This is a genomic window from Maritimibacter sp. (genome assembly GCF_016774595.1).
Classification (GTDB): Bacteria; Pseudomonadota; Alphaproteobacteria; order Rhodobacterales; family Rhodobacteraceae; genus Maritimibacter; species Maritimibacter alkaliphilus.
The window spans coordinates 1,999,064-2,110,060 of the sequence record NZ_JACBWT010000001.1 but is presented as its reverse complement, the minus strand read 5'-3'; the positions used below and the strand labels follow the sequence as shown (position 1 = coordinate 2,110,060).

Annotated in this window: 116 protein-coding genes and 1 tRNA gene (2 of these 117 only partly in view); 72 read left to right on the top strand and 45 right to left on the bottom strand. The window is 61.9% G+C overall.

Annotated elements, in window-relative coordinates; translation table 11 throughout:
• The 6 genes in view from HOY44_RS10630 to rho are tightly spaced (at most 26 nt apart) and all read right to left on the bottom strand, a layout consistent with a single transcriptional unit that may run on beyond the window.
• Positions 1–849 carry the 5' portion of a ParB/RepB/Spo0J family partition protein gene (locus HOY44_RS10630; protein ID WP_287434654.1) on the bottom strand. The gene continues 51 nt to the left of window position 1, outside the view, so the window shows 849 of its 900 coding nt (coding positions 1–849); the start codon lies at positions 847–849; its stop codon lies beyond the left edge, outside the window.
• Between the two features lie 9 nt (positions 850–858).
• On the bottom strand, positions 859–1,638 hold the full coding sequence (locus HOY44_RS10625; protein ID WP_138422229.1) for a ParA family protein: 780 nt from the start codon (positions 1,636–1,638) through the stop codon (positions 859–861).
• On the bottom strand, positions 1,631–2,251 hold the full coding sequence (gene rsmG, locus HOY44_RS10620; protein WP_138422230.1) for a 16S rRNA (guanine(527)-N(7))-methyltransferase RsmG: 621 nt from the start codon (positions 2,249–2,251) through the stop codon (positions 1,631–1,633). The genes HOY44_RS10625 and rsmG overlap by 8 nt, the downstream gene beginning before the upstream one ends.
• Positions 2,248–4,125: a tRNA uridine-5-carboxymethylaminomethyl(34) synthesis enzyme MnmG gene (mnmG, locus tag HOY44_RS10615; protein ID WP_287434653.1), complete on the bottom strand. Its 1,878-nt coding sequence runs from the start codon at positions 4,123–4,125 to the stop codon at positions 2,248–2,250. The genes rsmG and mnmG overlap by 4 nt, the downstream gene beginning before the upstream one ends.
• 8 nt (positions 4,126–4,133) lie before the next feature.
• Complete coding sequence (gene mnmE, locus HOY44_RS10610; RefSeq protein ID WP_287434652.1) at positions 4,134–5,405, bottom strand: tRNA uridine-5-carboxymethylaminomethyl(34) synthesis GTPase MnmE; 1,272 nt, start codon at positions 5,403–5,405, stop codon at positions 4,134–4,136.
• Positions 5,406–5,431: 26 nt separating this feature from the next.
• The gene (gene rho / locus HOY44_RS10605; RefSeq protein ID WP_040884862.1) at positions 5,432–6,700 is read right to left on the bottom strand and encodes a transcription termination factor Rho; all 1,269 of its coding nucleotides are present in this window, start codon (positions 6,698–6,700) and stop codon (positions 5,432–5,434) included.
• A gap of 527 nt (positions 6,701–7,227) precedes the next feature.
• On the opposite strand from rho, the gene HOY44_RS10600 reads away from it, so the two are divergent.
• The 4 genes from HOY44_RS10600 to dnaQ are packed head-to-tail and all read left to right on the top strand — an operon-like array spanning position 7,228 to position 9,932.
• The gene (locus HOY44_RS10600) at positions 7,228–7,827 is read left to right on the top strand and encodes a Maf family protein (protein WP_287434651.1); all 600 of its coding nucleotides are present in this window, start codon (positions 7,228–7,230) and stop codon (positions 7,825–7,827) included.
• Positions 7,824–8,657 (top strand): shikimate dehydrogenase family protein, encoded by an 834-nt coding sequence (locus tag HOY44_RS10595; RefSeq protein WP_008332494.1) that lies wholly within the window; start codon positions 7,824–7,826, stop codon positions 8,655–8,657. The genes HOY44_RS10600 and HOY44_RS10595 overlap by 4 nt, the downstream gene beginning before the upstream one ends.
• Positions 8,654–9,247: a dephospho-CoA kinase gene (gene coaE, locus HOY44_RS10590; RefSeq protein ID WP_287434650.1), complete on the top strand. Its 594-nt coding sequence runs from the start codon at positions 8,654–8,656 to the stop codon at positions 9,245–9,247. The genes HOY44_RS10595 and coaE overlap by 4 nt, the downstream gene beginning before the upstream one ends.
• A complete protein-coding gene (gene dnaQ, locus HOY44_RS10585; protein WP_287434649.1) occupies positions 9,240–9,932 on the top strand; it encodes a DNA polymerase III subunit epsilon in 693 nt (230 codons plus the stop codon). The genes coaE and dnaQ overlap by 8 nt, the downstream gene beginning before the upstream one ends.
• Here the strand turns inward: dnaQ and HOY44_RS10580 are convergent.
• Genes HOY44_RS10580 through HOY44_RS10570 form a run of 3 tightly spaced genes read right to left on the bottom strand, consistent with a single transcriptional unit; the run spans position 9,929 to position 12,226 of the window.
• Positions 9,929–10,522 (bottom strand): Smr/MutS family protein, encoded by a 594-nt coding sequence (locus tag HOY44_RS10580; protein ID WP_008332491.1) that lies wholly within the window; start codon positions 10,520–10,522, stop codon positions 9,929–9,931. The genes dnaQ and HOY44_RS10580 overlap by 4 nt on opposite strands.
• A gap of 2 nt (positions 10,523–10,524) precedes the next feature.
• Positions 10,525–11,565 (bottom strand): murein transglycosylase A, encoded by a 1,041-nt coding sequence (gene mltA / locus HOY44_RS10575; protein ID WP_502710688.1) that lies wholly within the window; start codon positions 11,563–11,565, stop codon positions 10,525–10,527.
• Position 11,566: 1 nt separating this feature from the next.
• Positions 11,567–12,226, bottom strand: a complete 660-nt coding sequence (locus tag HOY44_RS10570; RefSeq protein WP_008332489.1) for a Tim44/TimA family putative adaptor protein — start codon at positions 12,224–12,226, stop codon at positions 11,567–11,569.
• A gap of 104 nt (positions 12,227–12,330) precedes the next feature.
• Here HOY44_RS10570 and HOY44_RS10565 point away from each other — a divergent pair, with 104 nt between their 5' ends.
• Positions 12,331–12,825: an FxsA family protein gene (locus tag HOY44_RS10565; RefSeq protein ID WP_287434647.1), complete on the top strand. Its 495-nt coding sequence runs from the start codon at positions 12,331–12,333 to the stop codon at positions 12,823–12,825.
• On the opposite strand, the gene idi is transcribed toward HOY44_RS10565, so the two are convergent.
• Positions 12,805–13,326, bottom strand: coding sequence for an isopentenyl-diphosphate delta-isomerase (gene idi / locus HOY44_RS10560; protein WP_287434646.1), 522 nt, complete (start codon positions 13,324–13,326; stop codon positions 12,805–12,807). The genes HOY44_RS10565 and idi overlap by 21 nt on opposite strands.
• Before the next feature lie 104 nt (positions 13,327–13,430).
• On the opposite strand from idi, the gene secB reads away from it, so the two are divergent.
• Positions 13,431–13,925, top strand: coding sequence for a protein-export chaperone SecB (secB, locus tag HOY44_RS10555; RefSeq protein WP_008332474.1), 495 nt, complete (start codon positions 13,431–13,433; stop codon positions 13,923–13,925).
• Positions 13,926–13,981: 56 nt separating this feature from the next.
• Here secB and HOY44_RS10550 read toward each other — a convergent pair whose 3' ends face one another.
• The 4 genes from HOY44_RS10550 to HOY44_RS10535 are packed head-to-tail and all read right to left on the bottom strand — an operon-like array spanning position 13,982 to position 16,258.
• A complete protein-coding gene (locus HOY44_RS10550; protein WP_008332473.1) occupies positions 13,982–14,428 on the bottom strand; it encodes a MarR family winged helix-turn-helix transcriptional regulator in 447 nt (148 codons plus the stop codon).
• Positions 14,428–15,246, bottom strand: coding sequence for a carbon-nitrogen hydrolase family protein (locus HOY44_RS10545; protein ID WP_287434645.1), 819 nt, complete (start codon positions 15,244–15,246; stop codon positions 14,428–14,430). The genes HOY44_RS10550 and HOY44_RS10545 overlap by 1 nt, the downstream gene beginning before the upstream one ends.
• Positions 15,246–15,500, bottom strand: coding sequence for a glutaredoxin 3 (gene grxC / locus HOY44_RS10540; protein ID WP_287434644.1), 255 nt, complete (start codon positions 15,498–15,500; stop codon positions 15,246–15,248). The genes HOY44_RS10545 and grxC overlap by 1 nt, the downstream gene beginning before the upstream one ends.
• Positions 15,501–15,541: 41 nt before the next feature.
• Positions 15,542–16,258 carry a ComF family protein gene (locus HOY44_RS10535; protein WP_287434643.1) on the bottom strand — a complete coding sequence of 239 codons (717 nt, stop codon included), beginning with the start codon at positions 16,256–16,258 and terminating at the stop codon, positions 15,542–15,544.
• 30 nt (positions 16,259–16,288) lie between these two features.
• Between HOY44_RS10535 and HOY44_RS10530 the strand changes: the two genes are divergently transcribed.
• Positions 16,289–17,098 carry a methyltransferase domain-containing protein gene (locus HOY44_RS10530; protein WP_287434642.1) on the top strand — a complete coding sequence of 270 codons (810 nt, stop codon included), beginning with the start codon at positions 16,289–16,291 and terminating at the stop codon, positions 17,096–17,098.
• 28 nt (positions 17,099–17,126) lie between these two features.
• Positions 17,127–18,164, top strand: coding sequence for a ferrochelatase (hemH, locus tag HOY44_RS10525; RefSeq protein WP_287434641.1), 1,038 nt, complete (start codon positions 17,127–17,129; stop codon positions 18,162–18,164).
• Between the two features lie 3 nt (positions 18,165–18,167).
• Here hemH and HOY44_RS10520 read toward each other — a convergent pair whose 3' ends face one another.
• The gene (locus tag HOY44_RS10520; RefSeq protein ID WP_287434640.1) at positions 18,168–19,085 is read right to left on the bottom strand and encodes a hypothetical protein; all 918 of its coding nucleotides are present in this window, start codon (positions 19,083–19,085) and stop codon (positions 18,168–18,170) included.
• 98 nt (positions 19,086–19,183) lie between these two features.
• On the opposite strand from HOY44_RS10520, the gene hslV reads away from it, so the two are divergent.
• The gene (gene hslV, locus HOY44_RS10515) at positions 19,184–19,735 is read left to right on the top strand and encodes an ATP-dependent protease subunit HslV (protein ID WP_287434639.1); all 552 of its coding nucleotides are present in this window, start codon (positions 19,184–19,186) and stop codon (positions 19,733–19,735) included.
• A gap of 9 nt (positions 19,736–19,744) precedes the next feature.
• A complete protein-coding gene (hslU, locus tag HOY44_RS10510; RefSeq protein WP_008332460.1) occupies positions 19,745–21,052 on the top strand; it encodes an ATP-dependent protease ATPase subunit HslU in 1,308 nt (435 codons plus the stop codon).
• 37 nt (positions 21,053–21,089) lie between these two features.
• On the opposite strand, the gene ubiG is transcribed toward hslU, so the two are convergent.
• Positions 21,090–21,836, bottom strand: coding sequence for a bifunctional 2-polyprenyl-6-hydroxyphenol methylase/3-demethylubiquinol 3-O-methyltransferase UbiG (ubiG, locus tag HOY44_RS10505; RefSeq protein WP_287434638.1), 747 nt, complete (start codon positions 21,834–21,836; stop codon positions 21,090–21,092).
• A 52-nt stretch (positions 21,837–21,888) separates the two neighbouring features.
• Between ubiG and pip the strand changes: the two genes are divergently transcribed.
• Together pip and HOY44_RS10495 are read left to right on the top strand one after the other, a co-directional pair.
• Positions 21,889–22,878, top strand: a complete 990-nt coding sequence (pip, locus tag HOY44_RS10500; RefSeq protein WP_287434637.1) for a prolyl aminopeptidase — start codon at positions 21,889–21,891, stop codon at positions 22,876–22,878.
• Positions 22,875–23,489, top strand: coding sequence for a class I SAM-dependent methyltransferase (locus tag HOY44_RS10495; RefSeq protein WP_287434636.1), 615 nt, complete (start codon positions 22,875–22,877; stop codon positions 23,487–23,489). Before pip ends, HOY44_RS10495 begins: the two co-directional genes overlap by 4 nt.
• Here HOY44_RS10495 and HOY44_RS10490 read toward each other — a convergent pair.
• Both HOY44_RS10490 and HOY44_RS10485 read right to left on the bottom strand, forming a co-directional pair.
• Positions 23,486–25,045: a cisplatin damage response ATP-dependent DNA ligase gene (locus HOY44_RS10490; RefSeq protein ID WP_287434635.1), complete on the bottom strand. Its 1,560-nt coding sequence runs from the start codon at positions 25,043–25,045 to the stop codon at positions 23,486–23,488. The genes HOY44_RS10495 and HOY44_RS10490 overlap by 4 nt on opposite strands.
• On the bottom strand, positions 25,042–26,055 hold the full coding sequence (locus HOY44_RS10485) for a ligase-associated DNA damage response exonuclease (protein WP_287434634.1): 1,014 nt from the start codon (positions 26,053–26,055) through the stop codon (positions 25,042–25,044). Before HOY44_RS10485 ends, HOY44_RS10490 begins: the two co-directional genes overlap by 4 nt.
• A gap of 220 nt (positions 26,056–26,275) precedes the next feature.
• On the opposite strand from HOY44_RS10485, the gene rimP reads away from it, so the two are divergent.
• Genes rimP through infB form a run of 4 tightly spaced genes read left to right on the top strand, consistent with a single transcriptional unit; the run spans position 26,276 to position 31,639 of the window.
• Positions 26,276–26,860 carry a ribosome maturation factor RimP gene (gene rimP, locus HOY44_RS10480; RefSeq protein ID WP_008332453.1) on the top strand — a complete coding sequence of 195 codons (585 nt, stop codon included), beginning with the start codon at positions 26,276–26,278 and terminating at the stop codon, positions 26,858–26,860.
• A gap of 2 nt (positions 26,861–26,862) precedes the next feature.
• A complete protein-coding gene (gene nusA / locus HOY44_RS10475; protein ID WP_008332451.1) occupies positions 26,863–28,482 on the top strand; it encodes a transcription termination factor NusA in 1,620 nt (539 codons plus the stop codon).
• A gap of 23 nt (positions 28,483–28,505) precedes the next feature.
• Positions 28,506–29,144, top strand: a complete 639-nt coding sequence (locus tag HOY44_RS10470) for an RNA-binding protein (RefSeq protein WP_008332449.1) — start codon at positions 28,506–28,508, stop codon at positions 29,142–29,144.
• Positions 29,141–31,639, top strand: coding sequence for a translation initiation factor IF-2 (infB, locus tag HOY44_RS10465; RefSeq protein WP_138422252.1), 2,499 nt, complete (start codon positions 29,141–29,143; stop codon positions 31,637–31,639). Before HOY44_RS10470 ends, infB begins: the two co-directional genes overlap by 4 nt.
• Before the next feature lie 210 nt (positions 31,640–31,849).
• On the opposite strand, the gene mutT is transcribed toward infB, so the two are convergent.
• Genes mutT through HOY44_RS10450 form a run of 3 tightly spaced genes read right to left on the bottom strand, consistent with a single transcriptional unit; the run spans position 31,850 to position 34,476 of the window.
• Complete coding sequence (gene mutT / locus HOY44_RS10460; protein WP_138422253.1) at positions 31,850–32,248, bottom strand: 8-oxo-dGTP diphosphatase MutT; 399 nt, start codon at positions 32,246–32,248, stop codon at positions 31,850–31,852.
• Positions 32,248–33,513 (bottom strand): bifunctional glutamate N-acetyltransferase/amino-acid acetyltransferase ArgJ, encoded by a 1,266-nt coding sequence (gene argJ, locus HOY44_RS10455; protein WP_287434751.1) that lies wholly within the window; start codon positions 33,511–33,513, stop codon positions 32,248–32,250. Before argJ ends, mutT begins: the two co-directional genes overlap by 1 nt.
• A 60-nt stretch (positions 33,514–33,573) precedes the next feature.
• On the bottom strand, positions 33,574–34,476 hold the full coding sequence (locus HOY44_RS10450) for a peptidylprolyl isomerase (protein ID WP_287434633.1): 903 nt from the start codon (positions 34,474–34,476) through the stop codon (positions 33,574–33,576).
• Positions 34,477–34,653: 177 nt separating this feature from the next.
• On the opposite strand from HOY44_RS10450, the gene secA reads away from it, so the two are divergent.
• The 4 genes from secA to HOY44_RS10430 all read left to right on the top strand — a co-directional run bounded on the left by secA (position 34,654) and on the right by HOY44_RS10430 (position 42,495).
• Positions 34,654–37,353, top strand: coding sequence for a preprotein translocase subunit SecA (gene secA, locus HOY44_RS10445; protein WP_138422254.1), 2,700 nt, complete (start codon positions 34,654–34,656; stop codon positions 37,351–37,353).
• 138 nt (positions 37,354–37,491) lie between these two features.
• Positions 37,492–39,411 carry an acyltransferase family protein gene (locus HOY44_RS10440; protein ID WP_287434632.1) on the top strand — a complete coding sequence of 640 codons (1,920 nt, stop codon included), beginning with the start codon at positions 37,492–37,494 and terminating at the stop codon, positions 39,409–39,411.
• 188 nt (positions 39,412–39,599) lie between these two features.
• Positions 39,600–40,880: a hypothetical protein gene (locus HOY44_RS10435; protein WP_287434631.1), complete on the top strand. Its 1,281-nt coding sequence runs from the start codon at positions 39,600–39,602 to the stop codon at positions 40,878–40,880.
• A 55-nt stretch (positions 40,881–40,935) separates the two neighbouring features.
• Complete coding sequence (locus HOY44_RS10430) at positions 40,936–42,495, top strand: substrate-binding domain-containing protein (RefSeq protein WP_287434630.1); 1,560 nt, start codon at positions 40,936–40,938, stop codon at positions 42,493–42,495.
• Positions 42,496–42,500: 5 nt separating this feature from the next.
• Here HOY44_RS10430 and radC read toward each other — a convergent pair whose 3' ends face one another.
• The 3 genes from radC to dnaK form a co-directional block, all read right to left on the bottom strand.
• Entirely contained in the window at positions 42,501–43,274 is a 774-nt protein-coding gene (gene radC, locus HOY44_RS10425; protein ID WP_287434629.1) for a RadC family protein, read from the bottom strand.
• A 51-nt stretch (positions 43,275–43,325) separates the two neighbouring features.
• Positions 43,326–44,474 (bottom strand): molecular chaperone DnaJ, encoded by a 1,149-nt coding sequence (dnaJ, locus tag HOY44_RS10420; RefSeq protein WP_287434628.1) that lies wholly within the window; start codon positions 44,472–44,474, stop codon positions 43,326–43,328.
• A 78-nt stretch (positions 44,475–44,552) separates the two neighbouring features.
• The gene (gene dnaK, locus HOY44_RS10415) at positions 44,553–46,463 is read right to left on the bottom strand and encodes a molecular chaperone DnaK (protein ID WP_008332435.1); all 1,911 of its coding nucleotides are present in this window, start codon (positions 46,461–46,463) and stop codon (positions 44,553–44,555) included.
• 190 nt (positions 46,464–46,653) lie between these two features.
• Between dnaK and HOY44_RS10410 the strand changes: the two genes are divergently transcribed.
• Positions 46,654–47,280, top strand: coding sequence for an alpha-ketoglutarate-dependent dioxygenase AlkB family protein (locus tag HOY44_RS10410; protein WP_287434627.1), 627 nt, complete (start codon positions 46,654–46,656; stop codon positions 47,278–47,280).
• On the opposite strand, the gene HOY44_RS10405 is transcribed toward HOY44_RS10410, so the two are convergent.
• Entirely contained in the window at positions 47,277–47,879 is a 603-nt protein-coding gene (locus tag HOY44_RS10405; RefSeq protein WP_287434626.1) for an SH3 domain-containing protein, read from the bottom strand. The two genes, HOY44_RS10410 and HOY44_RS10405, sit on opposite strands and share 4 nt — an antisense overlap.
• Positions 47,876–48,697, bottom strand: a complete 822-nt coding sequence (locus tag HOY44_RS10400; protein WP_287434625.1) for an ABC transporter permease — start codon at positions 48,695–48,697, stop codon at positions 47,876–47,878. The genes HOY44_RS10405 and HOY44_RS10400 overlap by 4 nt, the downstream gene beginning before the upstream one ends.
• Positions 48,698–48,821: 124 nt before the next feature.
• Between HOY44_RS10400 and cysQ the strand changes: the two genes are divergently transcribed.
• From cysQ to HOY44_RS10365, 7 genes are all read left to right on the top strand, one after another.
• Positions 48,822–49,619, top strand: a complete 798-nt coding sequence (gene cysQ / locus HOY44_RS10395; protein ID WP_287434624.1) for a 3'(2'),5'-bisphosphate nucleotidase CysQ — start codon at positions 48,822–48,824, stop codon at positions 49,617–49,619.
• Positions 49,620–49,703: 84 nt separating this feature from the next.
• Positions 49,704–50,930 (top strand): glycosyltransferase family 2 protein, encoded by a 1,227-nt coding sequence (locus HOY44_RS10390; protein ID WP_287434623.1) that lies wholly within the window; start codon positions 49,704–49,706, stop codon positions 50,928–50,930.
• Positions 50,931–51,066: 136 nt separating this feature from the next.
• The gene (gene galU / locus HOY44_RS10385) at positions 51,067–51,963 is read left to right on the top strand and encodes a UTP--glucose-1-phosphate uridylyltransferase GalU (protein ID WP_138422264.1); all 897 of its coding nucleotides are present in this window, start codon (positions 51,067–51,069) and stop codon (positions 51,961–51,963) included.
• 10 nt (positions 51,964–51,973) lie between these two features.
• Positions 51,974–53,194 (top strand): glycosyltransferase family 4 protein, encoded by a 1,221-nt coding sequence (locus HOY44_RS10380; protein ID WP_287434622.1) that lies wholly within the window; start codon positions 51,974–51,976, stop codon positions 53,192–53,194.
• A 63-nt stretch (positions 53,195–53,257) separates the two neighbouring features.
• A complete protein-coding gene (locus HOY44_RS10375; protein WP_008332411.1) occupies positions 53,258–54,244 on the top strand; it encodes a glycosyltransferase family 2 protein in 987 nt (328 codons plus the stop codon).
• Positions 54,241–55,935, top strand: coding sequence for a DUF5927 domain-containing protein (locus HOY44_RS10370; RefSeq protein WP_287434621.1), 1,695 nt, complete (start codon positions 54,241–54,243; stop codon positions 55,933–55,935). The genes HOY44_RS10375 and HOY44_RS10370 overlap by 4 nt, the downstream gene beginning before the upstream one ends.
• 7 nt (positions 55,936–55,942) lie before the next feature.
• Positions 55,943–57,382: a nodulation protein NodH gene (locus HOY44_RS10365; RefSeq protein ID WP_287434620.1), complete on the top strand. Its 1,440-nt coding sequence runs from the start codon at positions 55,943–55,945 to the stop codon at positions 57,380–57,382.
• Here the strand turns inward: HOY44_RS10365 and HOY44_RS10360 are convergent, their stop codons facing one another.
• The 3 genes from HOY44_RS10360 to HOY44_RS10350 form a co-directional block, all read right to left on the bottom strand.
• Complete coding sequence (locus HOY44_RS10360; RefSeq protein WP_008332405.1) at positions 57,383–57,847, bottom strand: PTS sugar transporter subunit IIA; 465 nt, start codon at positions 57,845–57,847, stop codon at positions 57,383–57,385. It abuts the gene before it with no gap.
• A 48-nt stretch (positions 57,848–57,895) separates the two neighbouring features.
• A complete protein-coding gene (gene hpf, locus HOY44_RS10355) occupies positions 57,896–58,471 on the bottom strand; it encodes a ribosome hibernation-promoting factor, HPF/YfiA family (protein WP_008332404.1) in 576 nt (191 codons plus the stop codon).
• A gap of 238 nt (positions 58,472–58,709) precedes the next feature.
• Positions 58,710–59,321 (bottom strand): ribonuclease D, encoded by a 612-nt coding sequence (locus HOY44_RS10350; protein ID WP_287434619.1) that lies wholly within the window; start codon positions 59,319–59,321, stop codon positions 58,710–58,712.
• A 135-nt stretch (positions 59,322–59,456) separates the two neighbouring features.
• On the opposite strand from HOY44_RS10350, the gene HOY44_RS10345 reads away from it, so the two are divergent.
• From HOY44_RS10345 to HOY44_RS10335, 3 genes are read left to right on the top strand one after another with little or no spacing between them, the layout of a single operon-like run.
• Positions 59,457–60,032: a TIGR04282 family arsenosugar biosynthesis glycosyltransferase gene (locus HOY44_RS10345; RefSeq protein WP_287434618.1), complete on the top strand. Its 576-nt coding sequence runs from the start codon at positions 59,457–59,459 to the stop codon at positions 60,030–60,032.
• Between the two features lie 31 nt (positions 60,033–60,063).
• The gene (gene rnr / locus HOY44_RS10340) at positions 60,064–62,319 is read left to right on the top strand and encodes a ribonuclease R (RefSeq protein ID WP_287434617.1); all 2,256 of its coding nucleotides are present in this window, start codon (positions 60,064–60,066) and stop codon (positions 62,317–62,319) included.
• Positions 62,320–62,352: 33 nt separating this feature from the next.
• Positions 62,353–63,519: a lytic murein transglycosylase gene (locus tag HOY44_RS10335; RefSeq protein WP_287434616.1), complete on the top strand. Its 1,167-nt coding sequence runs from the start codon at positions 62,353–62,355 to the stop codon at positions 63,517–63,519.
• Here HOY44_RS10335 and rpe read toward each other — a convergent pair.
• The 9 genes from rpe to HOY44_RS10290 all read right to left on the bottom strand — a co-directional run bounded on the left by rpe (position 63,516) and on the right by HOY44_RS10290 (position 72,426).
• Positions 63,516–64,211 (bottom strand): ribulose-phosphate 3-epimerase, encoded by a 696-nt coding sequence (gene rpe / locus HOY44_RS10330; RefSeq protein ID WP_008332398.1) that lies wholly within the window; start codon positions 64,209–64,211, stop codon positions 63,516–63,518. The two genes, HOY44_RS10335 and rpe, sit on opposite strands and share 4 nt — an antisense overlap.
• 56 nt (positions 64,212–64,267) lie before the next feature.
• The gene (locus tag HOY44_RS10325) at positions 64,268–64,591 is read right to left on the bottom strand and encodes a YciI family protein (protein ID WP_287434615.1); all 324 of its coding nucleotides are present in this window, start codon (positions 64,589–64,591) and stop codon (positions 64,268–64,270) included.
• A 4-nt stretch (positions 64,592–64,595) separates the two neighbouring features.
• A complete protein-coding gene (locus HOY44_RS10320) occupies positions 64,596–65,270 on the bottom strand; it encodes an alpha/beta fold hydrolase (protein ID WP_008332395.1) in 675 nt (224 codons plus the stop codon).
• Positions 65,270–66,574, bottom strand: coding sequence for a TRAP transporter large permease (locus HOY44_RS10315; RefSeq protein ID WP_287434614.1), 1,305 nt, complete (start codon positions 66,572–66,574; stop codon positions 65,270–65,272). The genes HOY44_RS10320 and HOY44_RS10315 overlap by 1 nt, the downstream gene beginning before the upstream one ends.
• Positions 66,571–67,089 (bottom strand): TRAP transporter small permease, encoded by a 519-nt coding sequence (locus tag HOY44_RS10310; RefSeq protein WP_138422274.1) that lies wholly within the window; start codon positions 67,087–67,089, stop codon positions 66,571–66,573. The genes HOY44_RS10315 and HOY44_RS10310 overlap by 4 nt, the downstream gene beginning before the upstream one ends.
• A 3-nt stretch (positions 67,090–67,092) precedes the next feature.
• Positions 67,093–68,079, bottom strand: coding sequence for a TRAP transporter substrate-binding protein (locus HOY44_RS10305; RefSeq protein ID WP_008332390.1), 987 nt, complete (start codon positions 68,077–68,079; stop codon positions 67,093–67,095).
• 210 nt (positions 68,080–68,289) lie between these two features.
• The gene (ligM, locus tag HOY44_RS10300) at positions 68,290–69,696 is read right to left on the bottom strand and encodes a vanillate/3-O-methylgallate O-demethylase (RefSeq protein ID WP_138422275.1); all 1,407 of its coding nucleotides are present in this window, start codon (positions 69,694–69,696) and stop codon (positions 68,290–68,292) included.
• Positions 69,697–69,809: 113 nt separating this feature from the next.
• Positions 69,810–70,535 carry a GntR family transcriptional regulator gene (locus tag HOY44_RS10295; protein ID WP_287434613.1) on the bottom strand — a complete coding sequence of 242 codons (726 nt, stop codon included), beginning with the start codon at positions 70,533–70,535 and terminating at the stop codon, positions 69,810–69,812.
• Between the two features lie 64 nt (positions 70,536–70,599).
• A complete protein-coding gene (locus HOY44_RS10290) occupies positions 70,600–72,426 on the bottom strand; it encodes a feruloyl-CoA synthase (protein WP_287434612.1) in 1,827 nt (608 codons plus the stop codon).
• Between the two features lie 112 nt (positions 72,427–72,538).
• Here HOY44_RS10290 and HOY44_RS10285 point away from each other — a divergent pair, with 112 nt between their 5' ends.
• The 13 genes from HOY44_RS10285 (at position 72,539) to HOY44_RS10225 (ending at position 84,173) form a co-directional block, all read left to right on the top strand.
• Positions 72,539–73,321, top strand: a complete 783-nt coding sequence (locus HOY44_RS10285) for a crotonase/enoyl-CoA hydratase family protein (RefSeq protein ID WP_008332379.1) — start codon at positions 72,539–72,541, stop codon at positions 73,319–73,321.
• Positions 73,321–73,794: a MarR family winged helix-turn-helix transcriptional regulator gene (locus tag HOY44_RS10280; protein ID WP_008332377.1), complete on the top strand. Its 474-nt coding sequence runs from the start codon at positions 73,321–73,323 to the stop codon at positions 73,792–73,794. The genes HOY44_RS10285 and HOY44_RS10280 overlap by 1 nt, the downstream gene beginning before the upstream one ends.
• Entirely contained in the window at positions 73,785–74,672 is an 888-nt protein-coding gene (locus HOY44_RS10275; protein WP_008332376.1) for a 4-hydroxyphenyl-beta-ketoacyl-CoA hydrolase, read from the top strand. The genes HOY44_RS10280 and HOY44_RS10275 overlap by 10 nt, the downstream gene beginning before the upstream one ends.
• 26 nt (positions 74,673–74,698) lie before the next feature.
• On the top strand, positions 74,699–75,787 hold the full coding sequence (gene dctP, locus HOY44_RS10270) for a TRAP transporter substrate-binding protein DctP (protein WP_008332374.1): 1,089 nt from the start codon (positions 74,699–74,701) through the stop codon (positions 75,785–75,787).
• Positions 75,788–75,850: 63 nt separating this feature from the next.
• Positions 75,851–76,369, top strand: coding sequence for a TRAP transporter small permease (locus HOY44_RS10265; protein WP_138422278.1), 519 nt, complete (start codon positions 75,851–75,853; stop codon positions 76,367–76,369).
• The gene (locus HOY44_RS10260; RefSeq protein WP_287434611.1) at positions 76,366–77,664 is read left to right on the top strand and encodes a TRAP transporter large permease; all 1,299 of its coding nucleotides are present in this window, start codon (positions 76,366–76,368) and stop codon (positions 77,662–77,664) included. The genes HOY44_RS10265 and HOY44_RS10260 overlap by 4 nt, the downstream gene beginning before the upstream one ends.
• Positions 77,665–77,843: 179 nt before the next feature.
• On the top strand, positions 77,844–79,103 hold the full coding sequence (locus HOY44_RS10255) for an imelysin family protein (RefSeq protein ID WP_287434750.1): 1,260 nt from the start codon (positions 77,844–77,846) through the stop codon (positions 79,101–79,103).
• 13 nt (positions 79,104–79,116) lie between these two features.
• Positions 79,117–79,383, top strand: a complete 267-nt coding sequence (locus HOY44_RS10250; protein ID WP_138422279.1) for a (2Fe-2S)-binding protein — start codon at positions 79,117–79,119, stop codon at positions 79,381–79,383.
• Positions 79,358–79,843 (top strand): bacterioferritin, encoded by a 486-nt coding sequence (gene bfr, locus HOY44_RS10245; RefSeq protein WP_138422280.1) that lies wholly within the window; start codon positions 79,358–79,360, stop codon positions 79,841–79,843. Before HOY44_RS10250 ends, bfr begins: the two co-directional genes overlap by 26 nt.
• A 16-nt stretch (positions 79,844–79,859) precedes the next feature.
• Entirely contained in the window at positions 79,860–81,353 is a 1,494-nt protein-coding gene (locus HOY44_RS10240; protein ID WP_502710694.1) for a di-heme oxidoreductase family protein, read from the top strand.
• Positions 81,350–82,327, top strand: a complete 978-nt coding sequence (locus HOY44_RS10235; RefSeq protein ID WP_353806627.1) for an imelysin family protein — start codon at positions 81,350–81,352, stop codon at positions 82,325–82,327. Before HOY44_RS10240 ends, HOY44_RS10235 begins: the two co-directional genes overlap by 4 nt.
• A 1-nt stretch (position 82,328) precedes the next feature.
• Positions 82,329–83,390: a DUF1513 domain-containing protein gene (locus tag HOY44_RS10230; protein WP_287434610.1), complete on the top strand. Its 1,062-nt coding sequence runs from the start codon at positions 82,329–82,331 to the stop codon at positions 83,388–83,390.
• Positions 83,391–83,456: 66 nt separating this feature from the next.
• A complete protein-coding gene (locus HOY44_RS10225; protein ID WP_287434609.1) occupies positions 83,457–84,173 on the top strand; it encodes a hypothetical protein in 717 nt (238 codons plus the stop codon).
• Between the two features lie 6 nt (positions 84,174–84,179).
• On the opposite strand, the gene HOY44_RS10220 is transcribed toward HOY44_RS10225, so the two are convergent.
• Positions 84,180–85,532 carry an aminotransferase class III-fold pyridoxal phosphate-dependent enzyme gene (locus HOY44_RS10220; protein WP_287434608.1) on the bottom strand — a complete coding sequence of 451 codons (1,353 nt, stop codon included), beginning with the start codon at positions 85,530–85,532 and terminating at the stop codon, positions 84,180–84,182.
• 41 nt (positions 85,533–85,573) lie between these two features.
• On the bottom strand, positions 85,574–86,359 hold the full coding sequence (locus HOY44_RS10215) for an IclR family transcriptional regulator (RefSeq protein WP_287434607.1): 786 nt from the start codon (positions 86,357–86,359) through the stop codon (positions 85,574–85,576).
• 129 nt (positions 86,360–86,488) lie between these two features.
• On the opposite strand from HOY44_RS10215, the gene HOY44_RS10210 reads away from it, so the two are divergent.
• The 17 genes from HOY44_RS10210 to HOY44_RS10130 all read left to right on the top strand — a co-directional run bounded on the left by HOY44_RS10210 (position 86,489) and on the right by HOY44_RS10130 (position 100,450).
• Positions 86,489–87,424, top strand: a complete 936-nt coding sequence (locus HOY44_RS10210) for a tripartite tricarboxylate transporter substrate binding protein (protein WP_287434606.1) — start codon at positions 86,489–86,491, stop codon at positions 87,422–87,424.
• A 54-nt stretch (positions 87,425–87,478) separates the two neighbouring features.
• A complete protein-coding gene (locus HOY44_RS10205; RefSeq protein WP_287434605.1) occupies positions 87,479–88,021 on the top strand; it encodes a tripartite tricarboxylate transporter TctB family protein in 543 nt (180 codons plus the stop codon).
• A 7-nt stretch (positions 88,022–88,028) separates the two neighbouring features.
• Positions 88,029–89,552: a tripartite tricarboxylate transporter permease gene (locus HOY44_RS10200; protein WP_287434604.1), complete on the top strand. Its 1,524-nt coding sequence runs from the start codon at positions 88,029–88,031 to the stop codon at positions 89,550–89,552.
• Between the two features lie 9 nt (positions 89,553–89,561).
• A complete protein-coding gene (locus HOY44_RS10195; RefSeq protein ID WP_287434603.1) occupies positions 89,562–91,046 on the top strand; it encodes an aldehyde dehydrogenase in 1,485 nt (494 codons plus the stop codon).
• The gene (locus HOY44_RS10190) at positions 91,043–92,278 is read left to right on the top strand and encodes a Tm-1-like ATP-binding domain-containing protein (protein WP_287434602.1); all 1,236 of its coding nucleotides are present in this window, start codon (positions 91,043–91,045) and stop codon (positions 92,276–92,278) included. Before HOY44_RS10195 ends, HOY44_RS10190 begins: the two co-directional genes overlap by 4 nt.
• A 188-nt stretch (positions 92,279–92,466) precedes the next feature.
• The gene (locus tag HOY44_RS10185; protein WP_287434601.1) at positions 92,467–93,657 is read left to right on the top strand and encodes a tyrosine-type recombinase/integrase; all 1,191 of its coding nucleotides are present in this window, start codon (positions 92,467–92,469) and stop codon (positions 93,655–93,657) included.
• Positions 93,654–94,322, top strand: a complete 669-nt coding sequence (locus HOY44_RS10180) for a hypothetical protein (protein WP_287434600.1) — start codon at positions 93,654–93,656, stop codon at positions 94,320–94,322. Before HOY44_RS10185 ends, HOY44_RS10180 begins: the two co-directional genes overlap by 4 nt.
• Positions 94,323–94,431: 109 nt before the next feature.
• Positions 94,432–94,614, top strand: a complete 183-nt coding sequence (locus HOY44_RS10175; protein WP_287434599.1) for a helix-turn-helix transcriptional regulator — start codon at positions 94,432–94,434, stop codon at positions 94,612–94,614.
• A 106-nt stretch (positions 94,615–94,720) separates the two neighbouring features.
• The gene (locus tag HOY44_RS10170) at positions 94,721–95,077 is read left to right on the top strand and encodes a hypothetical protein (protein WP_287434598.1); all 357 of its coding nucleotides are present in this window, start codon (positions 94,721–94,723) and stop codon (positions 95,075–95,077) included.
• Positions 95,074–95,199 (top strand): hypothetical protein, encoded by a 126-nt coding sequence (locus HOY44_RS10165; protein ID WP_287434597.1) that lies wholly within the window; start codon positions 95,074–95,076, stop codon positions 95,197–95,199. Before HOY44_RS10170 ends, HOY44_RS10165 begins: the two co-directional genes overlap by 4 nt.
• Positions 95,196–95,414 (top strand): transcriptional coactivator p15/PC4 family protein, encoded by a 219-nt coding sequence (locus HOY44_RS10160; protein WP_287434596.1) that lies wholly within the window; start codon positions 95,196–95,198, stop codon positions 95,412–95,414. The genes HOY44_RS10165 and HOY44_RS10160 overlap by 4 nt, the downstream gene beginning before the upstream one ends.
• Positions 95,414–96,277 carry a DUF7146 domain-containing protein gene (locus HOY44_RS10155; protein WP_287434595.1) on the top strand — a complete coding sequence of 288 codons (864 nt, stop codon included), beginning with the start codon at positions 95,414–95,416 and terminating at the stop codon, positions 96,275–96,277. Before HOY44_RS10160 ends, HOY44_RS10155 begins: the two co-directional genes overlap by 1 nt.
• A complete protein-coding gene (locus HOY44_RS10150) occupies positions 96,274–97,350 on the top strand; it encodes a helicase RepA family protein (RefSeq protein ID WP_287434594.1) in 1,077 nt (358 codons plus the stop codon). Before HOY44_RS10155 ends, HOY44_RS10150 begins: the two co-directional genes overlap by 4 nt.
• Positions 97,351–97,637: 287 nt before the next feature.
• Positions 97,638–98,072, top strand: a complete 435-nt coding sequence (locus tag HOY44_RS10145; RefSeq protein WP_287434593.1) for a DUF5681 domain-containing protein — start codon at positions 97,638–97,640, stop codon at positions 98,070–98,072.
• Entirely contained in the window at positions 98,069–98,326 is a 258-nt protein-coding gene (locus HOY44_RS10140) for a hypothetical protein (RefSeq protein WP_287434592.1), read from the top strand. The genes HOY44_RS10145 and HOY44_RS10140 overlap by 4 nt, the downstream gene beginning before the upstream one ends.
• Positions 98,327–98,359: 33 nt before the next feature.
• A complete protein-coding gene (locus HOY44_RS10135; protein WP_287434591.1) occupies positions 98,360–100,090 on the top strand; it encodes a hypothetical protein in 1,731 nt (576 codons plus the stop codon).
• Positions 100,091–100,201: 111 nt separating this feature from the next.
• Positions 100,202–100,450 (top strand): hypothetical protein, encoded by a 249-nt coding sequence (locus tag HOY44_RS10130; protein ID WP_287434590.1) that lies wholly within the window; start codon positions 100,202–100,204, stop codon positions 100,448–100,450.
• Here the strand turns inward: HOY44_RS10130 and HOY44_RS22650 are convergent.
• On the bottom strand, positions 100,447–100,698 hold the full coding sequence (locus HOY44_RS22650; RefSeq protein ID WP_353806624.1) for a helix-turn-helix domain-containing protein: 252 nt from the start codon (positions 100,696–100,698) through the stop codon (positions 100,447–100,449). The genes HOY44_RS10130 and HOY44_RS22650 overlap by 4 nt on opposite strands.
• 108 nt (positions 100,699–100,806) lie before the next feature.
• On the opposite strand from HOY44_RS22650, the gene HOY44_RS10125 reads away from it, so the two are divergent.
• From HOY44_RS10125 to HOY44_RS10090, 8 genes are all read left to right on the top strand, one after another.
• The gene (locus tag HOY44_RS10125; RefSeq protein ID WP_287434589.1) at positions 100,807–101,424 is read left to right on the top strand and encodes a hypothetical protein; all 618 of its coding nucleotides are present in this window, start codon (positions 100,807–100,809) and stop codon (positions 101,422–101,424) included.
• A gap of 22 nt (positions 101,425–101,446) precedes the next feature.
• Positions 101,447–101,680: a hypothetical protein gene (locus HOY44_RS10120; protein WP_287434588.1), complete on the top strand. Its 234-nt coding sequence runs from the start codon at positions 101,447–101,449 to the stop codon at positions 101,678–101,680.
• A gap of 1 nt (position 101,681) precedes the next feature.
• Positions 101,682–102,305 (top strand): hypothetical protein, encoded by a 624-nt coding sequence (locus tag HOY44_RS10115; protein ID WP_287434587.1) that lies wholly within the window; start codon positions 101,682–101,684, stop codon positions 102,303–102,305.
• 45 nt (positions 102,306–102,350) lie between these two features.
• On the top strand, positions 102,351–102,851 hold the full coding sequence (locus HOY44_RS10110) for a hypothetical protein (protein ID WP_287434586.1): 501 nt from the start codon (positions 102,351–102,353) through the stop codon (positions 102,849–102,851).
• 119 nt (positions 102,852–102,970) lie between these two features.
• Positions 102,971–103,234, top strand: coding sequence for a hypothetical protein (locus tag HOY44_RS10105; protein ID WP_287434585.1), 264 nt, complete (start codon positions 102,971–102,973; stop codon positions 103,232–103,234).
• Between the two features lie 212 nt (positions 103,235–103,446).
• Positions 103,447–103,833, top strand: coding sequence for a hypothetical protein (locus tag HOY44_RS10100; RefSeq protein ID WP_287434584.1), 387 nt, complete (start codon positions 103,447–103,449; stop codon positions 103,831–103,833).
• 238 nt (positions 103,834–104,071) lie between these two features.
• Positions 104,072–104,251 (top strand): hypothetical protein, encoded by a 180-nt coding sequence (locus tag HOY44_RS10095; RefSeq protein ID WP_287434583.1) that lies wholly within the window; start codon positions 104,072–104,074, stop codon positions 104,249–104,251.
• Between the two features lie 7 nt (positions 104,252–104,258).
• The gene (locus tag HOY44_RS10090) at positions 104,259–104,933 is read left to right on the top strand and encodes a Fic family protein (RefSeq protein ID WP_287434582.1); all 675 of its coding nucleotides are present in this window, start codon (positions 104,259–104,261) and stop codon (positions 104,931–104,933) included.
• A gap of 261 nt (positions 104,934–105,194) precedes the next feature.
• On the opposite strand, the gene HOY44_RS10085 is transcribed toward HOY44_RS10090, so the two are convergent.
• The 4 genes from HOY44_RS10085 to HOY44_RS10070 form a co-directional block, all read right to left on the bottom strand.
• Positions 105,195–105,270: transfer RNA gene (locus HOY44_RS10085), tRNA-Thr, on the bottom strand.
• 51 nt (positions 105,271–105,321) lie between these two features.
• Positions 105,322–106,836, bottom strand: a complete 1,515-nt coding sequence (locus HOY44_RS10080; protein ID WP_287434581.1) for a heme biosynthesis protein HemY — start codon at positions 106,834–106,836, stop codon at positions 105,322–105,324.
• Positions 106,837–106,846: 10 nt separating this feature from the next.
• A complete protein-coding gene (locus HOY44_RS10075; protein ID WP_287434580.1) occupies positions 106,847–108,100 on the bottom strand; it encodes a COG4223 family protein in 1,254 nt (417 codons plus the stop codon).
• Between the two features lie 88 nt (positions 108,101–108,188).
• Positions 108,189–108,854 (bottom strand): uroporphyrinogen-III synthase, encoded by a 666-nt coding sequence (locus tag HOY44_RS10070; RefSeq protein ID WP_287434579.1) that lies wholly within the window; start codon positions 108,852–108,854, stop codon positions 108,189–108,191.
• Positions 108,855–108,926: 72 nt separating this feature from the next.
• Between HOY44_RS10070 and tsaD the strand changes: the two genes are divergently transcribed.
• The 3 genes in view from tsaD to HOY44_RS10055 are tightly spaced (each overlapping or abutting the next) and all read left to right on the top strand, a layout consistent with a single transcriptional unit that may run on beyond the window.
• Positions 108,927–110,024: a tRNA (adenosine(37)-N6)-threonylcarbamoyltransferase complex transferase subunit TsaD gene (gene tsaD / locus HOY44_RS10065; protein WP_287434578.1), complete on the top strand. Its 1,098-nt coding sequence runs from the start codon at positions 108,927–108,929 to the stop codon at positions 110,022–110,024.
• Positions 110,021–110,965: an NAD(P)H-dependent glycerol-3-phosphate dehydrogenase gene (locus tag HOY44_RS10060; RefSeq protein WP_287434577.1), complete on the top strand. Its 945-nt coding sequence runs from the start codon at positions 110,021–110,023 to the stop codon at positions 110,963–110,965. Before tsaD ends, HOY44_RS10060 begins: the two co-directional genes overlap by 4 nt.
• A protein-coding gene (locus HOY44_RS10055) for a YciI family protein (RefSeq protein ID WP_287434576.1) crosses the window boundary here: on the top strand, positions 110,966–110,997 show its beginning. Its footprint extends 238 nt past the window's final position; the window shows 32 of its 270 coding nt (coding positions 1–32); its start codon is at positions 110,966–110,968; its stop codon lies off the right edge, out of view. It begins immediately after the preceding gene.

The following is a 110,997-nucleotide window of genomic DNA, read 5'->3' as shown; positions in this document are numbered from 1 at the left end:
CGCGTACCGGATCGTCACAGTCCCCTGATCGTCGCCATCCTTATGGTCGATCGAAACCTTCATGCCCGATGCAGCGGAAAGCGATTTTTCAAGCGCCACCGTGTCCGCGTCCTTTTGGGCCTTCTGGGCAGGCGTAGACTGCTTCTTCGGTGATGTGGGAGATTTCGCCAGACGTTCGATATCGCGAACGGAAAGCCCCTCTTTCACAGCACGACGCGCAAGCTCTACCGGATTTTCCGCTGTGATAATCGCCCGCGCGGCGCCCGCAGACAGGCGTCCATCCACGACCATCTCGAGCACTTCTTCCGGCAGATTCAGCAGACGCATCATATTGGCGATGTGCGACCGCGATTTCCCGAGGGCCTCCGCCAGCTTTTCCTGCGTATGCCCGAACTTCTCCATCAGATCGCGATAGCCTGCGGCCTCTTCAATTGGATTGAGGTCCGCGCGTTGGATATTCTCGATAATCGCGACTTCCAGCGCTTCGGTATCGTTGTAGCCACGGATAATCGCGGGAATTTCATGCAACTGGGCGACCTGAGCCGCACGCCACCGGCGTTCGCCGGCGACGATCTCATACGCGCCCTCTTTCGTGGGGTGCGGCCTGACGATCAGAGGCTGGATGATCCCCTTCTCACGGATCGAGTTGGCCAGATCCTCCAACCCTTCGGGCGTGAACCTGCGCCTCGGTTGGTCTGGGTTGGCTTCCACGTTCTCAATTGGAATCAACATATCGGGCTTTCTTTGCCCTTCGGACCCAACATGTGCCACTTCGGCATCCGGCTGAACATCGGCCATGAGTGCGGAAAGCCCGCGCCCCAATCCGCGGTTCGGTTTCTTCGTTGCCATGTCTGCCTCCTACCCGGCCTTCGCCATCAGTTCTTGTGCCAATGAAATATACGCCTGACTGCCCTTGGAACTCGGATCGTAGGAAATCACCGGCATGGCGAAAGACGGCGCCTCCGAAACCCTGACATTTCTTGGAACCACGGTCTTGAAGACCAATTCTCCAAGGGTGTCCCGCGCATCCGCCTCTACTTGCTGCGCAAGGTTGTTGCGCATGTCGTGCATCGTCAGCACGACGCCTTCGATCCTCAGTTTCGGGTTCGCCGCCTCGCGCACCTCGCGGATCGTCAGCATAAGCTGACTCAAGCCTTCAAGTGCGAAAAACTCGGATTGCAGCGGGATAAGGACGGAATGAGCAGCGACGAGCGCGTTCACGGTGAGCAGGTTCAGAGAGGGCGGACAATCGATCAGGATGTAGTCCAACCCCAACCTCTCGGCGGTCGGTGCACGCAGGGAATCATGCAGCAGATGCGACCGTTTCTCATTCGCGACCAACTCGATATCCGCCGAAGACAGATCCGTCGTCGCCGGAGCAATCCAGAGGTTGTCGATCTCGGTTTGGAGAACGACGGACTCGAGCGGCGACTCCTCCAACAACAGATCATATGTCGTGCTTTCACGGTCCTGCGGCTCGATACCAAGCCCGGTCGATGCGTTACCCTGCGGGTCGAGATCGACGATGAGGACCTTGTTCCCCTTCATCGCCAGAGCTGCGCCCAAGTTTATCGCGGTCGTGGTTTTTCCGACGCCGCCTTTCTGGTTGGTCACCGCTATGATCTTGGCGTCAGGCACGTTCGATATCTCCGATCTTCAGGACGACCGCGTCCGGATTGGTCTTGCTGGGGTATGTATCGACTTGGAAACGCCAGTTTACAAGAGCGGTTTCAAGCTCTTCCCTGTATCCCGCACCTTTCAGAAACAGCGCCAAACCTCCGGGTTTCAGATGCCGCAGCGCATAAGCGAGAAGGTCGTCCAACGGCGCCAGCGCACGTGCGGAAATCACGTCTGCACCCGCCGGACCGACCTTCTCGACTCTCTCGGACAGCACTTCAACCGACACGCCGCATTCTCGGGCCACGGTCCTAAGAAACGTCGCTTTCCTCTGGTCGCTCTCGATGCATCGAACTCGCAGGTCCGGCTGCGCCTCGGCGGCTATGATGGCGACAACGATTCCAGGAAAGCCTCCGCCGGTGCCGACATCGAGCCAAAGGCCGGATCGGCCTTCGGCAAGCGACAGGAGTTGCGCGGAATCCAGCAAATGCCGGCTCCACAAATCCTTCAGCGTCGACGCGCTGACCAGGTTTATATGGCGATTCCATTTTGTCAGAAGCTCTGCAAAGGTATCGAGCCGCCGCTCTGTTTCACGTGAAACACTCACCGCCTCCAGAAAGGCAGTTTTGTTCACGCGGATTTCCTTCGCGCGGACTGCCGGACTTTCGCCAAAATTAGCGCGAGCGCAGCAGGCGTCATACCTTCGATCCGACCTGCATGAGCTAGGGTTTCCGGCTTAACTTTGGAAAGCTTCTGCTTCAACTCGCCCGTCAGCCCGTCAAGGCCGACATAGTCGAAATCGCTCGGAATGACTTGGTGCTCATCGCGGCGGAGCGCCTCCACTTCCCGCGCCTGCCTCTCGATATACCGCGCATACAATGCATCTTTCGAAACTTGCGAACGCGTGTCGGGATCGACGGACGAAAAAACGTCATCCATCTTCACCAGCGATGCGAATGTGATCCCCGGGATCGACAGCAGATCGAACCCAGTCCGGCGTGTCCCGTCTTCGCTCACCGAACCACCGGCTGCGTTGACTTCCTGCGGCTTGAACGAGCGGCCTTTCAACAGGGTCTTCGCCGCGTCGAGCTTTTCCATCTTCTCGGAAAAACGCCTTTTCCGTTCAGCGGATGCAGCTCCCAGGTCGATGGCCAAAGGCGTCAATCTCTGGTCGGCGTTATCGGCCCGAAGTGCGAGTCTGAATTCAGCCCGCGATGTGAACATACGATACGGCTCGGTCACACCACGTGTCACGAGATCATCGATCATCACCCCGATGTAAGAGGACGACCGCGAAAAAATGACCTCGTCATACCCGAGCGCAGCGCGAGCAGCGTTGAAGCCTGCAACAATGCCTTGTGCCGCAGCTTCCTCGTAGCCCGTTGTGCCGTTGATCTGACCCGCAAGATACAGGCCCGAGACATTCTTGAGCTCCAAGGTCAGGCGCAAGGCGCGCGGGTCGACATAATCGTATTCAATCGCATATCCTGGCTGCAAAATTCGCGCGTTCTCCAGACCGGAAATCGAAGCGACGTAAGCTTGCTGAACATCTTCAGGCAGAGACGTCGAAATGCCGTTCGGATAGACTGTATGATCGTCCAATCCTTCCGGTTCCAGAAAGATCTGATGCGACGGCTTGTCTGAAAATCGCACGACCTTGTCCTCGATGGACGGGCAATATCTTGGGCCGACGCCGTCGATGTGCCCCCCATACATTGCCGACCGTTCAAGGTTCCGCGAAATGATCTCATGCGTTCTTTCGTTCGTGTGCGTGATGCCGCACGAGATCTGACGTGCCGTCGGTTTGGTGTTCAGAAAAGAAAAAACCTCGGGGTTCTCGTCGCCAGGCTGAGTTTCCAACTTACCCCAATCGATGGTGCGGCCATCCAAACGCGGCGGCGTTCCGGTCTTGAGCCGACCAAACGGCAAGCCGAGGGACTCGATTTGCTCGGCCAGCCTGACGGACGGGCGATCGCCCATGCGACCACCTTCCCAACGGACATCGCCGATATGGATTACCCCGCGCAGGAAGGTGCCGGTCGTGAGGACCACCGCGCGCGCTGAAATCTCGGAGCCATCAGCAAGGATCAAGCCGGTGACCTTATCGCCCGACATTGCAAGCGACGCGACTTCTCCTTCAACGACCGTCAGACGATTTTGCTCCGAAACCAGTTTCGAGACCGCCGCGCGGTAGAGCTTTCGATCCGCCTGCGCACGCGGACCCTGAACAGCTGGGCCTTTTGAACGGTTCAACCGGCGAAACTGGATACCCGCCAAATCCGCCGCGCGCCCCATGATGCCGTCGAGGGCGTCGATTTCACGAACTAGATGGCCCTTCCCCAGCCCACCGATTGCCGGATTGCAGGACATGACGCCCAGATCCGACGCCCGCAAGGTGACCAAAGCCGTTCGCGCACCGATCCGTGCCGAAGCGACCGCAGCCTCGGCACCAGCGTGGCCTCCGCCAACGATCACGACATCGAAATCAGAATGTTCCACGTGAAACATGCCTCTCTCTACTTCCCCAGACAAAAACTCGCGAATATCTCGTCAAGCACCACTTCCACGTCCACACGACCCATCAGGGCATCGAGAGCACGGATTGCGGACCAGAGTTCTTCAGCGGCGAGTTCGGAACGTTCGGAGCCGCTCTGTACCTCGATTCGAGCATTTTCCAAAGCCACTTGCGCAGTACTCAGCGCCACGCGGTGCCGCTCCCGGATCGCTGTACCCGCGTGGCTCGCCCGTTCGCTTAGAACCGATGTGATCTGCTCCACCAGAAAATCCAAGCCTTCGCCGGTCTTACCCGAAATGCCCGTACCCGTGAGGTCCGATTTCCCTTGAACGACGATATCGCCATCCATCGGGTCCATCGGCAGAACCTCGCCTGACAACAGGAAAATCCGCAGGTCTGCCTCCGCAGCACGTGCCTTCGCCCGCTCTATTCCCAACCGCTCGATGACATCTTCCGATTCGCGCAATCCCGCTGTGTCGAGGATCGTCACGGGAAGCCCGGCAAGGTCCATCCGAACCTCGAGCACGTCCCGCGTCGTTCCCGCAACTTCGGACGTAATCGCGGCGTCCCGGCCGGCGAGCGCATTCAGCAGAGTGGATTTTCCAGCATTCGGCGCCCCCACGATCGCAACCTCGAACCCATCGCGAATGCGCTCCGAAATGCGCGCGCTGGCCGTTTCAGACCGGACATCGTCCAGCGTTCTATCAATGAGGTCCAGAACTTCCGGCGAGACATCGACCGGAACCTCTTCATCAGCGAAATCAATCGTCGCTTCCAGCAACGCCGTCGCCCGCACGAGGTCCTTACGCCAATGGGATGTCTTGTCGCCGAGCGCACCGGAAAGCACGCGCAGCGCCTGCTTTCTTTGGGCTTCCGTTTCGCTGTCGATGAGGTCGGCAAGCCCTTCCACCTGGGCAAGGTCCAGACGCTCATTCTCCATCGCGCGGCGCGTGAACTCGCCCGGCTCCGCCATCCTCAGACCCCGCAATGAAGACAATGTCGACAGCACACTCGCCACAACGGCGGTCGATCCGTGCAAATGAAACTCCACCACAGGTTCCCCTGTAAAGCTCGCACCCTCCGAGAACGTCAGAACCAAGGCTTCGTCGATTGGATCATTTCCGTTGCGCAGCGTGCGCAGACCAGTTGTCCGCACCGGCGGCAATGCACCGGCCAACGCCTTGCCGGCCGAAAACGCGTCCGGGCCGGACACCCGGATGACGGCAACGCCTGCCTTGCCCCGTGCCGAGGCGAGCGCAAAGATCGTATCCATGGTCAACCTGTTGAATTAAAACAGGATTATGCGTTCATCGAGTCGAAGAACTCGTCGTTCGTCTTGGTTTGTTTGAGCTTCGAGATCAGGAACTCGATCGCATCCGTCGTGCCCATCGGGTTCAGGATACGACGCAGCACATAGGTTTTCTGAAGATCCTTCGAATCTACCAGAAGCTCTTCTTTCCGCGTCCCGGACTTGAGGATGTCGATCGCCGGGAAGATCCGCTTGTCCGACACCTTGCGATCCAGCACCAATTCCGAGTTACCCGTGCCTTTGAACTCTTCGAAGATGACTTCATCCATGCGGCTGCCGGTGTCGATCAGGGCCGTCGCGATGATGGTCAGCGAACCGCCCTCTTCGATGTTACGCGCAGCACCGAAGAACCGCTTCGGGCGCTGCAAGGCGTTGGCATCCACACCACCCGTCAGGACCTTGCCGGAGGACGGCACCGTCGTGTTGAACGCACGGCCCAGACGCGTGATCGAGTCGAGCAGGATGACGACGTCCCGCTTGTGCTCCACCAGACGCTTCGCCTTTTCGATCACCATTTCCGACACGGCGACGTGGCGCGACGCGGGTTCATCGAAGGTCGAGGCAACGACTTCGCCGTTCACCGACCGCTTCATGTCCGTCACTTCCTCGGGCCGTTCGTCGATCAGCAGGACGATCAGATAGACCTCGGGATGGTTGACCGAGATCGAATGCGCGATGTTCTGCATCAGCACCGTCTTACCAGTGCGCGGCGGTGCCACGATCAACGAACGCTGGCCCTTCCCGATCGGAGCAACCAGATCGATGATACGCGCCGAACGATCCTTGATCGTCGGATCGTCGATTTCCATCTTCAGACGCTCATCCGGGTGCAGGGGCGTCAGGTTGTCGAAGGCCACCTTGTGCCGCGCCGTTTCCGGATCGGTGAAGTTGATCTTCTCGACCTGGGTGATCGCAAAATAGTTCTCGTTCTCGCCCGGTGCCGCAATGACGCCTTCGACCGTGTCACCGGTGCGCAACGAATGCTTTCGGATCATGTCCGGCGACATGTAGATATCGTCGGGGCCGGGCAGATAGTTCGCTTCGGGCGAGCGCAGGAAGCCAAAGCCGTCCTGAAGCACTTCGAGCACGCCATCGCCCCCGATCTCCCAGCCGTCTTCGGCACGCGCCTGAAGGATCTGGAACATCATTTCGCCCTTCCGCATGGTCGAGGCGTTCTCGATCTCGAGCTCTTCGGCCATCGCCAAAAGGTCTTTCGGGCTCTGCGCCTTGAGGTCGGACAGGTTCAAGCGTTCAGTCATGGGAAATCACCGATAGGACGAGCGATTGGCTCAGTCAGCGTTGTAGAGTGGGAAACACGGACCGGACGGCCCTTTGGACGCGGGATATAGGGAACCGGACCTTTCAAGTCAATCTTGGCGTTCTTTGCAAATCTCGCCGGCATGTCCGCCCTCCCTTAATAAAGAAAAGAAAGAAAAAGGGTTGTATTGATTTGTAGACCCTGTGGGTATTGGGGATTAACGACTTGTCCGCAGCGTTTTCGTCACAAATGAACGAGGTTGGATAAGACCGTCGGAACCCGGCCGGAATCCAGTTTATGATTTCGGAAACAGGCACTTACGTGATACCCAGCCTGTGAACAAATTCGTGGACCGTTCTGTGCGTGGACCCGGAACTCACAACATGGGCGAACCCGGTTGTCCCGTGTTGGCGCGGCAAGGAACGGAATGTCGGAAACCCGCCGATAAGACGGAACGCCGGAATTGCACCGTTCCACGCACAATCGCATAACGAGGAACAAACAAGGATTCTCCACAGGGTTCCCAACATGCCGACACGACTGATCCTCGCTTCCGGGTCCGAAATTCGGGCGACATTGCTGGCGAACGCCGGGATCGCCTTCGATGTCGAACCGGCGCGGATCGACGAATCCGCAATTCGGGCCGGTCTGGCCGCCGAACAAGCGACCCCGCGCGATGTCGCGGACGCTTTGGCGGAATACAAGGCGCGCAAGGTCGGGCAGAAGAACCCAACCTCGCTTGTGCTGGGCTGCGATCAGGTCGCGGCGTTGAAAAGCGAAATCCTGAACAAGCCCGAGACGCCCGAAGTCGCGCGGGAACAGCTTGCCCGCCTGTCTGGCCAGACGCATCACTTGATGTCGGCGGCGGTCATCTATCACGATTACGAACCCGTCTGGCGCCATGTCGGTATGGTCCGCATGACCATGCGGCAATTGAGCGATGCCTATGTGAAAGATTACGTCGACAGGAACTGGGACAGCATCCGGCACTCGGTCGGGTCCTACAAACTCGAAGAAGAAGGGGTCCGGCTCTTCTCGCAGATCGACGGATCGTATTTCAACGTTCTCGGGTTGCCGCTTACCGAGTTGATATCCTATCTCATCGTGAGGGGAGACCTTGAGACATGAGCGAGGCGTCGACGCCCATAGCAGCGGTCATGCTTGCACCCGGCGAAACCAGCCGGTTGCCGGTGTTGTTCGACCACTGGCTCTGGGCGACGCAGCTTCCCGGTCGCTATCTTCCGTTGACGGTCGAGCCGCAGGATATCGGCGACGTGATCTCGGCGCTTCCCAAAGCCGGTTTCGTGGGGCTCCATATCTCGGCGGCTTACCAAAAGGCCGTTCTGGATCATGCCGATATCATAACGGATCGCGCTGCGCTGATGTCTGGTGCGAACACGCTCATCTTTCGGCGTGATGGAAAAATCCATGCCGACAACACCGATGGTTACGGATTCATCGAAAATATCCGTCTGAGCGTGCCCGGATGGGATGCGCGCCTTGGCCCCGCTGCCATTTTCGGCGCCGGGCGCGCGGCGCGCGTGGTGATCTCGGCCTTGATCGAGGTCGGGGTCGGACAGATCCGCCTGACATCGCGGACCCGCCCAAAGGCGGAGCAGCTTCGCAGCGAATTCGGCACCCGGATTGAGGTCGTAGATTGGCTTAAGGCGGGGAACATGGCGGAAGGGGCCGCGACGGTGGTGAACGCGACGCCTCTGGGAACCCGCGGCAACTCGGACTTTCGCGTGCCGCTGGACGGGCTGACGCCGGGCGCGGTCGCCTGCGATCTGACGGTCGACCCGCCTGCGACCCGGTTTTTGCAGCAGGCCGCCGCTTATGGCTGTCATGTCGCCGACGGTGTCGGCATGTTGATCTGCCAGGCGTCCCCCAGTTTCGAACGGTGGTTCGGCCAGCGACCGCCGAATGACGAAGATGCAAGGATCGCCGCGGCTTCATGACTTTCATCATCGGACTGACCGGCTCCATCGGCATGGGCAAAAGCACGACGGCCAAGATGTTTGCGGAAGCGGGCGTTCCGGTCTGGGATGCGGATGCCGCCGTTCATCGGCTTTACGCTTCGGGCGGCGCAGCGGTCGAGCCGTTCCGGGCCTTGCGCCCGGACGTAATCGAGGATGGGGCCGTAAGCCGCGAGGCGTTGAAACGCTGGATGGCCGAAGACCCCTCCGCCCTGAAACAGATCGAGAGGATCGTTCATCCCCTCGTGGCGCAGGACCGCGCGGCCTTTCTTGCGAACACTTCCGCCGATCTGGTGGTTCTGGACATCCCGCTGTTGTTCGAAACAGGCGGAAACAGGTCAATGGACGCGGTCGTTGTCGTCTCGGCCCCCGAAGACGTCCAGCGCGAGCGGGTTCTGGCACGCGGGACGATGGATGAGGCGACATTCGAAAGCATCCGCGCGAAACAAACCCCGGATGCCGAAAAACGGGCGAAGGCGGATTACGTCATCGAAACCCTGACACTTGAAGCCGCGCAGGCGCAGGTCCAGTCTGTGCTCGACGATATCCGAAGGAAACTGGCTGATGCGTGAGATCGTGCTCGACACCGAAACCACGGGATTCGATCCCAAGACCGGCGACCGGATGGTCGAGATCGGGGCGGTCGAGCTGTTCAATCACATGCCGACGGGCCGGACCTATCACCAGTACATCAACCCGCAGCGCGATATGCCGGAAGGCGCGTTCGCCGTCCACGGATTGTCCGAGGAATTCCTGAAGGACTACCCGGTGTTCGCCGATATCGCGGACGCGTTTCTCGAATTCATCGGGGACGCCAAGCTCGTCATCCACAATGCCTCCTTCGACGTTCCGTTTCTGAATGCCGAACTTGGCTGGTGCAAACGGCGGCAGATCCCGATGGATCAATCGATCGATACGCTTCTCATCGCGCGCAAAAAGTTTCCGGGTGCGGGCAATTCGCTCGATGCGCTTTGCCGCCGCTTCGGGATCGACAACTCCCACCGCACGCTGCACGGCGCGTTGCTCGACTCGGAAATTCTGGCCGAAGTCTATCTGGAACTGATCGGTGGCCGGCAGCCCGACCTGGTGCTTGGCGGCGGCGGATCGCAAACGTCCGACACGACGCAGAACGAGGATTGGCGCCCCCGGCCCCGACCGGAAGCCCTGCCATCGCGGATCACCGAAGACGAACGCGCGGCACATCAGGCATTTGTGGAAAAACTCGGCGCGTCTGCGCTCTGGTCCAAACTCGCCTAGCGGGGCCGGCGCAGGTAAACGTAATAGGCGCCCAGACCACCGTGCTTTCGGTTCGCCTCGGAAATCTGGAGGACGTGGGACCGTAGCGGTGGCGAGTTCAGCCAGTGCGGAACCTGATGCCGCAAGACGCCGTGGCGTTCGGGGATCGGGCCGTCGTCGGGCCGCGATTTCCCCTTACCCGTAATGACAAGAACGAACCGCCGCCCCTCGGCGACCGAGTTCATGATGAAAGACAGAAGACGCGGGTGCGCCTGCGCCATCGTCAGACCGTGAAGGTCGATCCGCGCTTCGGGCGACAGCTTGCCGCGTTTCATCTGCTGGTAGCGTTTTCGATCCATCGCGACGGGCGCACGGGCCACGCTGTCTTCGACCTTCGGCGCCAGATCGTTCGAGGGCAGCTTGGTGTCCGACCGCGTTCCGATCCGAAAAGGTTTGATGTCCGGTGACGGCGGTGCGGGTTTCGGCTTCGACACCAAAGCCTCGCTCGCAGTCTCTTGGGTTCGCGTCGGATGCATCGGCGTCGCCCGTTTCGCAACCTCGTCCCAGAGTGCCTTTTCGTCGGCACTCAAATGCCGGGGTCGCCGCGCCAAACCTATTCCTCCGGGGCGAGCGCGTAAGCACGCTGGATCGGAAGGAGGACGACCATGCGCCCGGCGTCCTTGATCCGCCCGGCCGCCTTCCCGGCTTCGTCGCCGGTGCCCCAGAAAATGTCGGCCCGTTGCGCGCCCTTGATGCGCGATCCGGTGTCCTGCGCGACCATCAGGCGCGAAAAAGGTTCGGCCCCGCCCTTTTCGATCCAAACCGGCGCGCCAAGCGGGGTATAGGCCGGATCGACCGCCAAGGTCCGACCCGCGGAAATCGACCGTGCCATTGCGCCGATCGGACCGGAGTGCGACGGCAGATGTTCGAGCTCGGTGAAGAACACGTAAGACGTGTTGTGGCTCAGAAGATCGCGGCCCTCGACAGGGTTGCGGGATACCCAATTCTTGATGACCTCGGCCGAGACCTGATGGATGTTGTAGATGCCGCGCCGCACCAGTTCGTCCCCGAGAGAGCGAAAGCTGTGGCCGTTGTGGCCCCCGAATCCGAGCCGGATGGATGAGCCGTCGGGTAGCTTGATCCGGCCCGACCCCTGAATTTGCAGAAACTGGAGTTCCACCGGGTCTTCGACCCACGCGATCTCAAGCCCGCGCCCTTCGAGCACGCCGTCCTCTTCGATCTCGCGACGGGTGTAATTCGCGGTCCCGGCGGCGATTTCGGGGGGACGGCGATAGACGGGGATGTCGTACCGCCCCGTGCGGCGTTCCGACCCCCGGATCTCCGGTTCGTAATAGGCGGTGAAAACACCCGGCTGCCCATCTACGATCTTCACAGGGCGAAAGAACAACTCGAAAAACGCTTTCGGCGCCCCCGTAAAATCGAACCCTATGGAACAGATCGGATCCCATTGCGGATCGTCCAGCAGTTCGCAGGTGTGAAGAAACGCGTCGAACGCCGCCTGATGATCGTCGAGCTCCCACCCCACGAGGTCGGTGAAGTCGAGCAGCGTGATTTCAGCTTCCACAAGCTCCGCGCGCGCGGGCGCGGCCAAGGCGATCAGCCCTGCAAGTGCGAGGCCGACAAGCTTGCCCACGTCAACCGCCCGTGGCGACGAGCTGCCAGTTCGGGTTCTCGGACCCCATGATCCGGGCAAAGGTCCAGACGTCTTTCTGCCGCTTCACTTCGGTCGGATTGCCCTCGACGATCTCGCCGGACTTGTCGCGCACGACAGAGGTGATTTCACCGATGAAACGGATCGTGATTTCGCCTTCGCGGCTTTCATCATCGAATTCGGCCTCGACCAGCTTCATTTCGCGCAGGCCGACGAAGTTCGCGTCGATCTTGTAGCCGTCTTTTTCGCGCTGTTCGACGACGGTCGCGAAACTTTCGTAAACCTCGTCCGACAGGAACGGCTTGATCTTGTCCAGTTCACCGGCCTCGAACGCCATGAGGATCATCTCATACGCGCCACGCGCCCCGTTTAGGAAATCCCCGACGGCGAAGGACCGTTCGGCGCCCTTCATCTTGGCAAGCGCCTCGATGCTGGCCGGGTCTTCGACGTGGTCGGTGATGTCCGTGTCCGGACCCCCCTCGATCACCTCGAATTTACCGCGGTTGTCGACCCTTTGGGACTCGGTCCGGGAAACCACAGGCTTTTCGAACCCTTCCCGCGTGCCGAGGACGTCGCGCAGGCGAAGGATCAGGAAAATCGCGATGGCGGCGAGAACGATCAGCTGGATGATCGGTGAAGACATTCGAACCTCATTTCAGGGCGCGGTTTGATTTTCCGCGTTCGGAACATATGTAGGCGCTGGGCGGGAGCAAGTCTACCAGCCCCCAAACACGATATGAGGATGCCATGTGGCTCTTGCTTGCGTTCATCGCCGTTCCGTTGGTCGAGATCGGACTTTTCATTCAGGTCGGCGGGCTGATCGGGCTCTGGCCCACCCTTCTCATCGTTCTCGTGACGGCGATCATCGGGTCGTACATGGTCCGCGCGCAGGGGGCGATTGCGCTGGGTCAGGTCCGCGACAGCTTCAACCAGCTGTCCGATCCGTCCGAACCGCTGGCCCACGGCGCGATGATCCTGTTCTCCGGCGCGCTTCTGTTGACCCCCGGCTTCTTCACCGACACGGTCGGCTTCCTTCTGCTCGTCCCCGCGGTGCGGCGGTGGGCGTTCAAACAGATTTCGCGGCGCGTGCAGGTCAACAAAAGCTTTACCGTCCATTCGGGCGGACAGACGCACACCTATACTTCGACTGACGTGATCGACGGGGAGTACGAGGACGTCAGCCCGCCGAAGAAACCGACGCATGAACCGACGCGCGGGCCCTCAGGCTGGACCAAACACTGACAACTTGTGTTCGGCGAGGTAAATCCGAAGCCACGGCGTGAACCGTTCCGGGTGGCGTGCGACCTCGTCTTCCAAGTCGGTCAGTGACACCCAACGCACACCATCGACCTCCTCCGGGTTCAGGTGCAGGACGGGGCGGACATCGGTCTGCACGAGAAAAAGATCGACAACCTCGTGCTCTGTCAGGCCATCCCCGACATCGGCACGATATTCGATCTGATCTTTCCAGACCGGATCGACGCCCTTGATCCCCAGTTCCTCGTCCAACCGACGGATCGCGCAGGCGAGCGGTGCTTCGTCCCAATGGGGATGGGTGCAGCAGGTGTTCGCCCAAAGACCGGGCGTATGATATTTCCCGGCAGCGCGTTGCTGGATCAGGATTTCGTCGTCGTGGATCAGGAACACCGACACCGCACGATGCCGCAGCCCTTCGACATGCGCCGCGAGCTTTTCGACGGGTTGAAGGGTGCCATCCACCCAGGCGGGGATCATGTGTGCCATATGTCGCTGATACATTTGCACGCACCGACAAGGAAGGGTTGTCGTTGAGGCCCTCGCCGCTTCTTGCTAGAAAGCCGCGACTTTGGATTCCAGGGAGAAAGATTATGGCGGACGAAGCCCCCACCGGCGCACCGCAGCAACCCACGCAACCCGTGATGCGCATTCTCGGACAGTTCATTCGGGATATGTCGTTCGAGAACATCGTGGTGCAGAAAGGCATGACCGGCGAAATGCAGCCCGACCTCAAGGTCGAGGTCGCGCTGGATGCCAAAAAGCGTCAGGTCGAAAACCAGTACGAGGTCATCACCAAGTACAAGGTCGTCTCGACGAACAAAGGCAACGACGCGCAGCTGTTCATCATGGAACTGGAATATTCCGGCCTGTTCCACATCGAGAACGTGCCCGAAGATCAGCTTCACCCGTTCCTTCTGATCGAATGCCCGCGCCAGCTTTTCCCGTTCGTGCGGCGCATCGTGTCGGACGTGACCCGCGACGGGGGCTTCCCGCCGGTGAACCTCGACAACGTGGACTTCGTGCAGCTGTATCGCACCGAACTAGCCCGTCGTCAGCAACAGGGCGAAGCCGCCAAGGCCAACTGAGCCTGCGCGCATGAAACGACCGAGGGCTGCCTGATCGGGCAGCCCTTTTTCGTTGGTCAGTCCTGCGCGTCGAAGCGTTCGCGCATGGCCCGCAGAATGGGCAGCATCGAGCGGACCTTTTCGGTTCCGATGGACCGCACCACATCGGAAATGATCGGGGTGATCGAGGCCAGGGCGGCATCCCGCGCCTTGCGGCCGGCGGGCGAAATCGTCACCTGTTTGCGCCGGGCATCGTCCCAGTCGGGGTGAATATGAATGTGCCCGGCCCATTCCAGCTTGTTCAGGGTGTTGGTCATCGCGCCGCGCGTCACGTGAAACGACTTTGCGAGTTGCGCGGGGCTTTTCGGCTCGCCCGCCCGCGCCAGATGGTTGAGCACGGAAAAGTGGCTGAGTTCCATTCCCTTGGGCAGCGCCTTCGACAACGCCGTGCGCGCCAACTGGTCCGCCATGAACATCTCGCTGAACAGGGCGACCGAAAGGCTATCGGCGGTGCTATCTGGCATCAGGGTCTTTCGAAAGAGCGGTCGTGTGACAGCGACGGAATGCGTTTGCGCGACTTTTCCACGGTCGCAAGGTCGAGATCAACCAAGGTGACGCAAGGTTCCGTCCCCGCATCCGCCAGAACCTCACCCCACGGGGCGACGGCCAGGGCGTGACCGTATGTCGCGCGTTTGTCGGTGTTTTGTCCGGTCTGGGCCGCCGCCAGAACGAAGCATCCGGTTTCGATCGCTCGGGACCGCAGCAAGACCTCCCAATGGGCCGGGCCTGTGCCGGTCGAAAAGGCGGATGGCACGGTGATGATCTGAGCACCCGCTTGTGCGAGCGCGCGGTAGAGATGCGGAAATCGAAGGTCGTAACAGATGGTCAGGCCGATCCGCGCGGTGTCGGTGTCTGCGACGACGGCCCGCGTTCCGGGTCTGTAGCCCGCGCTTTCGCGGTAGCTTTCCGTCTCCGACACGTCGACGTCGAACATATGAATTTTGTCGTAGCGCGCAGTCACCTCGCCCGAAGGGGCGATGAGGTAGGATCGGTTCGCGAACCGCCCGTCCGGGTCGTCGGTCTTGACCGCGAGGGACCCCACCGAAATCCAGACCCCATGCGCTTTCGCGGCCTCCTGCAATCCGGCGAGCGTGATGTCATCATCCTCACGCTGAAGCACAGCCGCCTGCCGCTTGCGGGAGGTCGAGACGCAATTCGTCACTTCCGGCGTCAGGATCAGCTCGGCACCCGCCTCGGCCGCCTCGGCGACGAACTCGAGCGTCACGGGAAGGTTCGCCGCCGGGTCATCCCCGGAACAAAGCTGGATCAGCGCCGCGCGCATCAGGCTGCGAGAAGCGGGTCGAGCTTCCCGGAACGCTCGAGCGTATTCAGGTCATCGAAGCCCCCGACGTGGGTTTCCCCGACCCAGATTTGCGGGACGGTGTGTCGGCCGGCCTTGGCCATCATGTCCTGACGCAAAGCCGGATCGACGCTGACGTCGATTTCGTCGAAGGCGACCCCTTTCGAGGTGAGAAGCCGTTTGGCCGCATGGCAGAAGCCGCAGAACGGCGTGGTGTAGATCGTGACGGGTTGCATTTTCTGTATCCTTCATCCGGGTTACCCCGATTGAAGGACATTTAGGGTCCGCGGGCAACGCGCGCCAGTGTCGCGATCTTCACGTCCGCTGCACCGGCGACGAATGCGGCCTCGGTGGCGGCGGCGAGCGTGGCACCGGACGTCATCACATCGTCCACGATCAGAACGCGTTTTCCTTCCAGTGCCGTGCCGCGTTTCGGATGGGGTCGGATCGCCCCGTGCAGGTTGGCGAACCTCTGATCGACGGTCTTACCCTCCTGCGTTTCCCCGCCACGGGTCCGCACCAACGCGGTCGGCAAGACGCCGTGCCCGGTAGCGCGCCCCAACGCGCGGGCGAGCTCGGCGGCCTGATTGTACCGACGGCGATAAAGCCGGGTCCAATGCGACGGGACCGGAACGATCAACATCCCCGGCGTGAACAACGGCTGGGCCGCCCGCGCCACCCATCGCGCGGCCGGCTCTGCGATGTCGGGCCTGTCGGCATGTTTGAACGCCAGAACCAGCCTGCGCCCGTTCCCGGTATAATCCAGCGCCGTGCGCCCCTGAGACCACGGGCGCGCAATGGTCATGCAGTCGTCGCAGAGGTCCAGATGCCCGTCGCTTTCGCCCGGCAGCCCGACCCCGCACTTGTCGCAGACGTGCCCGGTGACGAACCGGGTCTCGCGCCAGCAAGGCCCGCAAAGCCCACCGTCACCCTCGACGATTTCGCCGCAGGACGCACATTGCGCGGGGTAGATCGCGCGGAGCAGCGATTGCATTCCTCAGGCCTCCATCTATGGTGCCGCGCCATGTCGAAGCTGACCGATCCCGCCCGTCTGAAACTGACCCGCGCCCGCGCACAGGCGGATGGCATGTTCCTTCAGGAAGAAGCGGCCTTCGAAGTTCAGGATCGGCTGGAAGAGGTTAACAGAACCTTTACGGCGCCTGCCGTCGTGACGGGATTCCCCGCGATCTGGCGAAAATTCTTTCCCGACGCCATGATCGTTCCCGATGACGAGGTTCTGACGCTCGAACCGGGCGCCCACGATCTTGTCATTCATGGCCTGTCACTGCACTGGTCGAACGATCCGGTGGGGCAGTTGATCCAATGCCACAAGGCGCTGAAGCCCGACGGGTTCTTTATGGGAGTCATGTTCGGGGGGGAGACGCTCAGGGAATTGCGAGCGGCGATCACCGCTGCCGAGGTTGCCCAGACCGGGGGCCTGTCACCGCGCATGTTGCCGATGGGTGAGCTACGCGACCTTGGCGGCCTTCTCCAGCGGGCCGGGTTCGCCCTGCCGGTCGCCGACAGCTCCCTGCGCGATGTCAGTTATTCCGATGCGCTCGCCCTGATGCGCGACCTACGTAAGATGGGCGAAGGAAACGCGCTCGCCACCCGCGCGGGCTTCACGCCACGCGGCGTGTTCGCGGAAACCGCGGCGCGCTATGCCTCGGACGCCGACGAAGCGGGCCGCATCCACGCGACGTTCGAACTGGTGTTCCTTGCGGGCTGGGCCCCGCATGAAAGCCAGCAGAAACCGCTTCGACCGGGGTCTGCCGAGGGGCGTCTCGCGGATGCCTTGAACACGGATGAAACCAAATTGAACGACAAGCCGTAACAGACGGGCCACGGACAGGATCAGGACCATGAACGAACACATGCCAAAGGACCATCCCAGGGTTCCCACGCCGAAGGTCGGCGTTCTGTTCGCCAATCTCGGCACGCCCGACAACTATGACTACTGGTCGATGCGGCGCTATCTGAACGAATTCCTTTCGGACAAACGCGTCATCGACTACCCGAACTGGAAATGGCAGCCGATCCTACAGGGTCCGATCCTGACGATCCGTCCGTTCCGCTCCGGCGCGAACTACAAGATGATCTGGAATCACGATAAAGGCGAAAGCCCGTTGATGACGATCACCAAGGATCAGGTCGCCAAGCTGGACGCGTCGCTGAAACAGCGGTTCGGGGATCGGGTCGTCGTCGATTTCTGTATGCGATACGGCAATCCGTCGACCAAATCCAAAGTCCGCGCCATGGTCGAAGCCGGGTGCACCAAAATCCTCTTTTTCCCGCTCTACCCGCAGTATTCCGCGACCACGAGCGGCACGGCGAACGACCAGTTCTTCCGGGCGCTGATGGACGAAAACCGGATGCCTGCGGTGCGCACCGCGCCGGAATATTTCGACCGCGACGACTATATCGAGGCACTCGCGGCCTCTGTGCTGCGCGTCTACCCGTCCGAGGATCAGGCGCCGGAGCGGATCATCTGCTCCTACCACGGGATGCCGGAACGCTACCTGATGGAGGGCGACCCGTATCACTGCCAGTGCCAGAAAACGACGCGCCTTCTGACCGAACGCCTTGGATGGTCGAAGGACCGGATCGTGACCACGTTCCAGTCGGTATTTGGACCCGAGGAATGGCTGAAGCCCTATACCGTGGATGAGGTTGCGCGGCTTGTGAAAGAGGACGGGGTCAAGTCGATCGCCGTTCTCGCGCCCGCATTTTCGGCGGACTGCATCGAGACGTTGGAAGAGATCAACGGTGAGATCCGGGAGAGCTTCGAACATGCCGGAGGCGATAGCTTCACCTATATTCCCTGCCTCAATGATGATGACGAGCACATCGCCGCGCTGACGAACGTGGCGGTCGACAACCTGCGCGGTTGGCTGGATTAGAGCCTAAACGTCCCATCCGAAGTGTTTGCACGTGGCAAGGATCTTCGCCTCTGCTTCGCCTTCCACGTCCGCTTTGATCGAGTTCAGCGCGACGAACCAGTAAAGGTATTCCGCATAGGCAGGCGGGGTGCTTTCAAGCTGTCGCCAGGCCTCATCCACCCCCAATCGTGAGACGCGCGGCATCTGGTGGTGAAAATCGCATTCCCCGAACAGGATCGCGGGCTTTTCAAAGAAGAACCCCGACAGGGCCGCAGCCGAGTTCTGTGTGATCACAAAATCACAAATCCTGAGCGCCTCTTCCATCCCCCCGGTCTGAACCATCACGCGTGGGTCGTTCGCGGCAATAGCGTCGAGCGTCGCGCGCTCTTCGTCCGAGTAATCCTCGCCCGGATGAAGCCCGAGCAGGATACGCTTGTCACCCGCGCGCGCCTGCACTTCGACGATCATGTCGATGGGGGACATGGTTTGGAACGAGCGATGCTCCAGCAATTTGCCTTGAAGCGCGACATAAACCATCTCCGTGCGCTCGGCGTTTTCCGGTCCCTGTTTGAAAAGCCACTTTCGCCAGTTGCCGACCCAGTTCAGTGCAATACCAGTGTCTATTTCAGCCGGATCGAAGGTTTTCTTCGCGACCTCGAATTCCCACCGCTTCGGTGTCGCCTCGATCCGCCAGAAGGGAAAATAGTAGCTCTTGCGCATCGTCAGGGATTTCGGGTGGAACGGGTCATCCATCAGGAAAAGCGAGTAACCGTTGCGGGCCGCCGACTTCAGCCGTTCCTGAAACGAATTGCGGCGCAGCTCGACGCGAAATCCGATGCCCTCGAAGGCCTTGGTCACCCGCGCAACGAACCCGAACTCGCCCCGCTGGGCCATGTCCAGCATGACGTCGTCAAGGTAGATGCGCAGAATTCGGGCTTCCATGGGCGGCAAGCTACCTGCCCGCCCGGTCCGGTCAAGCCGGGTGGTTGTCGCGGGCAAACCGGGGGTCCATATAGCGTCGGAACCAAAAGGAGGCGGACATGAGCGAGTTTCCCGGCTGGCACGGCACCACGATCTGTGGCGTGCGCAAAGGCGGCGAAGTGGTGATTGCAGGCGACGGGCAGGTGAGCCTGGGCGACACGGTCATCAAAGGCACGGCGCGCAAGGTGCGCAGGCTGTCGCCCGGCGGCTATGACATCATCGCCGGGTTCGCAGGCTCGACCGCTGACGCCTTTACCCTGCTCGAACGACTCGAAACGAAACTCGAAGCCACGCCGGGGCAACTGGCGCGGGCCTGCGTCGAGCTCGCAAAAGACTGGCGCACCGATAAATACCTTCAGAAACTCGAAGCGATGCTGATCGTATCGGACGGCAAGGATCTGTTCGTGGTGACCGGCGCGGGCGACGTGCTGGAACCCGAACATGACGTGGCCGCGATCGGGTCGGGCGGGAACTACGCCCTCGCCGCTGGCCGGGCGATGATGGACACGGATAAGTCGGCCGAAGAGATCGCGCGCGCCGCGATGGCGATTGCAGCCGACATCTGCGTCTACACGAACGGCAACCTGACGCTCGAAACGCTCAAAAAATAAGAGACGGACATGACCGACCTGACCCCCCGCGAGATCGTATCGGAACTCGACCGGTTCATCATCGGCCAGAAGGACGCCAAGCGCGCCGTGGCCGTGGCACTGCGCAACCGCTGGCGCCGCAAACAATTGTCGGACGACCTGCGCGACGAGGTATATCCGAAGAACATCCTCATGATCGGCCCGACCGGCGTCGGCAAGACCGAGATTTCCCGGCGTCTGGCCAAGCTGGCCCGCGCGCCGTTCATCAAGGTCGAGGCGACCAAGTTCACCGAGGTCGGTTACGTGGGCCGCGATGTCGAACAGATCGTGCGCGATCTCGTCGACACAGCCATCGTCCAGACCCGCGAGTGGATGCGCGAAGACGTGAAATCCGCGGCCGAACACAACGCCGAGGAACGCGTGATTTCCGCTGTCGCCGGGGATCAGGCCCGCGAGCAGACGCGCGAGATGTTTCGCAAGAAACTCCGCTCGGGAGAGTTGGACGACACCGTGATCGAACTGGACGTGCAGGATACGGGCGGCGGAATGCCGATGTTCGATGTGCCCGGCCAGCCCGGCATGAACATGGGTATGATGAACCTGTCGGATATGTTCGGCAAAGCCTTCGGCGGGCGCACCGTGCGCAAGAAGATGACCGTGGCCGAAAGCTATGAAATCCTGATGGGCGAAGAAGCCGACAAGCTTCTGGATGACGAAGCGGTCAACAAGATCGCCTTGGAATCGGTCGAGCAGAACGGGATCGTCTTCATCGACGAGATCGACAAGGTCTGCGCCCGGTCCGATGCCCGTGGCGGCGACGTCAGCCGCGAAGGCGTTCAGCGCGACCTGCTGCCGCTGATCGAGGGCACGACGGTGTCGACCAAACATGGCCCGGTGAAAACCGACCACATGCTGTTCATTGCCTCGGGTGCGTTCCACATCGCCAAACCTTCGGACCTGTTGCCCGAACTTCAGGGTCGTCTGCCGATCCGTGTCGAACTGCGTGCGCTGACGGAAGAGGATTTCGTGCGCATCCTGACCGAGACGGACAACGCGCTGACCCTGCAATACACCGCGCTCATGGGCACTGAAGAGGTCAAGGTGTCCTTCACCGAAGACGGGATCGCCGCGCTGGCCCGAATTGCCGCCGAGGTGAACACGACGGTCGAGAACATCGGGGCGCGCAGGCTCTACACCGTGATGGAGCGTGTGTTCGAGGAACTCAGCTTCACCGCGCCGGACAAGTCGGGCGAGGAAGTGGTCGTGGACGAGGCTTTCGTTCAGAAAAACCTCGGCGAGCTGATGCAGAGCACCGACGTCGGTCGTTACATGCTGTAGCCAAGGCGGCGTCCGGCGCGGACCGGGCGCGCAAGCCTCAGGCCGCTTTGACGCTCGCCGTTACGTAGTTGACCGACAGATCGCGTGACGAGATCGACCAGCTCCACAGGATCGGGTTGAACACGAAGCCCTGCTTGTCGACCAGTCGCAGCCCGGATTCCGTAATGAGGTTTCCAAGTTCGTCGGGCGTGATGAACTTGTCCCACTCATGCGTGCCTTTCGGCAGCCAGCGCATCACATGCTCGGCGCCGACGATCGCGACCATGAAACTTTTCGGATTGCGGTTGATCGTCGAGCAGACCATCAGACCGCCGGGTTTGAGAAGCTGCTGACAGGCGGTGAGGTAGGACAACGGGTCCGCCACATGCTCCACCACTTCCATGTTCAAAACCACGTCGAACTGTTCGCCCGCGGCCGCCAGCGCCTCGGCGGTGGTGAAGCGGTAGTCGATGTCCAGCCCCGATTGCTCGGCATGGACCTGCGCCACGGGAATGTTGCGCTCGGCGGCGTCGGCCCCCACGACGTCGGCCCCGAGCCGCGCCATCGGTTCCGACAAAAGTCCACCCCCGCAACCGATGTCGAGGATGCGCAGACCGGCGAAAGGTTTGTCATCGGACAGGTCGCGCCCGAACTCCGCCGCGATTTGTGACGTGATGTAATCGAGACGCACGGGGTTCATCATGTGAAGCGGCTTGAATTTCCCCGTCGGGTCCCACCATTCTGCTGCCATCGCTTCGAATTTGGCGACTTCGCTGGGATCGACTGTCGTTTGTCCGGCACTCATGTTAGCCTCGTCTTTCATGGCGTCTTTGTCGCAGCACCTATATAGGTTCCCTATGGAACAGGCCGCAGGAAAAAACACCGCAGGGGGGAAAATGTATCCCCTGATCGAGCCATTCGACCGTCGGATGCTCGAGGTCGGTGATGGCCACACGGTGTATGTTGAACAGTGCGGCGCGAAAGACGGGATGCCCGTCGTCGTGCTGCACGGTGGCCCGGGCGGCGGATGTTCCCCCGCCATGCGCCGGTTCTTCGACCCGAAGAAGTATCGCATCATCCTTTTCGATCAGCGCGGCTGCGGCCGCTCCCGCCCGCATGCCTCGGTGACGGCCAATACGACTTGGCACCTCATCCGTGACATCGAACTTATTCGCGATACGTTCGGGATCGACCGTTGGATCGTATTCGGCGGTAGCTGGGGGGCGACTTTGGGGCTGGTCTATGCCCAAAGCCACCCGGACCGGGTCGCTTGGCTGGTGCTGCGCGGTGTCTTCCTCGCCACCGAGCGGGAGTTCGACTGGTTCTATGGCGGAGGCGCCGGACAGTTCTGGCCCGATCTGTGGGCGCGGTTCACCGACCTCATTCCCGCGGACGAACGTGAAGACCTGATCGAAGCCTATCACAAGCGGCTGTTCTCCGGTGATCGGGGCGACGAGTTGAAACATGCCCGCGTCTGGGCGTCGTGGGAAAACGCGCTCGCCAGTATCGAGAATGACGGGGCCATGATCGACAGCCCGGCCGACTACGCGCTCGCCTTCGCGCGGCTCGAGAACCACTATTTCCAGAACCGCGCGTTCCTGTCCGAAGATCAGCAGATTCTCAGAAACATGACCCGGATCGCCCATGTTCCCGGCACCATCGTGCAGGGTCGTCATGACATGATCTGCCCCCCGCAAGCGGCATGGTCCCTGCACAAGTCATGGCCGACGAGCGAGTTTCGCATGATCCCGCGCGCAGGCCACGCCGTTTCGGAACCCGGCATCGCGGCGGAACTGGTGCGCACCACGGACAAGCTTGCCCGGCAGCGGGATACGCTCGGGCTATGAAGGATCAAGCGCAGGTCTGGGACAAACTCGCCAAGCGCTACATCAAGTCGCCGATCTCGGACCTCGACACCTACGAGTGGAAGCTCGGCATCACCCAATCCTACATGCGGCCCGACATGGACGTTCTCGAGATCGGCTGTGGTTCGGGCAACACCGGGCGTCGCCATGCACCGCTCGTCCGCAGCTACACGGCCATGGACATCTCGTCCGCGATGCTGGAGGCCGCGAAGGATCAGGGCTCGATCCCGGACAACATGCGTTTCGTTCACGCGGATTTCGACCGGGCCGATGTGGCGCCCGGAAGCTATGACATGATCCTTGCCCTATCCGTCCTGCACCTGCTGCCCAACCCGGCGTTCACGGTGAAGAAGATCGGGGAAAGCCTGCGCCCCGGCGGGTATTTTGTTTCCTCGACCGCAGTGCTGGGAAACATGAAGTTCCTGAAGCTCATCGCGCCGCTTGGGCAGATGTTCGGCGCGATTCCGCATCTCACGTTCCTGTCTGAAGACGACATGCGCCACATGATCCGGGATGCAGGACTGGACATCGCCGTGGACGAACGCCCCGAAGGTCACGCCGCACGGTTCATCGTCGCGAAGAAACCCGGCTAGGGCAGCATCGCCTCCAACGTCGTCAGGTGATCCGCTTCATTCGCCGGCTTGTCCCAGCGGATGCGTGAGATGCGCGGGAACCGCATTGCGACACCGGATTTGTGCCGTTTGGAGTGGTTCAGCCCCTCGAACGCTACCTCGACGACAAGTTCGGGAGACAAGGACCGCACCGGCCCGAACCGTTCCACGGTATTCTGACGAACGAACTTGTCGAGCCGTTTGAGCTCCTCGTCGGTGAACCCGGAATAGGCTTTGCCGACCGGCACGAGCCGGTCGTCATCCCAGACCCCGAAGGTGAAATCGGAATAGAAGCCCGAGCGTTTTCCGTGTCCGCGCTGGGCATAAAGAAGGACCGCATCCACGATCATCGGGTCGCGCTTCCACTTGAACCAAGGCCCGCGCGGCCGGCCCGCGACATAGGCGCTGTCCAACCGTTTCAGCATCACGCCCTCGATCACGGCGGCGGGCGGATCGGCACGGTGGGCGGCAAGTGCGTCCCACGTGTCGAAGTCGAGCAAGGGCGAGGCGTCGAAACGCAGGGGGTTGAGCGTTCTGACGGCGGCTTCCAGATGTGCGCGCCGTTCGTGAAACGGAAGCTCGCGCAGGTCTTCGTCGTCCCAGATCAGAATGTCGTAAAGCCGGAGCGCCGCCGGGTGGCTGGACAGCAGCGCCTTGCTTGCCGTTTTCCGGTTCAGACGTTTCTGAAGATCGCCGAAAGGCGCGACCTCATCGTCGCGCCGCACGATCAACTCACCGTCGAGCGCGCCAGAGAACTCCATGCGGTCGACGATATCGGGGAAGGCCGCCGATATATCCTCGCCCGTCCGGGAATAGAGCCGCCGTTCATCGCCATGCGCGGCGGCCTGCATGCGGATGCCGTCCCATTTCCATTCGGCGGCGAAATCGGCCGGGTCCAGCGCGGACAACCCATCATAATCGTTGGGGGTCGACAGCATCACGGGCCGGAAGGGCGCCTTGATCGTCGGTTCGGGCTTCGGCCCGCCTGCGATCCACGCGAAAAGCGGCTCATATGGCGGTTTGAACCCCGCCCAAAGCTCCATGATGTCGTCGAGCGGCACGTCTCCCGTGCCCGCCAGCGCGGTAAGGGCCAGTCGTGCCGATACGCCCACGCGCATTCCGCCCGTCATCAGTTTGAGAAGCGCCAGACGTTCCGACGGGTCCAGCGCATCGAGCCAATCCGCGATCATCGCGGGTGTTTCTGTCTTGGATGCCGCGTTCAGCCGTTCGACCACTTCGGACAAGGGCACATCCCGCGCCGCGCCCTGCCCCGGCCAGATCAGGGCGATGGTTTCGGCAAGGTCACCGACGTAGTGGTAGGACATGGTGAACAATTCGCTATCCACCCGCTCGGACACGAGCGCGCGGAGAAGCGCGGGTTTCGCGCCCGCAAAGTCGAGTTCCCCGGTGAGCGAGGCAAGCGCATAACCCCGATCCGGGTCCGGCGCCGTGGTGAGGTAATTCTGAAGTAGCGCAAGCTTGGCATTGCGGCCCGGCGTGAATGCGAGCCGTTCGAGAAGGGCGGCATAGGCTTTCATTCCGGCTCCTCCTCGTATCCCACAAGATGCAGCGGCCGCGCACGGCGCTGGTTCAATTCGGCCCACCGCATCAGCGCGTCGTCGCGCCCGTGTGTGATCCAGAATTCACCCGGGTCGATCTCCTGTATCGTGGCGGTCAGGTCGGGCCAGTCGACGTGATCAGAGATGATGAGCGGCAGTTCGACCCCACGCTGCCGCGCCCGTGCCCGGATCTGCATCCAGCCGGAGGCGAAGCCGATGACGGGGTCGGCGAACCGTTGCACCCAGGGAGACGCAAAGGCGGACGGCGGCGAGATCACGATCGCCTCGCGCAACGCCCGCGCTTCAGCCTTGTCCATCGTCGCGGGGCGCAGGTCGCCCAGCGGCACGCCCTGTTCGATGTGATAATCGCTCAGTCGTTGCAGCGCCCCGTGGACATAGATCGGTGCGTCATACCCCGCCTCGCGCAAGAGCATGATGACCCGCTGCGCCTTGCCGAGCGCGTAGGCTCCGATCAGGTGGGGCCGCTCAGGAAAGGCGCGGACCGAGGCGAGCAGCTTGGCGATCTCGTCCGCCGGATCGGGGTGCTTGAACACGGGCAGCGCAAAGGTCGCCTCGGTGATGAACAGATCGCAGGGCACAGGCTCGAACGGCGCGCAGGCTGGGTTGGCGACGCGGGAATAATCGCCGGACACGACCGCGACCATCCCCTTGGCCTCCAGCCGGATCTGGCAGGAGCCGAGCACATGCCCCGCCGGGTGGAAACTGACGGTAACGCCGTTCACCTCGACCGGCCCGTCGACCGCTTGCCGCGACTTGGCGAAATCCTCCCCGTACCGGATCGCCATGATGTCGAGCGTCTGCTGACTGGCGAGCACCGCGCCATGGCCGGACCGCGCATGGTCCGCATGTCCGTGCGTGATAAGCGCCTTGGCGACGGGCCGCACGGGATCGACATAGAAATCCCCGACCGGGCAGTAGAGCCCTTCGGGTCTTGGGATCAGGATGTCTTCGAAGGCGGGTTCACCCATCGGTCATTCCACATTGCGGCACTCACGAACGCGCCCGCGGCGCGGCACGTTCCCACATGATACGGCACCCATCCGCCAGCGGTTCGTCATTTTCCTTGCAGACTCACCCGCCCTCCCCTATATCCGCGTCAACAGCGGAGGCGCTGGGGTCCAAACCCGACGCTCCACCGGAACACACCGACGGGCCGCTGGCCCGTTTTTTTGTGCCTGAAAGGACCACATGACCGATCTCGTCGCCAGAACTGCCATCGACCGCCGGCTCGCCGATATCGTGCGCCCGGTGATCGAGGATATGGGATACGAGCTTGTGCGCCTGCGGCTTCAGGGCGGCAACACCCAGACGCTTCAGATCATGGCCGACAAACCCGAGGGCGGGATCGAGGTCGACGATCTGTCGGCGATCAACACCGCATTGGGCGCGACGCTGGATGTCGAGGATCCGATCGAGGGGGAATACAACCTCGAGGTTTCTTCGCCCGGCATCGACCGCCCGCTGACCCGCTACAAGGATTTCGACACCTGGGACGGTTGGATCGCCAAGGTCGAGACCAGCGAGTTGATCGAAGGGCGCAAGCGGTTCAAGGGCACGCTTCAAGGCACCGAAGACGGTGAGATCCTGATCGAGATCGAGGATAAGGGCGAGCCGGTGACCATCGGTCTGACCTTCGACCTGCTCGCGGATGCGAAACTGGTGCTGACCGACGAACTCATTGCCGAGATGCTGAAACAGCGCAAGGACGCCGGCATCATCGACGAAAGCCAATACGATGACATCGAAACGGACGAAGGGTCCGAGGAGGAATAAGAATGGCCATTACCTCTGCCAACCAGCTCGAACTGCTCCAGACCGCCGAAGCGGTCGCGCGCGAGAAGATGATCGACCCGTCGCTCGTCATCGAAGCGATGGAGGAAAGCCTCGCCCGTGCCGCCAAGTCGCGTTACGGTGCCGAGATGGACATTCGCGTGTCGATCGACCGCAAGACGGGCCGCGCCACCTTCACCCGCGTGCGCACCGTGGTCGAGGATGAAGAGCTCGAGAACTATCAGGCCGAGCTGACCGTGGAACAGGCCAAGCAGTACCTCGACAACCCCGTTGTCGGTGACACCATCGTCGACGAAGTGCCGCCCGTGGAACTGGGCCGGATCGCCGCGCAATCGGCCAAGCAGGTCATCCTGCAGAAAGTCCGCGAAGCCGAGCGGGATCGTCAGTATGAAGAATTCAAGGATCGTGCCGGCACCATCATCAACGGTGTCGTCAAGCGCGAGGAATACGGCAACGTCATCGTCGATGTGGGCGCTGGCGAAGCGATCCTGCGCCGCAACGAAAAGATCGGCCGCGAAAGCTATCGCCCGAACGACCGTATCCGCTGCTACGTGAAAGACGTGCGGCGTGAGACGCGTGGGCCGCAGATCTTCCTCAGCCGGACCGCGCCGGAATTCATGGCCGAACTCTTCAAGATGGAAGTGCCGGAAATCTACGACGGCATCATCGAGATCAAGGCCGTGGCCCGTGACCCCGGTTCGCGCGCCAAGATCGGTGTCGTGTCCTATGACAACTCCATCGACCCCGTCGGTGCCTGTGTCGGTATGCGCGGCAGCCGCGTTCAGGCCGTGGTGAACGAGCTTCAGGGCGAAAAGATCGACATCATCCCGTGGAACGAGGATATGCCGACCTTCCTGGTGAACGCGCTTCAGCCTGCCGAAGTCGCCAAGGTCGTTCTGGACGAAGACGCCGAGCGGATCGAAGTGGTCGTGCCCGACGATCAGCTGTCGCTGGCCATCGGCCGCCGCGGTCAGAACGTGCGTCTGGCCAGCCAGCTGACCGGGCTCGACATCGACATTCTGACCGAAGAAGAAGAAAGCGCGCGTCGTCAGGCGGAATTCGCCGAGCGCACCAAGCTGTTCATGGACACGCTCGATCTGGACGAATTCTTCGCCCAGCTTCTCGTGTCCGAGGGCTTCACTAATCTGGAAGAGGTGGCTTACGTCGAAGTGGACGAACTCCTCGTCATCGATGGTGTGGACGAAGATACGGCGAACGAGCTTCAGGCCCGCGCCCGTGACTTCCTTGACGAACAGAACCGCAAGGCGCTGGAAAACGCCAAGGCGCTGGGCGTTCAGGACAGCCTGATCGGCTTCGAGGGTCTCACCCCGCAGATGATCGAGGCTCTGGCCAAGGACGGCGTCTTTACGCTGGAAGACTTTGCGACCTGCGCCGACTGGGAACTGGCCGGTGGCTGGACGACCGTCGACGGCGAACGCAGCAAGGACGACGGCGTTCTTGAACCCTTTGATGTGGGCCTCGAGGAAGCCCAGAACATGATCATGACCGCCCGTATCCAGCTTGGCTGGGTCGACCCCGCCGATCTCGTCTCGGAAGAAGAGACCGAGGAAGACGGCGAAGCCACCGAGGAGGCCGGGGCCTGATCCCAGGCCTCGGGGGTTAGCGCGTGACGCGCGGCGGCCGTGAAAAAGACCGGACGGGGGAACCCGAACGGCGGTGCATCGGAACCGGCGAGGTGAAGGACACCTCGCTGATGATCCGGTTCGTCGTCGGTCCCGATGGCGCGGTCTATCCCGACCTGCTGGGCAAGCTGCCCGGTCGGGGGTTCTGGATCACGCCCTCGCCCAAGGCGTTCGCCCTTGCCGCGAAGAAGGGCGCCTTCGCCCGCGCCGCGAAACAACAGGTGACGGTCCCTGAGGATCTGTTCGCAAAAGTCGAGGCGGGTCTTGCAGAACGCGTGATCCACCTTATCTCTCTTGCTCGAAAGGCGAGCGAGGCAATTGCCGGCTTTGAAAAGGTCAAAGACTGGCTCGCCAAGGATCAGGCTGAGGTGCTTTTGCAGGCTTCCGACGGCTCTGATCGCGGGAAATCCAAGCTCCGCCCACCCCGTGGCAAAGGCACCCTGATCACCTGTTTGACCCAAGATGAATTGGGTTTGGCATTCGGGCGGGAACATGTGATACATGCCGCACTCGCGGGTGGCGGACTCACGAAACGTGTTGTAGACGAAGCCGCGAAGCTTTCGGGCATGCGCGATATGAACGACGGTGGGACCGCCCGCCGGAAAGGTAAGACGACCAGATGAGCGATACGGACGGCAAGAAGCCCCTTGGCCTGCGAGGTGGACCCCGGTCGGGTTCCGTCAAGCAATCCTTCAGCCATGGGCGCACGAAGAACGTGGTGGTGGAGACGAAGCGCAAGCGCGTCGTCGTGCCCAAACCCGGTGCGGGTGGCGGTGCGGGCGGCGGCAATGGCTCCCCCGCGACGGATCCGTCCAAGCGCCCCGCAGGTATCTCCGATGCCGAACTCGAGCGCCGGATGAAGGCGCTTGCCGCCGCCAAGGCCAACGAGGCCGAGGAAGCGAAGCGGCGCGAAGAAGAAGAGAAGGCCCGCGAGGAAGAACGCGAGCGTCGTCGGCAGGAAGCCGAGGACAAGGCCCGCGAAGAACAGGAACGCGCGGAAGCCGCGGCCAAGAAGGCCGAGGAAGACGAGCGTCGCCGCAAGGAAAAAGAAGCGGCCAAGAACAAGCCGGCCCCTGCCGCCGACCCTGACCCGGCCGCCGCACAGGCCGCCGAGGCCCGTGGCGCCAAGACCGGCCCGCGCAAGACCGAACGCGAACGTGCGCCGCAGCCGGCCGATGATCGGTCGAACCGTGGCAAGGGCGGTCGTGACGACAGCCGCCGGTCCGGCAAACTGACGGTGAACCAGGCGCTCACCGGGGGCGAAGGCGGGCGTCAACGCTCGGTCGCCGCGATGCGCCGCAAGCAGGAACGCATGCGCCAGAAGGCGATGGGCAACGCCGAGCCGCGCGAAAAGGTCGTGCGCGACGTGCAGGTGCCCGAGGCCATCGTGGTGCAGGAACTTGCCAACCGCATGGCCGAACGCGTCGCCGATGTCGTGAAGTCGCTCATGCAAATGGGCATGATGGTCACGCAGAACCAGACCATCGATCAGGACACCGCCGAACTCATCATCGAAGAATTCGGCCACCGGATCGTGCGCGTGTCGGACTCGGACGTCGAGGATGTCATCACCACGACCGAAGACAAGGCCGAAGATCTTGAGAACCGCCCGCCGGTCATCACGATCATGGGCCACGTCGACCACGGCAAGACCTCGCTCCTCGACGCGATCCGCAATGCCAAGGTCGTCGCGGGCGAAGCCGGCGGCATTACCCAGCACATCGGTGCCTATCAGGTCACGACCGATAGCGGCACGGTTCTGTCGTTCCTCGACACGCCGGGTCACGCGGCCTTTACCTCGATGCGGGCCCGTGGCGCGCAGGTGACGGATATCGTCGTCCTCGTGGTGGCCGCCGACGACGCGGTGATGCCGCAGACCATCGAAGCCATCAACCACGCCAAGGCGGCGGGTGTCCCGATGATCGTTGCGATCAACAAGGTCGACCTGCCCGCCGCGAACGTGGACAAGGTGCGCACCGACCTGCTTCAACACGAAGTCATCGTCGAGAAGCTCTCGGGTGACGTGCAGGACGTGGAAGTGTCGGCCCATACGGGTCAGGGTCTGGATGAACTGCTCGAAGCCATCGCGCTCCAGTCGGAAATCCTCGAACTCAAGGCGAACCCGAACCGGTCCGCCCAGGGTGCCGTGATCGAAGCGCAGCTCGACGTGGGCCGTGGCCCGGTCGCCACCGTGCTCGTCCAGAACGGCACGCTGCGCCAAGGCGACATCTTCGTCGTCGGCGAGCAGTGGGGCAAGGTCCGCGCGATGGAGAACGATCGCGGTGAACGCGTCAAGGAAGCCGGTCCGTCGGTGCCTGTCGAGGTGCTCGGCCTGAACGGCACGCCGGAAGCGGGCGACGTTCTGAACGTGGTCGACACCGAAGCGCAGGCGCGCGAGATCGCGGAATACCGCGCGAACGCCGCCAAGGACAAACGCGCAGCCGCCGGTGCGGCGACCACGCTGGAACAGATGATGGCCAAGGCCAAGGCGGACGAGAACGTCGCCGAGCTTCCCATCGTCGTGAAAGCGGACGTGCAGGGGTCGGCCGAAGCCATCGTTCAGGCGATGGAAAAGATCGGCAACGACGAGGTGCGCGTGCGCGTGATCCACTACGGCGTGGGCGCGATCACCGAGACGGACGTGGGTCTTGCCGAAGCGTCCGGTTGCCCGGTCATCGGCTTCAACGTCCGTGCGAACGCCCCGGCCCGGAACTCGGCCAACCAGAAGGGCGTGGAAATCCGCTACTACAGCGTGATCTACGACCTTGTGGACGACGTGAAAGCAGCGGCCTCGGGCCTGCTCTCCGCCGAAGTGCGCGAGAAATTCATCGGTTACGCCGAGATCAAGGAGACGTTCCGCGTGTCCGGTGTCGGCAACGTGGCCGGGTGTCTCGTCACCGAAGGCGTGGCACGGCGCTCCGCCGGTGTCCGCCTGCTGCGCGACAACGTCGTGATCCACGAAGGCACGCTCAAGACGCTCAAGCGTTTCAAGGACGAGGTGTCGGAAGTCATCTCGGGTCAGGAATGCGGTATGGCGTTCGAGAACTACGACGACATTCGCAAGGGCGACGTCATTGAGATCTTCGAACGCGAAGAGGTCGAGCGTACGCTCGCCTGATCTGCGGACCGATTGGAATAGAAAGGGCGGCTCATCGGGCCGCCCTTTTTCGTTGCGAGGGCTAGCGCCCCCGCGGCGCTTCTTGGGGGGACCAGCCCCCCCAAACCCGAGGGCAGACTTGGGGGGACCAGTCCCCCCAAACCCCCCAGCCGAATGGGGCCCTCGGGCCCCCTCCGGCCACCCCCGAAGGTTTTTTGAAACAGAGAAGAGTCAGAGCATGTCCCGCATCATCGCGACGAGCGGGATGTCGGCGGGGGGCATGGGATAGTCACGCATGTCGCGCACGCGCACCCATTTGAGGGTCTGGCCCTCTTTCGGTTGCGGCGTCCCCTCCCATTTCCGGCAGACGAAGACCGGCATCAGAAGGTGGAAGGTGTCATAGCTGTGCGATGCGAAGGTCAGCGGCGCGAGGCAGGATTGCCAAGTGTCGATGCCGAGTTCTTCGTGAAGTTCACGGATCAGCGCGGCCTCGGGCGTTTCGCCGTCTTCAACCTTGCCACCGGGAAATTCCCACAGCCCGGCCATGGACTTGCCCTCGGGGCGCTGGGCCAGAAGCACGCGCCCGTCACGGTCGACGAGCGCGACGGCAGACACGAGAACCGTTTTCATCAGCTCCGGTAATCCGCGTTGATCTGGATGTAGGCGTGGGTCAGATCACAGGTCCAGACCGTCGCCTCGCCCTTGCCGAGGCCGAGATCCACATTGATGACGATCTCTTCGCCCAGCATGTAGTCGGCGCCTTGCTCTTCCCGGTACTCCGGCGAAACCCAGCCTTTTTCGGCGACAAGGATGTCTCCGAATGAAATCGAAAGTTTGTCGCGGTCGGCGGCGGCGCCCGATTTGCCGATCGCGGCGACGATCCTGCCCCAGTTCGGGTCTTCCCCGGCGATGGCCGTCTTGACCAGCGGGGAATTCGCGATGGACATGGCATGGGTGCGCGCGTCGGCCTTGGACTTGGCCCCGCTCACATGGATTTCGACGAACTTGGTCGCCCCTTCCCCGTCGCGGATCACCTGATGGGCGAGCTCCATCATCACCGAGCGAAGGCCGGTTTGGAATGCCTCGTCCTTGGGAGTCACTTCGACACCGCTGGCGCCGGTCGCGGCAAGGATCAAGGTGTCAGACGTCGAGGTGTCGCTGTCCACCGTGATCGAATTGAAGGTCTCGTCGATCAGGCCAGAGAGATAGGCTTGCAGAACCTTCTGCTCCACCTTCGCATCCGTGAAGATGTAGACCAGCATCGTGGCCATGTCCGGCGCGATCATGCCGGAGCCTTTGGCGATGCCTGCGATCCTGACCGTCTGACCGCCGATTTCGACCTCGGCCATCGAACCCTTCGGGAACGTGTCGGTGGTCATGATCGCGCGAGCGGCGAATTCGATGCCACCTTCGTCGAGTGCGTCGTTCAGATCTCCGATCTTCGCCGTGATCCGGTCAAAGGGCAGACGTTCGCCGATGACGCCTGTCGAGGCGGTGTAGACCCTGTTTTCGGCGACCCCCGTGACATCGGCCACGGTCTTGGAAATCTCGGCCACAGCATTCTCGCCCGACGATCCGGTGAAGGCATTCGAGTTGCCGGAGTTCACGATGATCGCCGCGCCGCCGGACGGGTCCGAGCCAAGCTTGGCCTGACAGTCCAGCACATTGGCCGAACGCGTGGAAGAACGGGTGAAGACGCCCGCAATCGTCGTGCCCGGGTCGCACAGCGCCATCATCACGTCGTAACGCCCGGCGTAGCGGACCCCGGCCTGAACGGCGGCGAAACGAACGCCGCCGATCTTCGGCAATTTGGGAAAGCCGTCTTTGGGGGCAAGCGGTGCGACCGCGTGCTTGTGGTTCTTCGCCGAGGCGAGTGCCGCCTCAAGCGATTTCAACTTACCCTTGAGCTTCTTGATCTTCTTCTTTTTGCCCACGACTGTCCCCTCCCGCGTCGATCACTCGAAGATGGACATATCCGACAGAACGGCGGGATCAAGCGTCGTCACGTCGGTCCGTTCGATGGTCGCGCCGTCCATCAGCGCGTTGAGCGCCTCTTCCACGGCGGAAGTCTGAAGCTGACCGATGATGTCCTCACGAACCTCTTCAAGCGGCGGGGCACCCTTTTCACGGGTCTCGTTCAGCTTGATGACGTGCCAGCCGAACTGCGTCTGGACCGGGTCCGAAATATCGCCGGCGGTCATGTCGGCCACAGCGGTTTCGAAGGGTTCGACCATCATGCCGGCCGAGAACCAGCCGAGCTCGCCGCCGTTCGGGCCGGAGGGACCGGTCGAAAATTCTTTGGCGAGCGCGGCGAAGTCGGCATCTTCCGCCTTGGCCTGCTCGACGAGATCCGCGGCTTCCGCTTCGGTCTCGACAAGGATATGCGACGCGTTCCACTCGGTCGTGGGTTCGGCATCGGCATACTGTGCGTCATAGGCCGCCTGAATGGCGTCTTCATCCACGGCCTCGGTGATGACGTCGTCGATCTTTTCGGCAGCGACGAGCGTGCGACGCTCGTTCTCCAAACGGACCTCGACACCGGCGCCGACCTCGTCGATCGCCTGGCTCAGAACCGTCTGTTGGATCAACTGGTCGATCAGACCCGGCAGCAGAACGTCGTTCGGAAGCTGCTGATATTGCTGCGGAAGCTGCTCTTTGGCTGCCACGACGTGACCAAGCGTAATCTCTTCGCCGTTCACGGTGGCCAGTACGGTGTCGACCGTCACTTCCATCGCCGGCGCGGCCTCCGTTTCGGCCTCGGCTTCGGGGGCCGCATCCTGGGCCCAGCTGGGCAGAGCCAGCGAAACCGAAAGCAGCGTGGCCGCGAAAAGCGACGCGCGGGTGGACGTATGGGTCATGAAACCTCCTCATGGTCGTGCCGGAAGCCCCGGCATCGTTGACTATCCCGGCCCCCACCCTTACATCGCAATGGTCCTTGGGGGGCCGACTTCACGCCCTTGATATGGGGGCGCGCGGACACGGGCAAGCACCCCGCGCAATCACGAGAATGTCAGAGCTCATCGAGCGGAGAGCACATGCTGGGTTTCGGAACCATCGCCAAAAAGGTTTTTGGCACGCCCAATGACCGCAAGATCAAGGCAACCCGACCGACCATCGAAAAGATCAACGCGCTGGAGCCGGAGTTCGAAAAACTCACGGATCAGGGACTGATCGACAAGACGGCGGAATTGAAGGCGCGGCTGGAAAAGGGTGAGAAACTCGACGATCTCCTGCCCGAAGCCTTCGCCAACTGCCGCGAGGCCGCGCGCCGTGCGCTGGGCCTGCGCGCCTTCGACGTGCAGCTCATGGGCGGTATCTTCCTTCACGAAGGCAACATCGCCGAGATGAAGACGGGCGAAGGTAAGACGCTGGTCGCGACCTTCCCCGCCTATCTGAACGCTCTGACCGGCAAGGGCGTGCATATCGTGACGGTGAACGATTACCTTGCCAAACGCGACGCGGACTGGATGGGCAAGGTTTATGCCGCGCTCGGGATGACGACCGGCGTCGTCTATCCGCAGCAGCCGGACGGTGAGAAAAAAGGCGCCTATGCCGCCGACATCACCTATGCCACCAACAACGAGCTTGGCTTCGACTACCTGCGCGACAACATGAAGTCGCGGATCGAAGACATGAACCAGCGCCCCCATCACTTCGCCATCGTGGACGAAGTCGACTCGATCCTGATCGACGAGGCGCGCACGCCGCTTATTATTTCCGGCCCGTCCGACGATAAGTCGGAGCTTTACGTGGCCATCGACAGGATCATCCCGGAACTGACCGAAGAGCACTTCGTCCTCGACGAAAAGGCGCGCTCGGCCACGTTTACGGACGAAGGCAACGATTTCCTCGAAAACCGCCTGCACCAGATCGGCGTGTTGCCGGAGGAACAGACGCTCTACGACCCGGAATCGACCACGATCGTCCACCACGTGAACCAGGGTCTTCGCGCCCACAAGATGTTCACGAAGGACAAGGACTATATCGTTCGTGGCGATGAAGTCGTGTTGATCGACGAATTCACGGGCCGCATGATGGCCGGTCGCCGTCTGTCCGAGGGCCTGCATCAGGCCATCGAGGCGAAGGAAGGCGTGCCGATCCAGCCCGAGAACGTCACCATGGCGTCGGTCACGTTCCAGAACTACTTCCGTCTTTACGAAAAGCTCGCCGGGATGACCGGCACGGCGCTGACCGAAGAAGACGAATTCATGGAAATCTACGGGCTGGGCGTGGTCGAAGTGCCGACGAACAAGCCCATCGCGCGCGAGGATGAGCATGACGCCGTCTATCGCACGACGGCCGAAAAATACGGGGCCATCGTCGACGAGATCAAAAAGGCCAATGCCAAGGGACAGCCGGTTCTGGTCGGCACCACCTCGATCGAGAAGTCCGAAGCCCTGAGCCAGCTTCTGACCAAGGAAAACATCACGCACAACGTGCTGAACGCGCGCCAGCACGAGCAGGAAGCGCAGATCATCGCCGAAGCCGGGCGTCTCGGGGCGGTCACCATCGCGACGAACATGGCGGGCCGCGGCACGGACATTCAGCTGGGTGGGAACGTCGAGATGAAGGTGCTTCAGGCCCTCGACGAAACGCCCGACGCCGATCCCGAAACGCTGCGCAAGCAGATGGATGCGGAAGTCGCCGAAGAGAAAGCCAAGGTGCTTGAGGCGGGCGGCCTTTTCGTGCTCGCCACCGAGCGGCATGAAAGCCGCCGCATCGACAACCAGCTGCGCGGTCGTTCGGGCCGTCAGGGCGACCCGGGCCGGTCCTCGTTCTTCCTGTCGCTGGAAGACGATCTGATGCGCATCTTCGGGTCCGAGCGGCTGGACAAGGTGCTTTCGGGCCTTGGCATGAAAGAGGGCGAGGCCATCGTTCACCCGTGGGTGAACAAGTCGCTGGAACGCGCGCAGGCCAAGGTCGAAGGGCGCAACTTCGACATCCGCAAACAGCTTCTCAAGTTCGACGACGTGATGAACGACCAGCGCAAGGTGATCTTCAACCAGCGCCGCGACATCATGGAATCCGAAGATCTTTCGGACGTGGTTCAGGACATGCGGCATCAGGTCATCGACGACCTGATTCTGGAATACATGCCGCCCAAGTCCTATGCGGATCAGTGGAATACCCAAGGTCTTTATGCCGCTATTCTGGAAACCCTGAACCTCGACGTGCCGGTCATGGAATGGGCGGCCGAGGAAGGTGCCGACGACGATACGGTGCGCGAAAAGCTCTATGAGGCCAGCGACAAGCAGATGTCGGAAAAGGCCGAGGCTTTCGGCCCGGACACGATGCGCAACATCGAAAAGCAGATCCTGCTTCAGACCATCGACGGGAAGTGGCGCGAGCACCTTCTGACGCTCGAACATCTGCGTTCGGTCATCGGGTTCCGTGGCTATGCCCAGCGCGACCCGCTGAACGAATACAAGACCGAAAGCTTCCAGTTGTTCGAGTCGATGCTCGACAGCCTGCGCGCCGAAGTCAGCCAGAAGATCGGTCAGGTTCGTCCCATGACCGAGGACGAACAAAAGGCGATGATGGACCAGTTGAAGCAGCAGCAGGACGCGCTAGCGGCCCAAGCCAAGGCTGCCGAGGCTTCCGGCCCGTCGGAACCGGGCACACCGCGCGACGGGTTCGACGAGAACGACCCCTCGACCTGGGGCAATCCGGGCCGGAACGAACAGTGCCCCTGTGGGTCGGGCAAGAAGTTCAAGCATTGCCACGGCAAGGTCTGATCTCGCCCGCCTGATCCCAATTCATAGGCATCATTGTGATGCGGGCCCGGAAACGACCGTTCCGGGCCCCGTCAATGGCTTGTGAGCCCCCGAGGTTGCAGCTACCGTCCGGCACGGCAGAGTTCGACCAGCGGACCCATGAAATACAGACCTGAGATCGATGGGCTCCGCACCGTTGCGGTCGTGCCGGTCATCCTGTTCCACGCAGGGTTCGGCCTGTTCAGTGGCGGGTTCGTCGGTGTCGACGTGTTCTTCGTCATCAGCGGCTACCTGATTACGACGATCCTGATTGACGATCTTGAGCGCGGTCAGTTCAGCATTTTGAAATTCTACGACCGCCGCGCCCGCCGCATCCTTCCAGCGCTTTTTCTTGTGATGCTGTGCAGCATTCCGTTCGCGTGGTTCTGGATGTTGCCGGATCAGTTGAGCGACTTCGCCAACAGCCTTGTCGCGGTCAGCCTGTTCGTTTCCAACATCCTGTTCTGGCAGGAAAGCGGCTACTTCGCTCCGGCGGCCGAACTCAAACCGCTCCTTCATACTTGGAGCCTCGCCGTCGAAGAGCAGTATTACCTTCTGTTTCCGGTCTTCCTGTTCCTCGTCTGGCGGTTCGGACGGGATCGCGTGTTCTGGATGATCGCCGCGATGGCGGCGGTCAGTTTGCTCTTGTGCGAAATCGGTTGGCGACGTGCACCGTCGGCTAACTTCTATCTCGCTCCGACCCGTGCGTGGGAAATCTTCGCAGGGTCCATCGCCGCGCTTGTGATTCAGAAACGTGGGGTGCGTTCCAACGATCTCTTCGCAATCGCCGGATTGGCAGGCATCTTTGCTTCGATCTTCCTGTACGACGCGGAAACGCCCTTCCCAAGCCTGTTCGCGCTGCTGCCAGTGCTCGGCGCGGTGCTCATCGTCCTGTTCGGCGGGCCGGGCACCTTGGTCGCCAGACTTCTCAGCTTTCGGGTGATGGTCGGCATCGGCCTAATCAGCTACAGCGCCTATCTCTGGCATCAGCCCTTGCTTGCATTCGCGCGTCTGCGCACGATCCATGAACCACCGCTGCTGCTCATGGGCAGTTTGGGTCTGCTGTCGCTCGCGCTGGCATATCTCAGCTGGCGATTTGTTGAACGTCCATTCCGCGCCGGTCCGCATACTGTTATCAACCGACGCCCTGTCGTTTTCGCGTCGAGTCTCGTGGGAATGGCCGCATTCGTCCTCATCGGCTTCGGTGCGCGCGACGGCATGAGCGAACGCTTTACGTTCTGGTATGACCGCGACGCGGCAAAGTTGACGCTGCCCCTGATGGAAGACGGCTATTGTTTCCGGGATTTCCAGACTTATCCCGAAATGAATGTGCAAAATGACCTGCCGGATTGCCGCTTGGGGGATGAAACGAGGCCATCGACAACCCTATTGTTCGGCGATTCCCTCGCCGCCCATTGGGAACCGTTCTTCGACCTTTACGGCCAGGAAAACGGGGTGGCGTTCGATGTGCTCACGACGAACTGGTGCTTCCCGACGTTCACAGAGGATTCGACGGCAAAGCGCGGTCATATTGCCCGCACGCAATGCCGGATCAATCGCGACCATGTCCGCGAGAGGGCTTCGTCCTATGACAACATCGTTCTGTCCGGTCAGTGGGCCAAGGTGGAAGAGCGGGGTTTCACAACGGGCGTCTTGGACATGATCGACGAAATGTTGTTCGATCCCACGCTTCGCGTCGTCCTCATCGCCACGCCGCCGCAGTATTCGAGGGGGTCTGTCGAACGCGCCTACTACCGAAAAGGATCTGACCTGCTGACGGACGAAACGTCGGAGGCGGGGTCTGCCGCGTTCTGGAAGCAGGCGGTTACACGGTTTGGCGAGAACCCTGCCGTAACCTTGCTGTCGCCCGCAGACTTCGGAGATCAATTCGCCGTGGGCGGATACCAACACAATGGCATTCCCTACTCGCTCGATGGCACTCACATTTCAGTCGGCGCCTCACGCGCCCTGTATCTGGATGACCAGAGCCGCATCTCGGAACGCCTGAATGCGATCCTCAAACCCGGTTCGAGTGACTGACCGGAGCCTTCGCCAACCGCGTGAATCGGGCGAAGATTTGACAATCGTCGCCGTTCCCGGTGGAAAATCCCACGTTTTCAGAGGTTTCTACAATCTGGAAACAACCCGTTTCCGGTCACCATTTATTCATTCAATCGGCCTATTGCATTGGCAGAGTTCCCATCGAACGTGGGAAAGGAAGCCTCGCCATGCTGGAAAAAATCCAGTCGATTTCGACGAACCTCGACAAGAAACGGGTCTATACTGCCGTTGGCGCTCTCGTGGTGGCTTTGGCGACCGGGCACGTCATGCAACGCACGGTCAGTCAGCCGAACGCGCCGGTGGATGCCCGTGTGCAGCAGGCCCAGGTGACACAGGGGCAGGTCATTCCGGCCATGTCGACACCTCCTGCCGCACCCGTCGAAACGGCCCAAGCGACGCCGGAACCGCTTCCGGTTCCTGCCAATGACGCGGCACCGGATGAGGTTACCAAGGCCGATAACGCGCCGGCGACCGACCCCATTGCGCCATTGCCGGAACCGCAGGTGGCGGACCGCCCCGCGGCGGACAGCCCGACCTCGCCTGACGTCATGCGTGACGATCGAATTGCGGCAAGCGCGCCGGAGCCAGAAGAACAGGCCGAGCCGATTGAAACGGCGGCCCGTCCGGATCAGGGTTTGGTCGAACCGCTGGAGATTGCCGAAGTTTCGCGTGCCGCCACGACCGAAGATCTGCCGCGTCCGGCCCTGCCCGAGACCCAGTTCGATGTGGCCCCGGCCGATGTCATCGCGCAGCCGGAAACCGATGAAACGGCGGCCGAGGATTGTACGCCGACCCTGTCGCTTGCCCCGCTGCCCGGCGCACTCATATACACCGAGCTTCGCGCGCCGTGCGACGCCGGGGGCGAGGTCCAGTTCGACCACGCCGGTCTGAAGTTCACGGAAACGCTCGATCAGGACGGCGCTCTTACCGTCATGGTTCCGGCGATGACCCGCGAAGCCGCGATCACCGCGACGATCGGTGAACAGGAAAAGATCACCGAAGCACGTATCCAGATCGAGGATATGGACGACTACGACCGTATCGCGCTGATCTGGAAAGGCGGCACCGGGCTTCAGCTTCATGCGCTCGAGAATGGGGCCTACTACGGCGAAGAAGGGCATGTCTGGGCCGAGGAGCCGGGCCTTCCGGCACGTGCCACGGACGGTCAGGGCGGGTTCATCACCGTGCTCGGGTCGACGACCGGGGGCTATGCCGCCGACGTCTACACCTATCCGGTGTCCATGCCGACGGCCCCGGCCGTTTCCATCGAAGCGCAGGTTCTGGAAACCACCTGCGAACAGGCCATCGTCGGTGATTACCTTCGTTCGGTGCAGAACGGTCAACCGACCGGAACCCAGGTCGGTATGGTCGTACCGGACTGTGATGCGGTCGGCGAATATCTTGTGTTGAAAAACCTGCCCCAAGACCTGACAATCGCCCGCAACTAAAGGCGGGTGATCCACCCGCCCGACAAGAGCAGCGGCGGGGTGCGGGGCAGTCACCATGAGACATCTGCGTGTGGCGGTGTGCGCCGCACTCGTTTCAATCGTTCTTTCGTCTTTCGCAGTGGCCGACGACGTCACCCTGACCTCTCGCGACGGGTCGATGGAGATGTCCGGCACCCTGCTTGGCTATGACGGCCAGTTCTATCGGATCGACACCGAATACGGCGTGCTGACCGTCGATGGATCCGGGGTCAACTGCGAGGGGCCCGGTTGCCCGAACCTGATGTCGTTCACCGCGGACATCACCATCTCGGGCGAGGCCGAGATCGGATCGACCCTGATGCCCGCCCTGATCGAAGCCTTCGCGCTATCGGAAAACTACGCCGTCACGCGCGAGGAAAAGGCGGGGATCGGGCTGACCTACAGCCTCTACGAAGCCGACAACTCGGTTCCGGCAGCGCGCTTCACCATTCGGCAGACCACGTCCTCCGAGGGCTTCGCTGATCTTCTGGGCGAAGAGGCCGACATGGTCCTGTCCCTGCGTGAGCCGACGCGCGCGGAGCGATTGATGGCGCGCGACGCGGGTCTGGGCGACCTCGACGCGGTGCGGCAGTCGCGTGTCATCGCGCTCGATGCCCTTGTTCCCGTCGTGAACCCCGGAAACCCGATCCGGCGACTGGGGCTCGAAACTTTGGCGGCGCTCTATGCGGGCGAGATCGGGCGTTGGGACGCGATCGGCGGCGAGGCGGCACCCGTCACGCTGTATCTGCGCGACCCCGACGCTGGTTTTGGGATGGCTTTTGCGCGGGACGTGGTGACCGCGCAGGACAAGGCCCTGTCGCCCTCCATTCTCACCAAGGCTTCGAACGATGGCGTGACGCTCGCAGTGCAAGAAGACCCCTTCGGCCTGGGGATCGCGAGCTTTTCTCGCCCCGGCCTGACCGAAATCGTGACGCTGACCGGCGCGTGCGCCTTCGAGATCGCGCCAAGCCAGATGGCGATCAAGGCCGGGGACTATCCGCTCGCCGCCCCGATCTATCTTTACCGTCCCGCGATACGACTGCCGCAGGTCGGCCGGGATTTCATGCGCTATCTGCGGACCGCATCGGCGGGCCGGGTTATCCAGCGCATCGGCCTCGTCGATCAGGAGATCGAGGAAATCCCGTTTTCGGTGCAAGGGACGAGGTTGGCGAACGCCATCGCGCAAGCCGGTCCGGAAGTCGGGCTTTCCGAGTTACAGCGCATGGTGGCGCTGATGGACGGCATGCGGCGGCTGACGCTCACGTATCGGTTCAAGGGCGGATCGACGGCATTGGACGCCCCCTCCCGCTCGAACGTGGCTTTGCTTGCCGATGCGCTCGAGGCAGGCGCCTTTGACGGGCGCAGGCTGACCTTCGTCGGGTTCTCGGACGGTCAGGGCGCGGCCGCGCTGAACCTGAGGCTGGCGGCGCGGCGGGCGGACGCGGTACGCCGTGCCGTTCTCGACGCGGCCGAGACTTTCGACCCTGAGCGCGTGGTGATCGAGGCCGAGGCCTTTGGCGAGGCGCTTCCGATGGCCTGCGACGACACCGATTGGGGCAGGCGGATCAACAGGCGTGTGGAAGTCTGGGTCGAATAGGCCGGTCAGGTCAGATACCCGTCGCTCCGAAAGCTCACTTCGCGCGACTTGCCGATGATGATGTGGTCGTGCAGCGTGATTTCCAACGCGGCGGCGGCCGACCGGACCCGCTCGGTCATGTCGATGTCTTCACGCGACGGGCTGGGATCCCCGGATGGGTGGTTGTGGACGAGGATCAGCGCCGAGGCGCTGAGTTCCAGCGCCCGTTTGACGATCTCGCGCGGATAGACCGGCACGTGCCCCACCGTGCCTTCGGCCGCGGCCTCATCTGCGATCAGGGTGTTCTTGCGGTCGAGATAGAGCACCCGAAACTGCTCGGTTTCCCGGTGGCTCATCGTGGTGTGGCAATAGTCGATCAACTGGTCCCAGGACGACACCACCCGACGGCCCATGACGCGGGCGCGTGACAGGCGATGCGCGGCGGCCTCGACAATCTTCAACTCCTGCACGACTGCATCTCCGACCCCGTGCATTTCCTTGAGGCGCGACGGTGACGCGGACAGAACCCCGTTGAAGTCGCCGAACCGGTCCAGCAGCCGCCGGGCGAGAGGTTTGACATCCTGCCGGGGGATCGCACGAAACAGCACAAGCTCCAGCATCTCGTAATCGGGCAAGGCCGCGGCACCGCCCGACATGAACCGTTCACGCAGACGCGCGCGATGGTCCGAGATGTAGGAGGGCAGTCGCGCCTTGGTTCCCTTGACCGGAACAGGCTGCGCCTCGTCGGTTTCGAACAGCGGAAGGGCCATTTCGGCCAGATGTGAAACAGGCTGGGACATGATCCCAGCCTGCTACGAGTCGGTGAATGAATGGTTAACGCCGTAAGGGAGTCAGTTCTTCATCCCGTCCCAGAAGCTTTTCACCTTCGAAAAGAAGGTCGAACTTTCGGGATTGTTCTCTTCCGACAGCTTCTCGAACTCCCGCAGAAGCTCTTTCTGTTTGGACGTGAGGTTCACCGGCGTTTCGACGGCCAACTCGATATACATATCGCCATGACCGCCGCCCCGCAGCGCAGGCATGCCCTTGCCGCGCAGGCGCATCTGACGCCCGGATTGTGACCCGGCGGGGATTTTTACCCGCGAGCGTCCGCCGTCGATCGTCGGCACTTCGATGTCGCCGCCCATTGCGGCCGAGGTCATCGACACCGGCACACGGCAATGCAGGCTCACCCCGTCGCGCTCGAACAGAGGATGTTCAGCGACCTGGATGAAGATGTAGAGGTCGCCCGACGGCCCGCCGCGCATCCCGGCCTCGCCTTCACCGGCAAGACGGATACGGGTGCCGGTTTCGACACCGGCAGGGATGTTGACGGACAGGGCGCGCTCTTTCTCGACCCGGCCCTGACCGTGGCAGGTCTTGCACGGGTTCTTGATCATCTGGCCAACGCCCTGACAGGTCGGGCAGGTCCGCTCAACGGTGAAAAAGCCCTGCTGCGCGCGCACCTTGCCCATGCCCGAACAGGTCGGACAGGTCGTGGGTTCGGCGCCCGCTTCGGACCCGGTGCCTTCGCAGGTGTCGCACATGACCGAGGTCGGCACGTTGATGGTCTTTTGCAGACCCTCATAGGCCTCTTCCAGCGTCACGCGCAGGTTGTAGCGCAGGTCCGATCCGCGGGTCGCCCGCGACCGACCCCCGCCACGCTGGCCCATGAAGTCGCCGAACAGGTCGTCGAACACGTCCGAGAATGCGCTGGCGAAATCGCCTTGTTGCCCGAAACCTGGACCGCCCGGTCGCGGACCGCCACCCATACCGCCTTCGAAGGCCGCGTGGCCGAAACGGTCGTAGGCCGCTTTCTTCTCGGGGTCCTTCAGGACGTCGTAGGCCTCGTTCGCTTCTTTGAACTGGTTCTCGGCGTCGGGATTGTCGGCGTTCCGGTCAGGGTGGAGTTCCTTGGCCTTCTTTCGATAGGCCTTTTTGATCTCATCCGCCGATGCGCCTTTGGTGGTTCCGAGAACCTCGTAATAGTCACGTTTCGACATGGATCGTCGTCCCCTTGTCAGGAACGCGAAGGCCGGTCCGCCCGAATGTGACGGACCGGCCCTTTCGCGTCATGGGTCTTACGACCGCTTGTCGTCGTCGAGGTCTTCGAAGTCGGCGTCGACGATGTCATCGTCCACGCTGGACGGGCCCTGATCTTCGTCGGCTTCACCCGAGTCCGTGGCCTGCTGCGCCTTGTAGATGGCTTCGCCCAGCTTCATCGACGCTTCGGTCACGTTCTGGATGCCCGCCTTGATCTTGTCGGCGTTGTCGGTCTCCAGCTCGTCCTTGAGCGCGGCGATGGCCAGTTCGATCGCTTCGACGGTGGTCGGGTCGACCTTGTCGCCATGCTCTTCGAGCGCCTTCTCGGTCGAGTGCACGAGGCTTTCGGCCTGGTTCTTGGCTTCGACCAGCTCGCGGCGGCCCTTGTCGGCTTCGGCGTTCGCCTCGGCGTCCTTGACCATCTGTTCGATCTCGTCGTCCGACAGACCGCCCGACGCCTGGATCGTGATCTTCTGCTCCTTGTTGGTGCCCTTGTCCTTGGCCCCAACCGACACGATACCGTTGGCGTCGATGTCGAAGGTCACTTCGATCTGCGGCATACCGCGCGGTGCCGGGGGGATGTCTTCGAGGTTGAACTGACCGAGGATCTTGTTGTCCGCAGCCATTTCACGCTCGCCCTGGAACACCCGGATCGTCACGGCGTTCTGGTTGTCTTCCGCGGTCGAGAAGATCTGCGACTTCTTGGTCGGGATCGTCGTGTTGCGGTCGATCAGGCGCGTGAACACGCCACCCAGCGTTTCGATGCCGAGCGACAGCGGGGTCACGTCGAGCAGGACGACGTCTTTCACGTCACCTTGCAGAACGCCCGCTTGGATGGCGGCGCCGAGGGCCACCACTTCGTCCGGGTTCACACCCTTGTGCGGCTCTTTCCCGAAGAACTTGGTCACCTCTTCAACGACCTTCGGCATACGCGTCTGACCGCCGACGAGGATGACCTCGTCGATCTCGTCCTTCGACACGCCCGCGTCTTTCAGAGCGGCCTGACAGGGCTTGAGCGAGTTCTTGATGAGATCGCCGACAAGGCTTTCCAGCTTCGCACGGGTCAGTTTCATGACCATGTGCAGCGGCTGACCGTCGGACCCCATCGAGATGAACGGCTGGTTGATCTCGGTCTGGCTGGCCGACGAAAGCTCGATCTTGGCCTTTTCAGCAGCTTCCTTAAGCCGCTGGAGCGCCATCTTGTCTTTCGTCAGGTCGACGTTGTTCTCTTTCTTGAACTCTTCGGCGAGGTAGTTGACGATCCGCATGTCGAAGTCTTCACCGCCGAGGAACGTGTCCCCGTTGGTGGATTTCACTTCGAACAGACCATCGTCGATCTCAAGGATCGTGACGTCGAACGTACCGCCGCCAAGGTCATAGACCGCGATGGTGCGCGCTTCTTTCTTGTCGAGACCATAGGCAAGCGCAGCCGCCGTCGGTTCGTTGATGATGCGCAGCACTTCCAGACCGGCGATCTTGCCGGCGTCCTTCGTGGCCTGACGCTGGGCGTCGTTGAAGTAGGCGGGCACGGTGATGACGGCCTGATCGACCTTTTCACCAAGATAGCTTTCCGCCGTTTCCTTCATCTTGCCGAGGATGAAGGCCGAGATTTGCGACGGCGAATACTTTTCACCGGCCGCTTCGACCCACGCGTCACCGTTGCCGCCATCGACGATGGCGTAGGGGACGAGTTTCTTGTCCTTCTCTACAGCGGCGTCACCGACGCGGCGGCCGATCAGGCGTTTTACGGCGAAGATGGTGTTGTCGGGGTTGGTGACAGCCTGACGCTTGGCCGGCTGACCGACGAGGCGTTCCTCGTCTTTGAAAGCGACGATCGACGGGGTCGTCCGTGCACCTTCGGCGTTTTCGATGACCCGCGGTTGCGAGCCGTCCATGATGGCGACGCAGGAGTTTGTGGTCCCCAGGTCGATACCAATGACTTTACCCATGCTCTTTTCCTCTCTTTGGCGATGTGTTGGGCTCTGGCCCGAAAGGCACCGTCGCCCGATCCCATAAGGTAACCGGCAGGGATGATCCTAACCGGCGTCTGGGCGTATATAAGGAGGGGATTTGGGGCCTGCAAGGCGGCGAAAACCGCCATTTCGCGGAAAAAAGCGAGTCGTTTTCAGGGTTTTGGCAATGGATGAGCAAGGAAAGGGATTGGTGCCATCGCTGACCGTCGGCGGGGCCGCGGTCTACGAGGGTCTGATCCCTGCGGATGAGCAGGCGAAGATCGTTGCGGACCTACGCGATGTCGTTTCAGCCGCGCCGCTTTTCTCGCCCGAAACGCGGTTCGGCAAACCGATGTCGGTCGGAATGACGTCGGCCGGGAAATACGGATGGTATTCGGATCGGCGGGGCTACCGCTACGAACGCAAGCACCCGACGGGTGTGGACTGGCCGCCGATCCCGGCGCGCATCCTGAAGCTCTGGCACGCCGTGACCGGGGTGGAGCGCGAACCCGACTGCTGTCTCGTGAACTTCTACCGCGAGAAGGCGAGGATGGGTTTGCATCAGGATCGGGACGAAGCCGATTTCTCATGGCCCGTCCTGTCGATCAGCCTTGGCGATGATGGCCTGTTCCGGATCGGCGGGACCGAGCGGGGCGGCAAGACGCAGTCGGTCTGGCTGCGGTCCGGCAATGTGCTCATGCTGGGCGGTGAGGCGCGGCTGGCCTATCACGGGATCGACCGCATACGCTTCGGGACCAGCCAGCTTTTGTCCGAAGGGGGGCGGATCAACCTGACGCTGCGGGTGGTGGATTAGGGCTGGAGCGTGCAGCAGCCCGAAAACATGAAGTGCCCGCCGTTCCCGGCGCGAAGAAAATCGATCCGCCACGCGTATTGACGGTCCGACATGCCGTCCGAACACATCTCACGCGAAACGAACCCGGTGATGTCGTCCGCGACCAGTGCGCCGCGCGGGCTGTGCGGGACAGACGCGTAATATTCGGTCGGTTGAACCAGCGCCGGTTCGTCCATCCCCGGATCGGTGAAGCTGACGTCGGATTGGCCGATCTCCAGCGACCAGAACGGTTCAGTCCCGTAGCACCAAAGTGGGGTCGGGGTTTTCGAAATCGGATCCTGCCCCGCCTGCCGTTCCATATAAGCCATGGAAACCCAGCCGGTCCCCTCGCCGATATTGATCTGCCCCCATTTGCGGTCGTCGGCGAAGGCGACGACCTCGACCCCGTCACGCTCAGGTCCAAGCTCGTCCATCACCTCGGCGTTGACCGTCGGTCCGGCGCGGACGTTGAGCGTATCGTCCGCGGCCACGCCGGTCACGTCGTACAGCGCGGGCAGTTCGACGGACTGGGCAAACGCAAGCGTCGGGGCAAGGAACAGGGCGAGCAAAAGGCGTTTCATCGGCGGGCACTCCAAGACAACGACGCGTGCTTGCGCGTGTAGCTTTCACCCATGAACCCGATCACAAGCAGCACGGTCGAGACGATCAGGGGATAAAGCCAGTTCGAGTAATGCGGGTTGTAGTTGATGAACATGAACCCCCGGCATTGGTCGATGATGTGAAAAAGCGGATTCCACGAGAACAGGACGATGATGTTCCAAGGCACGGTGTTGGCCACGAACATCTTGCCGGATGCGATCATGTTGGCGCGGGCATAGATCGTCGAGCCAACGGTCGCGAACTGTGGGAACCACGGCTTGAGCGCATAGAACACCATGCCGATCCCGATGCCCGAAAACCACGCGAGAAGCAGCATCATGAAGACGCCCGCAAGATTGTGGATCGTCACGTGATTGACCGCGATGTGGTAGATGTAGACCACGACGAGCACCGACAGGATCTGGATGTAAAGCGCGCCCAGCGCATTCGACAGGATCGACACGAAGGTCGACATCGGCGCGTGCTGCATCATGGGCGAGGCGGGACCATCGGCGCCGACCACGGCACCCATCGTCTTGGTCTGCGTCATGTAAAGAAAGATGCCGGACATGATGTAGAGCAAGAAATCGCCCCGGATCATCGCGCCGCGCAGGCCGAACACGGAATACATCACGTAGAACACCGCGACCAACATCATGGTCTGGAGCATGTTGATGAACAGCCCCATGAGCGCATTGGAATGCGTCTTGCGCAGGTTGTGGACGGTCGCGTGATAGATCAGCTCGAGAAGTCCGACGATCACGGTCAGTCTGCTGGGTCGGGTGTCTACTCTGAACATCTTGCGTCCTGTGGCCTGCCCGCCAATTTTCGCTTGGAAATCTTGCTGTTCCCTTGATGCGGCAGCATAAGGGGCATGATGTGTTAATTCAATGATGCCGGAGGGTCCGGCGAGAGGAGCGGCCTTGGATTACGAAAAGCTTATGGGCGTGATGCGCCGTCTGGCGATCGAGGCGGGCGACAAGATCATGGAGATCTACGACGCCGACGATTTCGAGGTGCGCTCGAAGTCGGACGAAAGCCCGGTGACCGAAGCGGACGAGGCGGCGGATGCCCTGATCTCGGCCGGTCTGAAGAAGGCGTTTCCCGACGTGCTGGTCGTGACCGAAGAACAGGCCGACAGCCACAGCGAAAGCGCCTCGGAATTCCTGATCGTCGATCCGCTCGACGGCACCAAGGAATTCGTGAAGCGCCGCGGCGATTTCACGGTGAATATCGCCTATGTCGTCGACGGCACCCCCGTGCGCGGGGTCGTCTACGCGCCCGCCCGCAAGCGGATGTTCTACACGATGGAAGACGGCGCTTCGGTCGAGGAAACCGGTGATCTGCACCCCGACATGCCCGGCCATTGCACCCCGATCCGCGTGTCGCACCCGGACAACGGCGCCCTCATGGTCGTCGCCTCGAAATCGCACCGGGATCAGGCGACCGACGATTACATCGCGAAATACGCGGTCAAGGACATGACTAGCGCGGGGTCGAGCCTGAAGTTCTGTCTCGTCGCGACGGGTGAGGCGGACCTTTACCCACGTCTCGGGCGCACGATGGAGTGGGACACCGCCGCAGGGCATGCCGTGCTCAAGGGCGCGGGGGGTGAGGTTGTGCGCTTCGACAACCACGAGCCCCTGACCTATGGCAAACCGATCTACGAAAACCCCTTCTTCATCGCCTACGCACCGGGCGTGGAGTTGAAGTCGGCGTGACGTGAGCACCGCCACGGGACACCGACGACAAGTCCGCACCATCATGTGCGGCGGGCGGGCCGTGGCGACAAACGGGAGCGCGGCGTGACGGGCGCGATCCCCGTGTCGGTGATCGTCGTCAGCCGCGGTCGGCCCGGTTTGCTGCAACGTGCCCTCACCGGGATCGGGCAGCTTTGGTATCCGCAATTCGAAATCGTCGTCGTTGCGGACGAACAGGGTCGCGATGCCGTGGTCGGGATGGGCTGGCAGGATCGCGTCAAGCTCGCTGCCTGTGACGAAGCGAACATCTCGGTCGCGCGCAACATCGGCATCGACCGTGCGACGGGCGAGATTGTAGCCTTCATCGACGACGACGCCGTGCCGGAACCGACATGGCTTACCCACCTTTGTGACCCCTTCCGTGACCCGGAGGTCGTGCAGGTCGGCGGTTTGGTGCGGGGGCGGAACGGGATCACGTTCCAATGGCCCGTCCGCGCGGTGAACGCGCTGGGCGAGACCCGTAACCTGTCACTGGATCAGGACGCGCCGTTCACGCCCGCCGTGAAGGAAGGTGAGGCCATAAAGACCGAAGGCACGAACATGGCCGTGCGGCGCGATGTGATCACAAACCTCGGCGGCTTTGATCCCGCGTTCCGGTTCTACCTTGACGAGACCGAAGTGAACTACCGTTTGCGCGACCGAAGGACGGTGATCGTTCCCTTGGCACAGGTGCATCACGGCTATGCCGGATCGGACCGACGGCGCGCCAACCGTGGCGCATCGGACCTTACCGATATCGGGGTGTCCACGGCGGCTTTTCTGCGAAAACATGCGCCTCGAGCCGAGTGGGAAGGCGCGCTGAAGAGACTCTATTCAAGCCAGAAAGCGCGATTGATCGGACAAATGGTCGATGGCGCGCTTTCGCCTGATGTGATCGCGCCGCTTCTCGTCACGCTGGAAACCGGCATCGCAGAGGGTCGCAAAACGCCGGTTGGCGAAGCGGTGGAGTTCCCGGCCTCGCCTGAACCGTTCCTGCCCTACGCGCCGCGTTCATCGGGGCTATCGTCGGTCTTCTCCGGTCGCTCGTGGCGGCGACGAACACTTGCCATGAAAGCGAAACGAGCGGTGGCGGAGGGTGATGTCGCGACCGTATTTCGGTTCTCTCCGACAGCCCTGTCACACCGCGCTGCGTTCAACCCGGCGGGCTATTGGGAGCAATGGGGGGGATTGTTCGGTCGCTCGGTCCGTGACGGCCCATGTTTCAGATGGGCAAGCTTCAGCGCACGGGTGCAAAAAGAACAGGCAAGACTTTCCAAGGTGCGTTTCAAATAGGCAGATTGCCCAATATCTGGGTGACGTGCCCATGGGCTGAACATATGGTTGTCGCAATCGGGACCTAAGGTTCCCGCCACTGCGTTCAATTGATACGCACGTGCAGCACGGCAAGATTTCAAAAGGTGAGATCCAAATGACGAACAAGGTAACCAAGGCGATTTTCCCCGTGGCGGGGCTTGGGACGCGCTTTTTGCCCGCGACTAAGTCGATCCCCAAGGAGATCATGACGCTGGTTGACCGGCCGCTTATCCAATACGCGATCGACGAAGCCCGCGCGGCCGGGATCGAGGAGTTCATCTTCGTCACGTCACGCGGCAAGGGCTCGCTCGAGGATTACTTCGACCGTGCCCCGATCCTCGAAGAGGACCTGAAGGAAAAGGGCAAGGACAAGCTTCTCGACGTCCTGAATGCGACGAACATGGAATCGGGCGCCATCGCCTATATCCGCCAGCACAAGGCGTTGGGTCTGGGCCACGCGATCTACTGTGCGCACCGTCTGATCGGCGACGAACCGTTCGCGGTGATCCTGCCCGACGACGTCATCGCGACCAATGGCAAGTCCTGCCTGCAACAGATGGTCGAAGCCTATGAGGAAACCGGGGGCGCGATGGTCGCCTGTATGGAAGTGCCGGAAGACAAGGCGTCGTCATATGGTATCCTCGACGTCGAAAGCGAGAACGGGCGTCTGGCCAAGGTCAAGGCGATGGTCGAAAAGCCTGCAGCGGGCACCCAGCCCTCGAACCTTGCCGTGATCGGCCGCTACATCCTGACGCCGGACGTGCTGAACAACCTCGGGTCGTTCAAGAAGGGTGCAGGCGGTGAAATCCAGCTCACCGACGCGATTGCGGATGAAATCACGCAGGGCCGAGCGGTGCATGGTTATCGGTTCGATGGCCAGCGGTTCGACTGCGGGTCAAAGGCCGGATACCTGCAAGCGACCGTTTCCTTCGGGCTGGAGCGCGAAGAGTTGCACGACGAGCTTATGGAGCACCTCGAGCAGATCGTCGCGATGAAACGCGCCGCCGAATAAGGGGCGCGGATTGACCACGGGCGCGACGGGCACGGTTCGACTTCTCGACCTGTCGCGCCTTGTTTCCCGCGTCGGACGGGGCGCGTGGACCGGGATCGACCGGGTCGAAGCGGCCTATCTGCAACGACTGCTCGCCGAGGATGAGCCCCTTTTCGCGCTCGTTCGGTCCTCGTTCGGGTTCACACTTTTCGACCGGGCCGGATTACGGGCGCTCGCCGATCGGCTGTTCGGCCGCATTCCATGGGGTCAGGCCGATACGCTGTCACGTCTGTTCCTGAAGGCGCATCCCGAGAAACGGCGTGCCGAGGCCGACCTGCGCCGCCTGAGCATTGGTCGTGCGAACCGCCGTGCTTTGCCGGGTCTGTTGGAGGATACGCTTCCCGGCCCACCCTGTTGGATCAACGTCGGTCATTCCGATCTTCAGGTCAGCGTGTTCGACGCCGTGCATCGGCTGGGCGGAAAGGCCGTCGTGCTTGTCCATGACACCATTCCGCTCGACCATCCGGATTGGCAGCGCGAAGGGACGGTCGACAGTTTCCGCGCACGCATACAGCAAGTCGCGGGCAAGGCCGATCTGGTGGTTCATACGGCGCAAGCCACGCGCGGGCAGACCGAACGCCATTTCGCACGTGAGGGCAGGGTGCCGGACGGGATCGTGGCGCATCTTGGTATCGACGCACCGGTCCCCGACGACACGCAGCTTGCGGCCAATATCAGGCGGGATAGACCCTATTTCGTTGCGCTGGGCACCATCGAACCGCGCAAGAACCATGCGCTGCTCCTCGACGCTTGGGCCGAACTCGCCACCCGGTTGCCGGGTGACGATATGCCCATGCTCTACATCGTCGGATCGCGCGGTTGGCGCAATGAACCCGTCTTCGATCGGCTGGACAAAGGCCCGGCCCATGTGCGGGAGCTTGGTCCGCTTCCCGATGGCGCGGTCGCCAGCCTGCTGACCCGCGCGCAAGCCCTGCTCATGCCAAGCCTCGTCGAAGGGTTCGGCCTGCCGCCCGGCGAGGCGCTTGCGCTGGGCTGTCCCGTGATCGCCTCGGACCTTCCGGTTTATCGTGAAGTGTTTGGAAACAATCTCGTTTACCTCGATCCACACGATCTGTATTCTTGGGTGGAACAGATAAGAACATTCGCGACAAAGAACCGCGGGGCACAGGCAACGGCATCATCGCTTCCAACGTGGGATGATCACTTCAACCTTGTCTTAAAGTGCCTATGATACAGGCGACCAAGCTTGTGCGGCGTGGAAGGGGCGATTTTGGGCATTGTGCGGACATACCGATTGCGTCTCCTGCGAAAGCGCTGGCGTATTCGTGCCTTCCGCAAACGTCGCGAGATCAAGCCGATTGTCGACAAAACCGACACAATCAAGCCTCGTGACATCCTCGTCTTTTGCACTGCGCGGAACGAACGTGTGCGACTGCCGTATTTCCTGCGGTTCTATCGTGACATGGGTGTCGGGCACTTCATCTTCGTCGACAACGACAGCGACGACGGGTCTGCCGAGTATCTGGCGCAGCAACCCGATGTGTCGGTCTGGACCTCGAAAGCGAGCTACAAGCGCGCACGGTTCGGGATGGACTGGCTCAACTGGCTGATGCGGCGCCACGGGCATGGCCACTGGTGCCTGACCATCGACCCGGACGAGTTCCTCGTTTTTCCGTTCTGCGACACGAGGGGGCTGAGGGCGCTGACCGACTGGCTCGACGCGTCTTCGATCAAGAGCTTCGGGGCCATGCTGCTGGATATGTATCCGAAAGGCCCGATGGGTCGGCAGCCCTACCGCGAAGGGCAGGACCCGTTCGAGATCGCGAACTGGTTCGACGCCGGCAACTACATGATCGAGAAGAACAAGAAGTTCGGAAACCTCTGGATTCAGGGCGGTCCGCGCGCGCGCATGTTCTTTCCCGACAACCCGGCCCGCGCCCCCGCGCTGAACAAGATCCCGCTGGTCAAATGGCATCGCAACTACACCTATGTCTCGTCCACGCATAACCTGCTGCCCCGCGGTCTGAACCTCGTCTACGACGAATGGGGCGGGGAAAAGGCGTCCGGCTGCCTGCTGCACGCCAAGTTCCTCGACACTTTCGCGATCAAGGCGGCGGAGGAGTTGGAGCGCAAGCAGCACTATGCCGCCAGCCATGAATACAAGGCGTATCACGAGAAGCTCGAGGATGACCCGGACCTGTGGTGCAAGTGGTCCGAGAAATACATCAACTGGCGGCAGCTCGAAATCCTCGGGATCATGTCCAAGGGGAACTGGGCGTGACGGTCGGGTTCGCCATGCTGGTCCATACCGCGCTGGGCCGGGCAGCGCAGGTTGCGCGCCATTGGGCCAAGAACGACTGCCCGGTGGTGATCCATGTCGACAAGAAGGTGAAGCGCCGCAAATACCTTGAGCTGACGGCGAGCCTTGCAGACCTCGACAACGTCAAGTTCTGCAAACGGCACAGTTGCGACTGGGGGACATGGAGCCTTGTGGAGGCCAGCCAATCGGCCTCGGAGATGCTGCTCGCCGAATTTCCCGAGGTGCGGCACGTCTACCTCGCGTCGGGGTCGTGTCTGCCGCTTCGTCCGGTCGAGGAGATGAAGGAATACCTCGCCGAACGGCCCATGACCAATTTCATCGAAAGCGTCACGACCGAGGATGTGCCTTGGACGGTCGGCGGTCTGGATATCGAACGGTTCACGTTCAGGTTCCCGTTCTCATGGAAAAGCCAGCGCCGCGCCTTTGACTGGTACGTCAATTTTCAACGCCGATGGAAATTCAAACGGCGCATTCCCGAGGGGCTCGTGCCGCATCTGGGAAGCCAGTGGTGGTGCCTGACCCGTCAGACCCTGACCGCAATTCTCGAAGATCCGCAGCGCCCGGCGTTCGACCGCTATTTCTCGAAGGTCTGGATTCCCGACGAAAGCTATTTTCAGACCCTCGTCAGGCTCTATTCCACGAATATCGAAAGCCGCTCGCTGACGCTGAGCAAGTTCGACTTTCAGGGCAAACCGCACATTTTCTACGACGACCACATGCAGCTTCTGCGCCGGTCCGACTGTTTCGTGGCGCGAAAGATCTGGCCCGAAGCCGAAAAGCTCTACTCCGGGTTCCTGTCCGACGATGGCTCGATCTTCACGGGCGCCGAACCGAATCCGGGCAAGATCGACCGCATTTTCTCCAAGGCGGTCGAACGGCGCACAAAGGGGCGGCCGGGGCTGTACATGCAAAGCCGGTTTCCGAACGACAACTGGGAAAACGGCCTGACAACGTCGCAATATTCGGTGTTCGAGGGGTTCACCGAACTGTTCGAGGATTTCGAGGATTGGCTGGCCCGTGTCACCGGCACTCGCGTTCATGGGCATATCTTCGGCCCCGACAGGGTCGAGTTTTCCGGGGGGCAAAAGGTCTTTGCCGGCGCCCTGACCGACAGCGCGGAACTGCGCGACTACAACCCGAGGGCGTTCCTGACCAACCTGATCTGGAACACGCGGGGCGAGCGACAGTGTTTCATGTTCGGCCCGGCGGATACGCAGGATATCTCGTGGGATATCGCCAAAGACCCGAACGCTCAGATCAGCGTCATTTCCGGCGCCTGGGCCGTGCCGCTGTTCTATTCCAACGCGAACTTTTCGGAAATCCGGCGCGAAGCGGCCGCGCTGCAAAAGATCGAGGCGGTTCATCTGGAGGTGCTGCGGTCGGTCTGGACCAAGGCGCGCGTGCGGATCTGGACACTCGCCGATTTCGTGGATTCGCCGATGGAACCGCTTCAGACGATCATCGACGAGATCGGGGCGCGCAATGCCAACCGCCTGACCGAAGCGCCGCGGATGCGATCGCTTGAGGGTTTCGGACAATTCCTGCAAAACCTGAAGAATCAGGGGATGCAGCCACACCTCATGGGCGATTTCCCGACCGGGGCGAATGTGCCGTCGCGCCAGAAACCCCGCAAGCCATACCTCGTGAAGTAGGACCGCGATGGACCGCCCCTTCGATTATTTCGTCATCCTTGCCGAGATGCGCACAGGGTCGAATTTCCTCGAATCCAATCTCAACGCCTTTCCCGGCATCACCTGTTATGGCGAGGCCTATAATCCCTATCTCATCGTCGATCCCGACCGGACCGAGCTGTTCGGCTTCACCATGGCCAAGCGGGATGCCGACCCCATCGGTATGATCGAAGCGATGAAGGAAAACACGGACGGCATTCCGGGTTTCCGCCTGTTCCATGACCATGATCCGCGCGTGTTCGAGCATGTAATGGGCGATCGGCGCTGCGCCAAGATCATCCTGAACCGCAACCTCGTCGACGCATGGGTCAGCCAGCGCATCGCATGGTCTACGAAACAGTGGCAGCTTGGCGACCATGCCGACGTGAAGAAGTGGAAGGTCAAGTTCGACCCCAAGGATTTCAAGCACTTCTACTTCACGGTCAAAGACCGGCAACGCGGCATCGCGCGGCGGCTTCAGGTCGAGGGGCAGGCAGGGTTCTATATCGACTACGACGACATTCAGGACCTCAAGGTGGTCAACGGTCTCGCCAGATTTCTGGGTGAAACCGAAGAGATCAAGCACTTCTCGGGCAAGTTCAAGAAGCAGAACCCCGAGCCTTTGGCGGACAAGGTCCGCAATTTCGAAGATATCGAAAAGACGGTGAACGAGATCGACCGATACGATCTTGGCGCGCTGCCCAATTTCGAACCCCCGCGCGGCCCGTCCGTTCCGACCTATGTCACCGCCCACAAGGCGCCGTTGTGTTTCATGCCGGTGCCGGGGGCCTTGGATCAGGAAATCCGCGACTGGCTGGGCGCGATCGATGACGTCCACCGCGATGAGCTGGACACCGGCTTTACGCAGAAAGAGCTGCGGCAGTGGAAGAACCAGAACAAGGGTCACCGCAGCTTCACGGTGCTGCGCCACCCGGTCGCCCGCGCGCATTCGGTCTTCTGCCGCTACGTGCTGAACCACACACCCTGGACGATGTGGGAGCTTCGGCACGGGTTGATCGAACGATATGACCTAGACATCCCGTGGGACACGCCCATCGGTGAGGGGTATGACCGCGTGCGCCACCGCAAGGCGTTCCTGCGGTTCCTGCATTTCGTGACCGGGTCGCTCGGCGGGTCTAGCGTGCATGGGGTGGAACCGATCTGGGCGACGCAGGACAACCTCCTCCGTGGGTTTTCCGAGTTCGTGGCGCCGGATCACGTTCTGCGCGAGACGCAGATCAACGAAGGGCTGGCCGTCTTGGCGATGGAGATCGGGATCGACCCGCCGCCCTTGGGGGACGGCATCCCGGACGAGCCGTTTCCGCTGGCGTCGATCTACGACGACGAGGTGGAAAAAGCCGTGCGCGACGCATATGCGCGCGACTACATGGCTTTCGGTTTCAAGAAATGGGACCGCGACGGGCGCTGATCAGGCCGCCCGCGTGGCCTGCGCTTCCGTCAGGATGGTGTGCAGGGTCTCAGGGTCCGCATTGGCGCGCAACTTGGCCGTGACGCCCGCATCCCGCATCGTGCGGGACACGAGAGCGAGAGCTTTCAGGTGGTCGACCCCGCCGCCATCGGGCGCGAAAAGCGCGAACACCAGATCCACCGGCTGACGGTCGACGGAGTCGAAATCCACCGGCTTTTCGATCCGGAAGAAGGCCCCGACCACACGGTCGAGACCTTCGATTCTTGCATGCGGCAGAGCGATGCCGTGGCCCACGCCGGTGGGCCCGAGCGTCTCGCGTTCTTGCAGAGCGGCAAAGGCGGCGGCGTTGTCGATCCCATAGGTGGCCGACACAAGATCACCCAGATCCTGAAACAGACGTTTCTTCGAAGAAACGTTGGCGACCACCTTCACGGCGGCGGGCCGAAGGATTTCGGATAGTTCCATAAGTCCCACTTGCTGACCCGGGCCTGTTCCTGCTCTAACCTGCCAAACTCAGGCGAGGTTGCCGGGGTCGATCCAACCGATGTTTCCGTCTTCACGGCGATACACAACGTTCACGCCGTTCGATTTTTCGTTGCGGAAGACCAGAACCGGCGCATGGGCCAACTCCATCTGCATGACCGCTTCGCCAACCGAAAGCGCGGGGATCCGCGTCTCCATCTCGGCGATGATCATTGGCTCCATGCCTTCGGGTTCCGACGAGTCGGACCCATCTTCCGCGGCGAGGATATACGAGGCCCCTCCGAAAACTTCAACCGGGTCAACGCGCGCTTTGTGATGGTCTTTCAGGCGGCGTTTGTAACGGCGAAGCTGTTTCTCCATCTTTTCAGCGCATTGGTCGAAAGCCGAGTGGATATCGTGCGATTTGGCCGAGGCTTGCGCCGTCAGGCCGGTCGACAGGTGCACGATGGCCTCGCATGAGAATTCGCTCGCCACCTTGGAGAAAATCACATGCGCATCGGTCGGCCGTTCGGCGTATTTTTCGACCACGGCACCCAGTCCGTCTTTCACATAGACCTGAAGCGCCTCGCCGATGTCGATCTGCTTGCCACTGATTTGATACTGCATGTTTCCTCCTCTTGGATGGAATGCCCCCGAGCCTTAGCGCGACGCGCGCAAAGACACGAAAAAGGGACGGATTTCAGGGAGTTGTGCGAGGCGCGCCGCCCGGTTTCCCTGGGCGCATGACGTGCTGCGAGTGGTTCTCTTGCAGCACGAAACAAGTGGCGCGTACTCATGCATCAACTTCATTCAGCGCCCGATTTGAACCCATGTCAATCCACATAAGATGCTGCGAACGCAGCCTTTAGTGAGTGAAGATGTCGGTATCCGGCCAACCGGCCAGATCGAGCTGCGCACGCGCGGGCAGGAAGTCGAAGCAGGCCTGAGCAAGCTCCGCCCGGCCTTCGCGGGCAAGCCGCCCGTCCAGCTTTTCGCGCAGGCGATGCAGGTAAAGAACGTCGGATGCGGCATAGTCGAGTTGCGCTTCGGTCAGTTCCCTCGCGCCCCAGTCGGTCTGCTGCTGATACTTGGAGATATCGATTCGGAGGATCTCTTCGAGCAGGGTCTTAAGGCCGTGCCGGTCCGTGTAGGTTCGGATCAGCTTGGATGCGATCTTGGTGCAATAGACCGGCGCGGTGACGACCCCGAACGCATTGAGCAGGGCGGCGATATCGAATCTGCCGTAGTGAAAGATCTTCAGGACGTTCGGATCGGAGAGCATCGCGGTCAAATTCGGCGCCTCGGTCTGTCCCCGTTCGACCTGCACCATATGTGCGTGGCCGTCACCGCCCGACATCTGAACGACGCAAAGCCTGTCCCGGTGGGGGTTCAGGCCCATCGTCTCGCAATCGATGGCCACAACGGGGCCGAGTTTGAGCCCGTCCGGCAGATCGCGTTTGTAAAGATGGTTCGCCATGGGAGCCTCCGTTTCCTTCGTGATACGGCGCGCGGTTCTGCGGATCAACTCCGGCGCCCGGCCGCGACCTGCGTCTTTCCGCTGGCTGTTCCGGCGGAACCATGCCTCATTGGCGGTCCGAATGGAGGTCGGCATATGGCCGCGCACACGCTTGTCATCATGTGCAAGGAACCGCGACCGGGTCTGGTCAAGACGCGGCTGGCTGCGGATATCGGCGCTTTGCCCGCAGCACTCTGGGTTCGCCACCGGATCGCAACCATGGTTCGCACGCTTGCGCATGAGCGCTGGACGGTCGTGCTGGCGGTCGCGCCGGACCGCGCCATGACGTCGGCTCTGCTTCCACATGCCCTCCGCATTCCACAGGGACCGGGTGACTTAGGTGATCGCATGGCGCGTGCGTTCAGGGTGGCCCCGCCCGGCCCGGTGCTTGTCGTCGGCACGGATATCCCCGGACTGACCCGCGATCACGTCGCACGGGGGTTCGAGTTGATCGCGCGGCACAAGGCGGTGATCGGTCCCGCAAGCGACGGGGGTTTCTGGGCCATTGGCCTCGACACCCGGCGGCCCATTCCGGCAAACCTGTTCCACGGTGTCCGCTGGTCCACGGAAAACGCCCTGTCCGACACGCTGGCGACCTGCCCGCCGCCTGCCTACCTGCCTATGCTGGATGACGTCGACACGGCCTCCGACCTCGCACGACTTTCCGACTGACGGCCTCGTGGCGCCGTGATACGCCGATGACATGGCACGTATTCCCAGCAAAGAGGAAATCCTCGCGTGGATTTCCGAGAACCCGACCCAGACCTCCAAGCGCGACATCGCGCGGGCCTTCGGCATCAAGGGGCAGGACAGGATCGACCTGAAGCGCCTGCTCAAGGAGCTTGAGGCGGAGGGGCATCTGGAAAAGCGGAAAAAGACCTATCGCGATCCGGACAAACTGCCGCCAGTTTCCATCCTCGAAGTGTCCGAGATCACACCCGACGGCGACATCTTCGCCGACCCGCTGGAGTGGCAGGGGGAGGGCGACAAGCCGCGCGTGTTGTACGTGGCAAAGCAAGGCGATCCCGCGCTGAAGAAGGGCGACCGCCTGTTGTGTCGGATGACCGAGGTGGATGGCGGCGACCACGACTACGAGGCGCGGCTCATTCGCAGGATCGGCGAGAACGCCCGCCGCATCCTTGGCATTTACCGCAAAGGCCACGAAGGCGGGCGGATCATTCCCATCGACAAGGGGTCGGACAAGGAATGGATGGTGCAGGAAGGTGCCGTGAACGGTGCCACGGACGGTGAGCTGGTCGAGGCCAAGCAATCCGGCCCGAAAGGCCAGATGGGCCTACCGCGCGCGCAGATCGTCGCGCGTCTGGGCGACCCCACCGCGCCGCGCGCCGTCTCGCTCATCGCGATTCACCAGCACGGCATTCCCGATGAATTCCCGGATGAGGTGATCGCGGAAGCCGACAAGATGAAGCCCGCGGGACTGAAGGGGCGTGAAGATCTGCGTCACCTGCCGCTCATCACCATCGATCCGCATGATGCCCGCGACCACGACGATGCGGTCTATGCCCATCCCGACGACAACCCGAAGAACCCCGGAGGTTTCGTCATCTGGGTCGCCATTGCGGATGTGGCCCATTACGTCACGCCGGGGTCCGCCCTGGACCGTGAAGCGCGCAAACGCGGCAACTCCAGCTATTTCCCCGACCGGGTTGTTCCGATGCTGCCGGACCGGCTGTCCGGCGATCTCTGTTCGTTGCACGAAGGCGTGCCGCGTGCCGTGCTGGCGGCCCGGATCGTCATCGACGCGCAGGGGGAAAAGAAAAGCCATTCGTTCATTCGCGGCCTGATGCAATCTCACGCCTCTCTGAACTACGGCGAAGTGCAGCAGGCGCAGGACGGCAGCCCGAACGACAAGGTCGCGCCGTTCATGGATGAGGTCATTACGCCGCTTTACGACGCCTACTATGCCCTGCGCCGGGCGCGCGAGGCGCGTCAGCCGCTCGACCTCGATCTGCCGGAGCGCAAGATCGTGCTCTCGGACGAAGGCAAGGTCGAAAGCGTGCGGTTCGCCGAACGGTTCGACGCCCACAGGCTGATCGAAGAAATGATGGTTCTGGCTAACGTCGCCGCGGCCGAGGAACTCAACCGTCTGGGCCGCCCGCTTCTGTATCGGGTGCACGAGGAACCATCGCAGGAAAAACTCGAAGCCTTGCGGGAGGTGGCGCAAGCCTCGGGCTTCACGCTGGCGAAAGGGCAGGTGCTTCAGACCCGGCACCTGAACCAGCTTCTGTCTCAGGCCGAAGGCAGCGAATTCGACGAACTCATCAATATGTCGACGCTGCGGTCGATGACGCAGGCCTATTACTTCCCGCAGAACTTCGGCCACTTCGGTCTGGCGTTGAAGAACTACGCGCATTTCACTTCGCCGATCCGCCGGTATTCCGACCTCATCGTGCACCGCGCGCTGATCTCGGGGCACAACTGGGGCACCGATGGTCTGTCGCAGGACGACATCGACCAGTTGGAGGCGACGGCGACCCATATCTCGCAGACCGAGCGGCGGTCGATGGAAGCGGAACGCGATACGACCGACCGTTACCTTGCCGCCTTCCTGTCGGATCGTGTCGGCAACGAGATGACCGGGCGCATCGCGGGTGTCCAACGATTCGGGATTTTCGTCAGGCTCGATGAAACAGGCGCCGATGGATTAGTGCCGGTTTCGAGCATCGGGGCGGAATATTTCCGCTACGAAGAGCCGTCGCAGAGCCTTGTCGGCGAACGCTCCGGATTGGAGCTGACGGTCGGCCTTCCGGTCCTTGTCAGGCTTTCGGAAGCGGTGCCTGTGACAGGTGGTCTCATGTTCCAGCTTCTTGAAGTTGCTGGCAAACCTGTCAAAACGACAGGTCGCACCCCGGGCGGGAAAGGCGTAAGGAGGAAACCTGCGCGAGCCGGAAAAAAATCAGCGAAAACACGTGCCAAGGTGCGTCGAACGCGGAAATAAGAACGTCGCTCCGGCGACGCGAGGAGTTGGAGCATGATCGTCCCGCAATCTGACATAAGTCAGGCGGATTTCCGTGACTGGATTGCGCGCGTGGTTCGCCCGCGCGCGCTGGGTCGCATGATCCAGGCAGGCGTTTTCGACAAGGCGATGGGGTCCGCGCAGTTCCTGCCCGATGTCGTCGAACGGCAGATGAACCAGTCGGAATTCGTCCTGCCGATCTGGGAATACCTCGACATCGCTGCATCGGAGGAGCGTGTCCGCAATGGCCGCACCGCCCTTCGCAAGCGCCGGGAACTGTTCATCGAGATCGAGCGCCGGTTCGGGGTCGAACCCGAAGTCGTCGCCGCGATCTGGGGGCTGGAATCCGGCTATGGCGTGAACCGGGGTTCGGTGCCCATCCTGTCCGCCCTTGCGACGCTGGCGTGGCGCGGAAGCCGGCAGGCGTTTTTCGAGGATGAACTGGTCGCAGCCCTGCGTATCCTTCAATCCGGCCACACGACGCCCGAAAAGATGGTCGGGTCATGGGCGGGTGCGATGGGTCACGGGCAATTCATGCCGTCGAGCTTTCTGAACTTCGCCGTCGATTTCGATGGCGACGGGCGCAAGAACATCTGGTCGAACGACCCGACCGACGCGGTAGCGTCCATCGCGAATTACCTGTCCAAGCACGGATGGCGGCGGGGGCAGCCGTGGGGCTACGAGGTGTCGTTGCCGGAAGGGTTCGACTATGCGCTCGTCGGGATGGATCAGGCGCATGGCGCCCTGTTCTGGGATGATCGCGGCGTTCGGACCGTGACGGGGGACAGGCTGCCGGATTACGGCGTCGGATCGATCCTGCTGCCGGCAGGGGCGCGGGGTGTGGCCGTCATGCTTTTGCGCAATGCCCATGCGCTTCTTCGCTACAACAATGCCGAAGCCTATGTGCTGGGGGTCGGTGTGCTGGCGGACCGGATCGGTGGCCACAAGGGGCTGGTGCAACCCTGGCCTTTCGACGATCGCGTTCTGACCCGCAGCGAGGTGCGCGAGGCGCAGGAACTGCTCAGCGATCTTGGCTATTCGACGCAGGGCGTCGATGGAATGCGCGGCCCCAACACGGGCCGTGCCGTGCGCGCTTTCCAGACCGATGAAGGGCTGGTGCCCGACGGTTACCTGTCGGGCACGGTCCTCGACCTTCTGCGCGAAAAAGGCGGCGCGGCTTAGGCTGCCTTGCGCGCGCCTTCGGCCGCCGCGCGGATGGCGCGGATATTGTCGCCGTAAACGTCCGGATTGCCCACCGAGCCGCCCTTGAACACGGCGGACCCGGCGACGAGCGCGTCTGCACCCGCCTCGACCACCAAGGGGGCCGTCGTCGGATCGACGCCACCGTCGATTTCGATGTGGACCGGACGATCACCGATCATCTCACGCAGGCGGCGCACCTTGGCGGTCATGTCGATGAACTTCTGACCGCCGAAACCGGGGTTTACGGTCATCACGCAAATGAGGTCGGTCAGATCCAGCAGGTGCTCGACCGCGTCCGCCGGCGTGCCGGGGTTAAGCGCGACGCCCGCCTTCATTCCCGCGCCCCGAATGGCCTGAAGCGTCCGGTGGGTGTGCGGCCCGGCCTCGATATGCGCGGTCAGGATATCGGCCCCGGCCTCGGCATAGGCGTCGATGTAGGGGTCGACTGGCGCGATCATGAGGTGGACGTCCATGACGGTTTTCACGTGCGGGCGGAACGCTTTGACGGCGGGCGGGCCGAAGGTGAGGTTCGGCACGAAATGCCCGTCCATCACGTCGACATGCACCCAGTCCGCGCCCTGCGCTTCGATCGCGCGGATTTCCTCGCCGAAGTTGGCGAAGTCGGCGGACAGGATCGACGGGGCGATCTTGATGGAACGGTCGAAAGTCATGGCAGGCCTCACGTGCGGTTTCCCTGCACATAGCGCCCCGGCCCGTGTGGGTCCAGTTACGGAATCGCGGGACTCATGCGCTCCGATATGCGCTGGGCCTGAAAACCGTCCGCCAGACGGGTCAGTTTGAGGTCTGCGACGACCCCCTGCGCGTAGAACGGGTCGCCTTCTGCAAAGGTGCGAGCATCCGCAAGCGTGGCGGCCTCCAGCACGCCCCAATGACCGATCGCGTCCCCGTCGTCATTCCAAAGCGCCGAGCCGATCAGGACCGAGCACAGCCCATGCCCCCCGGATCCGACCCAATCGCGGTGATCGGGTCGCAGGCGGTCCCGCTCGTCCTGTTTGCCGGGGTGGTGGATGTTTTCCATGAGAAAAAACATAAGGTTACCCTTTCAGAAACGGCACCAGAAGGTCCGCGACCTCGTTCGGGCGCTCGACAGGCGCGAAATGGCCGGCCTCTTCGATGATCTCCAGCCGCACGTCGGGTATCAGCTTCACCATCTCCTCGTGCTGTTCGACGGGCGACCACGCATCCTGCCGCCCGACCATCACCAGCGTCGGACAGGCGATCTGATCCAGATACGCCGAGGCATCGGGCCTGTGCACCAAAGCATGAATTTGCCGTTCATGTTGCTCAGGCGTCTTGCGCAGGACCATCTCGGTCAAAGCGCCCATGAGCGTCGGCGTCTGGTTCGGTTCATACACCATCGGCGGCAACCATCGGTCGGCCAAGGCCTGCATCCCGTGTTCATGGGCATAGGCCACGATGTCCGCCCGCTTCTCGGTCTCGCCGTCCTTGAGCGGCCCGAAACCCGTGTCGAGAAGCGCGAGTTTGCGCACGCGCCCGGGTGCGATCCGCGCCATTTCCATCGCGACGCGGGCCCCCATCGAATGCCCGGCGACCTCGAGCGGCCCTTCGGCGATGGCAAGGCAATCGACCGCCATCTGCTCGATCCGGTCCTGCGACGAGACTTCGGCCACGTAAGCGGGCATTCTGGCGGTGACGGGTTCCCAGCAGAACCCGTCACACAGCAGGCCGGGGATCAGGATCGCGGTCATCAGTTAATCATCGTGTCCGGCAGGATCAGCGAAATCTGCGGGAAGGCGACGAGGATGATGAGCGTGATGAACATGGCCAGCCAGAACGGTGCCACGCCCCGGAACATCCGTCCGAGCGACACGTTCGGCGCCACGCTTTTCACGATGAACACGTTCAATCCCACGGGCGGCGAGATCAGGCCCATCTCCAGCGTCAGAACGACCAGCACACCGAACCAGATCGGGTCGATGCCAAGCTGCTGCACCACCGGGAAGAAAATGGGCATCGACAGCACCATCATCGCGAACCCTTCGAGGAAGCAGCCGAGGATCAGATAGATCAGCAGCATGATCGACAAGACGCCAAGCGTGGAGATGTCGGCGGTTTCCAGGAATCCTCCAAGCCATTGCGGAATGTGGCTGAGGGCGAGGAAGGTCTTGATCATGTAGGCCGAGATCAGGATCAGCATGACCGTCGCGGTGGTCACGACGCTGTCCTGCGCGGCTTTCCAGAACGTCTTGAGCGTCAGTTTGCCGGACAGTGCGCCGATCAGGATGATAAGGCCCGCGCCGACCGCCGAGGCTTCGACGGGCGAGAAGATGCCGGTGTAGATGCCGCCGATGGTCAGCACGATGACCAGCAGGATCGGGGCCGCGCCACCCGTCGACCGCATCTTGTCGGACAGGGTCGTTTTCGGGCCTTTCGGACCCATCTCCGGCTTGAACCACGTGATGACGAGGATCGTCAGGATGAACATGGACAAAAGCAGAAGGCCGGGCAGAACACCGGCAAGGAACAGGCGGCCGATGGATTGCTGCGTCAGCAGCGCATAGATCACGAACCCGGTCGAAGGCGGGATCAGAATGCCGAGCGTCCCGCCGGCCGCAACCACGCCCGTCGACAGGCGGTTGTCGTATTTGAACCGCTCCATCTCCGACAGCGACACGCGCCCGATGGTCAGGGCCGACGCGACGGACGAGCCGGACAGGGCGGCGAACCCGCCACAGGCGACGACGGTGGCCGAGGCCAGACCGCCCCGGATCGATCCGATCCAGGCATAGGCGGCATCGTAAAGCTTACGGCTCATCCCGGTTTCGGTGGCCACGTTGCCCATCAGGATGAAGAGCGGCACGACGACAAGTTCCACGGTCGCGGCAAGCGAAAAGCTGTCCGAGGCGAGCTGGCTCATCGCCGCCTGCGGCGAGTTCAGGATCATGTTGCCGATGAACCCGACGGTGAACATGGCGAAGGCTACGGGGATGCGCAGCCCGAGCAGGACGAACAACGCCACCAGCCCGAGCAGGCCGATCAGTTCAACGCTCATGCGTGGCCTCGCGATTCTTGACCGTTGTCGCCGGTCAGGACCAATCCGATCGCGCGCAGGATCATCCCGAGGGCGGTGATGATCGACATGACGACGATAGCGCCTTTGAACCAGTCGAATTGAAGGTCAATGATGTTGGTTTTCTGAACGACACCAAGCTGGAACCGCATCAGGTAGATCGAAGACCAGGTGGTCCAGGCGATCCCGATGAAGATCACCGCGCCGATGACGGCCGAGGCGAAATCGCCGGCCCAGATCATCCAGCGTGGCATGGCGTTTTCAAGAAGGTCGACGTTCACATGACCGCCGATCTTGTCGCACAGCGCCATGCCGCCGAACACGATCAGGACCATGCTCATCTGGCTGATGTCCTGCGCTCCGGTCAGGGGGCTGCCGAAGAAACGGCCGATGACGTCGATCAGGATCACCACCACCTCGATGACGAGGCCGATGGTGCCGACAAGGGCAGACAGGCGAATAAGCCCGTCTGCCCAGGTGCTTACGCGTGCGCCCAAGGCTTACATGCCCTGCATGGTCTTGAGCACGTCCTCGCCGCCCACTTCACCGACGACTTTTTCGCGGATCGGGTAGGTCAGCTCTTCGAAGGCGGCGCGCTCGTCGTCCGACAGCGTGTAGACGGTGTTGTCACCCGCGGCTTCGAGGCTTTCGATCACGCTCGCGGCGCGGGCGTTCCAGCCCTCTTCCGCCGACTGCGACAGCTTGCGGCCGATGATCGAGTCCATGGCTTCCTTCATCTCGGCGGGCAGCCCTTCGTACTTCGCCTTGTTCATGACGACGTAGAACGAGATGTGGCCGAGCGGCGCATTGAGTGTGTAGCTGTTCGCCACTTCGTCGAGCTTGAAGTCGCCGACGGCGGAGGCGCCGGTGATGACACCGTCGATCAGGCCGGTCTGGAGCGAGTTGTAGATTTCGCCAGCGGGCATCTGGACGGGCGTCGCGCCAAGGGCTTCGACGGCGGCCGCCGCAGCGGAACCCGACACGCGGATCTTGAGACCCTGAAGGTCGGCAGGCGTGCGAACGTCGACGTCTTTCATGATGAAGATGTTCGGTTCCGACAGCCACAGGGCGAGCGGAACGGTGCCCGGAAACTCGCCGTCGAGCTGCCCGGCCTCATAGGCGTTCCACAACATGTCGTAGCCGGTCATGCCTTCGGGCAGAGCGCCCGGCAGTTCTGACACCATGGTCAGCGGGAATTGAGACGAGGTATAGCCCTGAAGCCCCCACACGATGTCGGCCACGCCCTGAACGACGCGGACGTATTGTTCGAGCGGACCGGCGCCAAGCTCGCCACCGGGGTAGACTTCGATCTCAAGACCGGAGCCTTCGACGGCGGCCTGAAGCGGTTCGATGGTGGAAGCGGTGAGGGTGTGCGCGGGCGGAACCCAGTGCGCAAACTTTACGGTTTCGGCAAGGGCCGGAGCCATGCCTGCCACCGTGACGGCCGCGGCTGCGGCGGCAGTACGGAAAATGTTTCCTTGGATCATCTGTAGTCCTCCCAGTCAGATGTCGCGCCCGAATTCGGGCTATAGAGGTGGCCGCACGGTATGGGAGCCGTGGGGCCGGTCAAGTCACATTCAGCTTTGTCCCATAAGGTTTGTCTATTCTTCCCCGATGATTACCGCTTGAACAAGGCATCTCGGGGTTGTCTGCGGCGGGATGACCCATCCCGCCGCAGGAAAGCCTGGCCAGACCGATCAGGTCTTGGTGCGCCAGCTGTCGGCGTAGTTGGTGCGCGCTTCCGTCGAATACGGCGTCGGCGACACGCGAACGCGGATCGTGGTCTGCTCATGCGGCTCGACCGAGGTCTTCTTGGACCCGCCGTCGGGCTCGCCCCAGACCATTTCAAGCACATCGCCGACTTCGACCGACTGGTCCACGACGCCCAACGACAGCAGGCAGCGTTCGTTGAACGAGTAGCCGTTGAACATCGACATGCCGACCATCTTGTCGCCCTGCATGACCTTGTCCGCGGTGGACGAGGCGTAGTTGGGCTGCGGGAAGTCGATCCACTTGTAGTTCTTCTCGCCCGGCGCGAAGTTCGAAGCGATGACCTTCATCACGTCTTCCGCGTTCCACTCGAAGGTGACTTTCTTGCGGTTGGACGAGGCGCCTTTCATCTTGGTCAGGGCGTCCTTGCCGATGAAGTCGTCTTTCTTCCAGCCGATGTAGAAGCCGTAGCCGAGTTCGAACGGGTTCACGTAGTAGTCTTCGATGTTGTCGGAGACATAAGACCCGCCGATGGAGCCTGCGGCCTCATACGACTGTTCGGTCAGCCACTCGCGGTAGTCCTTCATCATGCCGTCGCCGGTGTAGATGCCGGGCAGCGGCGAGGGGATCCAGCCGGATTCGACGGTGTTCGTCGAATAGGCGCGCGAGCCCACGAAATGCATCTCGACACCGACCTTTTTGGCGGCCTCGGCGATGGTCGACTGGATGTAGGACTTGTCCGCGTAGGGGCCCCAGATTTCCAGACCGGGCGCACCGGCCATACCGTGACGCAGGGCCTGCACCTTGCGCGACCCGATGTTGATCGTGTCGACGTGGAAGAACTTGATCTCAGGCACCGGACCGCCGTTGATCTCTTCGAAGATCTTGTCGGCGTCGGGGCCCTGAATCTGGAAACGGTAGTGCGTGCGGTAGATCGCCTTGCCGTCCGGACGCGAATCCGAGCGCGGGTCGTGCGAAACCTTGACGTTCCACTTGCCGATCGCGGCCTGGAACATGATCCAGTTCGAGGTCGGGGCGCGGCCCACGGTCACGTACTTGTTTTCGTCCAGACGGAAGATGATGTGGTCGCCGATCACGTGGCCCGCCGGGGTCACGGGCACGAAGTGCTTCGCGCGGCCCATGTCGAAGTTGCCGAAGTCGTTGATACCGACGTGGGCGAGGAACGCCTGCGCGTCCGGGCCTTCGACGGTCACTTCGTCCATGTGGTGCGATTGGTCGTAAAGAACGACCGAGTCACGCCATGCCATCTGTTCCGAACGCCAGTTCGTGAACTCCGGGGCGACGCCCGGGTAGATGTACATGCCGATTTTGGAATTGCGCAGGTGCGTGACGATGTCCGTCTCCTGCATGATTTGCTCAAGGCTCTTCGCCATGATGACCTCCCTACCATCAGAATGTATACATGGAACGACGATTGACGCGATTTTGCAAGCAAAATCCGGCGAACTGCGCTGAATCGGCCCCAGAATGTATGCGCGGGCGGGTCTTAATCGACGATCAGAGCGAGCGCCGGATTGCCTTCGCCCGGCGCAAGTGCCTTTTCTTCAAGGTTTCTTCGGGCAATCAGCGCGTGTTCCCGCGCAAGCGCCTCGGCCCGTGCGCCTTCCCGCCGTTCGATCGCTTCGATCATGGCGTGGTGGTGCGCCTGAGCGATCACGATGGACTGAGTCATCGTCTGTGATTCGCGGCGACGGAAGACGAAAGCCGAGGGTGAGGCGAAGGGAAGCGATTTGACCCGCTGCAATTCGGACCGGACGATACCCGACGGGCACAGATCCGCGATATCGTCGTGGAATTGCTCGTTCAGACCCGAATAGGCCTCAAGGTCCGGCGGATCGCCGGCAGCACTGAAACCCGCGTCGATCTGTGCGATCAAACCCTTGATATGCTGAATTTTTTCCGGCGGAACACCGGCCTCGGCCGCCAGCCGGAGCGCGGTGCCTTCCAGCACGCCGCGCAGTTCGATGGCGTCGAGGACATCGGCATAGGTGAAGGACCGCACGACGAATCCGCCGCCCCGCGCGCGCTCCAACAGGCCCTCTTCGGCAAGACGGCTCATGGCTTCGCGCACGGGCGTGCGGGATATTTCCAGTTCTTCCGCGAGGGCGACCTCGTAAAGCCGCGTTCCGCCCGGCAACTCGCCCTTCACGATCCGCTGACGCAGATCGTAAGCTGCCCGTTTCGCATGTGTGCTGCCGCGCGTTTCAGCCATCTACCGCTCCCATGTATACACCGAAATGTATACAATTGGCGCGGCAAGGCAAAGACAATCGACGTCAGCGCCCCGAACGGATGACCTCGGGCCCCTCTTCGTAAAGCCGGGCGACCAGATCGGCGCGTTCGCGCAGGACGGCGCGTTGATTGACCGACCCCTTGTCGGTCACTTCGCCCTTGTCGAGGTCGAGAGGCTCCACCAGCACCATGGCGATGGGCACCCGCATCGACGAACCTGTCGCCTTCGCGTTGTAGGCGGCGAGCCGTTCGGCGACTGCGTCGCGCAGCGCCGGATGGGTGAACAGATTGGCATCGCTCATCTCGGCCCCACCCGGCACAAGCGCTGCGATGGCGGGACGGAATGGCACGAGAAGGGCACCCAGCTTTTCCTCGCCGTCGCCGGTCAACACGACATCGCGGGCAAGGCCGCCCAGCGCATCGGTCAGTTTCGCGCGCACGGCACCGACCGACACCCATGTCCCGGTCTGGAGTTTGAAGTTCTCCGCCACGCGCCCGTCGAAGAAGAACCCTTTGGACGGATCGCCCGGCGCGGCGAACCTCAGCGCGTCCCCCAGCATATAGAAGCCGTCGTCGTCGAAGGCCTCGGCGGTCATTTTCTCGTTCCGCCAGTAGCCGGGCGTCACGTTCGGGCCTTTCACGCGAACCTCAAGCTTGCCCTCGTTCGGAACCAGCTTGATGGTGATGTCTTTCGCGGGAACGCCGATATTGCCCGGACTTGCCTGAGGCTCGGTCTGGAACAGGACGAACGGCGCCGTTTCCGTGGCGCCGAGCCCGGTGGCGAGCAATATTTCCTCGCCGGTCGTACGAACCGCCATCGCTTTCAGGTCGTCCCACGTATGCTGGGCCATCGCCGCCCCGGCGTAATACATCAGTTTCATGTCGCGGAAGAAGGCATCGGCGAATGTCGGGTCGCGCTCCATCTCGTGCAGGATCATCTCGAACCCGGCGGGCACGTTGAAATACCAGTTCGTCGAGACGTCGCGAAGATTTCGGATCGTCTCGCCGATCATGTCCTTGGTGGGCCGTCCCGCGTCGATATGGAACGTGCCACCGTTGTGCAGCACGATATTGAACATCAGGTTGCCTGCCGCGACGTGGTTCCAAGGAGCCCAGTCGAGGACGATGGGGGGCTCGTCCCGCAGGTAGGCGTAGCAATCCGTCACCTGTTCGATGTTCGCGCAAAGCATACGCTGGGTCTGGATGACCGCCTTCGGGCTGCCGGTGGTGCCGGAGGTGAACAGGAACTTCGCGACGGTATCGGGCGTGACCGCCGCATTCGCCACATCGACGGCCTCGGTCACCGGCGTGTTGACCAGACTGCTCCACGACCATTCGTTGCCCGTCTTCGCGATGATCGTCAGTTCGGGAAAGACGTTCGCAATCGCCGGCTCGAATGGTGCGAAATCATCGACGAAGACCGCGCCGGGCGTGATCTGATCCCGAACGCCTTTGAGTTTGCCGTGGTCCGTCGACACCAGAGAATAGGCGGGGGCGATGGCCGCAGAGGGCACGCCGACATACTGCGCGCCAAGCGCCATCAGCGCGTGGGCGACCGAGTTACCCGACAGAATGACAAGCGGCCTATCCGTCGACAGGCCGAGATCGAGAAGCGCCTGCCCGATCGACCGGACCTGAGCGCGCGCTTCGGCATAAGTCAGCCCGGTCCACTCCGCCTCACCGACGCCCCGTTCCACCATCCAAAGACGGTCCGGCGCGACATCCGCCCAATGATCCAGTCGGTCCGTGATCTTGTCGGGGTAGTCGCCCAACGGCGCGGTCTGACGCACCAAGATCGTGCCATCGTCCGATTCTTCCCACGCGATGTCCGGTTGCCAGAGTTTGACAGGGCGCAGCTTTGCCTTCGTCATTCATTCCTCCCTTGCGTCCCTCCCGACGCGTTACAAAATTTAGTTTACGCGGAAACTAAATCCGTGGATAGTGGTTTCAACGCGACTCGAAAAGTCGGTTGGGAGGACATCGTTGGACCTGAAATACCTCACCTACGAGCTGCGGGGGAACGTGGCGCTCGTCGGCCTGAACCGGCCCGAAAAGCGTAACGCGATTTCCGATGCCTTCGTCGAAGAGCTCGCGCTGATCGTGCGCAAGGCGGAAGCCGAGGCCAAAGCGGCGGTGATTCACGGGCATGGCACCCATTTCTGCGCGGGCCTCGATCTGGCCGAGCACGTGAAAAAGACACCCTTCGAGGGCGTTCATGGATCGCGCCGCTGGCACGAGGTGTTCGGCTGGATTCAAAAGGGAAAACTGCCATGGTTCGCCGCACTTCACGGCGCCGTCGTGGGCGGTGGTCTGGAACTGGCCTCGTCCGTTCACGTGCGGGTTGCCGACAAGTCGGCTTTTTTCGCTCTGCCCGAGGGCCAGCGCGGCATTTTCGTCGGCGGCGGGGCGTCGGTCCGGTCCGCGCGCCTTATGGGACTGGCTCGAATGACTGACATGATGCTGACGGGGCGCGCGGTCGATGCCGACACCGCTGAACGCTGGAACATCGTTCAGTATGTCGTGCCCGAAGGCGAGGCTTTGGAGAAGGCGATCGCGCTGGCCTCGCACGCGGCCACCAATGCGGAAATCTCGAACTACGCGATCATCAATGCCTTGCCCCGCATTCAGGATATGGCCTCGGACGATGGCCTGTTCGTCGAAAGCTTCATCGCCTCTTTCACGGCGACGAGCCCGGAAGCGGAAGAGCGGCTGAACGCATTCTTGAACAAGAAAGCGGGCAAGGTCGCGGTGACAAAGGACGACTGATGCGGGACGCGATGGAACAGGAAGCCGAAGACGCACCGATCCGGATGGGCGCCATCACGGATTCGCTCGGTTTCCTTATCCGTCTGGCCCAGATCAAGGCGTTCGACAACTTCTTCGAGAATCTGGGCGACCATGGGCTGAAACCGGGCGAGTTCACGGTGCTCTGGGTGATCGGTCTGAACCCCGGACTGCGGCAGGGCAGTATCGCGAACACGCTTCGGATCAAGCCGGCGCATATGACCAAACTCACGGCGCGGCTGGTCCAGCGCGGGCTCGTCACGCGCAAGACGCCGAAGTCGGACCGGCGGGCTGTGCGGCTTTATTTGACCGAGGAGGGAAGCGGTTTCGTCGAAGCGCACCGCGAGAACTTCCTTTCGTTCAACTTCACCGAAAAAGACAACCTGAGCCAGGAAGAGGCGGATCAACTGACCTCGCTGCTCAAGAAATTCACAGGACTGAACGCATGCCACTGAACGTCGACGAACTCGTCGCCATCGACATCCACACCCACGCGGAAGAGCCGTGCAAACACGGCGAAACCCGTGACGACGGGTACATGGAGTTTCAGGCCGGGATGGCCAAGTATTTCGGCAACCCCGCCGGGGCCGACGGGATGCTTCCGTCGCCGGGCCAGACCGCCGCATACTTCCGCGAGCGCAAGATCGGCGCCGTCATCTTTCCGGTCGATACCGAGCGCGAGACCGGCTTCCACCGCTATTCGAACGAAGAAGTGGCCGAGATCTGCGCCGAGAACGACGACATCCTGATCCCGTTTGCCTCCATCGACCCGTGGAAGGGCAAGATGGCCGCGCGGGAGGCGCGTCGGCTTATCCGTGATTTCGGTGTGCGGGGGTTCAAGTTTCACCCGACGATGCAGGGCTTCTGGCCCAATGATCGCATGGCCTATCCTTTCTACGAAGTGCTGGAAGAAGAAGGCGTCATCACCCTGTTTCACACCGGGCAGACGGGGGTCGGTTCGGGGATGCGAGGCGGCATGGGGATGCGGCTGAAATACTCGCACCCGATGTCCATCGACGACGTGGCGGTGGATTTCCCCGACCTCAAGATCATCATGGCCCACCCGTCCTTCCCGTGGCAGGAAGAGGCGCTGGCCGTCGCCCAGCACAAGCCGAACGTCTACATCGACCTGTCCGGCTGGTCCCCGAAGTATTTCCCGGAAATTCTGGTGAAATACGCGAATTCGATGCTGAAGAAAAAGATGCTCTTCGGTTCCGACTGGCCCGCGATCACGCCGGACCGTTGGCTGGCCGATTTCGAGAAAGCTCCATTCAAGGATGAGGTACGTCCGCTCATCCTCAAGGAAAACGCGAAGCGTCTTCTGAACCTTTAGGACGTCTGATTGGGAGGAGAACCACAATGAAGACTTGGAATGTAACGGGTGCGGCCCTTGCCGCTGCCCTCGCCTTCGCGGTACCGGCGCAGGCCGAAACCGTCGTCGCCGCCCCGGCCGCCCCTCCGGCGCACCCGGCGGCCTATATGTACGGCAAGTTCGCCGAGTTCCTCGCCGAGGAAACCGGCGGCGAAATGACCGCGAACGTCATCGGGCCGGAAGTCGTTTCGCTGCCCCAGATGAAGGATGCGCTTCAGACCGGGCTTGCCGGCGTCGGCAACTCGCTCCCGCTCTATTTCGCGGCTGACTTCCCGCAAACCGGCGTGGCGGGCGACCTTGCCCTTGCCGGGCGCAATCCGCACGCGATGGGTTGGGCGATGACCGAGTGGGTCGTGAACTGCGCGCCCTGTCAGGAAGAATACAAGGCTTTCGGCGGCGTGTTCCTGGGTTCCGGGTCGTCTGACGTCTACGTGCTGATGACCACCAAGCCGGTCAACACCATCGAAGACCTTCAGGGCCTTCGCCTGCGTTCGGGCGGTGCACCGTATTCGCGCTGGGCCGAAAACTTCGGCGCGACCCCGGTGAACCTGCCGGTCGGCCAGACCTTCGAAGCCCTGAGCCAGGGCACCATCGACGGCACCATGGCGTCTATCGCGGACATGCTGTCATACCGTCTCGTCGACGTGGCGACCAACGTGCTGCGCGTGCCGCTGGGCACTTATCACGTGACGTCCAACTTCACCGTCGCCGCAGATGTCTGGGCGGATATGTCGGTGGAACAGCGGACCCAGTTCGCCAAAGCCGCCAACCGCGCCGACCCGCAGTTGACCGACCGCTGGGGTTACCAGATGCCGGGTGAAGCCAACGCCGCCGTTGCGGAGGCCGGGATCGAAGACACCGAACCGTCGGAAGAGTTCCTCGCGGCATCGAACGGTTTCGCCGAACAGGACGTGCAGTCGCGCATCGACAGCAACCCGCTGGCCGCCGACTTCGCGGCTCTGATCGAGAAGTGGGACGGGATCGTGGCCGAAGTGGGTGAAGACCCCGAAGCTCTCGCCGCCCGCGCCTGGGACGAGATCTGGTCCAAGGTCGACTTTGAAACCTACGGCATGTGATGTCGACGCCCCGGCCCTGTTCATGGGCCGGGGCACCCCAACCACTCATCTCAGGGTCGCACTATGGGAAAGCTGGTCGCCATCGCGCGGATGATTGCCCGAACGATGGGGTATATCGGCGCATTCGCCGTCGTCGCCATGATGCTCCACATCTCGCTCGACGTCGTTCTGCGCAACCTGTTCCGCATCTCCATGAACACCGTGCCTGAAATCGTGGCGCGGTATTACATGACGGCGCTTGCGTTCCTGCCGCTCGGCTGGCTGGAGCTTCGCCGACAGATGATCTCGGTCGAACTGATCGACTTCGCGCTGTCCGAACGGGTCCGGCAATATTCCGACGCACTCGTCATGGTCGTTGCGTCGGTGATCTATGGCTTTCTCGCCTGGACCAACTGGGACAAAGCCCTTTCCGAAACGCGGGTCGGCACGCTCGTCGAGATCGCGACCTACAAGATGCCGGTCTGGCATTCGTTCTACTTCGCGCCGATCGGGTTCACGCTTGCGACCGTCATCACCGCCTTGCTGGCGATCGGCTATCTGAACCCGACACTTGCCGCGCAACTGGATGAGGCCACCGAATGAGCGTCGAAACCGGCATTTATGGCGTCATCGCGCTCGCCATCCTGCTTGTCCTGCGTCTGCCCGTCGCGCTTGCCCTGATCCTCGTGTCCTTTTCGGGTATCTGGGCGATGATCGGGCTGAAACCCGCGCTCGGCATCCTCGAGAACACGCCCTACAGCTTCGTCGCAAGCTGGACGATGAGCGCGGTTCCCATGTTCCTCTTGATGGGCTTCGTCGCGTTCCACACCGGCCTGACGGCGGGGTTGTTCGATGCGGCGAAGGTGTTCCTCGCCCGATTGCCCGGCGGTCTGGCGATCTCGTCCATCTTCGCCTGTTCCGGCTTCGCCGCCCTCTCCGGTTCCTCGCTCGCCACGGCAGCGGCCATGGGGCGCATCGCGATCCCGGAAATGGTCAAGGCGGGCTATCGACCGTCTATCGCGTCCGGGTCCATCGCGGCGGGTGGCACCATCGGGGCGCTGATCCCGCCATCGATCCTGATGATCATCTACGGCATCATCGCCGAAACCTCGGTCACCAAGGTCTTTCTTGGCGGGATCAGCATCGGGATCGCGACTGCAATCGCCTATACGCTCGTGATCCTTGTCATCAGCCTGACCCGGCCTGACGTCATCCCCCGTCGCGCCGAAGTGGACGAAGGCGAGGGTGCGCGCGTGTTCCTGTCGCTCCTCCCCGTTCTGGTTCTCATCCTGATCGTGTTCGGCGGGCTTTTCAGCGGGTTGTTCACGGCCACCGAGGCCGGGGCCATCGGCGCGCTCGGCACCTTCGTCGTCGCGGGCGCGACCGGAAAGCTCACCCGCAAAGCGATTTCGCGGTCCCTGATCGAAACGGTGACCACCACCGGATCGCTGCTCATCATCGGGTTCGCGGCAACGATGTTCACGCGGTTCCTTGGCCTGTCCGGTCTGCAAAGCTTCATCGCGCAGGCCGTCGCGGGGGCCGACATCACCTATGTCGGTCTGATGTTCATCATCGTCCTGATCTACCTCGCGCTGGGCACGTTCATGGAGCCGTTCGGCGCGATGTTGGTCACGTTGCCGGTGTTCCTGCCCGTGCTCGAGGCCCAGCACATCGACCTTGTCTGGTTCGGGGTGCTGGTGGTGAAACTGCTTGAGATCGGGATGATTACGCCCCCTGTCGGGTTGAACGTGTTCGTCATCAAAAACGTAGCGAGCAAATACGTCAGCGTCGTGCAGGTGTTCAAAGGGGTGATTCCCTTTCTGCTGTCCGACATCCTCGTGGTCGCGCTGGTGATCGCCTTCCCGGCGCTCGTTCTGTTCCTGCCAGACTTGTTCTGACGCCATAGGCCATGAAATACGCATCTGGGCGGTCCGCTGGGCCGCCCTTTTTCGATTCTGATTGGAACCATTCCAAATTCCCGATCACTTTACTCGGGCATTCCTTGACTTATCCGACCAAATCAATCAGCTATTCGGCCAAGCACCAGAATTACGAAGTGACCAAAGGGACTGATATGATGAAACGCGCGACACTTACGGCGGCTGGCCTGATCCTCGGCACCGTTCCGGCTTTTGCGGCAACCAAGGGCGAAGTGCTCACGACCTACGCCGATATCGCACACGCGGGCTACGAAGACAGCCTGACCACCGCACAGGCGTTGAACGATGCCGTCGAGGCGCTGATCGCCAGCCCGTCCGAAGACACGCTCGCTGCGGCACGCGCGGCATGGGTCGCGGCGCGCGAGCCCTATCAGCAGACCGAGGTCTACCGTTTCGGCAACCCGATCGTCGACGATTGGGAAGGCAAGGTGAACGCGTGGCCGCTGGACGAGGGCCTGATCGATTATGTCGACGAAAGCTATGGCGGCGCCACCGACGAAAACCCCTTCGCGGCGGTGAACGTGATCGCGAACCCAGAGCTCACCATCGCCGGGCAGGAGGTCGACGCCTCGTCCATCACGCCTGAACTGATCGCGGACACGCTGAACGAAGCCGACGGGATCGAATCGAATGTCGCGCGTGGCTACCACGCCATCGAATTCCTGCTCTGGGGTCAGGATCTGAACGGCACCGACGCCGGCGCGGGCGACCGCCCCTATACCGATTTCGCTCAGGGCGACGACTGCACGGGCGGCAACTGCGACCGCCGCGTCGATTATCTCGAAGCGTCGATGGACCTGCTCATTTCCGACCTCGAAGAAATGGTCGCGGCATGGGGTCAGGGCGGCGAAGCCCGCGAAGCCGTGATGGCGAACGAAGACGCCGGGATCATCGCGATCCTGACCGGCATGGGCTCTCTCTCCTACGGTGAACAGGCCGGTGAGCGTATGCGCCTTGGCCTGATGCTGAACGACCCGGAAGAAGAGCATGACTGTTTCTCGGACAACACCCACCGGTCGCATTACAACGACGGCCTTGGTGTGCAGAACGTCTACCTCGGGTCCTACACCCGCGTGGACGGATCGGTCGTCGAAGGGCCGTCGCTGTCCGATCTGGTGGCCGAGGCCAACGCCGATCTCGACACCGAGATGAAGGAAAAGCTGGACACCACCATGACCGCCATGACGGCGATTTCGGACGCGGCCGAAAACGGTATGGCCGTGGATCAGATGCTCGCCCCCGGCAATGAAGAAGGCGAAAAGCTGATGATGGACGCAATCGACGGCCTCATCGACCAGACCGCGACGATCGAACGTATCGTGGCCGATCTGGGCCTCGAGGCGATCGAGTTCGAAGGCTCCGACAGCCTCGACAACCCCAACGCGGTCTTTCAGTAAGGCGCTGCGCGGTATGATCGTCTGTCACTGCCAGAACATCTCGGATCGCGACATCCACGCCGCAATCGACTGGATGCGCGCCGCGGATGAACGGACGATCATCACACCTGGGCGCATCTACCATGCGCTCGGGAAATCCGCGGATTGCGGTGGCTGCATGTCGCTCTTCGTTGCGACGATGCGTCAAAGTGATAGCCTCCATGTACCTTTAAGCCTGCGCAATCTGCGCGGGCACCCGGCAGAGGAGAAGCGCCATGAAGGGCAGCGAGAAAGTTATTGAATACCTCAATTCGGCGCTTCGGCACGAATTGACTGCGGTCAGCCAGTATTGGCTGCACTATCGTCTTCAGGATGACTGGGGGCTCAAGCACATGGCGGCCAAGAGCCGCGAAGAAAGCATCGAAGAGATGCAGCACGCCGACAAGCTGATCGAGCGGATCATCTTTCTGGAAGGGCATCCGAACCTTCAGAAACTCGACCCGCTCCGGATCGGGGAAACACCGCGCGAGACGCTCGACTGCGACCTTGCGGCAGAGTATTCGGCGGCCAAACTGTACCGAGAAGCGCGCGATGTCTGCCGGGACGAGAACGACTATGTGAGCATGAAGTTGTTCGAGGACCTGCTTGCCGATGAAGAGGGCCACATTGACTTCCTTGAAACCCAGATCGACCTCTACGAACGGATCGGGGCCGAAAACTACGCGCATCTCAACGCCGCCAAGATGGATAGCGAAGAGTAGCCTTGCCGCTTTTCTGATCGCCGCCGGGCCAGCCGTCGGGTTCGACCTGACGAAGCTTGGCGACGAGCATCTGCACGTCGTGCCACGCACGCAAGAAGAAGCGGCGCGGATCGCCAAGGTGACCGCGCTGACAACCGATTTTTCGGCGCCCGAGCAATTCGAAGAACGTCCGGCCGGTGCCGCCACCGTGCGGGCGCGCGACAATGCCGACGCCTTCAGCCAGCCCTCGGCCAATATCGGCTTCGAGGGCGAGTTGGAGTTCAAGGTCGGCAACGGCCTTTTCCGAAAGATCTGGGTCACGGCACCCTCGTCGACCGAGGCGTCCGATGGTCTCGGCCCGCTCTACAACGCCAGGGGATGCCAGAACTGCCACATCAAGGACGGGCGCGGGCATCTGCCAGAAGGGCCCGACGACAATGCGGTTTCGTTCTTCCTTCGCGTGTCTATTCCGGCCGAAGTCGCGTTGAATATGCAGGAGGTCGAGGATTTCATCGGGGCCACCGAAGAACCCAACTATGGCGGCCAGATACAGGATTTCGGCACCTCCGGCCTGCCCGCCGAAGCGCAGGTCTCGATCAACTATGAGGATATTCCGGTCGAGCTGGCCGGGGGCGAAATCGTCACCCTTCGCAGCCCGACCTACGAACTGACGGACCTTGGTTATGGTCCCCTGCACGCGGATGCGATGCTGTCGCCGCGACTGACGCCGCAGATGATCGGTCTCGGTCTGCTCGAGGCGATACCCGCGCAGGACATCCTCGCCCATGCCGACGAGGCGGACGAGGATGGGGATGGAATATCGGGTCGCCCGAACCTCGTCTGGTCGATCGAACATGAAAAGATCATGCTCGGACGATTCGGACTCAAGGCCGGCACCCCGACGATCCGGCACCAGAGCGCAGCCGCCTTTTCCGGCGACATCGGAATTTCGACACCGTTGTTTCCGAACGCCTGGGGCGAATGCACCGACAACCAGACCGACTGCGTGGGGGCGGCCCACGGCGATGACGATGCACAGGGCGGGTTCGAAGTCGACGACACCGGACTGGACCTCGTCACCTTCTACGCCCGGAATCTTGCGGTGCCCGCCCGGCGCGGATCGGACGATCCCGATGTTCTGCGCGGCAAACAGGTGTTCTACGACGCGGGTTGCACCGCCTGCCACACCCCCAAATTCGTGACCCACCGCCTAACAGATCAGCCCGCCCAGAGTTTCCAACTCATCTGGCCCTATTCAGACATGCTCTTGCACGACATGGGGGATGGGCTGGCCGACAACCGGCCCGAGGGGCGTGCGACCGGCAATGAATGGCGCACCGCACCGCTTTGGGGGATCGGCTTGACGAAGCTCGTGTCGGGCCACGAAAACTATCTGCATGATGGACGTGCGCGCACCCTGATGGAAGCGATCCTCTGGCATGGCGGGGAAGCGCAGGCCGCCCGTGACGCCATCGTCGCGCGACCGAAGCCGGATCGGGACGCCCTTGTAAAATTTCTGGAGTCGCTGTGAGACACTTGATCTACGCCGCCGCCTTGATCGCCACGCCCGCCGTCGCGGGCGTCGAAGAGGCCGTGAACGATTACATCCTTCCACATCTCGCCGCCTTCACCGAGGCCGCCGAGGTGCTGGACGACGCCGCGCAGGAAACTTGCGAGGCCGAGGGGCTTGTCGGACCATACAACGCCGCGTTCGACGCTTGGATGGCGGTCGCCGACGTGCGGCTGGGGCCAAGCGAACAGGGCGCCCTGTCCCTGTCTTTCTGGCCTGACAAACGCGGCTTCACCGAGAGAACGCTCGCGGACCTGATCTCGAACAAAGACCCGGTGGCCGAAGATCAGGCGGCGTTCGAGGAGATTTCCATTGCGGCACGCGGATTCTTCGCCTTGGAGCGGATGCTCTACGACAGTCAGTTCAACGACTATGCCGAGGGCGATTACGCCTGCACGCTGGTCCGGGCGCTGACGCGCGACGTGGTGGATCAGGCGACTGCGCTTCAAGCGCGATGGACCGATTTCGCGCCGCTCCTCCTCGACCCGGGAAGCGCGGGCAACACGACCTACCTCGACGAAGCCGAGGCCCAGCGCGCGATCTATACGCAGATCCTTTCAGCCCTCGAATTCACGAAAGACACGCGGCTTGGGCGACCGCTGGGTGAGGTCGCCCGCGCTCGACCGACGCGCGCCGAAGCCTGGCGGTCCGGGCGTAGCCTCACTCAATCCGTGCTGGCGACCGAAGCGGCGGTCGGGCTGGCCGAGGCTCTGGCCGACTGGGAACTCCCCGAAACCCGTGCGGCGCTCGACGCCGTTCGCGAGCAGGCCGAAACCATCACCGACCCGTCTTTTCAGAACATCGGCGATCTCATGAAGCGTCTGGATGTCGAGATTCTTCAGCAGAAAGTCGATGCGGTCGAGAACGCGGTCGAGGTCGAAGTCGGCACCCGGTACGGGATCACGCCCGGCTTCAATTCGTCGGACGGAGACTGACATGACGAACAGACGCGCGTTTCTGGGCGGGCTGATCGCAGCCGCCGGTGCGCCGCGACTGGGATGGTCGGCCGTTGGCTCGCCGTCTTTCATCGCCGCAGCGAGGGAACCCAACGGAACCTACGCGATCCACGGGATCGACGCGGGCGGACGCGAAACATTCTCGATTCCACTGCCCGCACGCGGCCATGCGGCCTGCGGGCATCCGACGCGGGCGGAAGCGATCGGGTTCGCGCGTCGCCCCGGACGTTTCGCGCTTGTGATCGACTGCGCAACAGGCGTCGTCCTGCGTAATCTCGAACCGCCAGCGGACCGTCATTTCAACGGGCATGGCGTTTACTCCAAGGATGGATCGACGCTGTTCACCTCCGAGCAGGAGATCGTTGGAAGCGCGGGCCATGTCGGGATCTGGGATACCGACAGCTACACGCGCCTCGGCAGCTTCCCGACGACCGGGCTTGGCCCGCACGAGATACGGCTTATGCCGGATGGTGCCCGGCTCGTGGTCGCGAATGGCGGGATCGAAACCGATGACCGGGAAAAGATGAACATCGACCGGATGGAGCCGAGCCTCGTCTACACGGACTTGTCGGGCCGCGTGCTCGACAAACTGATCCTCGACCCGGACCTCCACCAAAACTCGATCCGCCACCTTGCGATCCGCCCCGACGGTCTGGTGGCCTTCGCGATGCAATGGCAGGGCGAAGAGGGCGCGGCGATGCCCCTGCTTGGGCTGCACCGGATGACGGAAGCACCGATCTTGGCGAGCGCCCCGCTGGACGAACAGTTGCTGATGCAGGGTTATGCGGGCAGCATCGCCTTCGCGGGAAATGGTGGCGAGGTCGCCATCACCTCGCCGCGCGGCGGTCGCCTTCATCGGTTCACACCCGACGGCGATTTCATCGCGTCATTTGCGCGAAGCGACGTCTGCGGACTTGCCGCGTTGGGCGACGGGTATCTGGCGTCGGACGGGCTTGGCGGCCTGATCGCCCTCGACCATGCCGGGCCACGCGCCCTGAACCGAACGCCCTCGTCTTGGGACAATCATCTGATCGCGATCTGATCGCGCGGCCAAATGCTTGGTAATTCGCCACTTACCCCTTAGGCTCCGGGTCGAAAGGGGGTTCGGGTGGCACAGGCATTCACGATCATTTCTGCCAGATTTCCCCGTGACCTTTCCGCGACCGACGACACGAGCGTCGGGCCGGAGGGCGCGGACTTTGCCCTTGCCGGGTCCGAGGTGGCGTGGAACGAGGCAGGCCTGCCCTCTCGCAACCGGACCATTCGGACATGGATCGCGCTGTGGCCGGATCGCGATGCCGGACGACGATTTCTGAAGCGGCGGGTCGAAAACATTCCCCTGCTGACGCAGGCGGAAGAGTGGTGGAGCGGGCTTTTGCTGCCCTACCAAAGCCACGGCGACCTGAACTGGCACCCTGACGGCAAGGCGGTATCGGTGTTTCATGATCTCGGCCCGCGACCGAAGTCGTCCCGGCCCGTCTTCGTCCTTACGACACTGGGGATCGGCAATCCCGGCGAAGGCATGATCGCCTTCGGCAAGGGGACGCGCGCGGTAAGGCAGGCCTTTTCCGACCTGCCGTCCGTAATCCTCGAACAGCAGTTGCTGCCCGACGATCAACGTCTGGATGCGCCGACCCTTTCGCTCTGGGAAAACGAGGGCGCCGTGATTTCGGCCGCCTACCGCAGCGAACCCCATCGCTCGGCCATGAAGGTCGCGGACCACCCCGATCTTGCCCGAGGGTCGTTCACGCGCATGACCCTTCTTTGGGCCGAGGGAAGCTGGGAAGGGGTCAACCTGCGCGAGAAAGGCGCGGTCGGCGGCTGACCCGGATCAGATCGCGGCAAATCCCTTGTGGAGAGCGTCGAGAATCGTGCGGGCTTCCGTTTCGCTCAGGATAAGCGAGGGGGACAGGATCACGTTGTTGCCCGAAACCCGGACCATCGCCCCGCTTTCATATGTCACGCGGTGCAGCTTGCCGATGGCCTGCTTGTCGATGGGCGTCTTAGTGGCGCGGTCCGAGACCAGTTCCAGCGCGAGCATCAGGCCATGTCCCCCGCGCACATCGCCGATAACGTCGTATTCGTCCTGCAAGGCCTTCAGGCCGGCGAAAAGCTGGTCGCCCCGCGCTGCCGCGTTGTCTTTGACGTTTAGCCGGACGGTTTCGCCTAGGCAGGCGATCGCCGCCGCCGCACCGACCGGGTGACCGGAATAGGTGTATCCCGACCCGATGGCCCCCTTGCCGGTGGTGTCGTTCTCGAACACGTCCGACACCTTGTCCGAGATCATGACGGCGCCAAACGGAAAGTAGCCGTTCGTAATCGCCTTGGCCGTGCACATCAGGTCCGGTTGCACGCCCCAATGGCGGCTTCCCGACCAGTCGCCGGTGCGGCCAAAAGCGGTGATGACCTCGTCCGCGATCAACAGAATGCCGTGCTTGTCGCAGATCTCGCGAACCCCCGGCATGAAGCTCTCGTGCGGCGGGATGACCCCGCCCGCGCCCAACACCGGCTCCATGATGAAGGCCGCGATGGTCGAAGCGTCCTGAAACTTGATCTCGTCCTCGATCGCGGCGAGGCAGAGTTGCGCGAGCTTCGCGGGATCCGTCTCGTTGAACGGGTTGCGATAGGTGTAGGGTGCAGGCACGTGGAAGCAGCCCGGCATCAAGGGCTCGTACTGCGTTCGGAAATTGGCGTTGCCGTTGACCGATGCCCCCAGCGTATGCGTGCCGTGATAGCCCTTTTTCAAAGACAGATATTTCACCCGGCCCGCTTCGCCGCGCACCTTGTGGTACTGGCGCGCCAGTCGCAGCGCCACTTCGACTGAATCCGACCCGCCGGAGGTGTAGAATGCGCGCGTCAGCCCGTCGGGCGCGAAGAAATCCGCAAGCATCTCGCCCAGTTCGATGACCTGATCGTTCGATGTGCCGCGAAAGATCGAATAATAGGGCAGGCGGTCCAACTGGGCCGCGATGGCATCCTTCACCGGCTGGCAAGAGAACCCGAGGTTCACGTTCCACAGGCCGCCGACGGCATCGACCGTGGTGTGGCCGTCCACATCGGTGATGGTGACGCCTTCGCCACCCACGATGATGTCGGGCGGGTTGGCGATGCTCTCGGCCGGATGCGCCATCGGGTGCCAGATCGCACGAGCGTTGCGTTCTTTGAGGAAATTCGCGTCTTTCATGGTCCGGTCCTCTGTCGTCACGGGTTTTTGGAAAGCCTGCCTCAGGCGGCGGACTGCCATTTGTCGGCGTGTTCGGGCGGCAGGTCGCCACCGAGCTGATGGGTGATCCTGACCATCCCATCACGCAGGGCTTCGCGGATCTCGGCCCGTTTTTCGTCGGTGTCGCGCACTGCGGGCAACGCGATGGACACCGCGCCGACGACCTTGCCGCCGACGCCGAACAGGGGGGCGCCTTGCGAACAGACTTCGCTGTCGAATGTCCGGTCCTGCGATGCGGTGCCGGTGCGTCGCACCTCGTCCAGAACCGACCGAAGCTCGTCTGCCGTCGTGATCGTCCCGTCCGCGTATTTGGTCAGGGGTCGCTTCAGAACGCTTCGGGTCACGTCCTCATCCGCGAAGGCAAGAACGGCGAGTCCCGATGACGTGGCGTGCAAAGGCAGGATCTCTGATTCGTCGAAGGCCACCTGCGTGCCATGGGTCATCGGGTCGAAATGCAGCGCGGGGGACAGGACATCGCCCTGCAACAGCGAGACGTGAGTGAGCTCTCCCACCTGTCTCGCGATGTCCTCGACGATAGGGCGCAGGACGGATCTCAGCGGATGGGTCGCTTCGCGCACCCCGGACAAACGCAGGATCGCAGGGCCGAGGCGATAGGCCCGCGTGACCGGATTCTGTTCGAGAAAACCGTTTTCCATCAACTCGGTAAGGTGGCGATGCACGGTCGCCTTATCCCGGTTCACAAGGCGCACGAACTCGGTTAGCCCGATCTCGGGTTTCTGCTTTGCGAAGAAATTCAGCAGGTCCAGCGCTTTGGTAATCGTTCCCATCTGCGGGCCGGTCGTCCGATCGTTGCGAGTGCAATTTTTTCGTCTCGACGTTGACAGAAAAGATTCGAAGCTGCAAGAATAAATGCTACCAGTGGTTCAAATAATGAACCCAACCAACGGGAGCCAGACATGAAGACAGTCCTTGCAAGCGCCGTGGCACTCGCCGCCGCAGCCCTGCCGATGGCCGCGCAGGCCGAGTATCCTGAAAAGCCGGTCGAGTTCGTCGTGCCGTTTCCGCCCGGTGACCTCGAAGACGTCCTGACCCGCATGATCGCGCACGAATTTCAGGCCACCTATGGCGTTCCGGCCGCGGTCGTGAACAAGCCGGGTGGCGGCGGTGGGCCGTTCCCAGGTGCCGCCGAAGTCGCCAGTGCTCCGGCGGACGGCTACACCATCGGATCGTTCGTCATCGCCGTGCCGATCGTCGGGCCCGAGGTGGGTATCCCGGCGCTGAACCCGAACCCGTTCGATCCTCTCGGCATCTTTCTGACCTATCCCTTCGTGATCGCGGCCTCCGGCGATGCACCCTATGGTTCGGTCGACGAACTCGCGACCTATGCGCAGGACAACGACGTCGTTCTGGGCCACTTCGGTGCCCCGCTCGTCCCGACGCAGGTGACGCTGGCCCTCGCCAAGGAAAAGGGGTTCTCGTTCGCCTCGGACGCGGCGTTCGACGCGCTGGACTGCAACACGCTGGCCTCGGGTGATGCTGACGTCATCAACACGACGCTGCAACTTATCCTGCCCTGTCTCGACGACGTGAAGGTTCTTGCCTCTATCGGTGCGGAACGCATCCCGCTGACGCCCGACGCCCCGACAGTCGGTGAGGTCGCCCCGGCGCTCGACGTGTCGCTGTGGAACGGTCTGTTCGTTCACAAGGACACGCCCGCAGACGTGCGCGAAAAGATCGTCGCCGTGGCTCAGAAGGTCGTCACCTCCGACGCCGCCAAACAGCTGGCCGAGGATACGGGCGCCCTGATCTATTGGCAGAACGCCGAGGAATCGGCGGCCCAGATCGAGGCGGATACCGAAACGCTCGGCACCATCTCGTCCATGCTCGAGTAACGCCATCAACGCGCGCCCCGGACACATCGGGGCGCGTCCTTCACGAGGCAGGACATGGCACGAAGCAAGACGTTTCAGGATCTGTTCAAACGCTACCGGCGGCCGGGCGATTTCATCATTTCGCTTGTCTCGTTCCTGTTCGGTCTGGCCCTCCTTGCCGCATTGCCGAGCCAGACGACATGGGTCGACGGTCAGCCGCTTTTCGGCCAACCGGCATTCTGGCCCACGGTGGCGGTCTGGGCGATGGTCGTCTTTTCCGGCCTTCACCTTCTGGGCGCGATGCTGTCCGAACGCATCCGGGGCCGAACCGAAGAGGTGATCTATTGGCTGCGGTCCATCGAGTTCGCGATCTGGTTCATCGCCTATGTGCTGATCGTGCCGCGCCTTGGATACCTGCCCTCGACGCTTATATTCACGAACCTCCTGGTTTTTCGTCTGGGATATCGACAGGCACGCTGGTTCGCCTTTGCAACCCTGTTCTCAATCGCGGTCGTCGTGATCTTCAAGGGCCTGTTGCATGTGAAAATCCCATCGGGCGAGATCTATTCGCTTCTGCCATCGGGCAAGTTCCGACTTTTCGTGATGATCTGGCTGTGAGGGCGGCATGAGCGATTTTCTATCCGGTCTGACTCTGCTCGCCGATCCGGCGGTCGTCTTTGCACTGTTCATCGGGTCCATCGGCGGTGTCGTGATCGGTGCCATTCCGGGTGTCGGTGCGGCGGTCGCCATAGCGATCCTGCTGCCTGCCACTTTCGCGCTCGAACCTCTGGTCGGTCTGACTATGCTGCTCGGAATCTACGGGTCGTCGATGTATGGCGGCTCCCTCCCCGCCATCCTCATCAACACCCCCGGCACGGCGGTCAACGCGCTGACCACCTATGACGGACACCCGATGACCCGGCGGGGCGAGGCGCTGCGAGCTTTGGGTCTGGCCTATGGGGCGAGTTTCGTGGGCGGCATCCTGTCCATCGCCGCTCTGATCCTGCTGTCGCCGGTGCTGGCCAAGGTCGCGCCGCTTTTCGGCAGCCGTGAAATCTTTCTCGCGGCCCTGCTCGGTATCGTCCTCGTGGTCATCGCGCATCGTGGCCAGACGCTCGTCGCGGGATCGCTCGCGGCCTTCGGCATCCTCATCAATACGATCGGGCTGGAGCCTGTGCGTTACACCCAGCGGTTCACCTTCGGGCAGGACTGGCTGTCGTCCGGTGTCGACCTGATCGTCGTGGTTCTGGGCCTCTTCGCGCTCAGTCAGGCCTTTGTGCTGCTCACCGACCCGGAACGCGCGCCCATCACGCAACGTGTCCAAGGCAACATGTTCACCGCGATGCTCGGCGTATTCCGGCACAAACGGGTCGCCGGGGCAGGGTCGTTCTTCGGCGTGCTCATGGGCATGATCCCCGGCGTCGGGGAGTTCACGGCGCAGTTCCTGACCTACACATACGCCCAGAAGACCTCTAAAGACCCCGACGCCTTCGGTAACGGCAGCCCCGAGGGCCTCGTCGCCTCGGAATCGGCCAACAACGCCGTGCCCGCCGCCGCGATGATCCCCCTGCTCGCGCTGGGCATCCCGGGCGAGGCGCTGACGGCGATGATGCTGTCGGTGTTCTACGTCCACAACGTCGTTCCGGGTCCGGGACTGTTCCAGAACAGCATGGACTTCGTATATGCGCTCTATATCGCGATGATCCTGCTTAACGTGATCGTCGTGGTGTTCATGCTGTTCGCCTCGAACTGGCTGATCCGCATCATCCGCGTGCCCACCCGTTTTCTGGGCGTGATGATCCTGACCCTGTCATTCGTCGGGGTCTATTCGCTGCGCAATTCGGTGATCGACTGCGCCTTGGCGGCTGGCTTCGGCATCATCGGCCTCGTGCTCAAACGAATGAACCTACCGGTGGTGCCCATCGTTCTCGGCATGGTGCTTGGCGGGATCATGGAGGTCAAACTGCGCGCCGCGATGGCACGGGTGAAGACGCCGCTCGACTTCGTGGATCGCCCCATCGCCGCGCTTCTCGCCATCGCAATCGTCCTGCTGATCGTCGGTCATGTCTGGGGTCTGTTTCGCGAGAAACGCCGCGCGGTACCGGAAAACGAACACGACCACGACATCCATGACAGCCAGACGCGGTAAGGGGGTTTCATGCTCGATCAAGCACGCATCGACACCTTGGCAGCACAAGATGTGCGCCCCGGTGCGCATATCATAGACGGCGAGCGGCGCGGCGCGTCCGATGGTGGCGAAATGGATGTGATTTCGCCCCTCAACGGCAAGGTTCTGACCACCATCCCGCGCGGGACGCGTGAGGACGCCGACCGCGCAATCGCCTCCGCTCGTCGTGCGTTCGAAGACGGCCGCTGGGCCGATCTTCCACCCGCAGCCCGCAAGCGGACGCTCCTCAAATGGGCCGATCTGATCGAGGCGAACGCACTGGAACTCGCGGTTCTGGGCGTGCGTGACAACGGGACCGAAATCGGAATGGCGTTCAAGGCCGAGCCGTTGTCGGCGGTCGCGACGATCCGCTACTACGCCGAGGCGATCGACAAGCTCTATGGCGAGATCGCCCCGACCGACCCCTCTGTCCTCGCCCTCGTGCACCGCGCCGCGGTCGGGGTCGTCGGCGCCATCGTCCCGTGGAACTTCCCGCTGATGATCGGCGCGTGGAAAGTCGCGCCCGCACTGGCCGCCGGAAACTCGGTCGTCCTGAAACCCGCCGAGACCGCTTCACTCACGCTTCTTCGCATCGCGGAGCTGGCGCTCGACGCCGGTCTCCCGCCCGGCGTGTTCAACGTGGTCACGGGCGAAGGCGCTGTTGTGGGTGAGGCGATGGGGCTGTCGATGGACGTCGACGTGCTCGTCTTCACCGGGTCCGGTCCGGTGGGCAGGCGGCTTCTGGAGTATTCTGCGAAGTCCAATCTGAAACGCGTGTACCTCGAACTCGGCGGGAAGTCCCCGAACATCGTTTTCGCAGACGCCCCGGACCTGACCGAGGCGGTCAAGGTTTCGGCCAACGGCATTTTCCGCAATGCCGGGCAAGTCTGCGTTGCCGGGTCGAGACTGCTGGTCGAGCGTGCGATCCACGACGAATTCGTCTCTAAACTGGCCGAATTCGTGAAAACGATGTCGGTCGGCAACCCGCTTGATCTCTCGACCAGCGCGGGGGCGGTCAATTCCCTGCGCCAACTCGATCAGAACCTTCGTTTCGTGGATGAGGCACGGTCGGCCGGGCGTGTCGTCATCGGCGGGGCGCGCATCCTCGAAGAGACGGGGGGCTACTTCATGGAGCCGACCATCGTCACCGGCGTCGACCCCAGCGATCCGATCGCCCAGAACGAGGTGTTCGGACCCGTCGTTGCCGTCATCCCGTTCGACAGCGAGGACGAGGCGGTCAGGATCGCCAACGGCACGGACTACGGCCTTGCCGCAGCGGTCTGGACCCGCGATCTCTCCCGCGCACACCGGATGATCCGGGCGATCAGGGCAGGGGTCGTTCACGTCAACACATACGGCGGACCCGACGTGACCGTGCCGATCGGGGGCGTGAAGCAATCCGGAAACGGGCATGACAAATCGCTCCATGCCTTCGACAAGTACCTCGACCTGAAAACCGCGTGGATCAAGCTATGACCGACCGCACGATCCTGATCGTCGGGACCTACGACACCAAGGACGACGAACTGAACTACATCGCCGGGGTGATCCGGGGGCAGGGCGGAGCGGTGGTCACGATGGACGTGTCCGTGCTTGGCGACCCGACCGAACCGACGGATTATTCCAAGCATGATGTGGCCGAGGCGGGCGGCAGTTCCATTCAGGCCGCCATCGACAGCGGCGACGAAAACACGGCGATGCAGATCATGGCGCAGGGTGCATCGACGCTCGTGTCCCGCCTGTTTGCCGATGGACGCTTCGACGGCCTTCTGGTGCTTGGGGGTACAATGGGCACGGACCTTGCCCTCGATGTCTGTAACGCGGTGCCGCTTGGCGTTCCCAAGTACATCGTTTCGACCGTCTCGTTTTCACCCCTGATCCCGGCCGAGCGTTTGCCGGCCGATGTGCAGATGATCCTCTGGGCCGGGGGGCTTTACGGGCTCAATGCCGTCTGCAAAGCGTCCCTCTCCCAAGCCGCAGGGGCCGTTCTGGGGGCGGCTCGCGCCGTGGAAAAGCCGGATACGAAACGCCCGCTTATCGGCATGACGAGCTTCGGCAAATCCTTCCTGTCCTACATGGTCGCGCTGAAACCGGCACTGGAATCCCGTGGTTTCGATGTCGCGGTGTTCCACGCGACGGGGATGGGGGGCCGGGCGTTCGAAAGCCTTGCCGCCCAAGGCGCGTTCGCCTGCGTTATGGATTTCGCCACGCAGGAGGTCGGGAATTACATCAACGGGTCCGCCATCCACGCAGGCGAATCGCGCCTGACCGCCGCTGGACGCGCGGGCATACCGCAGATCGTGTCGTCCGGCTGCTACGACCTCGTGGATCTGGCGGGGTGGCAGCCGATGCCCGGAGCTTTGCAGGGCCTGCCGTCCCATGCCCACAACCGTCTTTTGACGTCTGTCGTTCTGGATGCACCCCGCCGCCGCGATGTGGCGCGAGCTTTGGCCGAACGATTGGCAGGCGCCAAGGGCGAGACGGTGTTCATCCTGCCCACGCAAGGATGCCACGCCCTGGACCGGCCGGGGGCCGATCTGTGCGATCCCGACGGACTTGCCGCTTTCGTGGATGAACTGACGAAAGTCTGCCCGGACAACGTGACGCTCAAGGCTCTGGACGCCCACATCAATGACGATGCCTTCGTCGATACGGTGCTGGCGACCTTCGACGACTGGCTGGCCCGGGGCATCGTGCCCCGCCCCTGATGGTCGCGTCTGTCGGACTGGTCCCGAAGTGGTGCCGCTGAAGGGCGTTGAAGTCCTATATCTTGGGGTTCCAAGGTATGTCACTCTAAGACAAGTCTGACCCAAAACCCCTATTTTATTGCCTCAAACTGTTCCATACTGTTCCAGCCTACCCCATATGTTGAAGGGGGATTGGGAAGGGGATCAGGTTGGCAAGGCTGCAGAACAAGTTGAGCAAAGCCAAAGCGGAGGCCGCCCCTCCCGGCAAGCATTCGGACGGCGCCGGGCTATGGCTCTACAAGCGTGAGAAGAAAAAGGGGCAGTGGGTCCTACGCTATACCATCTACTCCAAACGGCATGAGATGGGGTTGGGTCGCTTTCCTGACATCTCCCTGAGCGAAGCGCGTGATGAAGCCGACAAATGGCGGGCTGTGGTTCGGAGCGGGAAGGATGCCATCAAGGAGCGAGAGCGGCAACGGGACGAACAGCGACGCAATCAGAACATACTAGCGGATGTCGCCCTAGATGCTTTCGAAAGCCGCAAGGCCGAGTTGAAGGGCGATGGCAAGGCGGGCCGTTGGTTCAGTCCGCTCGAACTCCATGTTCTGCCCAAACTCGGCAAGACGCCCGTTTCCGAAATTGACCAACGCGACATTCGCGACACCCTCGCCCCCATCTGGCACGACAAGGCCGATACAGCGCGGAAGGCGATGAACCGGCTTTCCATCGTAATGCGTCACGCCGCCGCGCTGGGCTTAGACGTTGATCTGCAGGCGACCGAGAAGGCCAAGGCACTCTTGGGAAAACAGCGTCACAAGCCGCAGAATATTCCCGCGATGGCATGGCAGGACGTGCCAGCTTTCTATCAGTCCTTGAGCGGCGGCACGATCACGGAGCTCGCTCTCCGCCTCCTCATACTTACTGCGGCGCGAAGTTACCCACTGCGTCACATCAACCTCGAACAGATTGAGGGCGATGTCTGGACGATCCCGGCAGAGGCTATGAAAGGCCGCAAGGACGCGACGACTGATTTCCGGGTGCCTTTGTCGCAAGAGGCTCAGAGCGTCATTGCAGAGGCCACTCCGTTCGCGCGAGACGGGTTCCTGTTTCCGGGTGTTCGTAAGGGCGTGATATCCGACGCGACCATGAGCCGGTTCATGGAGCGGCGTGAGATGGCCGAACGTCCGCACGGGTTTCGTAGCTCTTTCCGCGATTGGGTGGCGGAAACGACGAACACGCCTTGGGACGTGGCTGAAACCGCGCTGGGCCATACGGTCGGCGGATCGGTCGAGCGCGCCTACAGGCGGACGGATTTCTTGGAGCAACGGCGGGCGTTGACGGAGCGTTGGGCATACGCCGCCACGACCACATGCGACAGCATTAGGCACATCACCGCATGAGCATCGAGGAAGAAAAACTCGCGTCAATAATGCGTACAGCTTGGCCGGATGCCGATGCGAGCGCAATTGAAGGATGGGCGTACGAAATACGGTCATCGAGCTCTGTATCTGGAGCACTAGAGCAACTTGAACAGATGGACCGTGACCCCAATAAGGATATCAAAGACTTGGGAGCGGTTTCTCGCAGCCTACGCGCTGCGCAGAAAAAACTGATAAAAGTGGGGCACGAAGGCGGATGGGCGCTCCTGAATTCAAGCGTGCAGGCGCACGCCCCATCAGCCGCACCAAATGCCGGTCGCGCTATCGAAGCTCTATCTCGATTGCTGGACGAAATTGCCACTGGTGTCGAAGAAGCTGCGAGATTGGTTGATCCGCAAGCTGCGTCCACAGACGCCATATTTGACTCGGCATTGACAGAGAGGCGTGCGCCGAGCCGCCCCAAAAAAACGCAGGCCTCATTTGTTGCGCTGGAGTGCTATGATGCGTTCACCGACCTATCTGGACGCGAGGCGAGGGTTGCGACGGATGGTGGAAAGGCATACGGGCCCTTTCTTGATTTCGTCACAAGCTCGTTTGCTGCACTCAACATCGAGGCGAGCCCCGAAACCTGGGCGCGTAATGCGGTAAGATACAGGCGTAAGGTGAAAAGGCCAACGGACTGCTAGGCAAACTCCTTTTGTCTGCGTGATTTCAGTAATTTAGCCTGTCTGTGCCGCCCATGGTGAAGCACGGCAATTCAAGCGGGTTCGCTTCACCCACACCGAGAGGTGAAGCATGACGTACCTAAACCTTAACCAACTCTCGACGAAGCTGGGCGGTCGGTCCCGGTCTTCCATTCTTCGCGATATCGAGGCCGGACGCCTGCCGAAGCCGATCAAGTTCGGATCGCGTCTGTACTGGGTCGAGTCTGAAATCGACGCCGCCGTTGAAGCAGCAGATCAGCGCGACGCCGCTTAACGAAAACTCCCACCAAGTCGAGGACAGGGCGGGAGCAAAATTCGTCTAGCGGTATTCGAATTGTAGCTCAACCGGCCCCGTCCTTGCAAGCAAACAAGGACTGAAAATGGAAACGAACCAACTGAAACCCCCGGCAAGCACCCAGCGCATCTGGCGCGTTGCCGACCTCCCGAAAGACCGCGCTCCGGCGCGTTACTTGATCGAGGACGATGACGGGGATCCGACCACGGCTCTCTTGTCCAAGCGTCGCCGTCAGGTGATGGAGCTTCTAAAGCAAGGCCCCGTCTACTGCGCTTCTCCGGTTCGCATTTCGGATATCGTCCACCTTCTCAAGCGCGAGACCGGCGTGATTGTCGATACCGAATACTACCCCGGCGATACCGAAACCGGCGCTGGCACGTATGGCGTCTATTTTCTCCGCAGCACCGTCAACTTGATCCAGCATAATGAGGTGGCGGCATGATTACCGTGCAGGAGACCACCCGCCGCCGTCAGGCCCGCCGCATCCGCTGGAAAGCCGGTGTGTCGAGCGACCATACGTCCCGTGCCATCGCTGGCCTTGCCTTCGGGGAGGGCCGCAAATGACGGACGTTGCCGAAATCACCAAGAACTCGCGTGAGTGCATTCGCATTTCGCTGGACGAGTATCAGGGCCATGACCTCGTGAACATCCGGGTCTGGTATGACGCAGGCGATGGCGAGATGCGCCCGACCAAGAAGGGGCTCGCATTTAAGACAGAGTTGCTGACCGAAATTCGGAAAGCGCTGTCGTCCATCGCGGTTGGTGAGGGGGTGTCGTAATGGATGGACGCACCCTCACTCACAACCTCGGTGGGGCTTGGCGTCACGGACAGGGCAACGCGCCCTGTCCCATCTGCCAGCCTGAGCGCCGCAAGGATCAAACCGCGCTTTCGATCACCGAGACCGGCGGCAAGGTTCTGCTCCACTGCTTCAAATCCGGTTGCTCCTTTGTAGAAATCGCGAAGGCCGCAAGCCTGCCCCTCGAACGGGCTCAAGTGGACTTTGACGCCGTGCGCGAAACTCATCGCAAGCAGGCAGAATACCGAGCCGTGCAACTCGCTAAAGCTCGCAGCCTGTGGGACTCGGCCCAGCCGATCACTGGAACGCGCGGCGAAGCCTATTTTCGCGGTCGCGGAATCACTTGTGATCTTCCCTTGTCGCTGCGGTGGATGCCTGACATTCACCACAGCCCGTCGATGACCTGGGGTTCTGCTATCGTCGCCAATGTCGAGCCTACGGGCGGCGTTCATCGCACCTTCTTTGACAAGCGCGGCAATCGGCTGGCGAAATCGGCCAAGTTGATGCTTGGCCCCTGCTCTGGCGGCGCTGTCCGGCTCTCTGATGCCGTGTCTGGGCCGTTGGTGGTGTGCGAGGGCATAGAGACCGGCCTGAGCCTTCTGTCAGGCCTACTGACGACCCCTGTAAGCGTATGGGCCGCTCTCAGCGCCCCCGGCGTTGCTGCCCTCGAACTGCCGAAAGAACCGGGGGACCTGATCATCGCGACGGACGGCGACGAAGCGGGCCGGGAGGCCGGTGACAAGCTCGGTCTTCGCGCCACAGCGCTGGCCTGGAAGGTCTCCCTGATGTCCGCGCCGGACGGCAAGGATTGGAACGATGTTTTGACGGAAGGGGTGGCGGCATGACCGAGGCGAACCCCAATCTCATCCCGTTCCAGTCCAAGCGCGGCGAAGCGCTTCGTGGCAAGATGATCCCCCTCGCGAAGATCAAACCGTGCCTCGATGCCAACTACCTGGTTCAAGGCTGGCTTGGGGCCGGTGGGTTGAGCGTCCTCTATGGCCCGTCTAACTCTGGCAAGACGTTCGTGGCGGTGGACCTTGCTGCACATATTGCCAGCGGCACGCCGTGGCGCGGCCACAAGATCAAGCCGGGTCCGGTTGTCTATGTCGCGGCGGAGGGTGGCGGAGGCATCCGCAATCGAATCTCGGCAATCAGGCAGGCCGCGCCAGACTTGCTGGCAGGTGCGGACTTCTCGCTCTTGCCGACGAACCTCGACCTGCACCAGTCGGGCGATGCCATGGCGCTCTGCGAAGCCATGCCGACCGAGAGAGCCGCTCTCGTGGTCATCGACACGATGGCCCGTTGCATGGGGTCTGGTGACGAGAACAGCGCGCGTGACGTGGCCCAGTTCGTCATCAATCTCGATGCGATCCGGGAACGCACCGGCGCGCACGTTCTGGTGGTTCACCACAGTGGCAAGAATGCCGAGGCCGGGGCACGGGGTTCGTCTGCCCTGCGCGCAGCGGTCGATACCGAGATTGCGATTTCGGAAGGGCAAATCTCCTGCGCGAAACAGCGCGATATGGAAATGCCCGACCGGCTGTTCTTCAGCCTCGAAACGGTAACGCTCGGCACCGATCAAGACGGCGACCCGGTCCATAGCGCCGTGGTCGTACCTGCCGAGGCCCCGAAGGTGAAACCGAAGCCCCTCAACGGCCAAGCTGAAGTTGCCATGCAAGCCCTGCGGGATGCGATCCGCGAACATGGCGAGACGCTCTCAGGCTCGGACTACCCCCACAATCGGAAGTGCGTTCCGGTGTCGGTATGGCGGCAAGCTATCGAACTGCACGGGCTCACGGACGGGGAAAGTGACAGTGCTAAGCGCGCTGCGTTCCACAGGGCGAAAAAGAAGCTGATCGACTTGAATGAAATCCGCATGTTTGCGGGTCATGTGTGGAGCGTCCGCGATGAAGGATAAGCGTTACAAACGTTACGGTAACGACACCGAAACAGGACGTAACGGAGGCATCCCGAGCGTTACGTTCGTTACACACCCCTTTAGGGGTGTAACGGATGTAACGGTGCCTGACTTTCCCAAGTCCGTTACGCGAGGCTCTGTTTCTAGAGGGCGAGAACAGGGCCCGACCTCCCAGATACAACTCGCAGATACTGGCGGTTTCCTAACGGCGGAGAACGGTGATCCGACCCGCTTTATAGCGGGCAATAGCGGCCATTTCCCAACCGTGGTGAATGGAGGGTGGGCGCATGTCTGACCGAAAGAACGGGGCAAATACGGATCCTCGCAATCCGGATGGCACATTCGCTCAAGGCAATCCCGGCCGCCCAGCGGGTTCGCGCAATGCCGTCACCCGTGCGGTGGAGGAACTCCTTCAGGGCGAAGCCGAGGGGCTGACCCGCAAAGCCGTGGAAATGGCCCTTGAAGGCGATACGACGGCGCTCCGCCTTTGTTTGGAGCGGATCGCGCCGACGCGGAAAGATGCGCCGGTCCAATTCGACCTTCCCGACCTCGATACGGCTGAAGATGCCATGAACGCGGCTAAGGCGGTCCTGCGAGCCGTGTCGCAGGGCGAGGTTACCCCGGTCGAAGGCGCAACCGTCATGGGGCTGGTGGAGAGCTTCCGCCGTGCCTTGGAAACCAACGAACTCGAAAAGCGGATCACCGCATTGGAGGCGAAATGAGCATCGCACAGCGATTGAAGAAACTTGAACGGACGCACGGCCTCGACGTTGATCAAGACCCCGTTGAAATGATCTTCGTGACATCCGTTGCACCAGAAGACCCTGAGAGCGCGGGCTACCCGAGCCATGCGTATTTCGTCGGGTTCATGGGCGAACAACTCAAGGCGGAACCGGGCGAGTCCATCGAAGCCTTCGAAGCCCGATGCAATCAGAGATTGGAAGAACTCAAGTGCGGACAGTCTCCGCAGGCCTAAAGACTAACTGGAAAACGAGCAGGAAACAAAACAATGGCGACTTACGATGAAATCATGCAGGCGGCGCGAAATGCAGAAGCAGCGGGCGCATTGGAAGATGCACAACGTCTTCGCGATATGGCAAATCGCGTGGGCAATCCGCAGGCCGAACAGTCGAGCCCGGACGCCCTCGCCCGCGCTGCGGCAGAGAAAAGGCGCGCCCAGCTACAGGCCATCCAAAGGGCACAACTGGCAGCCTCGGGGCTTGGACAAAGTGACACGACAATGAGCGGCCAAGGCTTCTTCGCCAACCCTTACAATGGCCAGATGACCAGCCGGGAATTGCTGGCGAACATGATCCGCCCGAACGCAGCTGAGTCTCTTGTAGGCGGGACGGAACGCGGGGCTTTCTACGCCGGCAACGATGAAGCATCGGGAGCCGTTGCGGCTGCAATCCCCGGACCCGGTAGCATGGGCGAACGTGCGCGGTTCGCGACCGAGCGTTCGCGGGCAGAGCATGAGGCAAACATGCGAGACAACCCCATCGCGACTACCGTCGGCGAAATCATTGGTGGTGTCGCGACAGGCGGCCGAGCCATCGACGCAGCGCGCCGAGGGGTGGGAAAACTGGCCCCATCGGTCGCAAATCTCGCCAATCGCAACTTTGCCACCCGCGCTGTAACCGGCGGTGTTGTCGGTGGTGCCGATGCAGGGGCCTACGGGTTCATGTCGGGGGAAGATGGTAACCGGTACGACACCGCGCTTGATGCTTCCAAATGGGGCGCTGGTTTGGGCGCTGCGGGCTCGCTCGGGGCCGATGCAATAACGTCTTACCTCGCAAGCCGATCCACGCGTCAGGCGACAGACCGGATGGTCGCAAACACACCTTCAAGCGACAAGCTTCGCGAAGATGCAGGTTTCCTGTTTGACGAGGCCGTCCGCACAGGCGGCACGGCGAACCAAGCGCAGACTGCGCAGCTTGCAACGAATTTCCGGGACATCCTCACCCGCGAAGGCCTGATTGGCCCTGATGGGAAAATGGTCACCAGCTATCCCAAGGTTTCGGACGCATTCCGCCAAATTGAAGCCTACGGGCGGCAGTCTATGAGCCCAGCGCAAATGCGCACGGTGCGGCGTCTGCTTCAGAATGCAGCGCAAAGCTCAGACCGTGCAGAGTCGCGCATGGGTTCCATCCTGCTTGACCAGTTCGACAACTTCTCGACCGAGTTCATGCCGCAAATCCCACAGGCAAATGACCTCTACACGAAGGCTAGCCGTGGTGACATGATCGAAGAGGCGATCAACCTAGCAAGCAACAAGGCCGGTGGCACCTATTCTGGCGCGGGTTTTGAGAATGCGCTGCGGACGGAGTTTCGCCGCCTGAACCGCGATGTCATCAAAGGCAGATTGAAAGGGCTTTCACCGGATCAGGTCGCTATGATCGACAAAATCGCCAAAGGAGGGCCCATCGAGAATGTCATGCGTGATGTTGGTCGTATGGCTCCTACCAGCGTGTGGAATGCTACGATGACGGGTGGTGCTCCTGTAGCTTTGGGTACGATGCTGGGCAGTCCCGGCGTTGGAATCGCGCTGGGCGCTGGCGCACTGGGTGCGGGTGCTATGGGGCGGCGGATTGCCTCGAACATGCAAGGTAGAAACGCAGCAATTGCATCAGCTTTGATGCGTGGTGGCGAATTGCCGCGACAGTCGGTTACAAATCCCGCGACCAGACGGATTATTGAGGATATGCTTCGAAAGAACGTAAATGCGGCCGTCACTCAGTAGGTGTGGGCTAACCACCAAAGCGTGCGCAAAAGTGCCGGACACAACTGCACTTTGCGCGATTGCCCGTCGCTGGCAATGTTGGCGTGTCGCAATCTTGATCGGAGGAATGACGTGTTTGACTTCGAATTCAAGGCCCAGAGCCGCGCCGATGAATTGGCAGAACTGGATTTGGACGGACGGACATTGCGCCTTGCGGAACTGACCGACGAACAGCGCGACTCCCTACTATTGGCCGCGCGAAGAGATGCCGCTCTCACTGTGATCTATGCGAAGTCATCTCGAAATATGCTAACCTTCATGGCGGCACTACTAGTGATCAGTATTGTCCTGGGGGCCTTTGGTTTCGGACCATTCGCCTAGGTGGCACGTTCGGTTTCCAGACTGACTCCGGGTCCGTCGGCCACCTCGCCTTGCTCTAAAAAGCGAATGCCGTGGCCCTGTAGGACTTGTTGAATCCTATCGAGGTTTGATGCCGAAGAGTTCGGCACTCCCTCGACGGCCTCTATCCTTTTGATCGTCGAAGCGGCGACGCCTGATGCGTCAGCCAAATCCTTCACTGATAGCTTTGCGTAACCTCGTGCCATCCTGATCTGCGCGCCTGTAATCAACTTATTTGACCCATTTTGGTTCTTTTGTGAGCCAATATGGTTGACATTGGATCACTCGTGACCCAAATTAGTCCACATAGGAGCCAAACGCAATCAGGAGTGACCGCCATGACCTACGACCGCAAAGCTATCATGATCGAAGCTTGGGAAATCGTGCGCCGGTTCCTCGGCAATGGCGAAACCCTCGCACAGCTTCTGTCTCGTGCTCTCAAGTCGGTCTGGTGGTCGGCGCGTCAAAAGATGCGGGTGGCCCAGTCGGTCGAAGCCAGCAAGGCGGCAAAGCGGAAACTTGAGGCCCTTCCCGCTGCCGAACTCGCCCAGCGTATCGAGGATATGGAAAACCGCGACGCGCTGGGCGTGACCGGGCTCAACGAACTGGCCGAACTTCGCCGTGCCCATTCCGTCGCTCAGCGCCGCGAAGCCGAAGCCAACGAAGCCAAGCGCGACCTGATCGCCAGCGCCAAGGGCCGCTTCTGCCGTGTGGCCTTCACCAAGAAGGACGGCAGCGCCCGTCAGATGACCGTGCAGCCCGCTGCGCTCAAGAACCACGTCAAAGGGCCGGAAGGCCACCAGAGCGCCCGTAGGGCCGCTGAGACGCGCGCTGAGCGCCATCCGCACCTGATGCCGGTGTGGGACGTCGAAAAGCAGGCCTGCCGTACCGTGAACCTCGCCACCGTCAACCGGATCGCGGTGAACGGGGTCGTGCATGAGTTCCATGCGCACTGATCCGCAGAAAGGGAGAACACCCATGAAGAAGACCGAACAACGCCACAAGGAAACCCGCGAGCGCCTCACTCAGTTCGAAAAGCAGGCGGGTGTGAAGGCTCCCGAAAACATCTGGGATGATGAAGGTGGCTTCACCGATGAAATCCTCGCTTTCGCGGTCGCCAATGGTCTGAGCCTTGATTGGCTTTTCCTTGGCGATCCGATGCCGACGATCCTCACCCTTCACCGCCGCACCATCGCACAGGGAGCAGCCTGACATGACCATCCATCCGACATTTGAGACCTCGGAACTCACGCCGGTTATGAAGGCGTTCATGGCGTGGCGTGAGGGCTACGTTTGGGCTAACAGCGGCGTTGCCGTGAACATGACAGACGATGAGTTCAATGGCGTCTGTGGTGGTCTCCAAGCACTTCGCAACGCGGTATTCGGTCTGCCGAGCGAAAGCCCTGCGGATACTCTGGCGAAGCTCGTGGCATTCACGGACAATGGATCGGATATCCTTGTCGGGGGCGTCGAACATGAGAAGGCCTTTGCTGCAGAGGTGGCGGCTGTTGTTGACGGGTTCATCGGAACCGCGCAGCCGCCGGTTTCGAACGCGACGGCGGCGTCTGACGTTCAGAAAACTGATGACGTGAGCACGCAACACCTTCGCGACCGCTTCAACGTCCAAAGGCAGGAAATGGACGATGCTTTCGATGCGCTGAGCGACATTCGAAACATGGTCTGTGCCTTGGATGTGCTGTGTTTGGAATTTCTTCAAATGCCAATCGAACACGACACGAGCCTCGAACGGATCCGTTCGGGCATATCGGGACTGAGTGACGCGCTCAGCGACCGTATCCGCGCCCTCGAACATGTTCGCGCCACGGAAGGGAAATGATCGGTTGGGGCCGTGGTTTTTGCGGCCCCACCACCCGTTCAACGCATGAACATCGCCATTCCAAACTACACTGAAAACCGCGCGTGGTCGGATACCTACCTTCCCGACGTGAAACGTATCGTTGGCTCGCATCTTCTCAGCGCCGCGCCCGACGACATCGACATGCAGCAAGCCACGGACCTCCTGATGCTAGACGCACGGGATATGCGGGTGGCGGCAAGGGTGCGCCGACCCGGCTACGCAGACCGGTTTCCGTATGAGTTCACCGTTCGCTCGCGCATCCCGTCCGGTGGCGAGACCGAGCTTTCCAAGATCATCAACGGCTATGGAGATTGGATGTTTTACGGCCATGCCGATCCGCGCGGCGGAATAGGCCGTTGGTGGCTCTTAGACCTACGGGCTTTCAGGGCGGCTCTGATACGCCCTGAGAGCCGCGCACGGCTTCACTGGGGTAGCAAGGACAATGCTGACGGAACGCGGTTCACATGGTTCGACATCCGGTCGTTTCCGAACGCGCCGGACATCGTTGTGGCGGCGTCGTTGTGAGGCGGCAGCGAGAGCAAAGGCCTCTTCCAAAGCGCGGCACACAATCCGCCATCGACGCCGGGCACCCTCGGCAGTATGAAGCAAGTATTGTTCAACGGCGAAATGGCCTGGATGACCCAATGAGCGAAGAAGAGCCCAATCTCGTCACCTCGTCAAAAAGCCAGAGCGTGGCTGTGGACGGCTATCCTTTTTCGATCAACATCTTTCGCTTGGAGCGCGACAAAACCTGGACGCTCGAAGTGGTCGACTGCGACGGCACGAGCCACGTTTGGGATGACGAATTCAGCTCGGACAAAGACGCACGGGATGAAGCTTTGAGGGTGTTGGAAGCCGAAGGAGCGGTTGCCTTCATGCGGGGCAGCAACGTTATCCCGTTCGAGTGACTGGACGGTCAGCGCATTCGTCCTGTTCACGCTGGTCCAAGGGCGTCAATGGGGATGGCCCGCGCTTCACGTGGTTCCGCATTCGGTCATTCCCGAACGCGACGGATATCGTGGTGGCAGGGTCGGTTTGATTCGACGATGTTATTCGAAGTAAGCCACGTCGCGGGTTGGCGGTATTGACCTCGTCATGGTGTTTGGGTCCAAAATACCAGATGAGCTTGCGTGAAATCGGCCATTGGTTCTTGGGCGCTATCCATCAATTTGTGGACGCGATTGCGCTTGCATTCCACACTAGCTACTTGGATTGGCCACTTTGGCTGAGCGTCCCCCTTCCCATAATCGCGCTGTCCTTGATTGGATGGTATGTGCGTGTTCTTTCCGATGATTTTCGCAGCGGCGACAAGCTGTCTTTCTTTGCAGTGGCCGCATATTCGGCTATGACCGTCGCCTGCGCTGCCGTGACGTTCGACCTATTCGTTTCCATGGCCATCTTTGAGGAAGAAGATCCCTCCCTAAAATTCATGCGGGTGTGCTATCCGCTGATGACCTTCTTCTTTGGGACATACGCTGTTGTTCAAATCGCTAAGTGGTTGAGGTAGTGATTTGTTCATCGCTCTTTCGTTCACCCCGCTGCCGGGTCACCTTAGCTCTGGCGTCCTTCTCGATGAAATCGACAGGACCTTGCAGTCAAGATTTTGAAAGTCGTTTTTGTGTTGCATTGCGGACTCAGAGGCTTACATAGGCCGCCCTTCTTCGCGCGTTACAAACAATTGACTGTCGAATGAGGCACACGTGCCTTAACGTGCGTTTAAAGAACAAGAAAAGGGAGCAAAGAAGGTGACAAGACAGGATCATGAAGCGTTGGCCTTTCTCATTGAGGAGGCGAAGAAGGTTTCCATGACGGATGCCGAAGTGGCTGAACAGCGCCGTAGCTTCGCCTACGGCAACTCTGCGTTTGAGAATCCGATGATCACCAAAGAGATGATCAAACAAGAAGCAGATAAGCTCGGTCTGTGACGCGCTGATGAGTGACGAAGGGCGCGTTAGGCACAGTCAAGCACAGAATGCGGAAGTCGTATCGGACGACCACGAAAAGGCGATTCAGGAAGCCGCGAACTCGCTCCGGCAGGCAGAGCGAGTTCGCGAATACGTGCTTGGCGCGTTAGATGGACGGCCTTTCAAGCTGCGCGTGTCGACGATACTCGACTTGAACCGTTGTGCAATCGAGCACTTGGACTCGTATGCCGGAAACTTTCGTCCGGCAGGAATCGCCATTGGCGCTAGCCAACACACGCCGCCGGGCGGTCACCTAGTCCCAGAGTTGGTCGAAGACATGTGTGACTACGTAAACGACAATTGGGAAGCCAAGAGCGCGGTGCATTTAGCTTCATTTGTTATGTGGCGTCTCAACTGGATTCATCCTTTCACCGACGGGAATGGAAGAACTTCTAGGGCCGTATCTTATCTTATTTTGTGCGTGCGTCAGGGGATGCTGCTTCCCGGTAAGGAAACGATCCCGGAACAAATCGTAGCGAACCGCCAGCCATACTATGAAGCCCTTGAAGATGCGGACGCCAAGCACAAAAATGCGGACGGCTTTCCCGACGACGTTGTGTCAAAAATGGAAGACTTGATGGGCGGTATGCTAGCTGTTCAGCTCAAGAGCGCATTTGAACACGCCACCGGGCAGGCCGAGTGAAAGCCTGCGACCGGCGCCACTAGGGCGGTTCAGCAGGAAAAAGGGCGGGCAGAGAGCGCACCCATCCGCCAACATATTCCCAGGGTGGTCCAAACGGAAGCACATCGGCCACTCAACGCGAGCATCGAATCCTTACATGCCGTGGGGGCGAAGAGAGCCCGATGCAATTCGTGCGGAACCCTCATAAGGGGACCAGAAGGGGGATAGAAGAGGGGTTAAAACCCCTTTCTCGTTGAAAAACAACGATTTATCTACACGAAGTGGTGCCGCTGAAGGGACTCGAACCCCCGACCCCATCATTACGAATGACGTGCTCTACCAGCTGAGCTACAGCGGCACACCGCTTCGGTGCGGGGTCATTATCACCACCTTTGCGCGGTGTGTAGCCCTAATTTTTGCTCTCGGTTTCCGTGGCTTCCGCCGGGGTCACGTCGACCGCCTCGTCGGCAGGATCGGAGCCGCCGACCAGTGCTTCGTGGTCCTCGGCGCGGGCTTCGGCGACCATCTCGCGGTCCGGGGCGATGTCCGGGGCGCCGACGAGCAGCGCGTCCATCCGCGTTCCGCCCGGCATTTTCATGTCCGTCTCGCGCGGCTCGGTCCATGACAGGGTGTCGAAGGCACCGCAGTTCTCGCAGACCGGGCCCCAGTCGGCATGAACCGTATGGCACTTGTCGCACACCCACTGCGGTCCGCGCGGCGCGACGACAGCCTTGGCAAGCCATGCGCGGATTTCGCTGTCCGGAGCTTCGAGCCCGCGTTCGATGGCAGCCATGAGGGTCAGCACCCTTTGGGTCGGCTTGGTCGTGGGCAGATCGCCCAAAGCCTCACGCGCCTTGTCGAATTGTTCGGCGGCGATGTGCAACTCGGCCAGAAGCATCTTGTTCTCGGGATGATCCGGATGCTCTTTCGTCAGGGCTTTGAACCGTTTCAGCCGCTGCTCCGGCGTTTCGTTCGGCTCGATCTCGGCAAAGGCTTCGGCAATGTCCGGGTGCGGCTGCACCTTCCAGGTCTTCGTTAGCACCCGTGCCGCATACCGTTTGTTGTCCTGTTCCAGATAGCTGCGCGCGGCGAGCACCGATCCGGGGATCAGGTCCGGCGACAGCTTGTTCGCCTCGATCGCCGCCTCGCGGGCGCGGATCGAATTGCCGTCCTGGAAAATGCCCTTGGCTTCTTGCAGGGCGAGCACGGCATCCCGGCGCTTGCCGACGTCCTTGGGAAGCGCGCCATGCTTGACCTTCTTGCCCAGCGTTTCCCGCGCGCCGTGCCAGTCGTTCTGGGTGGCTTGCAGGGCGAGCAGCACGTCTCCGGTCTCGGCATGTTGGGGTTTGAGCGCAAAGGCTTTCTCGGCCAGCTTCATCGCCGTGTCCGTGTCGCCCTCTTCCAGCTTTTGCTTCATCAGCCCGCGCACGCCGACGAACCGCGTGCGCTCATCGGCTAGAAGCCGTTTGTAGACCTCGGTCGCCTTCGTCCGGTCGCCGGCCATTTCGGCGGCCTGCGCGGTGATAAGGTTGGTCAGTTCCGGCCGGCGCAGATACCGTTCGGCCCGTGCGGCTTTTGTAATCGCCGTCCGCTCTTCGCCCGAGGCGAGCGCCATCATGCCGTCCGCCAGCGCCTCATACCCTTTTCGCTCGCGATTGCGGTCGAAGTGCCGGGAAATCGCGGTTTCGTCACCGTTCAGGAACCGGATCGTGGCGACGATCAGGCCAGCCAGCTTCAACAAAATCCAAAGCGCGACGACCAGAACGATCAGGGCGATGACCGCCTGAAGCGCACCAAGGTTGTATTCCTGTGCGCCGATGTCGACGCGGATGCCGCCGTCGGTTTCCAGCAGATAGGTCGCGCCGACCGTTGCCGCACCGATCAGGACGACGAACAGAATGATCTTGAACAGGGACCAGAGCATTACGTCTTCCTTATTGGTTCAGGTCTTGGGCAAGGGCCGATCCGGCCTCGAGCGCGGCAAGCCGCGTCTGCGCGCGGTCAATCCAGTCGGTCATCGCCGGTTGCGCGGCGTCCGGCATCGCCGACAGTTCGTCGAGCGCCTCGGCAATGCGACCGTTGTTCAGGGCGAACTCGGCGCGTGACAGGATCGCATCCGGGTCGTCGCCCTCCTGCGGCTCCAGCGACCGGGTTCCAAGCTGTGTCCGCAGGAACGCCTCGCCCCGCCCGATCTCGCCCGCCTCGACCATCGCGCGCAGGCTTAGGTCAAGCGCCTCTCGCGCCACGTCGGGGAAGCTTTCCTGAAGGCTGCCCAGCGTGGGCACACCGTCGCCAGCGACTGCGGCCAGTGCGTCCGGTGCTTCGGCCCCCGTCGCGGTCGTCAGGTCGAAAAGCGCGTCCTCGAACGGCTGACCGGAGTCCAGCGCGGCCATGATCCGGGACAAGGCGGCGCGCCCCGTCGCCGCCTGCGCGGCCTGCGCCGCGCTGGCCTGAAGCTCTTCCGCGTCGGCCTGTTCGGCGCGCAGCTTTTCAAGTTCGGTTTCGAGCATCGACCGGATGCTCGCCAACTCCCGTTCGTAGGCGGCAGCCGCGGTTTCCGCCGCTTCCGCACTGTCGCCCTGAGGCATCTTTTCAAGCGCGGTGATACGCTCGTCGTATCCGCTGACGGTGGCCGCTAGATCCTCGATCCGGTTCTGGGTCGCAACGATGTCCGCGCGCAGCGCGCCGCCCAGATCTTCGACAGACGTGTCGCCCTGAAGGGCGCTGATGGTCGCGGATTGTTCGTCGATGGTGCTTTGAAGCGTCGCGATCTGCTCCGATTGGGCGTTCAGCGCCTCCTGCACCGGGTCCGGGCCGGGGTCTGACCCGAACGGCCAACTGCCGGGCACGAACGCCTGCGCCGCCGCGAACCCGATTGCACCCGCGAACAGCCCGCCGACGATCATGCCCCCGAACGGGAGCGTCGCGCCGCCGCGCCGCGGTTCTTCGCGCACCACGGGCGCGATGCTCGGCGTGGGGTCCGCGTCCTGCGTAGGCGCCTCTTCGTCGGTGTCGGCCTCGCTGTCGTCACGCGCCCCGTCCTGATCGGTCAGAATGGTAACTTCGGGCTCGTCCTCAGGCGCGATTTCTTCGATGACGACCGCGTCTTCCACGGCATCCTGAGCAACCTTGGGCGAGTCGGGCTCGCCCGTTTCGGTCGTGTCGTCGGATTTCGGGGTTTTCGCCACGCGTGCACCTTTCGAATCTTAACTCATTGTCGGACAAGCCGGACTTCGGTTCAAACTTAGCTACGGCGCACCAAGGTCTCAAGGCGGGTCACCGAGATGCCGCAGCGACAATTCGCGCGATCATCTCGTCGCCGTTCGGATCGGTGCAGACCTCGCTTCGTCCGCCGGTCGCGCTTGTCCACGCGGCGGCGACCGCCGGGCTCAACGCAATCACGTGGAGGTTGGATCCAATCGTTGCCAACTGGTTTGCCACACGCTCGGCGGATCGTGGTGACCACAGGGGCAGGATCACGCGGTCCTTCCCCTCGAGCGCGGCTTTCGCTTCGGGGCTGAGGTCGCGCGCGATCTGCGCGTAAACCTCGCACTCATGTGTCTCTATTCCTGCGGAATTCAGCCGTTCTGCAATCTCGCCGCGCGTCTCGCGCCCCCTCGCGTGAAGCAGCGGCCCTTCCGCTTCGAGGCGCTGCACCAGATCGTCGGCATCCCGTGCGACGAGCCTAACCTCCCCGCCCGAGGCTTCGGCGGTGCGTGCGCCGACGCAATAGACCGGAACTCCGCCCAGATCTGGCAGGAACGAAATGGCATGTGCCGAGGTGAGGATCAGACCGGCATATTCCCCCGGATCGACCGAAGCGCCCGTCCCCTTTATCTCGGTCACAGGCGACACGATCACATCGATCCCCGACAAGGCCGCCGCGACACGCTCGCTCGCCTCGCGCGGGCGGGTCAGTATCACCGTGGGTTTCGGGGTCATGGCGTCTCGCGGGATGGACGGGAACGGTGTGTCTTGGTATCCCGGCGAGACCTTCGGAGCAACCGCCGCACCATGTCGCGCACCATCACGATACTCGGGCTGGAAAGCAGCTGTGACGACACCGCAGCTGCGGTCGTGCGCCATCGTCCGGGGCACGATCCCGAGATCCTGTCATCGGTCGTGGCCGGTCAAACCGAGTTGCATTCGGCATACGGGGGTGTGGTGCCGGAAATCGCCGCGCGGGCGCATACGGAGAAGCTCGACATCAGTGTCGAAGAGGCCCTTGAGGCTGCCGGGCTGCGATTGCCCGACCTCGACGCCATCGCGGTGACGGCGGGACCGGGTCTGATCGGCGGCGTTCTGGCCGGGGTGATGACGGCCAAAGGTCTTGCCGTGGCGACGGGGTTGCCTCTTGTCGGGGTGAACCACCTTGCCGGCCACGCGCTTACACCGCGTCTGACCGACGGCACATCCTTTCCATATCTCATGCTTCTCGTGTCGGGGGGACATTGCCAGTTCCTGATCGCGCATGGGCCGGATCGGTTCACGCGGCTGGGTGGCACCATCGACGATGCGCCCGGCGAGGCGTTCGACAAGACCGCGCGTTTGCTCGGCCTGCCGCAACCCGGCGGCCCGTCGGTCGAAGTCGAGGCGCGTGCGGGCGACCCGAAGCGGTTTCGCCTCCCACGGCCCCTGCTGGACCGGCCGGGATGCGATATGAGCTTCTCTGGCCTCAAGACGGCGCTTCTGCGCGAACGGGACAAATTCGTCACTGCTCAAGGCGGGATCACGGTCAAGGATCGTGCCGACCTTTGCGCGGGCTTTCAGGCGGCTGTTGCCGACGTTCTGGCGGAAAAGGCGCGCCGCGCGATTGCCGAATATCTGGCCCTGTCGCCAACGGAACCCGTGATCGCGGTCGCAGGCGGTGTGGCCGCGAATTCCGCCATTCGTGCCGCGTTAGAGACTGTTTCGGCCGAGAATGGCATCCGCTTTATCGCGCCGCCGCTGGCCCTGTGCACCGACAATGCAGCGATGATTGCCTGGGCCGGGATCGAGAAGTTCCGATCCGGGGCCACCGACGACATGACGTTGGCCGCCCGCCCGCGCTGGCCGTTGGATCAGGGTGCGGCGCCGATGCTCGGGTTCGGCAAGAAGGGAGCGAAAGCATGAGCGTGGCTGTCCTTGGTGCAGGGGCTTTCGGAACGTCGCTGGCCATCGCCATGGCGCGGTCCGGCAAGGACGTGACGCTTTGGGCGCGCGATGTGCGGGACATGGCTGACCAGCGCGAGAATACTCTTCGCCTGCCCGGTTTCGCCTTCCCGGATAAGCTTGTGATCACAAAGCACATGTCCGCGATCACGGACGATGTCGTGTTGCTCGCCGTCCCGATGCAGAAGCTGCGCGCTTTCCTGTCCGAGTATTGCGAAGTGCTGTCAGGGCGCACCTTGGTCGCGACCTGCAAGGGCATCGACGTCGAGACCGGCGAAGGGCCGGGCGAGATCATTCGCCGTCTCTGCCCCAACGCGACCCCCGCGCTTCTCTCAGGTCCCAGTTTTGCCGTCGACGTCGCGGCGGGCCTGCCCACTGCATTGACGTTGGCCGCATCCGAGCCTGAACGGCTTCAACATGCGCTGACGGGCGGCAATCTGCGGCTTTATCGGTCGACGGACATGATCGGGGTCGAAACCGGCGGGGCGATGAAGAACGTGATCGCCATTGCCTGCGGGCTCGCCATCGGCGCCGGGCTGGGCGAATCCGCCCGCGCCGCCCTGATGACGCGCGGGTTCGCCGAGATGAACCGCTTCGCCGTCGCGCGGGGGGCCGAAGCCGACACGCTTCAGGGCCTGTCCGGTTTCGGTGATCTGACTCTGACCTGCACTTCGGAAAAATCCCGCAATTTCGCCTATGGCCTGTCTCTTGGCCGGGGCGAGCCGCAGGCCGAAGGCGTGACGATCGAAGGCAAGGCCACGGCCAAGGCCGTCGCGAATGCCGCCACGAAAGCCGGGATCGAAATGCCGATCACGAATATGGTCGTCGCGGTCATGTCCGGCCATATTACGATCAACGAGGCGAGCGATCTGTTGCTCGCCCGCCCGCTCAAGGAGGAATGAATGTTCGCAGTGATCTGCACCGACAAGCCCGG

Bases quoted from the DNA above. Each gene is read 5' to 3' on its own strand.
- HOY44_RS10250 (WP_138422279.1), top strand. From the start codon at position 79,117: ATGATCGTCTGTCACTGCCAGAACATCTCGGATCGCGACATCCACGCC.
- rho (WP_040884862.1), bottom strand. From the start codon at position 6,700: ATGACTGAACGCTTGAACCTGTCCGACCTCAAGGCGCAGAGCCCGAAA.
- HOY44_RS10155 (WP_287434595.1), top strand. From the start codon at position 95,414: ATGGATGGACGCACCCTCACTCACAACCTCGGTGGGGCTTGGCGTCAC.
- bfr (WP_138422280.1), top strand. From the start codon at position 79,358: ATGAAGGGCAGCGAGAAAGTTATTGAATACCTCAATTCGGCGCTTCGG.
- HOY44_RS10345 (WP_287434618.1), top strand. From the start codon at position 59,457: ATGGCCGCGCACACGCTTGTCATCATGTGCAAGGAACCGCGACCGGGT.
- HOY44_RS10325 (WP_287434615.1), bottom strand. From the start codon at position 64,591: ATGTTTTTTCTCATGGAAAACATCCACCACCCCGGCAAACAGGACGAG.
- HOY44_RS10260 (WP_287434611.1), top strand. From the start codon at position 76,366: ATGAGCGTCGAAACCGGCATTTATGGCGTCATCGCGCTCGCCATCCTG.
- HOY44_RS10280 (WP_008332377.1), top strand. From the start codon at position 73,321: ATGCGGGACGCGATGGAACAGGAAGCCGAAGACGCACCGATCCGGATG.
- coaE (WP_287434650.1), top strand. From the start codon at position 8,654: ATGACTTTCATCATCGGACTGACCGGCTCCATCGGCATGGGCAAAAGC.
- HOY44_RS10570 (WP_008332489.1), bottom strand. From the start codon at position 12,226: ATGTCTTCACCGATCATCCAGCTGATCGTTCTCGCCGCCATCGCGATT.
- HOY44_RS10220 (WP_287434608.1), bottom strand. From the start codon at position 85,532: ATGAAAGACGCGAATTTCCTCAAAGAACGCAACGCTCGTGCGATCTGG.
- HOY44_RS10535 (WP_287434643.1), bottom strand. From the start codon at position 16,258: ATGCAATCGCTGCTCCGCGCGATCTACCCCGCGCAATGTGCGTCCTGC.
- HOY44_RS10100 (WP_287434584.1), top strand. From the start codon at position 103,447: ATGAGCTTGCGTGAAATCGGCCATTGGTTCTTGGGCGCTATCCATCAA.
- hslV (WP_287434639.1), top strand. From the start codon at position 19,184: ATGAGCGAGTTTCCCGGCTGGCACGGCACCACGATCTGTGGCGTGCGC.
- HOY44_RS10060 (WP_287434577.1), top strand. From the start codon at position 110,021: ATGAGCGTGGCTGTCCTTGGTGCAGGGGCTTTCGGAACGTCGCTGGCC.
- HOY44_RS10230 (WP_287434610.1), top strand. From the start codon at position 82,329: ATGACGAACAGACGCGCGTTTCTGGGCGGGCTGATCGCAGCCGCCGGT.
- radC (WP_287434629.1), bottom strand. From the start codon at position 43,274: ATGTCCCAGCCTGTTTCACATCTGGCCGAAATGGCCCTTCCGCTGTTC.
- dnaQ (WP_287434649.1), top strand. From the start codon at position 9,240: ATGCGTGAGATCGTGCTCGACACCGAAACCACGGGATTCGATCCCAAG.
- dctP (WP_008332374.1), top strand. From the start codon at position 74,699: ATGAAGACTTGGAATGTAACGGGTGCGGCCCTTGCCGCTGCCCTCGCC.
- idi (WP_287434646.1), bottom strand. From the start codon at position 13,326: ATGGCACACATGATCCCCGCCTGGGTGGATGGCACCCTTCAACCCGTC.
- HOY44_RS10275 (WP_008332376.1), top strand. From the start codon at position 73,785: ATGCCACTGAACGTCGACGAACTCGTCGCCATCGACATCCACACCCAC.
- HOY44_RS10565 (WP_287434647.1), top strand. From the start codon at position 12,331: ATGTGGCTCTTGCTTGCGTTCATCGCCGTTCCGTTGGTCGAGATCGGA.
- HOY44_RS10170 (WP_287434598.1), top strand. From the start codon at position 94,721: ATGGAAACGAACCAACTGAAACCCCCGGCAAGCACCCAGCGCATCTGG.
- HOY44_RS10135 (WP_287434591.1), top strand. From the start codon at position 98,360: ATGGCGACTTACGATGAAATCATGCAGGCGGCGCGAAATGCAGAAGCA.
- HOY44_RS10215 (WP_287434607.1), bottom strand. From the start codon at position 86,359: ATGGGAACGATTACCAAAGCGCTGGACCTGCTGAATTTCTTCGCAAAG.
- HOY44_RS10305 (WP_008332390.1), bottom strand. From the start codon at position 68,079: ATGATCCAAGGAAACATTTTCCGTACTGCCGCCGCAGCCGCGGCCGTC.
- HOY44_RS10140 (WP_287434592.1), top strand. From the start codon at position 98,069: ATGAGCATCGCACAGCGATTGAAGAAACTTGAACGGACGCACGGCCTC.
- HOY44_RS10190 (WP_287434602.1), top strand. From the start codon at position 91,043: ATGACCGACCGCACGATCCTGATCGTCGGGACCTACGACACCAAGGAC.
- ubiG (WP_287434638.1), bottom strand. From the start codon at position 21,836: ATGAGTGCCGGACAAACGACAGTCGATCCCAGCGAAGTCGCCAAATTC.
- HOY44_RS10265 (WP_138422278.1), top strand. From the start codon at position 75,851: ATGGGAAAGCTGGTCGCCATCGCGCGGATGATTGCCCGAACGATGGGG.
- HOY44_RS10145 (WP_287434593.1), top strand. From the start codon at position 97,638: ATGTCTGACCGAAAGAACGGGGCAAATACGGATCCTCGCAATCCGGAT.
- HOY44_RS10435 (WP_287434631.1), top strand. From the start codon at position 39,600: ATGCTGGAAAAAATCCAGTCGATTTCGACGAACCTCGACAAGAAACGG.
- HOY44_RS10410 (WP_287434627.1), top strand. From the start codon at position 46,654: ATGGATGAGCAAGGAAAGGGATTGGTGCCATCGCTGACCGTCGGCGGG.
- HOY44_RS10490 (WP_287434635.1), bottom strand. From the start codon at position 25,045: ATGAAAGCCTATGCCGCCCTTCTCGAACGGCTCGCATTCACGCCGGGC.
- secA (WP_138422254.1), top strand. From the start codon at position 34,654: ATGCTGGGTTTCGGAACCATCGCCAAAAAGGTTTTTGGCACGCCCAAT.
- mnmE (WP_287434652.1), bottom strand. From the start codon at position 5,405: ATGGATACGATCTTTGCGCTCGCCTCGGCACGGGGCAAGGCAGGCGTT.
- mnmG (WP_287434653.1), bottom strand. From the start codon at position 4,125: ATGTTTCACGTGGAACATTCTGATTTCGATGTCGTGATCGTTGGCGGA.
- HOY44_RS10255 (WP_287434750.1), top strand. From the start codon at position 77,844: ATGAAACGCGCGACACTTACGGCGGCTGGCCTGATCCTCGGCACCGTT.
- HOY44_RS10405 (WP_287434626.1), bottom strand. From the start codon at position 47,879: ATGAAACGCCTTTTGCTCGCCCTGTTCCTTGCCCCGACGCTTGCGTTT.
- HOY44_RS10115 (WP_287434587.1), top strand. From the start codon at position 101,682: ATGACCATCCATCCGACATTTGAGACCTCGGAACTCACGCCGGTTATG.
- pip (WP_287434637.1), top strand. From the start codon at position 21,889: ATGGAACAGGCCGCAGGAAAAAACACCGCAGGGGGGAAAATGTATCCC.
- HOY44_RS10180 (WP_287434600.1), top strand. From the start codon at position 93,654: ATGAGCATCGAGGAAGAAAAACTCGCGTCAATAATGCGTACAGCTTGG.
- HOY44_RS10335 (WP_287434616.1), top strand. From the start codon at position 62,353: ATGATCGTCCCGCAATCTGACATAAGTCAGGCGGATTTCCGTGACTGG.
- HOY44_RS10175 (WP_287434599.1), top strand. From the start codon at position 94,432: ATGACGTACCTAAACCTTAACCAACTCTCGACGAAGCTGGGCGGTCGG.
- galU (WP_138422264.1), top strand. From the start codon at position 51,067: ATGACGAACAAGGTAACCAAGGCGATTTTCCCCGTGGCGGGGCTTGGG.
- HOY44_RS10195 (WP_287434603.1), top strand. From the start codon at position 89,562: ATGCTCGATCAAGCACGCATCGACACCTTGGCAGCACAAGATGTGCGC.
- HOY44_RS10595 (WP_008332494.1), top strand. From the start codon at position 7,824: ATGAGCGAGGCGTCGACGCCCATAGCAGCGGTCATGCTTGCACCCGGC.
- HOY44_RS10110 (WP_287434586.1), top strand. From the start codon at position 102,351: ATGAACATCGCCATTCCAAACTACACTGAAAACCGCGCGTGGTCGGAT.
- dnaJ (WP_287434628.1), bottom strand. From the start codon at position 44,474: ATGTCGAAACGTGACTATTACGAGGTTCTCGGAACCACCAAAGGCGCA.
- HOY44_RS10080 (WP_287434581.1), bottom strand. From the start codon at position 106,836: ATGCTCTGGTCCCTGTTCAAGATCATTCTGTTCGTCGTCCTGATCGGT.
- HOY44_RS10545 (WP_287434645.1), bottom strand. From the start codon at position 15,246: ATGCGCGCGGCGCTGATCCAGCTTTGTTCCGGGGATGACCCGGCGGCG.
- tsaD (WP_287434578.1), top strand. From the start codon at position 108,927: ATGTCGCGCACCATCACGATACTCGGGCTGGAAAGCAGCTGTGACGAC.
- HOY44_RS10290 (WP_287434612.1), bottom strand. From the start codon at position 72,426: ATGACGAAGGCAAAGCTGCGCCCTGTCAAACTCTGGCAACCGGACATC.
- rpe (WP_008332398.1), bottom strand. From the start codon at position 64,211: ATGACTTTCGACCGTTCCATCAAGATCGCCCCGTCGATCCTGTCCGCC.
- HOY44_RS10520 (WP_287434640.1), bottom strand. From the start codon at position 19,085: ATGGAAGCCCGAATTCTGCGCATCTACCTTGACGACGTCATGCTGGAC.
- HOY44_RS10205 (WP_287434605.1), top strand. From the start codon at position 87,479: ATGGCACGAAGCAAGACGTTTCAGGATCTGTTCAAACGCTACCGGCGG.
- hslU (WP_008332460.1), top strand. From the start codon at position 19,745: ATGACCGACCTGACCCCCCGCGAGATCGTATCGGAACTCGACCGGTTC.
- HOY44_RS10070 (WP_287434579.1), bottom strand. From the start codon at position 108,854: ATGACCCCGAAACCCACGGTGATACTGACCCGCCCGCGCGAGGCGAGC.
- HOY44_RS10350 (WP_287434619.1), bottom strand. From the start codon at position 59,321: ATGGCGAACCATCTTTACAAACGCGATCTGCCGGACGGGCTCAAACTC.
- secB (WP_008332474.1), top strand. From the start codon at position 13,431: ATGGCGGACGAAGCCCCCACCGGCGCACCGCAGCAACCCACGCAACCC.
- HOY44_RS10550 (WP_008332473.1), bottom strand. From the start codon at position 14,428: ATGCCAGATAGCACCGCCGATAGCCTTTCGGTCGCCCTGTTCAGCGAG.
- HOY44_RS10165 (WP_287434597.1), top strand. From the start codon at position 95,074: ATGATTACCGTGCAGGAGACCACCCGCCGCCGTCAGGCCCGCCGCATC.
- HOY44_RS10430 (WP_287434630.1), top strand. From the start codon at position 40,936: ATGAGACATCTGCGTGTGGCGGTGTGCGCCGCACTCGTTTCAATCGTT.
- HOY44_RS10150 (WP_287434594.1), top strand. From the start codon at position 96,274: ATGACCGAGGCGAACCCCAATCTCATCCCGTTCCAGTCCAAGCGCGGC.
- dnaK (WP_008332435.1), bottom strand. From the start codon at position 46,463: ATGGGTAAAGTCATTGGTATCGACCTGGGGACCACAAACTCCTGCGTC.
- HOY44_RS10530 (WP_287434642.1), top strand. From the start codon at position 16,289: ATGTCGAAGCTGACCGATCCCGCCCGTCTGAAACTGACCCGCGCCCGC.
- HOY44_RS10450 (WP_287434633.1), bottom strand. From the start codon at position 34,476: ATGACCCATACGTCCACCCGCGCGTCGCTTTTCGCGGCCACGCTGCTT.
- HOY44_RS10495 (WP_287434636.1), top strand. From the start codon at position 22,875: ATGAAGGATCAAGCGCAGGTCTGGGACAAACTCGCCAAGCGCTACATC.
- HOY44_RS10125 (WP_287434589.1), top strand. From the start codon at position 100,807: ATGACCTACGACCGCAAAGCTATCATGATCGAAGCTTGGGAAATCGTG.
- rnr (WP_287434617.1), top strand. From the start codon at position 60,064: ATGGCACGTATTCCCAGCAAAGAGGAAATCCTCGCGTGGATTTCCGAG.
- HOY44_RS10105 (WP_287434585.1), top strand. From the start codon at position 102,971: ATGAGCGAAGAAGAGCCCAATCTCGTCACCTCGTCAAAAAGCCAGAGC.
- HOY44_RS10320 (WP_008332395.1), bottom strand. From the start codon at position 65,270: ATGACCGCGATCCTGATCCCCGGCCTGCTGTGTGACGGGTTCTGCTGG.
- mutT (WP_138422253.1), bottom strand. From the start codon at position 32,248: ATGAAAACGGTTCTCGTGTCTGCCGTCGCGCTCGTCGACCGTGACGGG.
- HOY44_RS10160 (WP_287434596.1), top strand. From the start codon at position 95,196: ATGACGGACGTTGCCGAAATCACCAAGAACTCGCGTGAGTGCATTCGC.
- HOY44_RS10400 (WP_287434625.1), bottom strand. From the start codon at position 48,697: ATGTTCAGAGTAGACACCCGACCCAGCAGACTGACCGTGATCGTCGGA.
- rimP (WP_008332453.1), top strand. From the start codon at position 26,276: ATGACCGATCTCGTCGCCAGAACTGCCATCGACCGCCGGCTCGCCGAT.
- hpf (WP_008332404.1), bottom strand. From the start codon at position 58,471: ATGCAGTATCAAATCAGTGGCAAGCAGATCGACATCGGCGAGGCGCTT.
- HOY44_RS10440 (WP_287434632.1), top strand. From the start codon at position 37,492: ATGAAATACAGACCTGAGATCGATGGGCTCCGCACCGTTGCGGTCGTG.
- infB (WP_138422252.1), top strand. From the start codon at position 29,141: ATGAGCGATACGGACGGCAAGAAGCCCCTTGGCCTGCGAGGTGGACCC.
- grxC (WP_287434644.1), bottom strand. From the start codon at position 15,500: ATGCAACCCGTCACGATCTACACCACGCCGTTCTGCGGCTTCTGCCAT.
- HOY44_RS10200 (WP_287434604.1), top strand. From the start codon at position 88,029: ATGAGCGATTTTCTATCCGGTCTGACTCTGCTCGCCGATCCGGCGGTC.
- HOY44_RS10210 (WP_287434606.1), top strand. From the start codon at position 86,489: ATGAAGACAGTCCTTGCAAGCGCCGTGGCACTCGCCGCCGCAGCCCTG.
- HOY44_RS10090 (WP_287434582.1), top strand. From the start codon at position 104,259: ATGAGTGACGAAGGGCGCGTTAGGCACAGTCAAGCACAGAATGCGGAA.
- HOY44_RS10120 (WP_287434588.1), top strand. From the start codon at position 101,447: ATGAAGAAGACCGAACAACGCCACAAGGAAACCCGCGAGCGCCTCACT.
- HOY44_RS10315 (WP_287434614.1), bottom strand. From the start codon at position 66,574: ATGAGCGTTGAACTGATCGGCCTGCTCGGGCTGGTGGCGTTGTTCGTC.
- HOY44_RS10360 (WP_008332405.1), bottom strand. From the start codon at position 57,847: ATGGAACTATCCGAAATCCTTCGGCCCGCCGCCGTGAAGGTGGTCGCC.
- HOY44_RS10485 (WP_287434634.1), bottom strand. From the start codon at position 26,055: ATGGGTGAACCCGCCTTCGAAGACATCCTGATCCCAAGACCCGAAGGG.
- HOY44_RS10365 (WP_287434620.1), top strand. From the start codon at position 55,943: ATGGACCGCCCCTTCGATTATTTCGTCATCCTTGCCGAGATGCGCACA.
- ligM (WP_138422275.1), bottom strand. From the start codon at position 69,696: ATGGCGAAGAGCCTTGAGCAAATCATGCAGGAGACGGACATCGTCACG.
- HOY44_RS10295 (WP_287434613.1), bottom strand. From the start codon at position 70,535: ATGGCTGAAACGCGCGGCAGCACACATGCGAAACGGGCAGCTTACGAT.
- nusA (WP_008332451.1), top strand. From the start codon at position 26,863: ATGGCCATTACCTCTGCCAACCAGCTCGAACTGCTCCAGACCGCCGAA.
- hemH (WP_287434641.1), top strand. From the start codon at position 17,127: ATGAACGAACACATGCCAAAGGACCATCCCAGGGTTCCCACGCCGAAG.
- HOY44_RS10600 (WP_287434651.1), top strand. From the start codon at position 7,228: ATGCCGACACGACTGATCCTCGCTTCCGGGTCCGAAATTCGGGCGACA.